The sequence below is a fragment of the Paenibacillus sp. JJ1683 genome (assembly GCF_053006485.1).
On sequence record NZ_CM129820.1, the window covers coordinates 2,998,357 to 3,113,699 of the forward strand.

The following is a 115,343-nucleotide window of genomic DNA, read 5'->3' on the forward strand; positions in this document are numbered from 1 at the left end:
GGATCGGTTACGAGAGTTCTTCCCAATTTAACCGTGAATACTCTCGCATGTTCGGTGCGCCCCCAAGAGCGGACATCAAGCGATTGAGGGAAAAATACGACCAGGTCCTATGATTTGCTGGATAAGCTGATCGCCACACATATTGATGAACTCCGAAGATTGTGCAATGAATCGGCCCATTTGAGCTTTACAGAAGCCGAAATGATCTGGTTTGAATATTTTGAGGCTAACTATTTATTTTTCTCCACAATGCTGGTGAGTAAGGGCGCTCCTTACTTCGGCACTCAATTCCTTGAATTTATGATGGATGAACTTCGGGAAGAGGTCGACATGAATGAAGAGAGAAATCGAGGATTAAACAAAGAAGTAGTTGTCCGTTATGCAGCGTCCGCTGTAGTGGGGATCATGGAGTGGTGGTTTATGAACGAAAAACCTCTCCACCGGTCGAGATGGCCGAGCCAATTGGCATGCTTTTAGACCGGAAATTGTGAATCTGGGCGAAAAAAGAGTAGCAGACGTATCTATCTGCTACTCTCGCATCCATGAGTCAGAAGCAGCTCAAGCGAGTTGCTTCTTCAATTTTAGGTACAAGTATTTTAAAGATTATGTTTATCAGGACCAAACACAAGATTCGCCGACTGTTTGGCCTCCTCAATGACATTCATAACCTTTTCGCTATGTTCAAGCATATCCGAGACCTTTTCCAAATCGTTGTCACGGATGATACGGTCGAATTCAACGAATTCGTCATACATACGATGCGAATGATCCTTCAGATCCACACGGATGGGCGTTTCCTTATTAGGAGTGTATTCAAAATAATCGCATATATTAGCTGAACTCGCCATGTGTATATAGCCTTTATTGCCTTGAATGTTCACTGCATTGGGTGCCGTACTGTCTTTTGAACCTATGCAAACACACTTAAAATCGCCGTAATCAAGTAGCAGTATGCCTGAAGTATCAATTCCACGTTCCATGTTCGCCAAATATTCTACCTTCTTAGGGCTCCCGAAAAGGCCAACAACAAAATGAATATTGTATAAATTGATATCCATCAAGGCTCCGCCAGACATTTCTGGATTAAACGCAGGCTGGATTACTCCCGATTTAAAAGCCTCATACCGAGATGAATATTGAGAATAGTTGCATTCAACTATTTTAATCTCACCAAGCTTAGGCAGATACTCCTTCATGGAAAAATAATTTTTCAAATATTGATTCGTAATGGCTTCCACCAATACCAGTTTTCTTTGCTGAGCAATTTCTTTTAGCTCTAGAAATTCATGCAAATTGGATGTGAACGGCTTCTCACAAATGACATGTTTACCACTCAGTAATGCTTCTTTGGCATATGAATAATGAAGATGATTAGGCAACCCAATATAGACAGTATCAACGTCATTATTCATCAGCATTTTGCTGTAATCCGAATAAATCTGAGAGATTCCATATCTACGTTGCCAATCTAGTAATTTCTCCTCATGGCTAGGTCTAGAACAAATGGCCTTTAATAAGATAGTCGGGATTTCCTGAATAAAGCTCAATAGATCCCCTACAATCATTCCTGCTCCGACAATTCCCAATTTCATTCTAGTTACACTCCTCTATACCCTTCTCAAGTATTTCCATTGAAGTTATTGTTTCTTCATCTGTAATCGCTTTTTCTTTGCCGTGTATGATCGAATGATAGAGATCGTCATATACTCGGGCATAATCTCCTTTTTCAGAAACAACTTTTTCTTCATGGTACTCTCCATCGTCATCCAGGTACGTTAAAATGCCATAATGCTCAGACTGGTCGATGCCGAAATCGGCGTGTCCCTTAGGCAGATAGTATAATTTAAGATGCTCCTCCTGACGATCCTTTGTCTGCTTTATAAAAACGCCTTTTTTGCCGTATACTACAAAACTCGGCCGCTCTTTTAAACGAAAAAAGCTGGATTTGATGGATACCTTGAGTGAAGAATAATAAAAATCCAGATCAAAATAATCATTCATTCTTCCAGAACCGAGCAATTGGCGCACATCGTAATGGATCGTGTCAGGCTTCCCAAAATAGGAAAGAACCTGGTCAATGGTATGAGCGCCATGTCCATAAAGGTAACTGTTATATTTGGAAAAATGAGAGGTGGAGTTGGGGGTTTCAGGGCGATAATAATCGAAATGCATTTCCACCTCCAGCAAATCACCGAGTTTTCCTGATTCAATAACCTTCTTTGTAGTGAGGAAATCCGAATCGTAACGTCTATTCTGATAGCACTGTATAATCAGATTTTTCTCCTTGGCATATTGGAAGATGGACACAGCTTCTTCTTTCGTTAACATAAAGGGTTTCTCGACAAGTACATTTTTTCCGTGGTCGAGTGCCATTTTCGCATAAGTGTAGTGAGATTCTACAGGTGTACAGACAACAATCAACTGAATTTCCTTATCGTTCATTAGAGAATCAAGATGATCCGTATACTGAACGCCTGGGGTTTTCTCCCACTCCCCTTTATCTGGATTACGCGCGTAGATCGTCTTTACGTTCAAATAATCTCTGGTCAATGAAAAAGGAAGATGATACCGATTGGTACTTTTGCCATTCCCAATATAACCGATAGTAAGCATATTAATTCCCCCTAGGCTCTTTTTCATTTATTATAGTAGAAGAACGTCGATCGTAAAGAATTTGCCATCAAAATGGTACATTTAACCGAATATTTGTAAGCATGGCTGCTTGTTTTTAAACAAAATGTTTATTTGGTATCTTTTGTAAAACGTTAGTTCAATTGAACCGGGGGGAACCTGTTGAAAATACTGATGCAATTATCTGAAATGCAAAACTTTACACCAAACGAAAAAAGCATTGCTTCCTATATTTTGGTCCACAAGGAAGCGATTCTGCACTTAAATATTCAGGAGCTTGCCAAAGCTACGTATACTTCGCATTCCGCCATTAATCGATTAATTCACAAACTTGGGCTATCCGGCTTCAAGGAGTTTATCATAAAACTCGCTCGGGAATTTCAGCAAGATACCCAGAATATATCCAATGTTGACCCTAACTATCCATTCGGGATTGATGAAACCCCACTTCAAGTGGCGAAAGAAATTGCAGAATTAATGAAGGAAACGATTGAAAAAAACTTTACATTCATGGATGATAACTTGCTGTCACAAACGGCTCAGTTGCTGGATCAAGCGAACAGGATCTTTATATATGCGTTAGGCGATTCACAAATCCGAGCGAAAAGTTTTCAGAATAAATTAGTAAAAATCAACAAATACGTGGTTATAGCCACAGAGCTGTCTGAATGGGCTTATCATACGGCTAATCTAACTACAGAGGATTGCGCTATTTTCTTAACTTACCACGGTAAGTCACCGATTTTTTTAAAAGCGGCACGACATTTTACGCGTGAGAATATCCCTTTTATCACCATTACAGCTACCAATCAAAGTGAGTTGGCCAAACGAAGTAGTATATGTATCCAGGTGCCTAATGACGAAGTAAAGCATGCTAAGATTGGTACATTTTCGTCGCAAATTGCCTTTGACTATGTATTAAACGTGATTTACTCCTGTATCTATAAAATTGACTACTTGAAAAATATGCAAACCCTAACACAATCGTTGGAGAATTCGCATCTCAATGACATGATGAATGACGTGTAGAGGGATTAGCTTCTCTCTAACTGCAAAATAAGTGGCAACTTATAAGTATATATGGTTGTTTTTCGGCAAATAAGGTCTAGTTAGTATTATGCTAACTAGACCTTTGTTTTTTTATTGCTTGCTAAGAATCTGCCATACTGGCGGCTTCTTATGCTTTTCAACTATAGCCCACATTAAAGGTCAATTTTCATCAATAGCGTTTCGAATATCGTAATCATCGATGTTAATATCCAAAGCCATCCCAAGTGCTAATCTTGCCAGTTGATCTCCAATGAAGGGACCCATGGTCAGCCCGGATGCTCCAAGCCCATTGGCAGCGATAAGACCGTTCCAGCCAGGGACAGCTCCAAGTACCGGTAGAAAACCGGGGGTAAACGGACGAAAACCGACTCTTACCTCCTGAAAAGTGCTATTTGCTAAATCAGGTGCTAACTCTAAACCTTTATTTAGGATTTCCTGCATCCCGCCTGCTGTTACTCTTGTATCGTAGCCTTCGATTTCATTCTCGTGAGTTGCCCCAATTACGATCTTCTGTTGATCAAACGCCAGCAAGTATTGATCAGTAGGCGGCATGATTACAGGCCAGGTGCCGGTATCTTGTTTGACAGGAACCTGCAAATGCATAATCTGTGCCTTTTGAAAACTAACCTTAAAGCGAATGCCCAACGGCAGCATCAGTTGATTGGCCCATGCACCTGCACAAACAATGACTTCGTCAGATGAGAAGCTGCTTGCGCCGACCGTTACTCCGGTTACATGGTCGGAATCATACTGAAGCGCAGCATCCCCATGGATAAGGGTTGCCCCATTTCTTTGGGCTGATCGGATCAACGCATCACGCAGCGCTCGACCATCTATACGAGCGGCACCGCTAATATGAACAGAATGATAGTGATCTACTAACAAGGGAAAACGTTCATGGGTTTCCTTTTGATTTAGTTGCGTAATTTCGCCGATTTCTGGTGCATCTGTATGTCGTAAGCGTGCCCGTTCCTGCATTTTTTTAATTTTCTCCGAATCATCATGAATACTGAGAGCCCCGACTTGAGCATAGCCAGTTTCTGTTTCTCCCTCGCTTTTGAGTTCTTCAATCAACCCGGGGTAAAAACGTGCGCCTGCTTTGGCTAGCTGGTACCAAGCCTGATTGCGTCGCTGTGATAGCCAGGGACAGATAATGCCAGCAGCTGCATCTGTCGCCTGTCCTTTATCTTCGCGGTCTACAAGAATGACATCAGCGCCCATTTTTGCTAACTGGTATGCTGTCGATGCCCCCAGAATTCCTGCTCCGATTACGATAACCTTCTTCATGAATACATCCCTTTCCTAAATCACTGTATCCATTATAGCGAATACTGCATGAATGCATAAAGTTTGAAACATTAATATTTCAATCCTTATAAAGTTCTTAGAATTGATCTGTAAAGTAATTGTCAGAACGAATGAAAAGGATGAACTGATATGGATAACATTATTTTACAGACTAAAAATCTCTGCAAAACCTTCAGACGACAACAGGCGGTGAACAACGTCACATTGTCTATTCAGGAGAATTCCGTGTATGGTCTGCTCGGCCCGAATGGGGCAGGAAAATCAACTACTTTAAAAATGTTAACCGGTATGCTACGCCCCACGGCCGGTGAGATTTTATTTCAAGGAAAACCCTGGTCCCGAAAAGATCTCGCTCAGATCGGTGCACTGATCGAAGCTCCTCCCCTCTATGAGAATTTGACAGCTAGAGAGAACCTGAAGGTTCGCACAACGTTGCTTGGACTACCTGACTCGCGGATTGATGAAGTGCTGAACATTGTAGATTTGACCCATACCGGGAAAAAGCGCTCGGGCCAGTTCTCGATGGGTATGAAACAGCGGCTAGGCATTGCGATTGCTCTCCTCAATCATCCCAAGCTATTGATCTTAGATGAGCCAACCAACGGACTAGACCCCATTGGTATACAGGAGCAACGCGAGTTGATTCGCTCCTTCCCGAAGCAAGGAATTACCGTAATTCTTTCCAGTCATATCCTATCCGAAGTCGAACAAATCGTTGACCATGTTGGGATCATTGCTGGCGGCGTATTAGCTTATCAAGAGGCGGTCACTTCAGGACAAAACCTGGAATCGTTGTTCATGCAGATTGCACAGGAATACCGAAAGGGAGGTGAGTAGCATGCAGCAATACATAGCAGCCGAACATTTAAAATTAAAGCGCTCCTTCACGAAAAAGCTAGTCTGGCTGGCTCCCATCGTTACTCTTCTTCTATATACCGGGCTCATGGGAGGACATATGTTCCAAAGCGCAAGCTACAATTGGTGGTATATCATGCTGCTGCCAGGTGCTCTCACCTTAATGTGCTCAGGAGTCATCCAAAAGGATGGCAAGAAGCTGAAATACCGTGCTATCCTCGGCATGTCTGTGGATTTGGCCCAGGTATGGTACGGGAAAATCGGGGTTTGCGTAAGGCTCTTAATGGTTTCATCTATTATCCTATTTGTAGGAATAACTCTTGGCAGATTCGTATTCTCATCTTCTGTGACACTAGCAGGAAGCGTCGCTGCAACTCTGATACTTTTTGTTACCTTTTTGTGGCAAATTCCACTTTGCCTGTTCTTAACGGACCGAATAGGCATGTTTGCCACCCTAATCATCAACATGCTGGGCAATGTAGCCTGCACCATCTTGTTCGCAACGTCTTCTATATGGTGGGCGGTACCCTATGCTATTCCAGCGCGATTGATGTGCGCCGTCATTCAAGTGCTGCCTAATGGGCTTGCTGTTCCTTCAGAAGATCCACTTTTGGATAGAGGCGTAATTGTGCCCGGCCTAGTGATCACAGTTGGTCTATTCATGATTCTGTCCGTCCTGACGGCCATGTCTTTCCGCAAGCGGGAGGCTAAGTAAGATGATATCTTTCTTCCGCTATCTGAAATCTGATGTGCTCAAACTTAGGAGGCAGCCCTTATTGCTGGTGCAGTTGCTTGTGCCCTTCTTAGGTATAGCAATCTTTCTAGCCTATTATTCCTTTACACCATACTCACCAATCTCGAAGGTAGACGGCTATTTGCAGGTCCTGGCTGTGGCTCTTCCTACCATGATTGGTATTGTATGCTCCATTGCTGTTGAGCAGGAGTCAGTCGCTGGAAATTTCCAACACCTCTTGACCTCGCCGGTAAAGCTGCTACCTTTTTTGAGCAAGCTTAGCCTGCTTCTGTGCTTGGGCTTTGGTAGTGTGCTGCTTGCCTCAGGCGGCTTTGGAGCTTGTTATATATATCTGATGAAAGAGTCCCCGTATGGCTTGATGTTTTATGTGTTGGCTGCCTGCATTCTGTGTATGTCCAGTGTATTCCTTTATCTTCTGCATTTTTTCATTAGCTTGAGATTCGGCAAAGGAGCTTCTATCGGTCTGGGCATCATGGAGAGTCTATTGTCTGCTTTGCTCCTTACAGGGCTGGGTGATCATAATTGGATATTCATCCCCCCTGCTTGGGCGGCCCGGTTCATCACGATCTGGGTACAATACGGCGTAAGCCCAGCAGATTCTATCCCTGAAACTATACAGCTTGATTTGGGAATCAGATATTGCGTAGTAGGGACCTTAGTCATCATGGTATTATTAGGGTTATGGATTGGTCGTTGGGAAGGACAAAATTCATCGGAGTAAAGATTAGAGTAAAGAAAGCAAGGGAAGTGAATTAAGCATGGCAAACTTATTGGCCGTTGATGATGAAACCGCCGTTTTGGCACTCCTTCAAAATATTTTGCAAAAAGATGGCCATGTTGTCACGGTGGTCTCCGCCTCCCCACAGGTTCTCACCATGCAGCTTGGAGCCTTTGACCTCATCCTGCTTGACGTAATGATGCCAAGCATGGACGGATTCACCCTCTGTCGGGAAATTCGCAGCAAGGTGGACTGTCCGATACTGTTCCTCACAGCAAAATCCATGGAGAACGATGTGATGTTGGGCCTTGGGGAAGGGGCTGACGATTATATTGTCAAGCCGTTTGGGGCTGGAGAGTTGCGCGCTCGAATCAACGCCCATCTCAGACGGGAGCATCGCGAACGACGAAATGTATTCTGCATCGGGGAAGTTCATTTTAATCTGTCTGGTAAGGAAATCACCGTTCAGAATGTTGTAATCCCGTTTACCAAAAGTGAATATGAAATATGTAAGTTTTTAGCTCTAAATTGGGGCCAGGTGTTCTCTAAAGAGCAGATTTATGAAGCCGTCTTTGGGTTTGAGGGGGACAGCGATTCCGCTACCATTGTGGAGCATATCAAAAATATCCGGGCCAAGCTTGGCAAAGTAGAGGTTTCGCCAGTGGAGACAGTTTGGGGGATCGGGTACCGATGGAAGTAGCCAAAGTACAGCAAGTACGCAAGACAACCAAACTGCGAACCATTTTCCTGGGCTATTTAGTTATGTTCTGTATCGGGACAATTGCGCTCGCGCTGTTCCTGGTCCTCATCTTCTATGTCCTGATGTCTTGTGGAACCATTCTTCCCGCGAACTATGCTGAAAATCAAGTACGGGAGGATAAGGCAATCATTGAAGCTGGCAAGACCCTACAGCCGGATTCTCGGCAGAAACTATATAGATATGCGTTATTCACTTCGGAAGGCCGCCACATTGAGGGAAATCTTCCTGAAAAGCAGGCTCAAGCCGCTTGGAGTGTTACGCAGCAGAGCAATACTGCCTATCAATTTCCCTATAACTATGTAAAAGTTTCACATAATAATAAAGTTACTGTGATGCGCTACTCTGTCTCGGCACAGTTTGAACATCCTTTTCTACGTCAATATCTGCCGAACGCGGAATTGTCCTTTTTTGCCGTGTTTTGTATCGCCTTCCTGGGGGGAGGAGCCCTACTCGCTTCCTCCTTCGGACGAAAGCTGACGCGCAAAATGAGTGGATTGCAGCAGGCTACAAAGCAAATTCAGGCACAGGACCTGGACTTCTCAATTCAGCTCAGTGGTGTGATGGAGATCGATCAGGTGCTCCATTCCATGGATAAAATGAAAGAAACGTTAAAGACTTCGCTTCAGAAGCAATGGAATCTCGAAAAATCACGCCGCGAGCAAATATCCGCGCTTGCACACGATGTTAAAACACCGCTCACTATCGTTCGAGGAAACGTAGAGCTGCTGTCCGAAACCGATCAATCGGAAGAGCAAAAGAACTATACCGATTATATAGCGGAGAGCACCAGGCAAATGGAACAGTATATCAAAACTCTTATTGAAATTTCAAAAGCAGAAACAGTAGCCACCCTGCAGGCGGAAACGATAGATACGGACTACTATTTAACGAAGGTGAAAGATCAGGTAAAGGCCTTGGCTGCTGTCAAAAAAACATCCGTCGCATTTGCTGCATACAACCTCCCTAAGACGTTGTATGTAGACCCCGTTCTGCTTGAGCGAGCCATCATGAATGTTGCTTCTAATGCGGTAGATCAAGCACCAGAAAATAGCGAAATCCGGCTGACTGTAGAGTCTGTGGAAGAATGTATTCGATTCAGCATCGTAGACGAAGGCCCGGGCTTCTCTCCTGAAGGCCTCAAACAAGCAGCAGAGCAATTTTATATGGGTGATTCGTCCAGAAGATTAAGTGGACATTACGGTATGGGCCTATATATAACAAAATCCATTGTGAACCTACATGGCGGACAGTTGATCATCGCCAACTCTACCCAGACAGGCGGCGGACAAGTAAGCATTGAGATACCATCGGTGCATTGATGACCTAATGTTAAAACCACCAAAATAAGTAGTAGCTATTAGGTTGGATCGATTTCCTAAGTTCCCCCCTCTTCCTCGTTTGTTATTGAAACGATATAAAACGCTACTGACATACGAAGGTCAGTAGCGTTTTATCATTTTGCCATCGGAATGAAAACACTCCTGGCACAGGCTATGGCGATTATTATAAGGAACGTGGTTATTGGATTACTGTATGTGTTGCTAAACGAATGTTGCTTTTTTACGGAAAACTGAAAAATAAAGAATGGCAAATCCTATGATCCATATGCCCATAATCCAAAAAATAGAGCTGAACACACTTTGACTTTGTGCTCCTTGATCAAGTACGGATCCTAAAATAGACGTTCCGATAGCCCCCGCCATAAAGCTTCCCATCATATAGATACCCATACCAACTCCGGTTTGCTTACCGCTTAATGTTCGAGAAATGGTGTTTGCCATTGTAATCTGAGCGAACGTTAACCCAGTATTCGCTAGAATTAAAATGATCGCAATAACTGCTGGGGCCGCCTCTGTAAAAATACCTAATATAAGATATGCTATCACTTGGAATAGGAAAGCCAACGAGAATACAAAGCGGTTGCCCTTTGCATCCGCGATTTTCCCACCTACCAGCCCAAGCAATGCAGCAATCAAAGCACCGGGAAACATTACGAGCCCTATGTTTATAGAGGACAAGTGATGTAATGAACTCAGCACCTGCGGTATCAAATACGGAACACATAAATTAAGGGTAAGAACCATACAAGCGATAATCAACCCTATCGTATATCTTGTATTTTTAAAGAGTGTCGGTTCAATAAAGGGTTCACCTGTTTTGTTAATACGAATAATGAACAATACGAATATGAGGATCGTAGTCGCGAAATAGCTCCAACTGTGACCAGTAATGGAGAGCAGCAGCAGCGTAATGGAAGCGGCAAGCAAAATACCTCCTATGAGATCAGCTTTTCCTTTTGAAGGTGCTTCATTGATTAAATACCTTCTGAAAAGAGGAATGGTAACAATTATTAAAAATGAGATTAAAAATAGGTAACGCCAGCTTGCGAATCCAATAACAAAACCAGCAATAATTGGGCCTATTGCCGTCCCTAAAGCCATTCCGGCAGAAGTAATCCCCAAAGCCTTGCCACGATTTACGATTGATATATAGCGAATCGGGATCAACATGGATGAGGCCGGAACAACAGACGCCCCAATGGATTGGAATATTCTGCTCACAATAACCATCCAATAATTAGAAGAAAAAAAGCCGACTATAGATCCTAGCGCAAAGCAACATAATCCAAAGGTAATTAGGTTTTTCAACCTAAACATGTCCGCCAATTTTCCGTAAGCCACTGATCCAATAGCATAAATAATAATATATGCTGTTACAACCCAGCTTACTTGGGAAGAGGATAATTGAAATTCTTCGCGTAGTGAAGGTAGCGCGACATTAAACATGGTGGAATTCATCACTGAAATCACCATTGCAAATGCGAGTATCCAGATAATAGCATAGGACTCAGATTGTTTGGTGCGATTGTTAACTGACACTGCGTCCTCCCTACTTACGATCGAGCGGAGATTTAGCCACCACGTTCAGATCAAGTTCGTCGATAATAGCCATTACACGATCCATACGGAGCGGGCCTGGTTCTGTTGGAAAGGTGTATGTTTCGTGCGGTTCACCCAATGCCCGGAAGAAAGGTTCGAACAATCCAGACACCAACATACCTACGACTTTCGTATAATGAGAGTCCAGTCTATACGAATGAAGTGTTCCTGCAGGTACATGAAGAAAATCTCCAGGGAATAGTTTTACTTCTTCTCCGTTTGCCCACATCGTCATTTGTCCCTGCACACAGAAGAAAGTTTCCGTATGGTGGTTATGAAAATGTTCAACAATGGGGTCTCCTTTCGGGCCATCAGAAGCTACAAAAATGTATTCCCCGTTCGTATTTTCTTGAGTAGCTAGAATCCTGTGAAGCTGGTCTCCAGTGAGCAACCGGTCTCCCTCTCCATTTTCCAGAACATAAGGAGCTACGCTTCTTGGATTATGGCTTTCTTCAGGCGAGTTATACTCCCCCCATTGAACAGCATCTTGAAGGAATACAATGTCTGCTCTATTGGAAGCTTCCGTCAATTGATTCTCAGAATACGAATTCATCGCTGTGGTTGGATGTTCAAAGTAAGGATACGGCTCTCCTAAAAGCTCATATATTGCCGTGAGATTACCTTTAATCGAATAGGAAGCAAAGCGATTTCGATGCCCAGCCATTCGATACGCATGTGCGATTCCAGGAGGGATATGAACATAGTCTCCGGCAGTCAACAAATAGTTCACTCCATCGAGCATAAATTCGATTTTACCTTCCATTACATAGATAGATTCAAAAGCATCTTTATGTTTGTGTAGCGGAAAGGTCTCTCCTTTCCCACCTGAAATCGTCGTTAATTCGAGTACATCCCCAGTGCTTTTAAAATCGGCAATAACAGTAGCTACCTGTTGACCAAATACATACCTTCTTCCATCCCCGCTACGCAGCAAATATGGCTTTTTTTCTTCTGGAAGCTCTGTAGTTAAACTAACACTCATCATGTTATCCTCCTTTGTATTTATATTTAAAATTTTAATAGTTTCGATTTTTCACTTAAATGGTCATGAGCGACAGCTTATGGGCAATTACGACCTGTACCAATTGAATACATCTTAAAAATTGATATAATAAAATTTATGACTAAAAAATGGTGTGCTTTCTACCAACAAAGGAGGGGATCGCATTGGTTAGCGAAGAGGCATATTATCTAGACCATAATTTCACAAATGGGACTCCAATTTCTCTTTGTCCTATTCAAATAGAAGGAAATATTCAAAAACACGCTCATGATTTTTACGAAATATCTTATATCAAGGAAGGTAACGGCACACTAAAATTTTCTACACAAACGTTGCCCGTCTCCAAGGGAGATATTATTTTTATCCCTTATGGAAAAGAACATCTCTTTGTTCAGAGTAATACAACAGATCATACACCGCTTGAGGTTATGAACTGTCTTTTTGACAAGCAAATACTAACATTGCCCGGAGAGCCTGCTGATAGCCAAATTCAAGAGGATTTCTATCGTTTGGCCCTTCTTTTTCGGGAATGTACTGACTATATTCAAGTTCGTGAAAATGCAAAAGAATTTGCTAAAATTATGTACACTATTGAAATGGAGCAAAAATGTAAATCCACCGGATTTAGATATAAACTTTATTTATACTTAATCGATTTATTAGAACATATCAGCCACGCCATGCAACAAATAGCTCATGTTTCCAAGCCAATCATAACCGATCCCATTCAATATGCGATTGATGATATAACCAGAAATTATAAAAATCCGTTGTCTGTTGACCAAATTTGCAAGCAATTCTTAATTAGCTCACGGCAATTTCAACGCAAATTTAAACAAGCCAGCGGCATGACCTACACCAAAATGCTGCAGGATATTCGTATTCACGAGAGTTGTAGCTTACTATTAGATACTCATTGGAGCGTTCAAACGATCGCACTTGAAGTCGGTATTCATGATATGAAATATTTCTATCGAATCTTCAAGGAACGATGTGGATTAACCCCTCATGAATTTCGCTTTCATGCCTGTTCGAATATTCAGTAATGCGTAGATCTTACGGGCGTCTAAAAGCTCCCTTTTTCGCATGTTCATGTACATTTCCTAACAAAAAGAGTTCTAAAGTTTTTTACTTTAGAACTCTTTTTGTTAGGAGTATTTATTTGGTAATCGTAATTTGTTTGGATGCTGCATTATAGTTTACCTGATAACCCGAAAGCTCACTGATGACTCGTAATGGAACCAGCGTGTAGCCGTTAACAATAACTGGAGCAGTGATGCTCGTCGAATAATTCCGGGAGTTGTTTAACTCATATACAGCAAGTGTGGAATTCTTGACTTGAAGTACTATTTGTTTGCCGTCTGTAGGACGATTCAGAATGATCTTTTTGGTGCCTTTTTCATAATTTACATCGTAACCCACCCGTTCACTGATAAATCGTAACGGGACCATCGTTACGCCATTTATGATTTTCGGCGCCTGAGCTATCGTTGTAGCCCGACCATCCACATAAGCTGTTTTAGCTCCTGGTGTTAGGGTGAACGACGTTGAATAGGAAGCAACCGCACTGTTCGTGTAATTCGTCGTAGTACCGGAAGTGGTGGTAGTAGAGCTTGTCCCGGACGATGAACTGCCGGTGCCTAATGCTCTATTGCGAATAGCCTCCAATCGATCCAGCAGATCGCTTTTACGTGTACCGGTTGGCAGATCACTAATCGCATCTCTGGCAGAACGCCAGTCGGACGCATTTAGACTGTTCTCCGCAATCCGCATTAAATCTCTCGCTTTCTCATAGTTCGATGAACTAGAGGACGAAGAGTAGTAACCATCCGAATTCGTGCGTTCGGATATCTTTACACCACTAGATTCCCTACCACTACTATTTACGGTTATGACCTTAATCTCATACCAGCGTCCCTCTCGTAAATCCGTAATTTTATAGGATTCTGAGCTTGTGGTTCCCTTATAATCGCCATCAACATATATTTTCACCTTCTCTGCTCTGCTCGGCATGTCATAGGTGATTTTGATCCAGGTGTCGCTTTTGCTATCGACTTCAAGATTGGACACTTCTGACGAATTGGAGGACGTACTGTCCGTTGTGGCAGTCAGTTTCACACCGGAAGACAACGCACCTGTGCTTCGCTTGGATTTTATCGTGAATGTGTATGTCTGGCTTGCCGATAGATTGTTAAATGTATAGGATGATCCTGTTGAATCCGTTACCAGCTGGCCATCCTTATACAGGCTGACTGTACTAATTCCACTAGGTCTTGTCCAGGAAACAGTAACGCTATAGTTATTAACTGATGTCACTGAAGCACCTGTCACTTCGGGCACAATATCGGTAGAGACTGAAGACGTTGTAACGGGAATACTAACTCCCTGAGATATGTTTCCGGATTTATCTATCGTTTTGACCGTTACATTGTAGGCTGTAGCAGCATTCAAGACATTAAACGTGTAAGACGTGCCTGTGGTTCTCTGAATCTCAGTACCATTTAAATAAATAATCGCTTGGCTTAAGTCAGCATCCTTAGGCAATATGTAATTGATGGTAAATCCATTATATCCTATATTCGTCGCGGTCAGCCCGCTTACTTCTCCTGGGGGTGTCTTATCTACAGGACCATCAACGGAAGCCGTTTTAGCCTGTATTGTCGTACCTAGAGATTCGTCTCCACTCTTGTTCACCGTTTTTACGCGAAAGGTATATGTCGTATTCGGCTGTAAACCGCTCATCATATACGAGTTGCTTCGAATGTTATCCACATATACATCATTAGTGACATTAACCACTTTTACGTGGTCAAAATTGATGTCCGACGGATTGATCCAAGACAAATTTACTTTTGTTGTTTCTGTAGGAACCGCAGTAAGACTGCTTACATCTGCTGGCGCAATATTCGAAGTAACCAGCTGGCTCGACATTACTTTTATCATTTGGTTAAGAGTGGTCTTCTGACCAGTTAACGAAGTCAATTTCGCGCCAGAAGTGAACGGCATTTGGCGCCCTTGAACGGTTGCTAATTTGGTATGTGATTGTGCACTATTCAAACCTGTCAGATTTGAGTTATGCCTTTCAGTCGGCAACGCGCTAGCCACTGCATCGGGTCCCAAAATGCCATATCCCGTATTCAAAATCAGTGTAGCCGTTGCGAACGGAGCCATCCATTGACGCAAACGTTTTTTATTCATGTTTTATGCTCTCCTTGATACCAGTATGGATATTTTATTTGTCAAAACGAATAAGTAAACGCACAAACCCTTCTGCTGCAATCCAGCTTTTAAAATATATACCATAACGTACAGACGTTCATTTAACTGTTATCGGAATTTCCATACCAAATGTTTAGACCTCATTTTTTTCTTACGTTAATCTAAACAACCCGGACGTTGTGACCCGAGTATCAAAGTAAATATTAAGAGTTAGCTGTAAATTTTCGATATATCGTAACTTTCTACCGTTTAATAACATTGCATTATAGGATATATTAAATTTTAAGTAACAGAAAAAGGAGGTCTATTATGTTCAAAAATGCTTTTAAAACGTTTGGTGCCATTGGTAATATTGAAGCGATTTCTTATTTGCTGCTTGTATGTATTGCCATGCCACTTAAATACGCAGCTGGAATGCCGCAAATGGTAAGCTGGGTGGGAATGATCCATGGGGTACTGTTTGTGGCTTATGTGGTTGCCACGTTAGTCATGTTGATATTGCGTAAAATTACGCTGCTGCAAGGGCTTGCAGCCTTGATTGCCTCGCTGTTGCCGTTCGGCCCCTTCATTTTCGATCGTAAGGTGCTTAAGAAAGCCGCAGCCCGCACCAATCATGCCAGCCCGATCAAAGCTACATAAACCTATACCAGGCCTAGGTCAACGCAGCCATGCGGTGTTCTCTTTACCACTTATATAGCAGAATATAAAAAAACAACCGATGGCTGTAAACCACTCGGTTGTTTTTTTATTCATGAATAATAATTATTAGTTCCTGGCATTTTCCAAAAATTCATAATAGCCATCATTTGACGGATCATCCTGGTTATTACGTTTGAGATATCCTGCTACAGCTAGATATGCAAAAAATCCGAACATAGCAGCAGAAACAACTATATATACTTTAAAACCGAAAATCATTGAAAAGATGATCATAAAAATACCGATTGTAAGGGAGACGCCTAACTTTGACATTCTTTCATCCCTTTCTGTTATATTTATGTAATCACAACTAATCTCTCGGGTAATTTACACTCATGATATCCATAAAAGGAACCTTATCCGTTTCTCCATTACTCTCTACATGAACCTTGCCTGTTCTCGGGTCCATTTTAACGATTTGTCCGCGGGTTGCTTCTTCGCGTCCCCATACAGTCAATACAACTTCGGATTGCTCTTGTTGTGCTTCTACAAGCTGATTACCGATTTCCTCAAGTACAAATTCATCCCGAGTAGGCCGTTTGGGTACCTTCGCTTTTGCCACTTGCATCACTCTTCCTTTCGCGCAAAATCAAATTCATTCCATTTTACCATACTTTTCATCATTTGGTGCTGGTAATGTGAGTAAAATTACATCCCAGGATGCACCAAAAAGCCGAGTTCTCAAAAATGAAAACATCGACTCTCTAAAGTCGCTTGTTGGAGCTCATTAGGGGCGCTTGAAAACTGACCAGCTAAGTCATTTGACCAATTGTGGAATGTAATCCACGATGTTATAAATAGGAGCACTGCTCTGTTGCGTAACGGCCAAAATTAATGCACCTTCGAGCATTGAAATGATCAGTACCGCCAGGCTGTGTGCCTTTTCCTCATCCAAGCCCGATTCCTGAAGACGCTCCATATAAATGTGCTGCCAATCTGTAAACGTATTCACACAAGCATGACGTAGCGATTCGCTGATACAGGAAGTTTCCGCAGCAGCCCAGAAGCCAATCGGCATGAAGCTGTCAAAGCCGAGACGGTCTGCCTCCTCAGCTGTATGACGAATAAAATCCTGAATGGCTACTACAGGATTTTCGTTTCCGCTCAGTGCCTGTTTTAATTTTTGCTTAATAAACTCATTCCCTCTTCTTATGCACTCCAAAGCCAACTCTTCTTTACCATGTGGAAAATAATAATAAAGTGATCCCTTCGGCGATCCACTCTCCGCAAGAATCTGATTCAGTCCGGTCGCATGATACCCCTGGTGAAAAAAGAGTCTCGACGCCGTTTGTACGATATTCTCATATGATTCGGGTTTAGCAGCCATATACAGCATCCTTCATTATATAATATTTGAAACTTTTACTTTGACAAAAAAATAATAGCATGTTTATTATATATAGACCGATCGTTATAATTCAATACCCATTAATTTATTGGAGGAACAAAAACAACATGAGTACAATGAGTCAAACAAGTTCACCCTCTGAACCCAAGACGTTCAAGGTGCTACCTATTATGATTGCCCTGCTCCTTAGTGGCTTTATTGGAATGTTCAGTGAAACGGCACTTAACATTGCGTTGAATGATTTGATGCAGATTTTGCATATTACAACAGCAACAGCCCAATGGCTGACTACCGCTTATCTGCTGACACTTGGTATTTTGGTGCCTGTATCGGGATTGCTGCTTCAAACCTTTACTACAAGACAGCTGTTTGTAGCATCGTTGCTGTTCTCAATAGCTGGTTGTCTCGTTGCGGCGCTTGCCCCTACCTTTTCAGTGTTATTGATCGCACGCATTTTGCAGGCCATTGGTACAGCACTGTTATTGCCGTTAATGTTTAACACCATCTTAATTATCTTCCCTGCTGAAAAAAGAGGCGCGGCTATGGGAATTATCGGATTGGTTATTATGTTTGCACCTGCGGTAGGGCCTACTATTGCAGGGCTGGTGCTACAAAATTTATCTTGGCACTGGATCTTCTGGATCTCTCTTCCGTTCCTGGTACTCTCGCTGATCTGCGGTATTTTGTTTATGCAGAACGTCTCAGAACCGACCAAGCCCAAGATTGATCTTTTATCTATTATCCTATCTTCCATTGGTTTCGGCGGTGTCGTGTTTGGTTTCAGTAAATCCGGAGAAGGTGGCGAAGGCTGGACCAGCTTGGTTGTTTTGCTTCCTGTGATTGTCGGTGTGGTATCGTTGATTTTGTTCTCTGTACGACAGTTGAAAATGAAGGCACCTATGCTGAATTTGCGTGTATTTAAATATCCAATGTTTGTGATCGGCGTTATCATGGTGTTCTTATGTATGATGACGATCCTTTCTACGATGCTGATTCTTCCACTGTTCTTGCAAAAAGGGCTGGCCTTGTCCGCTTTAACAGCAGGTTTGGTGCTTCTGCCCGGTGGGATTATCAACGGTCTCTTGTCGCCTATTATGGGCTCCTTATTCGATAAATTTGGTCCCAAATGGCTTGTGATTCCAGGACTTGTAATCGTGGCTGCTGTGTTGTTTTTCCTGTCAGGCATTACAACGACATCCACGCTCGTACTCATTATTGTGCTGCATAGCTGCTTGATGATCGGCATTTCTATGATTATGATGCCAGCCCAAACTAACGGTCTAAACCAGCTCCCTATGGATCTATACCCAGACGGAACGGCTATTATGAGTACGCTCCAGCAAGTCGCTGGTGCAATCGGTACTGCCGTAGCGGTAAGTATTCTCTCCAAAGGCATGGACAGCTATTTGAGCCAATCCAGCATGCCTCAATCCGTAAATGAAATGGCTAATGCCATGGTAATCGGATCTCAGAATTCATTTTTCTTTGCAATGGTCATCAGCGTGATCGGTCTGATCCTTGCGTTTTTCATTCGCAGAGTTCATGTTGAACATGGCACTGCTAAAGCACCCATGCACTAATTAACCATTATTTTTATTCCAAATATAATACCTGAATAAATTTAAAGGCTGCTAACCATCTCATTTATGGTTAAGCAGCCTTTTTTTACGAATCTAGATTGGTATTCATATAATTACATATTTACAAATCCTCCTCATTTGGTTACGATATGACTCACGGAGTAAAACGTAAAAATTACGATTACTATTAAGGAGGACTCCCTGTTGTTTAAACGTTCATATTTCAAACTATGTATCCCTGCGGTAATGGCGGTGATGATGACAGCCTGTGCTTCATCTCCATCCACTACATCCACATCCTCTACGGCACCACAAGATAAGAGTGTCACCTTATTGTTCAACGTGCAAAGCCCTTCTATTGATCCTCATACAGATATTAATTACACAGCCGTTCGTGCTGGAGTAAATGAAACACTGATCAAAGTGAATAAGGATCTCAAGCTGGAAGCTTGGCTTGCAGAGAAATGGGATAGTAAGGACGGGCGACACTGGACCTTTAGCATCCGACCAGGCGTGAAATTCCATAGCGGTAAAGCCGTAGATGCCGCAGCTGTCAAAGCCTCTCTGGAGAGAGCGCTAAAGCTCAATCCATCGGTCAAAAATGCACTACATATCCGTGATATTCATGCAGAAGGGCAGACCTTGAGCATTACGACGGACAAGCCCTTCCCGGAATTTGTATCTGAGCTGGTTCATCCGAATACCGCAATTATGGACACCACAGCCACAGGTGACTTCCCATCGGGAACGGGGCCGTTCCAGGTTGCCAGTTTCCGTGCCGGAAGTGAACTGAATCTGGAGCGCAACGAGCACTATTGGAACGGTGAAGTAAAGCTGAAACATGCCAAGTTCATGTTTAACGAAGACGCCAATGCACGTCAGCTTGCATTTCAAGCTAAAACAGCCGATATTGTGTACCGTCCGCCCATTGAAAGTCTGGAGCTCTTGAAAGCTGATTCTACCGTTAAAGTTGACTCTCTCCCCAGCCTGCGGACGCACCAAGTTATTTACAATATGAACAATCATGATCTGAAAAAGACAGCTGTGCGCAAAGCATTCGATCATCTGATCAACCGGGATGAGATTGCGAGCGGTATCATGTCTGGTCAGGGAACCCCTGCGCAAGGTCCGTTCTTGCCGGATTTTCCTTTTTCACCGGAATATATTACGAAAAAGTTTGATTTGAATGCGGCGCGAGAAGGCTTCAAAGAGGCTGGATATACAGTGCAGAACGGAAAAGTTACGAATCCTGACGGGTCCTCCCTTCATCTTACATTGTTAACCTACCAGTCGAGAGCAGAGCTTCCACTCATTTCGCAGCTGATTCAGGCTAACGCTAAGGAGCTTGGCATTACGATTGATATCCGTCAGGTTGATAATATTGATGAATATCTGGCCGCTCATCAGGATTGGGATTTGGCGACTTACAGTAACATTACAGCCCCGCGCGGCGATGCAAGCTATTTCCTGAATGCGGCCTATATGCCGGAGGGAGCATTGAATTACGGTCGTGTGCATATACCAGAACTCGAGCGTATGATTACACAACTGAACACAACTGTGAATGAGGAGCAGCGCAACAAGCTGGCGCTGAAGGCTGTCACGCTGATTGACCAAGAAAATCTGCAATCCTTTCTAGTTCATCCAAACAACGTAGTGGCCTATCGTAATTACGTACATAACTGGGTAACCAGCCAAAGTGAATACTATCTGCTGACCCAGGACTTGGATGTGAACTAGCATGTTTCAATCCATTGCCAAAAAGTTTCTGACGTTTATGTTGTTTTTTCTTATTCTTTCCTTTGTGAGCTTCTGTCTGCTTAAGCTTGTTCCGGGCGATCCCGTTCGGAGCATTCTTCGAGTAGATGATATAGCTGTATCCAATCAGCAAATTGCAGATATGCGTAGCCAATTGGGGCTGGATCAGCCATTGCCTGTGCAATATGGTAAGTGGCTGGTTCAGTTGCTCCAGTTGGATTTTGGACAATCTTATTTAACCCATCGTCCAGTCTTGACAGAGTTTATAGAAAAGCTGCCTTATACACTCCTCCTGACTGGAGGCTCCCTGTTCATTATGCTGCTGATAGCTCTCCCGTTGGGCACATTGTCTGCGCTGTACCGTAACCGCTGGATTGACAATGCCAGTCGTGTGTTTGCCTTAATTGGCTCCTCGATTCCCAGCTTTTGGTTAGGTCTTTTGTTTATCGAATGGTTTGCGGTTAAATTGCGTATTTTGCCGTCTATGGGAGACGGAACTATTTTCCACTTAGTCCTCCCTTCTCTTACCCTCGGATTGGCAATGGCGGCTGTTTATGTACGAATGATTCGCGCAAGTCTGATTGAAAGCTCGGGGCAGGATTTTATCAAAGCAGCGCAAGCGCGTGGAATCAGTCCGGTTCGCATTTTTTTCAGACACATGTTCCGTCACAGCTTAGTTCCACTTATTACGGTGTTCAGCGAGAGCATTGGCAGCCTATTGGGAGGTACGGTGGTGATCGAAGTGCTATTCGCCTATCCGGGGCTTGGCAAATGGATTGTGGATGCAATTGCCGCGAGAGACTACCCCATTATACAGGGCTATACAATTTTTATGGCCATATTCATTATATGTCTCAATATCTTGGTAGAGCTGTCCTACCGTTGGGTCAATCCTGAAATTGCTTTGAAGGAGAAACGTTTATCATGATAAAATCCGTACATGCGGAAAACAGGCAGTTCACCAGGGCACGATTGTCCAAAGCATGGATCGGATCACTTTCCATCCTGTTTATTCTTACAGCCATTACAGTCATACCCTTCTTAGCTCCGCAAGATCCGTATCATATCCAAATGGGAAGTCGACTTCAACCGATCAGCGCAATGCACTGGCTAGGAACCGATCATTTGGGTAGAGATGTGCTGTCGAGAGTCATAGCAGGACTACGGACGACAGTCGGAACCAGTTTGTTGATTTTGATCGTTTCACTGGTTTTCGGGGTTCCCCTCGGTCTGCTGTCAGGATTTATTGGAGGCTGGGTGGATCGTGTATTTCAACGTGTAGTCGATGCCTTCATGACTTTGCCTGATTATATTTTTGCCATTGTGCTAAGCGGCCTGCTTGGACCAGGCTTAGGGAATCTTATATTTGCGGTGTCTGCAGTAAAATGGGTTGGTTATGCCCGCTTGGTGCGCAGTACCGTTCTGGCTGAAAAGCAAAAGGATTACATTTCGCTATCGATACTTGCGGGTACCTCCTCCCTGCGAATTGTCATGCGGCATATTCTGCCCCATGCCATTGGGAATGTACTGGTACTGACTACGCTGGATATCGGCAAAATCATCTTAATGATCGCCTCTCTATCTTTTTTGGGCTTAGGTCCTCAGCCGCCCATTCCCGAATGGGGAACGATGTTGAATGAAGGGCGTGCATATTTTCAAATGGCACCCCATTTAATGCTTGGTCCCGGCATAGCTGTCGTACTCACCGTGCTACTGGCGAACGTGTTTGGAGACAAGCTACGCGACCGATATGATGTTAGAACCCGGTCAGAGGAGTGAACTATACATGCTGACTATTGAAGGCTTAACGATTCGGACAAAAGCAAAAACGATTGTAGAACAACTGGAACTTGCCATTCATCCGGGAGAATGGTGTGCTCTGGCAGGCGAAAGCGGCAGCGGTAAAAGCATGACTGCGTTCGCTATTGGCGGTCTGCTCCCCGCTTCTGTTAGCGCTGAAGGAATCATCATGTGGAATGATGAGAATTTGCTTGCCCTACCTGTTAAACAAAGACGTTCCTTGCTTGGCAGTGAAATATCTTACATTTTTCAAGATTATCACGGGGCTTTTACACCTTTTTTACGTGTAGGCAGCCAACTTGACGAGCTGATGTGTGCTCACGGCAAGCAAGACCGTAAAGCGCGTAAACAGCGTTGTATCGAGGTGCTTGAGCACGTACAGCTTCCCGCCGAACGTGTGTACCGCAGCTATCCATTCGAGCTCAGCGGCGGTCAATTGCAGCGAGCGGCTATTGCAGCTGCACTGCTTCTAAAACCAAAGTTGCTTATTGCCGACGAGCCCACAACTGCGCTGGATACGCTCACTGCACACCGAGTACTCCAGCTCATTGATCAAATCCGGATGGAAACGGGAATTTCCGTCTTGTGGATTACTCACGATCTACGGCATGTACGGAAGTATGCGGATCGAATTGCAGTAATGCGTACAGGTGTTTTGGTTGAAGCTGGCCAAACGCAAGCGGTGCTAGACCATCCAGTCCATCCCTATACGCGTCGCTTGCTGGCGGCTATTCCGCCGCTGTCTCCAGGCGCTCCTTCGCGTTTGCCATGCAATAGCACTGATGAACAGCTTGCACCGGAAAGGAGCACAGTACATGAATAATCAAGCCGCCTGCGCTCAGTGGCAAGACAGCCCTAATTCTGTTGTTACCGTCTCCGGTTTGACGAAGGCTTACACTGGGGGCAAAACTGTGCTGCACGATGTTACTCTGTCGGTCTTGCCCAGAGAATGTCTGGGTGTTGTCGGAGAAAGCGGCAGTGGGAAAAGCACACTCGCTCGCTGTATTTTAACATTGGACCCGTTTGATCAAGGTGAGCTTAGATTGGGCGGACAGTCCATTCGAGGATTAAAGCGAAGTGAATTAAAACGGATTCGCAGCAGACTGGGGGCGGTATTTCAACATCCATCCGCAGCTTTGAACCCCAGAGTAACCATTCTGCAATCACTGCTGGAGCCATTGGATCAGCTCAAGTGCTATGTTCCTTCCTTTATGGCGGGTATGCCCTCCGGACGTCGGAATATAGCAGAACAACTGTTAGGTATGGTAAAGCTTCCGGCCAGCTATCTGGATAAGTTCCCACATCAGCTCAGTGGTGGGGAAAAGCAGCGTGTAACCATTGCACGTGCCATTAGCACAGAACCGGATTTTATCGTATTGGACGAGCCGACTGCAAGTTTGGATGTGACCACACAAGCCACGGTTTTGAATCTGCTTAAGGATTTGCAGGATGAGTTTGGACTGGCTTATCTGTTTATCTCGCATGATCTGGCGGCTGTGCACTTTATGAGTGATCGAATCATGGTTATGAAAGATGGCCGTGTGCTTGAGCATTTTTCCAAGGAATCATTATTTCATTCGGATCGGCATCCCTATACACAATCGTTACTGGAGGTTTTTTCAACATGCTGCCTTCCCACCGAGCCTATCTTGCTTTAGCAATCCCTTTAATTATTTCGACGATTACAACCCCGCTACTCGGTGCGGTGGATACAGCAGTAATCGGTCATTTAAGCCACTCTGCCTATTTAGGCGGCGTGGCAGTCGGTACTCTTATTTTCAATACTTTATATTGGCTGTTTGGCTTTCTGCGAGTCAGTACGTCAGCTTTCACAGCACAAGCCGCAGGGGCACAAAATAACGATCAAGGCATAGCTGCTCTCATGCGCCCACTTGCCATAGCTCTACTCATTAGTGCAGTATTTATTGTATTGCAAAAGCCCATTTTGCTAGCTTCTCTCCAGCTCATCCATCCAGCTCAGGATGTGGCAGAGCAAGCAGCAATTTATTTTAACATCCGTATTTGGGGAGCACCCCTTACATTAGTGAACTATGTGCTGCTCGGATGGCTGATGGGATTGTCCCGCGTGAAAGCTACACTATTTTTACAAATATCCATGAATGTGATTAATATGCTATTAGCTATTGTATTTACACAGGTCATGCATTGGAATGTCGCTGGGGTCGCAAGCGCTACTCTGATTGCAGAAGCTCTTGCATGTGTATTGGGTCTTGTACTGGTGTTCCGTTCACCGATTTGGAGAGAATGGAAGCGCAGCGGACAGAGGAATTGGCGAGAATGGTTCGGTGCCTCAGGGTTAAAAAGTGTCATGGCGACGAACCTTGATCTCATGATTCGTACTGCCTGCCTGTTGACGATGTTTAATCTGTTTACGGCGCGCAGTGCGAGCTTTGGAACCGATCAGTTGGCGGCAAATGCTATTTTGTTGCAGATCCATTACATTATGGCTTACTTTTTTGACGGGTTCGCCAACGCCAGTAGCATCATGACGGGACAGGCTCGTGGTGCCGGAGATCGTAAAATGCTGCAGAGAGTTATTCATTTATCCTGGTTCTGGACACTGGTTACCAGTGTAGTGACAGGAGGATTGTATCTTGCACTGAAAGAGCCGCTGATCTCGCTATTTACAGGGAATACTACAGTGATTAGCCTGACAGCTCCTTACAATGGGTGGCTGGTGGTCTTTCCCCTAGCAGCCGGGCTGGGACTGGTATTCTACGGTGTGTTTACAGGGATGACGGTAACGTATCCGATCCGTAATTCGATGCTGATTTCACTGGTCTGCTTTTTGATTGCTCTCTTCTGGTGCGTTCCTCATTATGGGAATCATGGACTTTGGTTATCCTTTATCATCTTTGCCCTGGGACGGTCACTGTTTCTGGTGGTTTACTTACCTCGGTTGAAGAGAATTTAGTAGCCCCTGCTTTACATGACTCTCAAAAACAAAGGATGTCTCCTCCACCATATATGTGGTGTGGGGACATCCTTTTATTATTTATTCATACGGCTTTCAGGTTAGGCGTTTGCCAATCCTTCTACTCGCCTTGTGGTACGGTCAAGCTCAGACCATCCGCTACACGACGCCCGTATTCAGGATCAGCTTTATAGAAATGACCGATCTGACGCAGTTTGATTTCATCACTTTCTACAGGCTTCATGGCATTTACAATGTTTCGGACCAGACGTGAGCGCTCCTCTTCACTCAGCAAGCGGTACAGGTCCCCTGGTTGTGTGTAGTGATCGTGATGATCGTAGGCTACACTTTGTGCCTCGCCAGACACTTCAAAAGGAGCAATTTTGTGAGCTGATGATTCTTTCGGTCCGCCGAGACTATTCGGCTCGTAATAGACAGATCCCCCGCCATTACCGTCACTGCGCAATGCACCATCGCGTTGATAGTTGTGTACTTCCGCATGCGACCGGTTGATTGGCAACGCATTATGGTTTGCACCTACACGGTAGCGATGTGCGTCACCATAGGCAAACAGGCGTCCTTGCAGCATCTTATCCGGGGAAGCCTCAATACCAGGAACAAATGAACCCGGCGAGAATGTCGCCTGCTCTACCTCAGCAAAGTAGTTCTCAGGATTGCGATTCAGCACCATGCGCCCTACCTCGATCAGCGGGTAATCCTTTTGAGACCATACTTTGGTCACATCAAATGGATCAAAACGGTACGTATCCGCATCTTCTATGGGCATAATCTGCACATAAAGTTTCCATGCCGGGAAATCGCCCTTTTTAATCGCATTAAATAAATCTTGTATATGATAATCAGGATTTTCACCGGCAATTTTCGCAGCTAAATCCACATCGAGATTTTGTATGCCTTGTTCTGTTTTAAAATGATATTTCACCCATACGGCCTGTCCCTCGGCGTTCACCCACTTGAACGTGTGGCTGCCAAAACCATGCATATGTCTAAGTGTAGCGGGAATACCGCGATCAGACATGAGAATACTTACCTGATGCAGCGATTCAGGAGACAAGGACCAGAAATCCCAGACCGCATTCGGATTTTTCAAATGCGTTTGGGGGTGGCGTTTTTGCGTATGAATAAAGTCAGGAAATTTAATGGCATCCCGAATAAAAAAGACAGGTGTATTATTGCCCACGAGATCATAGTTTCCTTCTTCTGTATAAAACTTTACCGCAAATCCACGTGGATCGCGTACAGTATCGGACGAGCCTAGCTCACCTGCCACAGTAGAAAAACGGATAAACATCGGTGTACGCTTACCCACTTCGGACAAAAAGCTTGCTTTTGTATATGAAGACAAATCATTAGTGACTTCAAAATATCCGTGTGCCCCCGCACCTTTGGCATGAACAACCCGTTCCGGCACACGCTCCCGGTTAAAATGCGCCAATTTTTCCAGCAGATGCACATCCTGAATTAGTACAGGCCCCCGTGAGCCTGCTGTAATCGAATTCTGATTATCTCCAACAGGAGCGCCCCAGCTTGTAGTCAGGTTCGTTGGTTGGTTACTCATAATTGAAATCACCTCTTGATTGAATTGGTTGACCTTGTGCCTTTCACTATAAATTGTGCACAAACAAAAATCAATACTTTTTTATAATAATTATAATTTAGGATTTAGAATTAGTTTAAAATCACAAATAAAAAAGCAAGCCCCTTAAGGCTTGCCGTAATATAGTGCTGTATTTATTTACAATAAAGTGACTTCAATTTCTATATTCTGAAATGATCGCATTGATCACTTCTTTAGGTTTTGCTATAGAGACTTTCAGACAATATTCATATATAATTCATCATAAAATCATAATAAGAGCTGCTTTCTATCGAGAAAATCCAAAATATCCTGTACCGACTGCTTTACCTCCCGGCCTTCCGTAGATACGATTAAATCAGGTTCCAGCGGTACTTCATATGGAGCATCAATCCCTGTAAAATGTTGGATTTCTCCAGCTCTTGCTTTCTTGTACATGCCTTTTGGATCACGACGCTCGCATTCCTCTAGACTGCATCGGATATAAATCTCGTAACAGCCCTCCTGCTGTAAAATGTCCTTTACCATTTCACGATCCTCACGATAAGGCGAAATGGTGGCGCAAATCGTTAGAACACCCGCATGGGCCATTAGCTTGGACACTTCGGCTATACGACGAATATTTTCTTTGCGGTCAGCGGGCAGGAAACCCAAATTGCGATTCAAACCATGCCGAACATTATCCCCATCCAAAATAAATGTACGTATACCTCTTGCATATAACGCTTTTTCGAGTGTGGAGGATACCGTTGACTTTCCCGAGCCAGACAGCCCCGTAAACCAAAGCACCGGACTCTTATGTCCGTTCAGAAGCTGTCGAGCTTGCTTATCCACTTCTGATACATGCCAGGTAATGTTGGAAGATGGGTTCATTCAGCACTCTCCTATTTCATCAGTATTAATGTTTAATCTGTCTCTAACATCAGGATAGAGCATTTTTAAAACTGTTTAAAGTACGCTGCTCTGCTTTGTGGTCCAATACCGCAAAGACAACCCGTTTAAACAGGAATCCATATCCTTCAGTTACAAGTACTTGTTTAAACCAACTGGCTACCTCCTCCGGCTTATTGCGGAATACTCCACAACCATAAGCACCAAGCACAAGATGTTCTACACCGTTTTGCATGGCCATTCCCAAAATGTAACGAATGCGCTCCAACATAACTTCTCCAATCCGATTGACCTGCTCTGGCTCCCGTTCATGCACGACTCCAGCATTCACAGCAGGCGCGGTCAGGAAATCGACTAGATACGGCTCTTCCAGCAATGTTCCCTGATCATCCCGAAATACAGGAACTTGAGGAGAATAAATCATATAATCTGAATAAAAACAGCTCCGCAGCTTCCGATTATGTTGGTACATTTCCTCCATTTGTGAAATACAAGGATATAGCGCTGACGAACGAGCCAAGCTTTCCTCTTGAGCCTGACTGCCTCCAAGGAATCCGCCCCCGGGGTTTTTGGCTGATGCAAAATTCAAACAAGCTACGTGTTCCCGCTTCTCCTCGACCTGGAGTCTATGTGCGGCCTGCAACGTACTTTCTCCCGTTACTTCCATCTTTTTAATGATCGCCTGTTCGACTACATCGGAAGAAGCTCCTAATATACTTTTTATTCTTTGCTCTGCATCTTGCTTTATCGCTACCAGTTGAGAAGGTCTATATAGCTTCGAGCCTGTGACCGCATTCCCTACCTCTTTTGCTATATTTACTTGTACCTGTTTGGTATTTGTATAATGCCCATTCTCTAAAATGGATAATGTTTCATGCGCCATATGTGACCTGGCATCCCGCTTACTTCGGGAATTCATTGTGTTTTTCATGGTGACTAATCCTCCTTTTGCAATAGATCTTCACGTAAATTCGTCAATATTTCCCCCAGCCAGTTCGTACCCCGCCATAGCTTCCGGTGCTGTATACGAGCATCATTTTCAGCTAAACCTACACCCCAAATGGTATCCGTAGGACTAGCCTCAACCAGAGTAGTTCCCTTCGTTTTAAGCAGGTGCTTGAGCAAATTCGTATTTTGGGTGAACTTGGCATAATTTCCGTCATACACAAATTGCTGGCAATTTGCTTCCCATAAGGATTGGTCAAATCCGCGCACACTGCGACCACGGGCTTTTTGCTCCCTTGGGGTAGGGGCTTGCATAATTTTCAGAGCTGCCTCTTCATCTCCGAAAAGCTGCGCTTTTTTTAGCATCATATATTGCTCAGCACAGTTAAACTCCAATCCATCTACGACAAATTCACAAGGGTACCATTGCGAAAATGGTGAATGACTGCGATAAAAAAATGTAAACTTCTCCATGACTAATCCTCATTTCTTCTTCCTTTTATGCTATATAAAACGTGACCGTGGCTTAAATCGGTATAGCTTGGACGGACGATGTCCGGCCGCCTTCCTGTATTCATTGGTTTCTTCCACGAGATCTGCTATTTTACGACGAAAAGCCGCGGCTAACAGCCCTTTACCTAAAATAATTTCATACACCTGTTGGAGTTCACTCAGTGTAAACAGAGCTGGCATCAGGTGAAACGCAATATCTGTGTATTCAATTTTGCTGCGTAGACGCTCAATACCGTACGCAATAATTTTGGCATGATCAAAAGCAATTCCCTGTGACTCCAGCACTTCTCGCTTGATTTCTATGGTTTTCCCTTTAAGAATTTCAGTTACTTTCACTTTGGCTGTTAAAAGGATGTCCGCATGCTTCAATGTAATGTCAATGTTTTGCTCCCACGTATAACCTTCCGGTTGATTCGTCCGCGTCTCCTGAGCCACACTGTAATCCAGCTCAAACCATTGAGCATCTGCGGCATCATCTCCTGCCTGTACCTCCAAGGATTCATGGTCTACTAACGCCATGTAAGCGCAGCTGATCACCCGCATACGCGGATCACGTGCTACATCTCCCCAAGTGTACAGCTGCTCCATATAAATCTGATCCACATTGGTTTCAGTTTTAAGCTCACGGCGTGCAGCCTCTTCCAGGCTTTCATTCATGCCTACAAAACCGCCGGGCAACGCCCATTGCCCTATAAAAGGATGCTCTCCTCTTTGGATCAAGAGGAGCTGAAGTGTTTTCTCCGGTAGCTTACGGTAATTCTGCTGGAGCTGATCCATTACAGTAAATAGCAGCATATCTACCGTTACGGATGGACGCTCATATTGATTAGCATCATAAAGGGCCAAAAATTGCTCCTCCGTCAAGCCACTGTCGTTGTATTTCGATCTATCTGTCACTTGTGTCACCTACCTGCTCATATTTGGGACATCATCGCTTTTCCTTCAAAAGCAACGAATGCTCTATGTAAATTTTAATTTAAATCATTTGATAAAAACAAAATGTTAATATCAATACATTAATATATAATTAGCACTTCGTCAATAGGGTGTATAGACCTATTTTTGGTCATGTGATAGTACTATTAGACTGTTTACTGAATTTTACTTGTTGCTTATTGTCATATCATGTATGATGTTTTGGACAATATAGGAAACACAACATACTAAACACGTAAGGAGAAGATCCAATTGTCTAACCCGTCTAACCCGTTTAATCCGCAATACAATCAACAAGGAGCACCGTCCAGACCTGCCCCTGTTTACCCGCCACCTGTTTCATTCAAGGAGTGGATGATCAGCTTACTCCTGATGGCAATACCAGTAGTTGGAATTGTTATGCTGTTTGTGTGGGCTTTTAGCGGCTCGACAAATCCGAGCAAAGCGAACTACGCTAAAGCAGGCCTGCTATGGGCCGCTATTGTAATTGTTATCTATATCATTATGGCTGTTGCTCTATTGCCTGCGATCATAAGCTCATTAAATTCCAGCAGCTATTATTGATTTCTAGTACATAGCAAAATAACCTTCTGATGAATCCAATTGAATCATCAGAAGGTCTTTAAACTAAAACTGTCGACCCTGTCGGCAGTTTTTTTACTTCACCTTACTTCACTTTACTTGTACCAAAGGTCATCGGTTTCAAGCTCTTGTAGACTGTGCAAAAACGATCTTGAGTTATCGACATAAAGTTCGGTATCGATATAGTCAATGAGCATTCGACCATGATCCCGACGGGCTCGTCCTTATCTACACCTTTGACCCGCAAAGCATGTGCAAGCTGATTGGCCTGTTTGTTCAGATCAGCATACGTCAAGTGCTTGTCCCCAAGTACAACCGCCACATGGTCCGGTGTGCGCTCAACCTGCTCCTCAAACAACTGATGAATCGTTTTCTCCCGTGGGTAATCCGCTAACATACCATGTAACATGCTCAACTTCATCTCCTTCTCCTGTCAGCCATAATCCAGATATTACAATAGTTTGGGGATTTAACTGGAGAAAAAGAAATGACATCAGAGCTTGTTTTTCGACTGAACATTTCTTTAAAATAAGTATATAGCTACTTCTTGCTCTACAATAAATACCACAGATTGGTTACTCGACTGGAGGAAAAGAAATGACATCGGAGTGGCAGAGACTACAGACCAAACTGCCGGAATGGGTAGAACAAAGCCGTCATGAGTATATTCATGGCAAGGTAGCAGCGTATATTCCCGAACTGTCCAAGGCCCCGGCCGACGCGCTGGGTATTGTGGTCATGAACGGTGCGGGTGAGACCGTGGTAGCCGGAAATACGGAAATCCAGTTTACGATGCAAAGCATCTCAAAGGTATTTACGCTCATTCTGGCCTTGATGGATAATGGAGAGGACGTTGTCTTCTCTAAGGTAGGTATGGAGCCTACCGGAGACCGTTTTAATTCCATGCTAAAGCTAGAACTAGTCGAGCCGGGGATTCCATTTAACCCACTGATTAATGCCGGAGCAATCGCGGTCTCCTCTCTGATTCGCGGAAACAGTCCAGAAGAGAGATTTGCCCGTGTTCTTCAATTTTTCCGTCTGCTTACTCATAATGACACATTGGAATATGATCAGGATGTCTACGATTCAGAATCAGCCACAGGCCATTTGAACCGTTCCCTTGCTTATTTTCTAATGGAAAAGGGGATTTTAAGAGGTCATGTGGAGGATGTGCTTGACGTCTATTTCAGACATTGTGCTGTCAAATTAAACTGTACAGATTTAGCACGTATGGGACTCATACTAGCCTACAACGGCCGTGATCCGGTCACAGGTATACCTTTAATCCCCCGTCGCTATGTACAGATCGCCAAAACATTTATGACAACATGCGGTATGTATGACGCCTCTGGTGAATTTGCCATTCAAGTCGGACTCCCTGCCAAAAGCGGCGTATCTGGCAGTATAATGACGATGGTACCTGGACGATACGGCATCGGGTTAGTGGGGCCTTCATTGAATCGTATGGGCAACAGTACAGCGGGGGTACACTTGCTGGAGACAATGTCCCGCGATTTGGATTGGAGTTTGTTTTAGGATATAAAAAAGGGTATTCCCAGCCAGTACGGCTCATAGGAATACCCTTTTCTGTTACGTTCTTGCTATGTTAAATGGTTTGACCCTGAACCAATTTGATTTGAATACGGAACGGGTCAGCCACATACAAGGCCCCATCACGTTCTTGTAATCGATAACCTGCCGCAGTCAAACGAGCAGTAATGGCATCCAATTCTTGTTGGTCTGGAACATTCAGTTCAAAATAATCCAATCCAGCAGCCTGCTCGGGAGCTGGTGGCGCTCCTTCACCTGCCCATATATTTAAGCCCATATGGTGGTGGTAACCACCTGCGGAAACGAACAAGGCTGAAGATCCATATCGGCATGTAATGTCAAAGCCAAGCACATCGCAATAAAATTGCTGTGCTGTGAGCAAATTAGACACATGGAAGTGAACATGCCCAATTACCGTTCCCTGTGGCAGTCCCTGCCAAGGTAAGTTTTCAGAAATGGCAATCAGGTCTTCTGCATCCACAGGTCCAGTTCCCATCATGTAAAATCCATTTGCATCTTTTTTCCATTGATTACGAGGACGATCCGCATAGATTTCAATTCCGTTATTATCGGGATCATGGATGTATAATGCTTCACTTACATCATGGTCTCCCTGTCCGATTTCAATCTCATGAGCCAGCAGATTACGCAAAGACAAACCCAGAGCTATACGATCTGGTAGAAGAATAGCAAAGTGATACAATCCGGCTGCAGACTGGCGCGGCAGAATAACTGCATTTTCAATATAGTTAAGAATCAGTAGCGCATGCTTTCCGTCAACAGTCAATTCAGCGGTATCCGCTGTTTGACGTAGAAGCTGTAAACCAATGACCTCAGTGTAAAATTGAATAGAGCGCTCCAAGTTACTAACTTTTAATGAAACCTGCCCGATTTTAGTGTTGTCATGAATATGTGCTGTCATGAGATTTCCCTCTTTCTACATGGATTGGAGGACTAAGGCTTAATCAAATTTATTGTTCTGTTGACCCACGACGGCTGAACAAAGAATCCAGAGACCAGCGAGTTGTCGGCGCAAATACGAGATGAAGAGCTACCAGAATAAAAGCAATATCCAGCTCATAGCCAGCGCCTTGACCATTCCCCATCAACCCGCCGGACAATTTGGCCGTGAAAATAGCGCCGATCAATACAATAACTAAAAGTCCGGATACATAGCGAGTAAGCAATCCAAGAATTAATGCAATCCCGCCGACCAACTCAATCACCGCAACGACATAACCTAAAAATCCTGGGACACCAATGCTGGAAAACCAGCCTGCAACATTACCCAATCCCATTTGGAATTTAGCAATTCCGTGCGCCAAAAACAAAATTCCGAGCGCCACCCGCATAATTGTAGAAACATTTCTGCTTGCTGAACTCATCTTTATCTCTCCATTCTGTTTGTTTTAATACACTCATACAAGCGTATATGAATAATTAATTTATATTACTAATAATTTAGCCAAAAAAATAATGACGTCCGAATCTATACTGCAACACATAAGTATGAATTACACTCAAATTATTAGTAATAGTAATAATTATTTTGTAATGTGAATTTAGCATAAGAAACTATAGTCTGTCAACAAATTATTTGGTATGATGAATAATAAATTAGTATATATTATATTTCCCTAAAAGGAGGAACGCTCTATGGGTATAGGATGCAACATTCGTGCGGCTCGTAAACGTAAAAATTTATCCATCCAGCAAATCTGCGAACGAACCGGTCTATCTCAAGGATTTATGAGTCAAGTCGAAAATAATAAAACCTCCCCTTCCATCGCTACATTGGACAGCATCGCTAATGCGCTGAACGTACCTCTCGCTTTTCTGCTTCTTAAAGAAGAGGAACGGATGCAAGTGATTCGTAAGGACGAGCGTCGTAAAACATTGTATGGTAAAAACAAACTCCAGGTCGATCATTTGGGTGGTCAGGGTAATGTCAAAATGATGCTGGTGGACATGCCGCCAGGCTCATCTACAGAAGAAGAACATGCTCATGCAGGGGATGAGATTCATTTTATTTTGGAGGGTACGGTATACGTGGAGCAGGGTGAGGATTCAGCTACTCTGGAAGCAGGAGATTCCTTTAGCTGGAGAGCAGCCATCCCCCACTATGCCAAAAATGTTGGAGAAAACAACGCGCGTATTCTGATCTCCGTGTTTCTCGAAGCAGAAAATGACGCCTAAACAAGATTTGAGCATATCACAATATTCATTACCCATTTCATTGTAAAAAGCGTGTACCGGGAAGTTAAATTAACTTCAACGATACACGCTTTTTTGTAGTAGCTACTCTGCTAAACTTATCCCATCGCCTGCTGGGCATCTGTACGTGATTCCCACGGCAGCTTAAAGGTTTTCATGATCTGCTTGGCATTGGCTGGGAGCCCGCTTACCGGATCACCCGTCGTACCCAACAACTCTTCTTTTTTATCCGTAGTAATACGCCCATAATAAGTAGAGCTGCTGTCCCCCCATCCTGTAGTATACTCGTAGATCAGCGGCTTATTTAATTTCGGATAGGTTCCCCACTGATCTTTGGCTTTATTAGCCAAAAACAGCTCCAGTGGATCGTATTCCATCGTAAAGGTTTTATCAAAGGGAGCTCCCACATACCCTTGATAGGTAACAATCGGAAAACCGTCCTTCACTTCAACCAGACTCAGCACATCCCCGTTCACTGTAAAATACCGCAATGCTTCGCCTTGGGGGAACATATAGACACTGGACAGCAGCTCAGTGTTAGGACGATGTTCTTCTATATAAGGATGGACAGAACGTCTTTCTAAGTGGATTAATGCTTCACGTGCTGCCACGAGATCTCCCTCATATATTTGTTCTTTTAGTTTACCGTGAATCGGTGGCTGGATCTGAATCTGTGTATTTGTCTTCTCTAACGTATAACCTAAATCAAGCGATACATCTCTAAGAGGCACATATACGTCTTTACCTACAACCTCAAATGTAAGCTGCTGCTTGCTCTTACGTAATCGCTCCTTAAGAACTAAGGGTTCTGCCCACTTTTGCAGCGTGACCTGCTTTTTTTTAGCATCCCAATGGTAGCTTGCACCTACAGCTTCAGCCAAAGGTTTAAGCGGTACCATGAGCTTACCGTCAATCAATAGAGATTTGGTCTTGTTGTTTAAGGGTTGACCGGCTATAACAATATCTGTTAGTTGTGTTGATTGAGGTGCTGTGGTTCCCTGTTCAGCCGCTTCGACTTCTCCTTGGTGCATTGTTGTCAAGAGCAATGGTAGCATCAGCAAGGCGACAAACAATCGCTGAAATCCTGTTCGATCTAGCTTCATTATGAGTCTCCGTTCACTTAATAGACTTGTTCATTCCGGCTCTATTTCTTTTTGGCTGCGTCAATGTCTCCAGGTCTCATCCCTGCCCAGATGTTCGGAATACTGACGGTCTCTGGATGCTCAAATACGAGAAACGCAGTCGGCAAATATCGTTCTCCGTATTCAGAGGAAGGCTTGTTGACAATGGTGTTATCCTTGACGAGCACCGTTGATGAACCTCCATCCAAATTAGCACCGATAACCGCTCCATGCTTAAGTAAAATATTTTGCATATCATACAAGTTGGCACCTATGCTGTACCCAGGCTGGCGACCGTCGACGGTTACGAAAAGGATTGCCCCGTCTGCTCTCTGTCCCATCGCGGTACGGGGAGCAATGCCCCATCCCTCGCTTGCATTGCGAATCAGACCTTTTCCATTCACAATTAGGCGTGGTTGGAAAGTAACCGCTTCTTGCACATTCATTTTGGACAACTCGGACAACGAATAGTGACCGGCTATCATTTTTCCCTGTTTATCAATACCTACGATTTGAACAGAGGCATTTTTACCCATATCGTTGTAGTATATCTGGCCCTGAGAAATGACAACACCAATCGGTTTAAAGCCATTTCCGTTCCAGTTGGGATCAGCGAATCCACCGCCGTTTACACCAGCAACGGCCCCCAAACGCTCGACCATACTAGATACATGTTCTCCCCGGCCGACTTTAGCAGGAACCCCGAGCCTAATTTTAGTGGGGTCATGCACCGTCATAACATAGCCATGATAGTTACGACCCGATACCTCTTCCACTTCAACCAACGGCGTCTGTTGTACTTTAGTAGGTATCAGATCAGGCAGATTGATTGTATGTCTATCCTTTTCCTCTCCCATCTCTTCGAACCGGGCCGAATATTCAGCCACGCGCTTCTTCGCCTCTGCTTCGCCGATAAAATATTTCGCCCAGTGACGATGCTGAGTCGTAATCAGCGTATCCGCAGCCAAATAGCGCATCTCCTTGCCAGAAGGGGTTAAAAACAACCATGCACCGCCCCCAATTCCTGCTAACAGGAATACAATAAAAAGTCGCAACATAAAGCGACCAAATTTTCCTTTTCGTTTCTTTTTCTTATTTTTCTGCCTGCGAGCTGCTGCACGCTGTGGCAAGACTTCCGGTTTCATTCATCATCTCTCCTGTTTGGTGACTTCTATCGTATTTCTTCACTATTGCCCATCAAATGATCAGTAGCGATAGGCTGCGACATCTAACGACAATATCATAAACTAATTTTGTAGAATGATAGTGTCAATTTTTTAACAGATTCATCCACTCTTAAAAAGAATACAGCAAAAAGCCCTTCACATAAATGTGAAGGGCTGTAAATAGGGGGATATCCTATTTAAGGAGCAGCCTCCGGTTCGAGTAGCATGAACAGCTCTTTCATCTGCTGGCGCTTAAGTTTGGGACTAAGCACATACAAAGTATCGCCCGGTTCAATCACAGTTGTACCTCTCGGGGCAATAATTTGCTCGTTCCGAATAATGGCTGTGAATAAGATGTCTTCAGGCAGCTGTATATCCTGAATCGCCTTGCCGGCTATCGACATCCCCTTTTGTACCTGAATGTGGTTGATTTCCGAAGTGGTTTTTCCCAAAGAAACTAATTCCAACAGTGAAGGCGACGATGTCTCGTTAGGGTCCATCAAGCCAAGCTTCACCGCTAGCCACGAGATCGTGGTACCTTGAATAATCGCAGAGGTGAGCACAACGAAAAATACGACATTAAAAAACAAAGGTCCTACATCCATTTCGTCCAGTAATGGATAAGTTGCTAGTACAATGGGTACCGCTCCCCGCAGTCCTGCCCAGGATAACAGTGTCTTCTCGCGAACAGAGTACCTGGAAAAAAGCAAGCTTAGGAACACACCTATTGGACGAGCCACCAGCATGAGGATGAAGGAGAGCGCCAAACTTTGCCACGCAATGCCCAGCAATTGATCGGGAAAGACCAATAGGCCGAGCAAGACAAACATCATAATTTGCACCATCCAGGCGAAGCCATTGTTAAAATGGATAATGGATCGCTTGTAGGTCAAGTCGGAATTTCCCAATACAATGGCCATGACATATACCGCCAGCAATCCGCTCGCCTCCAGTAATGATGCCGCCGCATACGTCAAGACTGCAAATGCCAATGCCATTACAGGATACAAACCGGATGAATCAAAATTCATTTTATTAATCGCATATACACCTAAGCGTCCGAGTACAAAACCAACGGCTAGACCAAAACCCATTTCCCATAAAAACAACAAGATATGTATCCAAATGGATTGCTCAGGGTGATGTATCAGCTCAATCAATGTTACTGTGAGAAATACAGCCATCGGGTCATTACTGCCGGATTCCGCTTCAAGCGTCGAGGTAATTCGCTTTTTGATGTTTTTACCTCCTAAAACGGAAAACACAGCTGCCGCATCTGTCGATCCGACAATAGCGCCAAACAGCATGGATTCCATCCAGCTTACGCCTAAAATAAACTTGGCGCACACGCCAATGACTACAGTCGTGATGATGACCCCTAACGTTGATAATGACAACGCAGGTCGAATTACTGGCTTAACATCTGTAAACTTTGTCTGCATCCCGCCTTCAAACAAGATTACAATGAGCGCGAGAATGCCCACCAGCTGTGTGATAAAGGCATTATCAAAATAAATAAACTGACTGAGCACCATGCCTACAGCAATAAACAAAACTAGCGCAGGCATACCGAAACGGCTGGAAAATTTGGTAGTCAGCACACCGACCAGCAGCAAGCCGGACAGCAAAAGCACAATCAAATTAATCACGGTTGTCTGTTCCATACGGCTTCTCCTATCTTGAAAATAAATGTTCATTTTTTCGCCTTCTAACTATATACCCTCAAATCACACAGAATACTAATCATAAGTAAAAAAATATATGAGAAAATCAAAAAATCCAGCTCATGGTCTGTGCTAAATTCCGCACTCCACAAGCTGGTTTGTACATTTTTTTTAAATTTCTCAAGCTGTACCCGTTCGTCGTGCTTAGGCTTTGGGCTGAATCATATGTGCTGGTACAACATATTGGTCAAACTGCTCTTCCGTCAGCAGTCCACTGCGGAGTGCCGCTTCCTTTAGAGACAGCCCTTCTGCATGTGCAAGTTTGGCGATTTTAGCAGCATTTTCATATCCAATATGTGGATTCAATGCTGTCACCAACATTAGTGAATTATTCAAATTGTGCTCAATCTTGGCGAGATCGGGCTCGATGCCAACGGCACAGTTGTCATTAAAAGCAATGATGGAATCGGCCAGTAGATGAACTGATTGCAAAAAGTTGTATATGATTACTGGCTTAAACACATTCAGTTCAAAATTACCTTGACTTGCTGCAAATCCGATAGCTGCATCATTACCCATGACTTGCGTAACGACCATCGTCAGTGCTTCACTCTGGGTAGGATTTACCTTACCTGGCATAATGGAGCTACCCGGCTCGTTAGCAGGAATCGTGATTTCCCCCAAGCCGCTTCGCGGACCACTAGCCAGCCAGCGAACATCATTGGCGATTTTCATCAAATCCGCAGCTAGCGCTTTGATTGCTCCATGTACAGCCACCACTTCATCGTGACTGGTCAGCGCATGAAATTTATTAGGTGCAGAAGTGAACGTTTTGCCAGTGAAGCCGGAAATTTCCGCAGAGGTTCGGGAGCCAAACTCTGGATGAGCATTAATTCCTGTGCCCACTGCTGTTCCGCCAATCGCCAGCTCCTTCATATATTGAACCATGTCGACGATCATTCGCTTGCTTTTGTCCAGCATGGCATACCAGCCGCTGATTTCCTGACCCAGTGTAAGCGGTGTCGCATCCTGCAAATGGGTTCGACCAATTTTGATAATATCCTTGAACTGTTCTGACTTCTGTTGAAAAGTCTCTTTCAGCTTGTCAATGGCAGGCAACAAACGGTCCTCGACCGCAATGACACCCGCTACATGAAGCGCTGTAGGAAACGTATCATTTGAGCTTTGCGACATATTCACATCGTCATTCGGATGCAGCTTCGCATCTTTTCCCTGTTCTTGTAACCATTCGCTGCCTAGATGAGCAATCACTTCATTGACATTCATATTAGACTGCGTACCGCTCCCTGTCTGCCATACAACCAATGGGAAATGGTCATCAACTCGTCCAGCTAGAATTTCATCCGCTGCATAAATAATAGCATCCTGTTTTTCCTGAGATAGCTTACCCAACTTATAATTGCTGATCGCCGCACTTTTTTTGAGTACCGCGAACGCCTGAATGACCTCTAATGGCATTTTCTCCGAGCCAATCGGGAAATTTTCCTTACTGCGCTGTGTCTGCGCTCCCCACAAACGATCTGCCGGTACTTTGATTTCGCCCAACGTATCCTTTTCAATGCGGTAGTTCAACTCATTTCCTCCTCTTGGCCTATGTAATTCAGACAAAATATGGTGATCTTCTTTGCCTATTATACATTAAATTTCAAATGTTATCATATATTTTGCAAGCGCTTTTTTACGATAAGGTTAGAGGAGATAGAAGAAAAAATTCAGCTATGAGCTTGATTACCAGCCTCAGCTAATCGTGATGTTGCTTTTGGCATGCACTTCTTTTCTGCCCAGTAGCTTATTTAGTGCGTCGATATAAGCTTTAGCGCTAGCTTCCAAAATATCTGTACTAGTACCTCTTCCCAGTGCTGTGTACTCACCTTGCCTCAAAATAGCGTGAACTTCCCCCAACGCATCTTTGCCATACGTTACAGACTGGATGGAGTAATCCTCCAACTCCACCACTTCACCACTAGCCTTGTCAATCGCATGAAAAATCGCATCTACAGAACCATTACCCATCGCAACTTCATCAATTGATGTGCCATCTTGTTTATTCAACCGTATAGAGGCGACTGGAACCGACTGATTACCATAGGACACCTGAATAGAATTTAGTGTGTAAATTTGAGGTGAGGCATTGCGGCTTTCATCCATCAGGACAAGTAAATCCTCATCCAACACCTGTTTTTTCTTATCTGCCAAGGCTTTGAATTTGCGAAATGCAGCCTGAAGTTGTTCCTCTGTCAAAACATCAAACCCCATGTCCGCCAGTTTTTCCTTAAACGCATGACTTCCCGAATGCTTGCCTAATACAAGTTTACTGGTCTTCAAACCAATGCGCTCAGGGGACACGATCTCATATGTTGTACGCTCCTTCAGCATCCCGTCCTGGTGTATACCGGACTCATGTGCAAATGCGTTGGCCCCAACAATGGCCTTGTTCCCCGGTACCGACATTCCAGTACGCTTGCTTACCAGTCGACTGGTAGCATACAGTTCCTCCAAAACCAGACTCGTTTGTGCACCATAGAGATCGGTTCTCGTGTCAAGGGCCAGTGCGACCTCCTCGATAGGTGTATTTCCGGCTCGCTCGCCAATACCATTAATGGTACCTTCAAATTGATCTACACCGTTACGGATAGCTGCCAGCGTATTAGCTGTTGCCATCCCAAGATCATCATGACAGTGTGTGCTAAGCTGTATTTTTTCAATACCTGGTACTTGTTGTTTTACGATTCTAAACATTTCTCCAAACTGATCTGGCGAGGCATAACCTACGGTATCCGGTAAATTGACGACGGTCGCTCCAGCGCGAATTGCCATATCTACAACTTCACAAATAAAGTCCAACTCGGTACGACTGGCATCCTCTGCCGAAAATTCTACCTTGCTGAAATACTTACGTCCATAACGAATGGCAGCAGCAGCGGTCTCTAATACCTTCGCTTTATCCATTCGTAGCTTATGCTGGCGATGAATAGGTGAGGTAGCCAGGAACAAGTGAAGACAAGCGTCCTCCGCTCCCCGTAGAGCTTCTCTGACCGCATCTATATCCTGCTCTTTCGAGCGTGCAAAACCAACCAGTGTTGCTTGGGTGACCTGTTTGGCAATCTCCTGCATGCTGATGATCTCACCAGGTGAGGTTGCCGGAAAGCCGGTCTCAATCCGATCTACGCCTAATTTTTGAAGCTGAAGAGCGATTTCCACCTTTTCTGTGCTGGTTAAGCTAACTCCTGGTGATTGTTCTCCATCTCTTAACGTTGTGTCCAACACCCATATTTTGCGCATACAGATACCACCTTTGGTTTGATTTTAGGAGATGCTCAAAGTAGAAGGTTTATACATCATTTTATTCATCCGATCATCTGATGTTTAGGATTAAAAAAATTAGGAACTTCCCATATGCTTTTGCAGCTCCAGCTTGGTGCCGTCCAAATGCTGAATACTATATAACTCTGCAGCCTTACCATCCTGATCCAAGATCGCTTCATAAATTTTTTCATGCTGAAGTGTAAAATGATTTGGCATCGCCGGATCGGTAATCAGATTGCTCAGCGCCTTGCGAATAGCCTCTACAAAGCTGCGGTATACGTCCGTAAGCACCTTATTGCCTGTAGCTGCTGCAACAGCCAAGTGAAAAGTAATATCCGCATCCAAGTACCCATTCATATCTCCAGCAGCCAATGTCGCAGCTCGACGGTCCAGTGCCTCTCGCATCAAGCGTAAATCTTCGTCATTACGACGTAACGCAGCTAATCTGGCAATCTCCAGTTCCAGCACGCTCCGCACTTCATAAACTTCAATAATTTCAGCACGGCTTAGTCGGTAATCCAATGGTTCTTGGGAAGTCGTCGGTTGGCAGACAAAGGTCCCGTGTCCTTGCTTTTTCTCTAATAGACCGGCATGCACCAGTACGCTAACCGCCTCCCGAACTGTAGATCGCCCGACTCCAAATAGCTTCATAAGCTCGGGCTCGGTTGGAATCTTAGTGCCTACATTCCATTCACCAGCAGTAATTTTTCGTTGCAACTGCTCAGCCACTTCATCTGCAATTTGCTTGCGTTTAACAGCTTGAAAAGGCATCATTCCATGATTCATCTGATCATCTCCTGTTTCGTATCATACTATGACACATTGCTTTTCTGCAACCTTTTTCATAATCTTTCTTAATGGTCTTGTAACTGCAGCCTTAGCAATCGAAAAAGCCTGCACCGTTCACCACGATGCAAGCTTATTTGGATAAAGAACATATTAAGATTTCGTTTTATTCGGAGTCACACAATACAGACGGCTGGTTGTTTCAAAAATATGTCCCGGAGCCAGTGCAATTAACCCGATGTCTTCCGCAGGCAAGTCTGGTCGATTCGGTGCATTGATCATGTTCATTTGCGGTTCAGGACAGATGAATTCCTGGTTCGCTTTGTTGTTCCAAATCATCCAGTGCTTATAAGCAGTGCCTACATCGTATACAAGGGTAGCACCTGTCTTACTGTGTGTGAGTTCCATGTAGTTACGTCCATTTTGCGGAGCCGCCGTATAATGATTATCCATAGAGGCAAAATAAGGGCTAACTCCTGTTGTCTTCATCAGTTCCTCTTCCGGGGATAAAGGTTGGAACTGTCCAGTGGCCAACAACCGATCTGTCAGCTCACGCCGCTCACCGATCGTAACCTTAATCTTGTAATCCTCAGGCGAGCTATCAGGTACAAACGGTACCCGAATGGCTGTGTGAAAGGCAAACAAGTTGGGAATCGGCTGATCCCCCTCGTTATGGATCACATAACGCTGATGCAGGCCAAATTCGTCAAGGCTGTACGTCAGCTTCATCGTAAAGGTGAAGGGTAGATAACGGAACATAGGATGCCCTTCCCTTACATGCTGATTCATTACCACATAACTACCTTGCTCCCCGGAACCGTAATCCTCAACCTCCCACCGAACGGTGTGTAAAAAGCCGTGCAAATGGTTATGGGTAGCCTCTTCATTAATTGGCAGCTCATATGTAACACCATTCCACAGGAATTTTCCATCCTCATATCGATTCGGAGGGAACAAGAAAGGAATTCCATAAACGGATGGGCTTTGCTTAAAAGCCTCTATGCTCTCAGCATCCGGCTCACGTAAAAAAGAATATCCCGTCTCATTGTCACGAAAAGAAATCAGATTTGCGCCGTTTCCTGGCAGGGCAACCGCTTCATATCGTCCAAATTTAAGACGAATCGCCGGTATTCCATAATAAAGATCACCAATTGCAGTATGCTGTTGTGTCATCAAAAATCCTCCTTGATGAAATGACGATGTTTAATGAAAGCGTTTAGCTTTTGGCTTGACTATACCATGTCCAGCAAAAAAATTCCACGTCCACGCAAAAAAACGATGCCCCGCAAGGCATCGTCCTTCACACATATTACACATAACGTCCCTGTTTGGGTACTGCCATGTGTTCAAAATTTCCAGCCAGCTTTTCCAACTGATCAGTCAGCTCGGTACCTTGCATGAAATGTCCATGCCCTGTAACTGCAATTGCAGGCTTTAAGCCTGCTAACATCCTCACTGACCGCTGTGCAGCTTGCCAATCTGTTGTAAAATACGCAGGCGGTCCGTGGATTTCTTTTTCCTGTAAAAGCACAGCCAAGGCCGATTCCTGCTTTACCGTGATAAAAGCGTCACCAGCTACCATTAAGCGTCTCCGCTCATGAAAAAGCGATACATGACCAGGCGTATGTCCTGGTGTATGCAGCCACTTCCAACCAGGGGCGCCGGGGACACTACCATCTTGGGGCAAGGAGGTAATGCGATCATCGAGATCTATAGCATCATTGGGGTACAAGAAGGAAATTCCCGACATCAAGCCTCCCCCCACACTAGGGTCAGGTTTTTGATAATCTTTCATTCCCGTTAAATAAGGTAATTCCAAAGGGTGTGCATAAACAGGTGTACCCCAATGCTGAACCAACTCAATAACCGAACCTACATGGTCAAAATGACCGTGAGTAAGCACAATAGCAACCGGAGGACCCGTAAACCGTTCCTCAGCTAGGCGTATAATCGAGTCTGTGAATCCTGCCATCCCCGTATCCACCAGCACCCAGGATCGGCTTCCCGGCTCTCCGATAAAACACACATTTACAAACAGCGTCCGTAAGCTCAGGAGATCGGGAGCAGCCTCTTCATTTGCCGTCATTCCTTCGGTGAACAGATGATTTGCCAAAGCTTCACCCTCCTATTCACATGGAATTTCCTGTTATACTCGACCTTTAGGCTTCCCCCATGTCAGCAGATTATGCGGACACTGCTAAATATAATCCGCTTGTCACGAAAATAGACCATGTTTACATTACTCGGGTAATTTACTCCATGCCGCATCCAGCAAATAGTCGAAAAGATCATCGTTCTCTTCAATCCAGCTATCCATCTCTAGCATCTCTTCCTCCAAGCGTGGCTCTCCTGCAAAATGGAGACTATAATCCCACTCCTTTCCCTTTTTACTGTGGAAGGTGATTTCATATATAGAACTCTGTCCGTCTACTCCAAATACCACTTGGCCTAAATATGCACCGTTCTCATCTCTAGTCATTTGCGCCTGCTGAATATGTACTTCTTTCAATTCCTGAGAAGAATTTTGCTCCGTCATTTATTTATCCGCCCTTTCATTTTCACTAAAAAGTACCAAAACTGATTTGTGAACCTTTTCGTTACATTGTACAATATATAAGCTATGTGTGGAATTTGCAAAAAAACTGTGCGAATTACCCTATTCTTATTTGAGGCTTTTTCGTGAAATGGAGGAAAGTTACATGTCAGATTTTCAACAAAAATTGCAGAAATATGCGGAATTAGCCGTTCGAGTGGGCGCCAATGTCCAACCTGGGCAGACACTTATCGTTCATGCGCCAATCTTGTCCGCCGAACTCGTACGACTTATCGTTAAATCAGCGTATACTGTCGGAGCTAAGCTGGTAAAAGTAAAATGGAGTGATGAGACGGTTACCCGATTACAGTATGAACTAGCTCCTGATGAAACTTTTAATATTGCCCCCAAATGGTACGCAGCCGAAATGACAGAAGAAGTCGAAAATGGCGCTGCAGTGCTCCATGTCATTGCCGAGAATCCTGATTTACTTCAAGGGATTCCGTCCAGCAGAATTACCGCTGCCCAGCGTGTGCGATCACATGAGTTACGTCAATACCGTGAATACCAAATGGCTGACAAGTTCAGCTGGTCTCTGATTGCTTATCCTTCAGCAGAATGGGCCGCCAAAGTATTCCCTGATCTGCCAGCTTCCGAGCAAATGGATAAACTGTGGGAAGCCATTTTCAGCACTGTACGTGTGGATCTGGACAACCCTGTGGAGGCGTGGAATGAGCATTTGAAAACCCTCTCCAGCAAAGCTGATATTTTAAACTCCAAACGCTATAAAAAGCTGCATTATCTGGCGCCAGGTACAGACCTCACTATCGAACTGGCAAAAGACCATCTATGGGTAGCAGCCGAAAGCGTCAACCAACAGGGACATACTTTTGTAGCCAACATGCCTACTGAAGAGGTATTTACTGCTCCACTTAAAACGGGAGTAAACGGTAAAGTCAGCAGCACCAAGCCACTCAGCTACAGTGGCAATATCATCGACAACTTCTCACTGACCTTTGAAAATGGACGTATTGTCGATGTACAGGCCGAAACCGGTTTGGAGACTCTCCAGCATCTCGTAGAAATGGACGAAGGTTCACACTACCTGGGCGAGGTTGCGCTCGTGCCTCATAAGTCACCGATCTCTGATAAAAACATTTTATTCTACAATACATTGTTTGATGAAAATGCCTCTAACCATCTGGCTATCGGTAATGCTTATGCATTCAATCTTAAAGGCGGTAAGGATATGACTCAAGAGGAGTTGGCTGCCAACGGTCTGAACTCCAGTCTGACTCACGTCGATTTTATGATTGGTTCAGGTGAAATGGACATCAATGGCGTTACCGAAGACGGTACTGAGGAACCGATCTTCCGTAAAGGAAATTGGGCGATTTAACACGGTAAAAAAGGCTCTCACCGCTTCATGCGAGAGAGCCTTCTTGCTTCATCTTTAAATTATGTTACATACATTTACAGTGTATTAATCCAATAATTCGCTGCAAGTCCAAATACGATTTGTACTATGCTGATGATGAAAAAGACAATAAAGCAGCTTACAACTCTTCGATTAATGGTTTGATGTAAGGATAAAGATGATTTCACATAAAACATGCTGCCTAATATCCCCAAACACAGACCAAAGATACCTGCAAATAGCCACCCTATAACTAAGCTGACCACGACAAAAGCCCAGCTCCAGCCCGGAGCCTTACTTACTGGAACATAAGGTTGATTGGACCCAAGATATATACCGTCCACAGCTAAATCTGCTTTGTTGCCAATGACCACAACATTCACAGCTTTCTCCTTCAATCGAATTGGAAAATCAATCAAGTTCAAAAATGCGTTCTGGCTTTTCACCTTCTGCTCGCTACCATTCACAATAATTTTTCCTCCGGTAAAGCCACGCTTGTACTCAATACTATATTGAATACCTTGGTCTTCTACATTCCATTTGGCCATCGCTAAACCCCTCTCAAATTTTAGGTAATTTTCTAATTATGTACCATGGAAATCATACCATAAGCCGCAAGTTAAATAATGGAAAAAGGCCGCTTATCAGCGACCTTTGAATCTACTTATTTCATATGTGATTAGTTTCTATGTCCAATTTTAGTCTTGTAGGCAACTGAATACTGATCAGCCGCTAAAATTGCATCAAGCACATCATCCGCTGTAACAGCAAATGGTAAATTGTGAGCGGTTTCGCCTTCTTTGGTAGCAGCCTGAGCTACCCGGTACAAATCCTCTCGGGAAGCTTCCTGCAGCTTAATGTCTTCCAGCGTAACCGGCAGATCCAGTTTTAGGTAAAAATCAATATACCGCTCCACCTCAGTTAAAGGTCTTTTTTCCAAGGCAAGCTGTACTAAGGTGCCAAAAGCTACTTTTTGGCCATGCGTCAGGTGATGAATGTCTCCTTCGAGTACGGTAAAACCATTGTGAATGGCATGTGCACCTGCCAAGCCGCCGCTTTCAAAGCCCAAACCGCTTAGCAATGTATTGGCTTCTACCACCGCTTCAAGCGCTGGTGTAACGACTTTGCGCTTCACAGATTCATAAGCTTGCAGTCCGTAATCGAAAAGAACCTCCTCGCACTTGGACGCAATGGCTTCTGCCGCCAAGGTTGGCAAGCCGCCAGCCATAGTTGTAGCACGAGCTTCAATGACTGCACGGGCTTCAATCCACGTTGCCATGGCATCCGCAATACCTGAGGAGAGGAACAAAGGCGGTGCCTGAGATATGACCTTCGTGTCAACCAGGATTAAGCTCGGATTTTTACTAAAAAAGGTATACGTATCAAATGCACCCTCATCCGTATACAAAACAGATAGAGCACTGGTAGGGGCATCTGTAGAGGCGGTTGTTGGAACAATCACCACCGAGGAACCGAGTAGCTCATTAACGGCTTTAGCGGTATCCAGTGTTTTACCGCCACCTACACCAATGACAATATCGACCTGGCCGCTTCGTCCCTCATCAGCAATACGGTTTACTTCATTTTTGGATGCTTCTCCTTGAAACTCAACCTTTATAGCAGTGATATCAGCCTGTTCCAGACTTTTGACCACTCGATCGGCTGCAATCTCCCAAACCAGCTTGTCCGCAATAACCAAAGCCGTATGGCCTAAAGGCTTAACATATTCACCTGTTTTATCAATCACATTTTTCCCTTGCACATATTTACCTGGACTAATAAATACTTTTTCGCTCATCATTCAACTCTCCCTTCCATGTTTGTACAATCTCTATTATACGGCTGAAAGGGCACACATCTCAATTTCAAAGCCAAAATCTTCTATCATTTGATGATCAGCGGTAACTTCTTGGCCTGCTGTCGTTAAATAATCTCCTACAAAAATCGAATTTGCTGCATAAAGGGCTAGCGGTTGTAATGAGCGTAAATTCAATTCCCTTCCGCCTGCGACGCGTATTTCTTTGGATGGACAGATGAACCGAAACAGTGCCAACACCTTTAAAGCTTGGATCGGTGAGATCCGCTGTGCTTCTCCCAAAGGGGTTCCGGGGATTGGATTCAGGAAATTAATCGGAATAGAGTCGGCATCCAACTCTCGTAAGGCATAAGCCATGTGAACGATTTCCTCATTCGTCTCCCCCATACCGATAATAACGCCAGAGCATGGAGACATTCCGTGTGATTGAGCCATTTTCACAGTTTCGATGCGTTGGTCATATGTATGTGTGGTCGTAATCGAGGGATAGTTGGCTTTGCTTGTATTTAAATTATGATTGTAACGGTGTACCCCAGCATCTGCCAATCGCTGTGCTTGATCTCCCTTGAGAATCCCCAAGCAAGCGCAAATTTTGAGCGGCATGGTACGACTAATTTCTTGTACAGCATCAATCACCTGATCCAGCTCCCGATCTGTCGGACCTTTGCCGGAAGCTACAATGCAATATGTCCCCGCTTTTCGTGCTAGGGCTTCCCTTGCCCCAGCCAACAATGATTCCTTATCCAGCATACTATACTTGCTGACAGGTGCCGTAGAAACGATGGATTGTGAGCAATAACCACAATCCTCCGGGCACAGACCACTTTTGGCGTTCATGATCATATTGAGCTTTACTTTTTTTCCGTAAAAATGATGCCGTACCTGAAATGCAGCTTGCATAATCGGTAATATTTCCACATCGTCCGCTTCCAGTACCGCCGTGCCTTCTTCCAGCGTCAGATTGCTGAAATGTATCGCTTTTTCAGCTAATGAGTCCCAATTTACAGCCTTATTGAATAAATTCATACTTCATCCTCCCTTATTTAGATGGTTATGTAAGCAGATGAGATTTTTACCGTAAGGAAATTCTCTCTATTGTCAACTTAATAATTATGCATTAGGTTGACAATAACACGGATATCATATCAATTCACATCCTTTATGTAAAGAAGACAAATTAAAAAGCGACCCCACATCATTAAAGGTCGCTTTCCATATTTATTCCATTATGAGACTCCTGCTTCCTCCACGATGATAGGCTGTTTGATTAGCCGAATACGTGAAATCCGCTTGTTTTCAACTTCTTCTACAATGAACATACATCCTTCAAACACTACAGACTGACCTGGCTGTGGAGGGATAACCTCTACATGTGAGTAGAGCCAGCCCCCTACTGTATCATAATCCTCATGATCAAGATCTAGCCCGAAACGATCGTTCACTTCATCAATTAATAACATACCGTCAATGGAAAATTCCTCGTCATTAATCTGCTCACAACTCGGACGTTCTTGGTCGAACTCATCCTGAATTTCACCGACGATTTCTTCCATAATATCTTCCAATGTTACCATACCCGATGTGCCACCGTATTCATCAATCAAAATTGCAATTTGCGTCTTGCTACGCTGCATGCGTTTGAGCAGATCACTAATTTGCGTTGATTCAGGAACAGCAAGAATCGGGCGAATCATCGTACGGGTATCCAGCGTGTTCGCACGTAGAAGATCTTTAATATGGATAAAGCCGATAATATGGTCCTTATCTTCGGCGCAGATTGGATAACGGGTTCTCATGCTTTCCGTTGCAATCGCGAGATTTTCTTCTGTGGACTCATTACTGTATAAACAGATCATCTCCGTGCGCGGAATCATGATTTCCCTGGCGGTCGTGTCGGCAAAATCAAATATATTATCAACAAGCGCCAATTCCGTATTATCAATTAGTCCGCTCTTATTGCTTTCTTTCATCAGAATGCGTATTTCATCCCCCGTATGCGCGGAATCATCATACTCGGATACCGGCTCCAGACGGAACAAACGCAACAGGCTGTTCGCCATTCCATTCAACGCCCATATGAATGGATACATCAACTTGTAAAACCAAGTCATCAGCATGGCCGAATACAGTGTAATAGTCTCAGATTTACGAATAGCTATCGTTTTGGGTGCCAATTCACCCAACACAATATGCAGAATCGTAATGACAATAAATGCAATCACCACGGCAGTACCGTGTACGTATACCGCTCCCAAGCCAGCGGCAGTAAATATAGGCTCAATCAAATGTGCGATGGCCGGCTCTCCGATCCATCCCAGTCCCAACGATGCTAAGGTGATACCCAATTGGCAGGCAGACAAATAAGCATCCAAATTGTGTATCATATTGGCGGCGTATACGGCCTTTTTATTGCCCGCCTCCACCAAGGTTTCGATACGGCTGCCCCTGACCTTCACCATGGCAAATTCCGCAGATACAAAAAATCCATTCAATAATACTAATGCAAAAACAATAATTAAGTTAAACATACTCGGTAAAGGGTCACTCAATATGCTCCCCATCAGCCGTCATTACGGCAGACAGGCGCACCTCCTTCGGATATTTTCATCATAGACAGAACGATAACACATCATAAGCAGCGTCAACTTCCCAACACATTCACCCCTTCCGGCTTCCATAAGCCATATTCCGCATAAATGTTTAAATCATTCATCAGCTTATATTTAATTATATAACTATACTCTATACAGTCAAACTACAAGCAATGTCAGAAAAATCAATCCCTCTATCATTTAGGTCGAAAAGCTCTCATTTTCGCCTCTTACCACCAAGAAAGCAACTATATTTGAGAAAGAATATAAACAAAATACATCCCCTGCCGTCTGGCAGAGGATGTAAACTCATATATATGAAGGCATCAGCGAACCGGAGATCCGCCCGGGTTCCCGATGACGCCGGGATATTGGTACAACAATGGCTCATCAAAAGTTGCATAATCCAGGTTTAACATCAGCAGAATGGTCCGTTTGCCTGTCGCCGGATCACTAATAATAATGTGGTCCCGACCTGCTGCTTCCAGAATGCCTTTGAATATTTTAGCATTCCATTCTCGGTTATTTTCATAGGTCATATAAAAAGTTCCCGTTTTGCCCAAGTTCAAGCGTAAAATATTCTCGATGTATGATTGCTCGTATTGAGGAGTCTGAACCTGCACTACCGTACCCGTTGGTGTCATAGGGCTGCCACTACTTACTTGAGGTGGAAAGCCAGTCATAGGTTGCATGGTTCCGGCTGGAGCCATTCCTCTTGGCCATTCGGGATATCCATTGCCGGAAGCATAAGATACGGGACGGTAAGCTTGCTGTGAAATCATTTAAATTCCTCCTAAAATGGTTTTAATTTTTAAATTCTTCAAGCCATCCTGAAAGGTGTCTAATATACATTAGGACAGTCCTGTGCAGTCGGGCTAAAAAAGCAATGGGCTTTAAAGCGTCCGGTATTGGTCTGGTTATACCAGGTACCCGGGCAGTCTCCAGCCGGTCTGAAAAACCATAATGCATTGGATGCTGGACGTATTTTTTCACCATTGATTACACGCTGGGCAAGTCGAATGTCCCGATCACGGGCCCTCTGATAAAAATACCCCTTCTGAGTAGCCTCAAAACCTCCGGGGCTTTGAAACACCATGTCATTCATGAGGCGTATCCCTTGGAAATCTAGGCAATTGGCTAAAATTCGGTTCACACCGACATTGCCAACCATGAGCATTCCCGACTCGCCTTCACCTTCAGCCTCAGCCCGCATCAGCCGGGCGAGGGTCCTCACATCCTCTGAGTTGGTCTTGATTACAGCCACCGCGTCCCCTCCTTGCTTCTCCTTCACATACCCTATCCTATGGTACAAATGCCCAATAGGTGACAGTCCAGAAAATAAAAAAATAGCCCCAAGAATGGGACTACTCATTTAGGCTTTTATCATGGCTCGTAGATCATCTTACGCGTCATGCCACCATCGACCACTAGATTCGTGCCTGTTACAAAATCATTGTCGGGTTGTGTTAAATACAGACAGGCTCGTGCGATGTCTTTAGGGGTCCCTACTCGCCCAGCCGGATGCTGTTGATGGTCTTCCGCACGCAATTGCTCGTAATCCCCGGTTTCAATCCATCCTGGACTAATACAATTGACCTGAATCCTATCCTTTCCTAGCGATATGGCCATCGCGTGTGTAAGGGCGGCTATGGCTCCTTTGGATGCTGCGTAGGCTTCTGTGTCCGGCTCTGACATGAAAGCTCGTGTAGAGGTCATATTAACCACTGAGCCCCCTTCTGCGTTTCGCTTCATTACCTTAGCCGCTTCTCTGGTTGCAATAAAACAACTGCGTACGTTTGTATTCAGAATGTCATCCCATTCTGCTACGGTTAACTCATATGGAGATTTCCATCTGGATACGCCTGCATTGTTAATCAACGTATGAATTGTACCGTATTCTTCTTCCGTGGCACGGATCAGCGCTACAATATCTGCTTCCTTACGCACATCACAAGGAATAAAAATAGCCTGATGACCCTCGTTCCGGGCTGCTGCAGCGGCTGCGGCGCCCTCTTCCTCATTGTAGTCAGCAAATACAACTTTGGCACCCTGAGCAGCATAGGCAAAAGCGACCTCTTTCCCGATGCCATGCGCCGCTCCTGTTACAATAACAACTTGTCCTTCAAATGACACGACTTATTCCTCCTCTGAACTACTCTGTTTTAGTATATATGTACCAAAATGTGCTGTACAAGAAACATTCACAGCCCCCTACCCTGGCTCCTCGCAGAAGGCTGTAAATGAGCATGAATGTTTTTGACTGAATCCTACATTTTAACCTGCTCCAAGCTATAACGATTAAGACGCTGAAACCCGATATACCTTGTACCTTGAAAAGTAAGCCGTCCCTCATCCCCTTCAGCACATTGACCATATTCTTCCCCTGATACCTTGAACTCCATCCGGTCGCCACTCTCCACTTCAAAGGTTACATAATAGAAAGTATAGGTACGACTCCCTTGTTCCTCTTGGCGCCTCTGTTGGAGATGTGTCCTTCTGGCCGTAATGCGGGAACCCACCGTCAACACAGGCTGCCGCTTGTTCCGGCTCCATTCCATGACTTCCCTGCCCGCAGACAACACGACAATACCCAACACAACTACGAAAAATACGGGCAATACCGTACCCAGCCAATCGAACATCCATAATGACTCAAATCCCATGCACCGCACTCCTCTCCGCCAGGCATTCCACAGGGAAACCACTGGGCATCCTGACCTGCCTCAAGCCTTCTATAACAGTATATGTATGTTGCTGCCCAAATTTGATAGCAACCCTCAAGAACGCCAAGAGCCTCCACGGATTAATCCGGGAGGCTCAAGATATGGCGATATCAGAATGGCTCATCGATTTACACATGTACAAGTTGGAGATAACGTTGTGTTTCATCCAGAACTTCATGATCTTCTTCTTCGGCGTAACGCTCTGCGCATTGCTTGCAGTCCTCTTCCGTCGTGCAACCGTAGGCATCCTGACAAGTGTAGCAAAATTGAAGGTAGTATTGGGTTAACATATGATCCTGATTCGCTCTCATGATTATCACTCCTATCGTTGTTTACAGGTTTAGTATAACAGTGGCTCATTTGTTAGTTTGTGATTTTTTTCACATGTTGTCGTATAAAATTTAAATTTTTTAAAAATAAAACGCCCTGAGAAGACATCCCAGGGCAATCACCATTATCGTGATTATAAAATTCTCCAGTTTGCACCACCATCTGTTGTTTTTAACAGCAGTGATTTCTTGTCGTCGAGTCGTTCCAAAAGCAGCCAACCTACCGATGAAGAAGCAAAACGCAGCTTGACTGATCGTGGGTAGTCTTTTAGCTTCGAAGGCAGCACCTTGTTGCCTTTGAGACTTGTCCACGTCTTGCCTCCATCTATTGTACGGCTCATTCCGTTTACGGTTATAACCCATCCTTCTTTATCGCTTAGAAAGGTACGCCCAGGAGTTATAGAATTATTATTGCTACTCAGACCCAATGGCACATCATTCCATTGTGTTCCTGTATTATTCGTAAACAGCCCGTTATATTTGGTACCGTTATCCCCATAGCAGAAAACCGGAATCCAGTATGAGGAACTGTTACCTTTAAGAGACTGCTGAGCTTCTGCCTTAGCCTGAGGGCACCCTTGCATGCTGTTAGCGACTGAAGTCCACGTTTTCCCTTGATTCGAAGTTTTATACAATTTCACGCTATTGTCCACGTTAATCGCCACAAAACCCTGATTGTTGGAAGAAAAGCTCATTCCCGCCATACTGCCTTGATCGGGTAAACCTGAGCCTGAATTGTTGGAAGTCATACCAGAACTTTGCGCAACTTTATTCCACGTGGCTCCTCCGTCCGTGGTGTGATACAACATTTTTTGTTGATCCTGCTCATTCAGTTTTGTATAAGCCATGATCCAGCCTGTGGTTGGATTTACATATTGAATCGAGCTTACATGGTCTCCGCTAGGTAGCGCTGAAACATCCCAGCTCTGCCCTCCATCTGCCGTTCTTAGAATGACTGTTGCTGTTTGGTCCAGATTTTGGCGGACGACCCAACCGTGACGTGAATCTGTGAAACTGATATCCTTGCCATATTCAAGCTTGTCTTGAAATTGGACGTTTTCAGAAGGAGAAATATTATTCCATGTTTTCCCACCATCATGGGTATCATAAAGTCGAAGCTCATTATGGGTAACTCCCCAAACCAACCCTTTATTGTTATCGATTAAATGAAAATCCGCGATTCGTGTCTGTACTACATATTTGGCGTTTGGATCGCCAGCCTTTGGGGTTACCGGCGGATTAATAGTTATCGTTTGTCCCTGGTCATCTGGTTCCTCAATCGGAGGTTTAGTTACAGTTTTTGGGGGTTCAGCAGAACAGGCAGTTAGCAGGATGCCCGTCAATAGCATTACTCCTCCCAAGAGCGCACGCCAGCGCAGTTTCATATCAAAATCCTCCCTCGATGGCATGCGGTAATCACGTGCCAAAAGCTTATCTGAAACAGAATTATACCATAAACACCCCTATGTGACACTTTTCGCGTAATGACAAAAAAAACCGGCTCCTTCACAAAAGTGAAGAATGCCGGCTTTTTTCATACTAATATTGTTTAGGATTTATGATTCAACAAACTTTTGTGATATCCATAGAAGAAATAAATCAGTAATCCAAGCAGTAGCCACACGATAAATCCGATCCAGGTGCTGATATGAAGCTGAAGCATCAGACCGATGCAAACCAAAGCACTCAGTAGCGGAAGTAACGGAACCCATGGTACAGTAAACCCTCTTTTCAAATCTGGTCTTGTCTTCCGCAAAACGATGACCCCAACCGAAACTACAGCAAAAGCGAACAGAGTTCCAATACTCGTCAGATTGGTCAGTGCATGCAACGGGAACAAGCCGCTAGCCAATGCGATAATGCTACCCACCAGCCATGTGCTTCGAATCGGTGTTTGAGTTTTGGCATTTATCTTAGAAAGAAAAACGGGTAAAAGACCATCTCGTGACATAGAAAAAATTAATCGTGTCTGGCCGTACAACAGCACCAGCAAAACGGTCGTCATCCCTGCAATCGCACCAACTGAAATTAATCCAGCTACAAAATCCTGATGAATAAAGCGGAGAGCAAACGCAACCGGATCACTAACGCCCAACTGCGTATAAGGTACCATTCCCGTTAACACAACTGAAACGGCAATATACAATATCGTGCAGATCGCTAAAGAGGAAATAATGCCGATGGGCATGTTCCGTTGCGGATTGCGTACCTCTTCAGCAGCAGTTGAGATAGCATCAAAGCCTAGATAAGCAAAAAATACGATTGCCGCGGCACTCAATACACCAGAAAATCCATAAGGCAAGAACGGTGTCCAGTTGGCAGGCTTAACATAAAAGATTCCAATTCCAATAAATAGCAGTACGACCCCGACTTTGACACAAACCATAATGAAATTGAATCGGACCGTTTCCTTGGCTCCGAGACTAAGCAACAGTGTGATGAGCATGATGATGCACACCGCTGGCAGATCAATAATGGTCCCCTTGGTCGAATCGAAGGCTGCGGTTAAAGCTAACGGTAGATGTATATCAAATCCGGCCAGCAAGCCTTGAAAGTAAGCAGACCAGCCACTACTCACAGAGGCGGCCGCCACTCCATATTCCAGAATCAAGTCCCAACCTAGTACCCAGGCCAGCACTTCTCCAAAAACAATATAACTATATGCATAAGCGCTCCCAGCCGCGGGAACTGTAGATGAAAGCTCTGCATAGCACAAGGCTGCCAATACGCAGGCAATCCCTGCAATAACAAAAGAAAGCATCAAGCCGGGACCTGCATTTTCTGCTGCTGCCTTGCCAGTAATAACAAAAATCCCTGTCCCGATGATGCATCCTACTCCTAGCATGGTGAGATCAAAAGGCCCCATTGTTCTCTTTAAGCGACCTGTAGATCCGCTTTCCTCGTGCGAGAGCTGTCCTGTTTTTTTTCGAAATAAGTCCATATTCCTAATCCTCTTTCCATAATTTCTTACGTCAATATCGGTGCTGCAACGCTTTAGTGCATGTTCCTATCGTTCGATTAATTATTAGCGAGCTCGCCTTTGAAGTCAAGGAAAAATGTCATAATTCTTTACGGTGGGTAAATATATACGGTACACTGAGTTAGAAACATAAATTTTAAAGAAATACCCCAAAATGAAAAGGTATACAACCCGAGAAGGAGATGAGGATTTAATGAGCTTAAAACCTTACAAACGAAGTAGAGTGGCTATTGTCGGCATGGGAGCGGTCGGTACAACAACTGGCTATACCCTACTGCTGCGCCAACGCATGTCAGAACTTGTCTTTATTGATGTTAACGTCAAGAAGGCGAAAGGGGAAATGCTCGATATGAATCATGGGCTTCCCTTTCTCGGCGGTGTAAAAGTGTGGGCGGGTGATTATGAAGACTGTCGTGATGCAGATATCATCATTGTTACAGCAGGCGCTTCACAAAAACCTGGAGAAACGCGCATTGATCTGCTTAAACGTAATGCCGAAATTTTTGAAAGTATTATTGATAATATAGTCAAGGTCAATACCCATGGCATTTTGCTGATCGCAACCAACCCGGTGGACATTCTCTCCTACATCTCTTGGAAACGCAGTGGTTGGCCTTCAAGCAGAGTTATTGGATCGGGTACATTACTAGACAGCGCACGTTTCCGCTATCTGATCGGGAAACAAAAGGGTATCGACCCACGAAGCATCCACGCCCATATTATTGGTGAACATGGTGACTCCGAATTACCTGTATGGAGCACAGCTAACGTTGCTGGAACACCTCTGGAACTGGGCGAAGAAACGAAAAATGAAATTTTTGAAAACACCAAAAATGCTGCCTATGAAATTATAGATGCCAAAGGCGCAACATCATATGCCATCGGACTGGCTCTCGACCGTATCGTAGCCGCTATTCTTGGAGATGAGGGGTCGGTACTTAATGTGTCCACCCTGCTGGAAGATTATAACGGTGTATCTGATGTTTATTTAGGTGTACCAAGTATCGTCGATCACAATGGAGTACGTGAAATTTTGGATCTTCCGCTCAATGACGAGGAACGTGCAAGGTTGATTCAATCTGCGGACAAGCTAAGAGATCAAATTAGTAAAGTGCATATGTAATTCAGTAAGTTAGGAACATAAAAGCTAAACAAAAACGGGCCTCCACAGCGGATATATCCGTTGTGAGGTCCGTTTTTGATAATAAAATTCAGTTTGTCGCCCTGCTATACGTTCCAAATTCCAAATTACCAAGGTGGTGTATCGCCATCCATACCCTCATTTTCATGTTGCCGTTTCTCTTTGAGTCGCTCAGCCACTGTTTCAAAGGATTCAGGTTGTAGCAGCTCAATCGGAGAAAATCCCTTTTCAAACGTAAATGCATCACCTTCAATAATAAGTGCATATCTATCATGAAGTTTCGTGATATGCAGCTTGGCACCAAAGTCGGATAGTAACCCACGCACAGCCGTATCATCCAGTTTGAAACGAACTTCAATTTCCGGTTTTAGTTCGACAATATGCTGCGCAGCTTCTACGACCTGAAGAGGCTCCCATTTTCCTTGTAGATCCCGTTTTTCGCTGGCCGCCCACAGTTCCAGATCGCGCTCTTCCTGCTGTCTTTCCTCATTAGATGCATCCGGCCATTTGGTTTCTACATAGTTCTGAACAAAGCCCATGACATGTTCATTAACGATTTCCGGCATGGATTGCTCATAAGTGACGAATTTCAAAAAGTCTTCAAAATACCGCGCATGCGAAGACTGATGTATTTTAAGCTCCCACTCATCGTTTATACCCTCCTCCAGCATGTAAGGATACATGATGGATTTCATATTACGGGCTGAAATGGCCATTTCGACCTCACTGACCAGGCTGCTTTCAGTAATTCGTGCAATTTTAGGTTCAAAATCACATTTGAGTACAAAAATAAACGGGTCGTCAGAGTGGGTATTTAATGTAGCCTGTACAATGATCAGTGCTCCACCTCGTACCGCGCTTGTATCCAGATACATCCGCACCAGGTCATCACATGCATTTTTAAAATCTTCCTTATCCTCTGCTGCTCGTAGTCGAGCGAACATATTGAAATTCGGATTACTGCTCAGCTCATGTTCCGGTTCAACGATAAAGCGGCCGATTTTAGTCGGTGCCTGCTCTGTGCTTGGATTTTTTTCAACCTTTCGCTTGCTAATGCGAGCAAATTCCCCGTCCAAAAATTTTTTGACATCACTCTCGTCGTAATCATAGTCATCCATTGTAGCATAATGCTTGTAGGACTTACCGCCTTGTCCTTCTTTCCCGTCTACCTGAATCACAAAAAAAGATAAAAAGTCCACTTGAAAGTTCATTTACGTTCTATACGCTCCTTTTCAGGCATGTACGCGTAATTATATCACTATGATTTTAAAAGGTACATCGGATTCAGATTCTGATAGATAATAGACACGTAATAGTTAACATAATATTTATTATGTAATTTTGTTTTTTTATTTGGATATCCCATCCAATTTGTAAATATGTAGTGATCCACCCCTCTTCTATTCTAATCCGCTTTTTTTGCATGATTGACTATTTCCTTTTCTATCCTCTATTTTATTCAGGGATTACAAAAAACATTTGACTAAATAGCAGTATATTTATTATATTATCTATTATTATATAGACAAATTATAATTTTGTTTATAAAAATATTCAAGGAAATACTCTGAAAATAAGAAAGGAGAGTTTGTTGTTGTTTAAAAATCCATATATAAGGACCATTATCGCCTCCAATGCGTTGCTAAATTTGGGCATCTGGGTGCGGAACTTTGCCATACTGTTGTATGTAACAGATCTGACCCATAATGATCCTGTATACGTATCGCTCATTTCGGTCGCTGAATTTGCGCCTATCTTTCTGTTTGCCATCATTGGAGGTACATTTGCAGATCGTTGGCGACCTAAACGGACAATGGTTAGTTGCGATCTGCTGTCGGCCGCGTCTATTTTTATCGTGTTGCTCGCATTGTGGTACGGGTCATGGCAGGTGCTCTTGCTATCCACTTTCTTCTCGGCCATTCTATCTCAATTTTCTCAGCCATCTGCGATGAAAATATTAAAGCAGCATGTAGCACCAGAACAGCTTCAGGGAGTGATGGCTCTTTTTCAGTCTCTCATGGCATTATTTATGGTTATCGGTCCTGTCGTCGGTACATTTATTTATCAACACTTTGGAATTTTCTCTTCATTGTCTATAACCGGAATGTTGTTTCTTATCTCTGCGCTTGTTCTAACTCGTATCCCACAAGATGAGCAAGTAATTGAGATAGATCGACCAACACATTTCATTGAAGAGCTTAAAGAAGGAATACGTTATGTATGGAATAACCGTACACTTCGCACGCTTGGAGGAACATTTACCATAATTGGGCTGGCCGTCGGACTTATTCAACCATTAATGGTTTTTGTAGCTATCGAGAACCTTGGGCAAAACAAGGAATTTCTTCAATGGCCATTAATGGCGAACGGAGCGGCTATGCTGTTGGGCGGCGGTCTGATTATGGGGGTTGCCAAAAAAGTCCAGCCGCAATTGCTGCTGGCGACTGGACTTCTGGTCAGCACACTGACAACCTTTGGAGTCGGATGGTCGCACAATATTGTGCTGACAATGGCATTGCAAGTACTCAGCGGTCTATTTTATCCTTGCATTCATATTGGTATCAACACGATGATGATGAAAAATGCCGAAGCTGCTTTTATCGGCCGCGTCGGTGGTGCCCTCTCTCCCCTGTTCTCGGGGATGATGGTCGTGGGTATGAGCATCGGCGGTACACTCAAACGCGAATCCTCCCTGAACACCGTATATACCGTGAGTGCCGGTTTATTTTTACTGGGAGCGATGCTGTTGTTACCATTGCTACGTGACAGGCAGCCTGTACAAGCTGTCATAGCCGATGATTCTGAATAACAATCACAAGAAACCGCCCTTGGTAGATATGACATCTCCCGGGGCGGTTTCTTAATGTTTGTATCCTGAGATCATACAGACTATTACTCTCTTACCTCATGCTGTCTGTTCCACAATCGTGCATATAGGCCGTTGTTATCCAACAGTTCATCATGTCTTCCCTGCTCCACGACCCTTCCTTTGTCCAAAACTACAATACGGTCTGCGTTTCGAATCGTTTTGAGCCGATGAGCAATCGCAAAAACTGTTCGACCTTGTACAAGACGATTAATAGCCTGCTGAATATCCCTTTCATTCTCAGGGTCCAGCGAAGACGTAGCTTCATCTAGCAAAACAATCGGCGAATTTTTTAGTATAGCGCGGGCAATGGATATCCTCTGTTTCTCGCCGCCCGATAACGTACTACCTCCCTCACCTACCCGGGTATCATATCCCTTGGGTAGCCTGGATATAAAATCATGGCAACAAGCTTGGCGAGCAGCAGCTTCGATTTCTTCCTGTGTAGCATCGCTTTTGCCAAATCGAATATTGTTCGCAATGGTATCTTGAAACAGATATACATCCTGGAACACCATAGATATCTTGCGCAATAGCGCTTCCGTATTCATCTGTTGTATGTTGTTTCCACCTAATAGCACGCTGCCCTGATCCGGGTCGTAAAAGCGGGCAATCATCCGCAATACCGTACTTTTTCCGCTGCCGGAGGGTCCTACTAGTGCTGTGAAAGAACGAAACGGCATAGACATACTCACATTCCGCAATACTGGCTGATCACCATATCCAAAACTTACGTTTCTTAGTTCAATATCGTGTCTCTCCGAAGGCAATTGGTCACCCGGCATCACTGGCTCGTTCAGCAATTGGACGATACGTTCACCTGCCTGCTCGTGGTATCTAAATTCAGCGAAGTTTACAAGTGCAGTGGTTAGGGGATCATAAATACGTGTTCCTACAATCAGAAAAGAAACAAACACAATAACATCCATCTGACCCGCCAGCAGTAGATATACACCGATCATAACCATCCACGTCAAGCCAGACCGCATGAAAGCAATAGCAGCCAATACAATCGGTCCTAACAACCCTTCAATACGGATGCTGTGCCGCATCAGTTCTCTAAACGCAAGCTCCAGCCGAACAAAACGCTCACCAGTTAGCTGGTAGGCTTTAATCACCCGAATACCATTTAAATACTCCTGTAGACGATTCGCAGCATTGATTTTGGCACGCATATGATTGGCCCCCAGCCGCCGCTGGATACGGGAAGTAAGCAATACCAACAAAATGGCCACCGGAAAAGCAGCAAACAATGCCAGCGCCATCCGCCAATCTAAAAAGGATAATCCAATTAATGCCAGAAGTGGCATCGTCACCGCCCCGATCATCTGCGGCACCAAATGAGAAATCCCATGTTCCACCATTGTAAAATCACCCATCATCATATTGGCTAGGTCACCGGGATCGCGTTTGTTCAGAAATCCCAGAGATAGTCTACGCAAATGCTCAGCTAGACGCGACCTCCCGGTTACCGAGGCATCATAGGCTCCACGGTATTGGGAACGATAAGCTGGAATCTCACACAGAAACAGCAGAAGTAGCGACAGGAGCAGACCTCCACTAATCCACCATAAGCCAGCAGATTGGAGCGAAGCTCCCGGATGGATGAAAGGCTCGAAAATCAGACGGGCCGCCCCTACCAGCAAGGCAAAAGGAACCAACCCTGCGATATTGGCTAAGGTTGTGTATAATACCGGTTTTAACAGTACCCTTGGATTTCCAGCCGTGATACTTTGCAACATTCTCATCATTGAGCCGCCTCCTCTTCCCGTGCCCCAATCTGCCATTGTCCGACATCCGTATAGACCTGCCATAAGTGGGCATACAGGCCGTTTACTTCCAGCAACTCACTGTGCTGACCCCGTTCAGCAATACGTCCTTCCTGAAGCACCAGAATCTGATCCGCATGCTGAATAGTAGACAAACGGTGTGCAATAACAATAACCGTCTTGTTTTTCATTAGTTCTTTTAATGCCAGCTGCATTTCATATTCATTTTCAGGATCAGCAAATGCCGTAGCTTCATCCAATACGAGAATAGGTGCATTTTTGAGAATGGCACGTGCTACCGCAAGTCGCTGCTCTTCTCCGCCCGATAGGTATACCCCGCCAGCTCCGATGAGCGTATCATAGCCGTTCGGCAGCTTACAAATGAACTCATGACACTGTGCTGCCTTTGCAGCCGCTATAACCTGCTCCATAGAAGCCTTCGCATCACCTACGGCAATATTGTTAAATACGGAGTCATAAAACAAAAAAGTTTCCTGAAATACAAAAGCAACCGTATCCATCAGGTTAGATGTGCTCATCAGGCGGATATCGGCCCCACCAATGCGGACTGCACCTTTCTGTACATCCCAAAAACGCGGCACCAAATTGGCGATCGTCGATTTACCGGAACCAGACGGGCCGACTAAAGCGGTCATTTTCCCTTGTCTTGCCGTAAAAGTGATATTAGACAGCACATAGGTCGATGGATTGTCATCTCCGTCATCATGCTTGTTAACCTCTTCTGTGTTTCCATAGGAAAAGAAAACTTGCTCGAACTGCACATCATAAGTAGTCGGCTTTTGCGGATGTGCTGGCTCTTGTATTGCAGGTTCGTTAAAAATACGGTCAATCCGATCAACGCCTTCATTAATATCACGCATTGAAGACATGAGATGCATAATTTTAAACATGGGTGCTGACACCCCGGGGGCCATTACCAGAAAAAATAGTAACACCGAGGCAAATGCAACATTCTGCGGGTTACCACTCAACAGGTATACACCGACAGGAAGTACAAAAGCAGCGAATGAGCCAATAATTACCTTAAAGACGAGAAAACCAGTTTCAAATTGGTCAGTGAATCTCATGCAATATTCACGATAATGCACCATATCGGAATAAAACTTACGAAACGAATGCACCGTCTGTCCAAACACCTTGATTGCGGGTATACCACGGACATACTGCACAGCCGATCCGTTTAGACGTTCCAGTGAGTTGTAATATTCCTTGATGTTATCCTGTGTTTTGGAGCCACCGATCAGCGTCATTTGAACGGTGAAAGCAAGCAGAATCGGCACGATACAAGCGAACGCCAACCATATATTCAAGCTAAACATGGCGACAATCATCACTACTGCTGTCACGATAACCTGCACCAGATCCGGTAATTGGTGAGCGACAAACGTCTCTACTTTTTCCACATTTTGCTCCAAAGTCTTTTTGACAGCCCCTGTGGAAGTGCCATGAAGCCATCCTAAGGGGAGTTTACCGATGTGCGCAGACAGCTTGACGCGTAAGCCGTATAAAATACGGAAAGCCGCAATATGTGAGATAAGCCCGCCGATGTACATTGTAATAAGGCTGGCTAATAAACCTGCTAAAGCAATCAGTCCCCATTGAATCATCAATGGCCCGTCTGCTGTTGTAGGTTGTGCAGCGTGCTCAAGTAGCTCCTTGAGTACAAAATAAACTGAAGCATAAGGCACCAGCATGAAAATAGCACTTAAACCGGAAAATAAAGCGGAAACAGCAAGTAATCCGCGTTTTTCCCCAGCGATTTGAAGTAATCGGGCAATGCCCGTTTTTGGTTGCATGAATCATTTCTCCTTTCCAAATACGGCAGTTGCAGAATGCTTGAGCCTGTGTCTATTTTAGGCTCACATTCTGCTTCCTACCGCCAATTCCGGGAGAAACATCACCACTGGAAGGAGAGTTTTATAAAGATGAAGGTTTTATAAGGAGCATAAATTCTTATTTTTTCGGTAGGCACTTGGATTGTAGCCATATGTTTTACGGAATAGTGCGGCAAAATGACTAAAGTTACTATAGCCGACTATCACTGACGCTTCACTGACTGAAATCTGCTCCTGTTCTAGCAGTTGCTTGGCTTTTTCCAGTCTCTGCTGGCGCACAAAGCCAAATACTGTTGTGCCGAATAGCTCTTTAAAGCCATTTTTCAGTTTTTGCTCATTAATATGTACCATCTGTGCCAACCGAATCAGACTGGGTGGCTGCACCAGTGTACGGAGTAAAATGTCTCGCGCCTCGTGAATACATTGCACATCAGTGGGTTTAATTGTCATAGAAAGTTTAGGTGGAGAAGTGCGTGTTTCTTGCAAAAACAGAGCCATCAATTCCAGCGTCTTGCTCTCCAAGAAAAGCTGACGGGTTATGCCCTCATAAGAATGAGATGACAATTCCTGAGCAATAGCCCGCATATCAGGAGTAATCAACGCTTCCATGCAAGCAAAAGATTGCTCCAAACGAATACCCAGTTCCTGTAGTAACTCTTGCCATAGCAATGGATTAAAACGCAACTCTAGATGATTCATCACATTACTAGCTGCTATCTCTGCGTGAATTTTCACATCATTCATGTAGACGAGCTGTACATGTCCCCCGTGCTCACGATCTGAACGAAAATCATCCACAGCCCAAGTGGCGGAATAATCGATGTTTAGTGCCAACTCCAGATAAGGCTTATCAATTCTTCTTGATATCTGGACTTGCTCATGAAATAACATTTTGCTTTGTGATAGCTCAAGGCCATTGCGTAAAAAATGTGTTCGATGTATTCCGTCTCCCCACTTTTCGGGTATCTGATAAAAATGTTCGTGCTGTATTCCTGCTGGAGTGGAGCTATTTTCATGAATCATTAAGTTGGAATCGATTATCTGATTAAAATATTCATTAAAAGTAGACGGTGAAGTTTGTGTCTTTATCTTGTCATCACTTCCTTCTTATAGCTGGATTCGCAGGACATACGAGTTTCATTCACTATTACAATTATAATGATTATCATTCTCAATTAAAAGATGATAATCATTCATTGAGTAATCGGTTTACATAATATATATTACATAAACCCCTTATCCTCATGGTCACTTTTACATCGAATTGAAGAAGTCTTCCTTGACTTCATTACCTGTCTGATCGTATATTATGGATAGATCTTCAATTAAGGGAGAGATTTTAATGTCGGTGAACGTTCTTAACTAAGCAATTGCATATTCAGGGAAGACCATCAGGCTCATGTACCCTTTAGGGACAGGTTTGTTTCTTGCTGAGTTTTTACCCTGGTATTAGTTAAGAACATGCGGATATCATAAATCGCCTTAGGGATTATTTTCATCTAGGCCTTATTCCGTGCTGTGTTCAGCACGGTTTTTTTGTTTCCAACTTTTGTGAACTCCTTTTACACGTTTTTCTATTCATAAGCCAATGAACTGATATGTTGGTTGGCCTGTGGATTAAAACGCAGAATTGGAGAGCACATGCTGGATTATAGGCTTATTTGATGATACGCTCCCTCTCCCTTAAAGGGCGGAGAATGGACGTTTTGTTCATTCTCCGCCCTTTTTTGTTTTTCAGAAAGGTTTTAAAAAAATCCTGTCAATACACAACTAAAGGAGAGATTTATCCATGAATGAAACTACAATGTTGCGTTTGGAATATGATCAGATTAAAACAAGAGTGTCTGAATGTGCTTTTTCGTACCTAGGTAAGCAGCATGCCGCTTCCATGCAGCCAATTACAGATATCCGTACAATCAAAATTCGTCTTAACGAAACGAGCGAAGCTTTACAGCTCATTCGCCACGGAGCTAGCGTACCTGTTCCTTCATTGGAAGGAATGGAGCACATTCTGCACCTCTTGGGAACTGGCTATATGTTCAGCGAGCGTGATTTTTCTCATTTGGCCCAATTCATCAGAAGCTGCATGCAGCTGATGAAATATATGCATGCCAAGGCGGATTCAGCTCCAACCGTCAGTGCTTATGCCTCTTCCATGTATGGCATGGAGTCACTCCTATCCGAAATCGAGAGATGCATTTATTCGGGTCGAGTAACGGATAATGCCAGTAAAGAACTAGCTAAAATTCGCAAAAAAATTGCAGTTACTGAAGAACGTATCAAGAGGAAACTAGATTCTCTTATCAGCCGTCACCGATCCATCATGCAGGAAAATATGATCAGTCAGCGCAATGGCCGTTACGTCCTTCCGATCAAAAAAGAATTCCGCAAACAGGTGAAAGGCAATGTACTGGATGAGTCAGGTAGCGGTCAGACCGTCTATGTGGAACCTGCCGAGATCATAAATCTGCAATTCGAACAGAGCGCAAATATGGCAGAAGAATCAAAAGAGGAAATGAAAGTGCTAGGAGACCTGACCGCAATGGCTGAGTCATACAACCGTGAACTAAGCATTAATACAGAGACGGTAGGCATACTGGATTTTTTATTAGCTAAAGCCAAATACGCTATGACTCTGGATGCTGTCTCTGTCGAGCTTAACGATGATGGGATAATAGATATCTATGGTGCACGTCACCCATTGATGGCCCATACTATGGTGCCGCTTGATTTCTCAATTGGTGAAGGTTATTCTTCACTTATTATTACCGGGCCGAATACAGGCGGAAAAACGATGGCTCTCAAAAGCGTAGGTTTGTTAACACTTATGGTGCAATCCGGCCTGCTGGTACCTGTTTTGCAAGGTAGCCGAATGGCTGTATTCGAGGACATTGTGGTAGACATCGGGGATGGCCAAAGCATTGAACATGCTTTGAGCACCTTTTCTGCTCATATTCGCAATATGATTGGCGTTTTGGAAACGGCAGGCAGCTCTACTCTGATCCTGATCGACGAAATGGCCTCTGGTACTGATCCGGGAGAAGGCGTAGGCCTATCTATCGCGTTGCTGGAAGAATTTCATCGTCGCCGTGCGACAGTAGTGGCTACCACGCACTTTAGCGAAATCAAGCATTTTGCTGAAAACACACCGGGGTTCCAAAATGCTCGCATGGAGTTTGATACCGAAACATTGCAACCCTTGTACCGACTTCGCATTGGCGAGGCCGGGGAAAGCTACGCATACGCAATTGCTTTGAAGCTAGGCATGTGGACTCGCATTATCGAGCGTTCTGAGGCCATTTCTGCTGGAAGAACGTCTCAGGATGCACAGGAGTTTTTGGTTATTCCCCCTTCTTTTGATGATAAAAAGTCTGACGATGTATATAAACCTGCCTCTAAAAAAGCATCTACAGACCGCACAGTCGCAAAACAGGGAAAACAAGAGCACCCGCTCATAACCAAGCCATTTGCTCTTGGAGATAGTGTTTATGCCAGCTACCTAGATCGAACCGGTATTGTTTACAAAACCGAGGATGAACGAGGCAATGTTGGAATTTTGATTCAAGGACAAAAGCTGATCATAAACAAAAAGAGGCTCACTCTTCACATCGCTGCATCAGAATTGTATCCTGACGACTATGATTTGGATATTGTTTTAGAAACAAAGGAAAACCGCAAAAAACGGAAGCTTCTAACGCGCAAGCATGTTCAGGGGCTGATAATTGAATCTCCGCCGGAAAATGAAAAATAAGTTGCTTTGAAATGTTATACGTATCAAACAAATAAACATAATATATATTATGTAAACTTAAAAAAAGCAAAAAGGCGTGTCTTAAGTTCAAGGCACGCTCTTTTACTTTTATTTTATCTTATACCTCAAGATGGTGTGACTGCATGTAGTTGTATATAGCACCTAGCAAATTCGCTTCATTGCCTAATTTACTTTGTTCAATATCTGCACGCACAAAATTTAAGATCGAATGCAGGTAAAGTTTCTCTAATTCTTCTTTAATGGTAGCAACCAGCAAAGGATTGGCAGATATGCCTCCCCCGATCACAAACTTTTGAGGGTCAAGAATTGTTTGTAAATTAATAATTTGTGTTGCGATGTTCCTACAGTATTCTTGAAAAATCTTTTGTACCGTGTGATCACCTTCTTCAATAAGCTTGAATACTCTTTCACCTGTTATAGCATCTTCAGGAAGTCCTTTAGCCTTGGCAACAGTTTTAGCTAAAACAGAACTACTCCCTTGCATACCAAGCAGATAATCAACATTGTCTGCATGCTCATTGTTAGTTCTGATGAAGGAGAATTCCCCAGCCGATAAATGATGACCTTTCAGCAATTTTCCTTGAGAGATGATTCCACCGCCCATTCCTGTTCCAACTACCAAAACAACACCATCAACGATCCCCTGTAGTGAGCCGCGCCATACTTCTCCAAGAGCTGCACACTTCCCATCATTTTCAATAGCTACAGGCAAATGAAACGCTTTCTTGAATACTTCGATCATATTGATATCGTTTATATACCTTAACGAACCACCATGCACCATATGACCAGTGACCGAGTCCACAATACCTGGCATGCTGACGGCTACTCCTTCACATTCATCTATAAACTGATTATGAATTTGCTTCAAGACTATAAGCAGATTCTCTAGTGAATCTAATGGTGTAGCAACTTTACCTTTCGTCATAAATTTATCTTGAAAATATAAACTGAATTTAATAAAAGAGCCACCAATATCAAAAACCAGTATTTTATTTTTCATGCTGCTTATAGTCCTCTCATTGGGTAGTGTGAAATCTGGAGTGTATCTCTTAATAACGATAATTAATATTAATGCTTTTGTAAATCCATCATTTTCTTTATCGTTAATAACACACCGTTCTCTTCATTGGATTTGGTGATAAAACTTGCTGCATTTTTAGTATTCTCACAAGCATTTTTTACAGCAAAACTGTATTTGGCAATACTCATAAGCTCCACGTCATTTTCACCATCTCCAAAAGACATGGTTTCGTCCATAGTAACACCCAATATCTCTTGGAGTTTCCTTACCGTCTCCCCTTTATGGGTATGAAGGGCTGTAATATCCAGCCAATTTGCTTCAGAATCTACAATATAAATTTGGTCTAGCAGCGTCTTTTCAACATGTTTTCTTAAAATGGAACTTCTCCCTGATGGATCGTAAACAGTTATTTTAAGAAAGTTGCTATTTATTTGATCAAACGAATCAATCTTTTGCACTTCCTTGTAGGAGCCCTTCACAATCTTGTAATATTCCTCTTGAATTTGAGAGTGGACATAGGCTGCTTCAGTTGTACATGCGATGATAATAAAATCCTTAGCGAAAGCTTCAATTTGACTGATCGCTTGTAATGCCAAATTACGTTCAATTGTAAACTCTTTTACAACAACTCCATCCCTTTTAATACGAGTAGCACTGTCTCCCAAAATCCAGATTCCTTTTCCGTGCTCATCAAACAACTCTTCTACTCTTTCACATTGCTTACCTGTACAAGCAACAAAGGCGATATTATTTTCTTTCATCTCTCCGTACACCTGATTAAATAATTCAACATCAAAAGTACCACTATTGTTCAGAAAAGTACCATCCAAATCACTTACTACCAGTTTAAACATAAATAAGCCTCCCTTAATTGTTAGAGTTTCCTACCGGTCAGTTCATACTTACGGTTTTTTATGTTCTTTCCAGGGATCAATATCAAAGTCTCTATTAACCTAAGACATTTTCAATCCCCACATTGTCCCACTCCCTTGTATTCGTATCTCGACCTTTAGCAAAACCTATCCAATGTAATGGGCTCGAAACAGATTCGATTCACTTCATAAATCACTTAATTAAACATGTTAATAAAGCGAGTAAAAAAAGCACCTTTATTAAGTGGATACAAAGCTACTCGAAAAAATCATCGATGGAGCGGTAAGGCTTTACTTCTATAGGATCTCTTGATAACACTAAACAACAATACGTTCCCCCCCATATAACTAAACATAATAAAATGAGTGAGATCATAGGGTACTCTCCTTTCTCTTTTAGGTTATATATTTACTTTAGCCGATGAAACGCGTTTCAGGTCAAGTTGTAATTTGTCTTAACTCTTCAAAATTTTCTTCTTCAGTATCCGATTCACTTGTTCTGAACTGAGCAGCATAAAAAGAAGGAACACAACGACTGCAACTGGAAAAAAATGAATACTTACCTGTGAAGCTATAATCCCAAAAATGGGCGGGAGCAAAGTCGTTCCTGTATAAGCAACTGCCATTTGATACCCCATGAGTTTAGCGGAATTTTCCTTACCAAACCGTGTTGGTGTTTCATGAAGAAGTCCAGGGTAAATCGGCGCAAGCCCTAAACCAATAAGAATAAAACCGGGTAATAAAAAGGCAACAGGCAAAGGAAGCAACAAAATGAGTCCTCCTGCAACAGCAGTAAGTTGGCCAATTCGGATTAGCATACCATTATTTATTTTTATAGTTACAAACCCCGTAATAAGCCTGCCAACCGTGATTCCACCATAGTATAAAGATATCCAACCAGCAGCAGTGTCGGCTGTGATGTTCCTTGCGCTTACCAAATAGCTGGCTCCCCATAAGCCCACCGTGGCTTCCACACCACAATAAAACAAAAAAGCAATGAGCGTGTTCTTAACTCCTTTCATTCGAATTGGATTTTGTTTGGGTATGTTCTCAACTTGTACGATATTGTCATCCATCTGTGAGTAGTCTGATGGGGATTCAGAAATAATGGGATTTTGTATCGCGGTAACACGTTTCCATAATGGCAGTGTAATGAGCAAAATAATAACAAGGCCCCACTGAATCATGGATACGGCTGTGTAACCACTTCTCCATGAATTGTAGTTCGAAATGTAGAAAGACATAATTATCGGCCCCATGGTAGCTCCAACTCCCCAAAAGCAATGCAGCCAACTCATATGATGTGCCTTATAATGAGTAGCCACATACTGATTGAGTGCTGCATCAACAGCTCCCCCGCCAAGACCAAGAGGAATTGCTAATAGTACAAGCCAAAATAATGAAGGCGCAAAAGAAAATCCAAGTAACGCTCCTGCAGTCAAAAAGCAGCTTATTAGAGTAATCTTACCTGTGCCTATTTTTTCAATGATACTTCCGCTAGCTAGACTTGATACAATGGTTCCGCCTGCAACGACCATGGATACTATTCCAGCTGACCCAAAAGCTGCCCCAAGTTCCGGCCACATCACAGGCCATGCTGCCCCAAACAGGGAATCCGGGATTCCCAAGCTAATAAACGCTAGATAAATAATAATCAGAAACCAGGTTGCCAACATTCCTTTCCTCCTCTGCTCAATACGATGATGTCATTATTTAAAGACAATAATAGGACGTTCTAATTCTTTTAGAGTTAACCCTCTCAACCCTGTTTTAAAATCTTCATAAAATAAATCTGAGAGAACAATGTCAGGATACAAAGGCATCTCATGCTTAGCTTTGTAGGCTTCCAAAAAATGATAGAAAGCCTCTTCTTCTATATTCTCTCTATAGACCACAATTTGATTAGGATCGAATACAGACTGCAATATTTGAATAATTTCACATACACTTTTGAAAAAAACTTCTCTTCCCTTGCTTTCATCCCAAACTATAGACGGAAGGAATTTGATTTCACCAGCCAATCCATGCTTGCCCTTTAAAACCCCATTACGCAAATAAATTCCCATCCCCGGTGGTGAATTTTCAGGAAAATAGACAGCCAGCACACATTGATCTTCATCGATCTGTTCTCTGTAAACGTATCCACATACAGCCGCATTTACATCATTCTCCACAATAACTGGTAAACCAAATTGGCTCTGCACATCCTCTGCCAGCCGAATTCCATTCAACCTTTCATGACTGCTGACTGTAATCTCTCCATCTACAGATTGTCCCGGGATTCCAATACCAATAACTTTAATGGAGGGATAAAGAGAAATGATATCTTGAATTATGGAATAAAATTGTGTAGCATCAAAAATTTGAAAGGGATGTTCTTCTTTCATGAGGACGTCCTCGTTTAAATTAACTACCGTGGTCGATACTACATCCATTCCTTGTTTTTCATTAATGTGTATAATCAGTGCCAGACTATACTCATAATTAAAACGATAGGTTAACGCATGTCTACCACCATTTGAAGGAACGATTTCATCTTCAAAAATTTCTCCATTATTAAGCAATTCCTGCATAAGAGTGTTGATAGTCACCACGCTTAAATCAGTCAATGCGGCCAGTTGGGGCTTTGTGGCCTTACTAACCTGCTTCAATACTTTGCGAACCAGATTCAAGTTTATTTCTTTAATTAAATTTGTATTGGCTTTTTCCATACAGTGCTCCTTTATTTACAAGATTAGTGAGATCACTTCATAAACCATATTTATAAAGTGATCTCACTAATCTTGTAGCAAAATATTACCTTTGTCAAGACCATAGGATACTGGCTATTAAATAAGAACGTAAAATCATGGTTACAATTTACAATTCAAGTTTTAATTCTTTTAATTGGTTTACATAATAATATTTATGTAAACCTCAATTTATTTCAATATACAATACACTCGTGGAACATACTTACAATCCCGTTATTGGGATCTGAATATCCAGCTTATCCATCGCTTTTTCTTTTTCTCGATCTGTAACATGAGTATATACCGTGGTCGTTTGGATGGATGAGTGCCCTAGTAGCTCCTGTACGGTACGTAGATCTGCTCCCTTACGTAATAGCATCGTCGCAAATGTATGCCGCAGCTTATGACTGGAATAAGCCTCTCGACGTTCTATACCCTTTTCTTGCTGGAATCGTTCAAACGTTTCTGTAGCAATCTGTTGAATAGAACGCACTGCCAGACGTCGGCCTTTTTGGGATACGAACATCGCGTCTTCTTTACCTCTCCACGGCGTCAATCTTTCCTCCAACGCTTGCTCTATAAAATCACATACAGCCGTTGGTACTGGCAGGGTACGCCACTTACGCCCTTTACCGAACACATCTAATGTGCGTCTTTCTCGGCTGTAATCCGAGACATTCAAAGAATGAACCTCCCCCACCCGCAATCCCATGTAGACCATGAGCAGAAAAATAGCCATATTACGATTTGCATATTTCCCTTCCACCGCAAGCAAAAACGGCTGAATGTCCTTCTCATCCAGATAAACGGGCATACGATTCTTTTCAGTCTTTGCTTTTTTAATTCCCGCTGCCGGATTGGTGCTGCATAATTCAAATTCCTGTAGCGCTCTAAAAAAACTATTCACCGCAGCATGCTTCCGGTTCCGCGTACTATCTCCGGCGCCTCCCTCCCGCGCTTTAGATAAATATGACATCACATGAATCTTTTTCACCTGGTCGAATGGTTTATCACGCAATGTACGTAAAAACTGTTTTACATCCCCTGTGTAATTCTTTTGCGTATGTATCGTATATCCGGCATCCTTCATCCAGATCAAAAATGCTTCCAGCTCCTCATTATACACTTCATCAATTTCGTCTATAGTATCCAGATCCATATGACGCAATTCTTTTTTCATCGTGCTTGCCTCCATTCAGTTCAAAATCCGAAAAATGCTGTAAAACGATCATTTTCGTCTGATTTTTATCGACAATCCAATCGACATCTTATGCAGGAGAGCATCTAAAAGTCGTTTTAAACCTAAACTGCGTATAATTTATATTATACGCAGTTTTTTGAGCCCTTTTTAAGTATAAATAAAGCGTGTCTCTCTTGTCCAGTCTATGTAGTTACCCTTTTTTATTCATCCGATTATACAGCAGGCCGAACTGGTCTGCCTGATGACAAATTTCTGCTGGACGCCTACATGTCTTATCATTTAAACTATTAAAAATTAATTTTTGAAAGAGCGGCATTACAGCGAAAATATGGGGCTCCATCGCCCCATCTTACAAACGAAAATACAAACATCACTTTCTACCAGCTGTAATCCTGCTTATTACTACATAATAATTATTATGTAAACTAAAACTGGAGGATGATTGTATGATTAACAAATTGCACTGGTTGCCGGTCGGTCAGCTTGATATTGATCGCTCCTCACTCAACCATCATGCACAGCCCGGTGAACTGGTGCGTCTGCAAATCTGGTCGTATCTGCTGGAGACAGATCACGGTCCGATCCTCATAGATACCGGTATGCCAGATTCGTTTATCGACAACCCAGATTATTTTAAAAGTACACCGTTTGAAGGACGCTTCATCCCCCGTATGACAGCCGATGATAGTATCGTGGCAGTACTGGATCGGATCGGCTATCAACCAGACGATATTCATGCCATCGTTATCTCCCATATGCATATGGATCATGCCGGAGGCAATCCGCATTTTCCGAATACACCGATTTATGTGCAGCAGACCGAAGTAGACGCTGCGATCGGTAATCTAGAGTATGCGCCGCCGGAATGCGTGCAGACAAACTTGAATTACCGACTGCTCCAAGGGGACCATGAGCTGGTTCCGGGCTTGCAACTGCTCTATACTCCGGGTCATTCGCCGGGTCATCAGTCCGCGCTGATCACAACAAAGGAATCGGGTCCGATCATGCTGACGATTGATGTTGCCTACACTCAGGAGAATTACGCAAACGACGTGCCATTTGACGGCTTTGACCGTGAACAGGCGCGCCAGTCAATTGCCCGCATTCAGCAGATTGTGCAGGAGGTCAAGCCGAGTCTGTTGTTCTTCGGTCATGATCCTGAGCAAGTAGCTGTTCAGCCGGTATATCCACAATATAAATAATGATAAATGTTGTAGCCTCTTATTCTTTTCTTCTCATTAGGTAGTTGTAACCTTTGCAGTTTTGATTGGCTCCTCACCACAGCTTCCAGCAAATTGATAAGTGATTCCATATATATGAAGCTAATTGTCCCTAATCTCCTGTTATCGCCAGCATAAGGAAGTATATCTAAGAACTCATGGGGTGAGTAGCTGTCGACACGGTATGGATGATGAGGATAAGTATTTTGCTGTCTCGTTCCGTTTTCCCTTGATCATCCAGCACGATATACTTAAAGAAGTCGAAAGGCAACCTTATATTCAGTCTATGCTTATTTCTAAAATGTAGATTTATTCATGACAAAGGGAGTGTTCATTTATTTATGAGTACCGAAATGCTGGAACGTCGAAGTGAGATTTTAAAACGAAACATTCATCAGCTGCTGGTTCAGGAAAATCAACACGGTGTGACACGGCAGGAAAATTACACGTTGCATAAAATGATCAGAGAGCTGCATCAAACCTCTCATGCCTTGAATACTTCCCGTTGAGATGAAAGGCTGCTACAAGAAATAAAAAAATAACCTTCAGTTCCACTTCCTTAGTGGTGTTGAAGGTTATTTTTTATTTTTTATCCTTTTGAGCGACTCAGCAAATATAAGAAGTATGGCGCACCTATGATGGCAACAATTAATCCTGTCGGAATTTCTTTCTGTAAAGGTAAGGCTCGTGTGATCGTATCCGCTACGAGTACCAGAAGTGCTCCGACTAAAGCACACGTTACAAGCAACATTTTATGCTTCGGACCCACCAGCTTTCTTGCCAAATGTGGAGCTACCAAACCGACAAAACCGATTCCGCCACTAACCGACACACTTGAACTAGCCAGTCCGACCGCAGCCGCGAGGAGAAGAATACGTTCCTTTTCGATAGGTGTACCTAACCCGGATGCCGTCTGATCCCCCAAATTAAGCACATTCATAACATTTGCTTTATAGTATGCGAAAGGAAGCAATACAATTAGCCAAGGCAGCAGAGCCATTACGAATTTCCAATTTGAACCCCATATGCTTCCTGCTAACCAATTAGCTACAAACGTGTAGCTTTCAGGTGTTAACTTAAGAGTCATAATGATCATGGCAGCACTGATACCCGCCGCTACCCCAATTCCGCTCAGCAATAGCCTTGTCGGAGAAATACCTTCGCCTTTTTTGTAAGAAAGCGCATAAATCAGAATAGCAGCCGCTCCCGATCCAATGAGTGCAAGAGCAGGAAGTAAAAATAATGAATTCATCGTTTGCATCGATGGGAAAAGCAGTACAAACAGCATAACCATCAGCCCGGCACCTGCATTAATCCCCAGAATACCAGGGTCCGCTAGGCTGTTACGCGATACCCCCTGCATGATGCAACCGGAAACAGCCAAACCTGCGCCTATCAGAATGGAAATAACCATTCGCGGCAACCGGAATTCAAACAGAATTAATTCCTGCTGTGGAGTCCCTTGTCCGAACAAGGTTCTAAAAAGCTCCATTGGCGAAAGCCGAATCGTTCCTGTATTCGCACTTATGGTGAATGCAGTAATGAGCAATACAAGCAAAATGATAACAACGACCCAATCATGGATTTTTTTACGGTGACTTGCTTTGGCAATAGCGCCATTCGTAACGTTACTCATCTTACAGTGCCCTCCTTTCTTTACGTGCCAGATAAAGGAAGAATGGAACACCAATTAAGGCAATAAGTACGCCCACTGGTGTTTCCTCAGGTGCGTTAATCATACGAGCCGCCAGATCGGCAAAAACGATAAGTAAAGCTCCCATAATAGCCGAACAAGGAATAATCCAGCGATAATCGACCCCAACCAGTTTGCGCGTGATGTGGGGAATAATCAACCCTACGAACCCTATAGAACCAACCAACGATACCGCGGCACCCGCTAGGATCAATACGAGAATCATACCGGCGACCTTTACCATCCCAGTTCGCTGACCAAGACTCAATGCAATTTCGTCTCCTAGGCTAAGTAACGTAATGGAGCGTGATAACATGAGAGCACCGATAAAAGCTGCCACAACCCATGGAACAACAATGCCTAGCTGAACCCACTTGGTCCCACTAAGTCCTCCAGCATACCAAAAGGCCAAATCCTGTCCAACATTAAAATATAAACTGATCGTATCACCTAAGGCAGACAGCAACGCCGTGACAGCTGCACCTGCCAATACAAGACGAACTGGCGTAATACCTGATTTGGAAATAGCGCTTGTACCATAGACCATCACAACCGCCAAGGCTGCACCTACAAAAGAATACAGCATTAACTGCAAAAAGGAAGTACCCGGAAAAAGAGCAAAGCAAATCGCCATCGTCAAGCTGGCGCCCGAATTCAGCCCAAGCAAGCCAGAGTCCGCAAGCGGATTGCGGGTCATTCCCTGCATAATGGCCCCTGCTACGGCAAAACAAACTCCGATTAACACACCACCCAGAATTCGAGGTAGACGGATTTCCCATATAATTTGATGGTTTTGCAGCTCAGGATTAAAATGAAAGACGGCGTTCCAGACCTCCTCTAATTTGATTGAGGCTGCACCAAATGATAAAGAAAGAGCGATACCGAACGCTAACAGTGCTAATCCGGCTGTCAGGATAAGCGAAGCCGCCCATGGCCGCGAGTGAAATTGAGTCGGCGGCTGATTGTGATTACTTTGAGCAGGACTATCCGAAGATTCTGATAATTTCATAACTATGGTTCACCCTTACTGTTGAATAGTATGTAGGCTATCACGAAAACCTGTAGTGGAGATGATGTTTGATAATGAGAATTATTATCATGCAATCTTTACTATTGTAAATTAATGTGGCAACGGCTTCAATAGCAAAATTTCGACGATTCTCTAATGCCCTGCTATTTTGTGAAAAAACAAAGCCCTCCGGCAAAGATACCAAAGGGCTGCCAACATTACCGAAACCATTACTTCTGTGAGACGTTTTCTTTATTCCGCTGGACGATCATATCTGCCAATTCTTCAGCTTGTCCCATAATAGCGATAGGATCGAAGTACCAGTATCGATCCTCCTGAAGCTCAAAAACCTTCCCATTCCGGACTGCACTTAGTGATTTCCATATGCTGTCTCCTTCATAACCGCTCAAATCCTTGTTAACCGTCAGAAAAATGTAAGAGCCAGCATATTGATTAATAACTTCCTTGGAAATTGACTTCCATTGAGTCTCGCCTAATAGTTCTTTTTGGACAAGTGGTGGAGGTGTCAAATTCAATCCTCTATAAACCGCCTGTCCTCCTCTGCCAAAATTATCACCGTATACATAGTATTCTTTATCTGTGGCTTCCATTACTGTGAAAGTATCCCCGGGTTGAACAATTCCCTTTAATTTGTCACGTGCAGCTTGCAATCGCTGGTCGTATTGGGCAAGCCATGTTTTGGCTTCCTGTTCTTTTCCCAGCAGCTCACCAAAAGCTGTCAGTTCCTCATGCACATTCTTGTATGTTCCATAAGGGATGACTATCGTCGGAGCAATTTTACTATATTTTTCATATTCAGAAGCATCCTTGGAACCAATCAGAATCATATCCGGCTGTAGAGCCAATACTTTTTCAATGGATACACTACCGCGGTCTCCAATGCTTGCAATGCCTTGTACAAGATCCTTTGAAAACGGATTATCCAGATAATATTTAACACTTCCCACAGGTTTAATTCCTAATGCTAATAAATCATTCTGGTACATATCTACTACAATCCGCTGAGGATGAATCGGAATCTGAATATCCCCATGAATCGTCTTAACTGTTTTCGTTGCAGCTGACTTTGATTCACCAGAAGCTTGATTTTGCTTTTCGTCTGGCTGATTTACCTTTCCACTACAGGCGCTAAGAATGACAATGACTGACAAAAGCATCGTCACAATCCACATTTTCTTTGTCAAACTCATTCATTCCTCTCTCTATTTACGAAGTCGCAATTGACTCTTACGTTCCATACTGAGCTTGGTGTAGGCGGCTATATGCACCTTTTACAGCCATTAATTCTTCATGTTTTCCTTGCTCGGCAATCCCTTGATCTGCAACTACAATAATGCGGTCAGCATTTTTAATCGTTGCCAGACGATGGGCAATCACGAGTGTCGTGCGACCTTGAGATAGCTCTGTCAGAGCTTGCTGAATTGCAGCTTCTGTCTCTGTATCCAATGCCGATGTCGCTTCATCCAAAATGAGAATTGGCGGATTTTTCAGAAACATCCGGGCAATGGATAAACGTTGCTTTTGACCACCGGACAGCTTTACGCCTCGCTCACCGATCATCGTATCCAGCCCTTCTGGATAGGATCGAACAAGTTCTTCAATCTGGGCTCGACGGGCAGCATCCCAGATCTCATCTTCTGAAGCATCAAGTTTGCCGTAAGCGATATTTTCACGAATCGTTCCATCAAAAAGGAATACATCCTGCTGTACGATTCCAATCATGGACCGCAGCGAATCCAGCTTCATTTCACGGATATCCATACCATCAATCTTAATGCTGCCTTCCTCGACATCATAGAAGCGTGGCAGCAAGCTGCAAAGTGTCGTTTTGCCTGCTCCTGAAGGACCCACAAGAGCTACAGTTTCTCCCGCATGAATAGCAAGGTCCACTTTGCGCAGTACCTTGTCTTTGTTTTCATAGCCAAACGTTACACCTTCAAATTGAATATCTCCGTTGAGATGCTTAACGGTCTTCGCACCTGGAAGATCCTCTACGTCAGATTCACTTTCCAGCAAATCTAAGTAACGTCGGAAGCCGGCAATTCCTTTGGGATACGTTTCAATGACAGAGTTAATTTGTTTGATGGGTGCGAGGAATACATTGGACAGCATTACAAATGCGATAAATTCCCCATAGGACATCTGCCCCTTAATAACAAACCATGTTCCACATACAAGCACAAACAAAGAGACCAGTTTCATCAGAATAAAGCTAATTGAAGAATTCCACGCCATAATGCGATATGCGATCAGCTTTGTTTTACGAAACCGTCCATTATTCTCAGCAAAACGATCCATTTCATGCGCTTCGTTGGAAAACGCTTGAACAACACGGATACCGCTAACGTTATTTTCAATCCGGGCGTTGTAATCCGCAATATCAGAAAACATACGATGGAATGCAGCATTCATTTTGCGACTAAAATACAAAGACAGGTAGATCATCAGTGGAACAATAATGAATGTCAGCACAGCCAGCTTCCAGTTAATACTGAGCATGATACCGAAAGCCCCGCCCAGAGTCATCAGTGCAATGAACAAATCTTCTGGTCCGTGGTGGGCAATCTCTCCAATATCCATCAGATCGTTGGTCATACGGGAGACCAGATGGCCTGTTTTGTTATTGTCAAAAAAGCGAAAGGATTGCTTTTGTACTCGATCAAACAGCTTTTTACGCATATCTGACTCAATGTTAATCCCCAGCTTGTGTCCCCAATAGGTAACGACATAATTCAATCCGGCGCTTACGACATAAATCCCGAGCAAAGATAAACAGGCAAATAAAATCCATTTCCAATTTCCACTGGGTAGCAAATCATCAACTACCCGATTGACTGCAAGTGGAAAAGCCAGTTCCAGCAGTGCAGCTAGTATGGCGCAAGTAAAATCAATGATAAACAAAGTCCGGTAGGGACGGTAATATTCAAAAAATCGTCTTAGCATAAGACTTCTCCCTTCCTATTTAAATGAGCTGATTATTTAGGTTCGACGGAAAACATGTTAACGGCCTCATCCAGTGATTGATCGATAGCCAGTGGTGAGTAGGTAAACCAAGGATCGGCCTTGATGAAATACACTTTGTGGTTTTTGACAGCCGGGAGATTTTTCCACAGCGCACTTTGTTCAATTTCCTTCAACATTCCGTCCTTAGTCGCTTCATCGTAAACCAGCATAATAATACGATCTCCTGACAGTTCAGGCAGTTTTTCCATCGAAATGCTATCGTATACAAAGTTATACTTCGGGTCCTTTGCGAGCTTCTGACGTATGTACTCTGGAGGATTCAATTCCAGTGAACGGTAGATGACATGTCCTACATTTCGCGCCCCGTACACTCTCAGCACGTCCTTACCGTAGGTCATATAAATGGTAATCGTTTCATCTTTCTTGAATTTTCCAGTCAGCTTTTTTCGACCTTCTTCAGCCTTTTTGTCAAAACTAGCAATCCACTGATCGGCTTCCTTGTCCTTACCCAGTACGGCTGCGACATCCCGCAGCTGCTTAAATACATCTCCATCTCCAAAAGAAACGGCTACGGTTGGAGCAATCTTCTCCAGTTGCTCCCTCACTTCTGGCGAGGTATCTTCTGTTGCTATAATCAGATCAGGTTGTAGCTCTAATACCTTTTCCAAATTTGTCGGATTCCCAATATCAGCAATCCCGTCAATCTTACCTTTCAAATAGTCGCCTTCTAACACATGAGAAGCAGCCCCTACTGGTTTAACACCTAAAGCCAGCATCGCATCCAAATATTGTGTCGTGACAACCCGCTGTGGATTTGCAGGGATACTGATCTTTTTGCCAGTGGCATCAACATATTCGCGCGCGGCAACTGATTTGGATTGTCCGTTAAGGGCATCCGTTCCACTCTTGTCATTGGTCTGGTTACTACTTGGTGCATTTCCGCATGCAGCCAATACAACCATCAAAAAAACGGCAAAACCAAGCATAATTCCTCTTTTTAATCTGTTCTTTTGTTGCACAATATACGTCCTCCTTAGATATATGCCTTCATAAAATGATAGTGATTCTCATTATCATACAAGTGTTATTCTATCTTTTACCGTCTCTTCTTACAATACAAAAATTAAAAACTTCCATTCATGTGTATATATCGTCTTGGCAAAATATCCAAAAAAAAAGAACTGATGCGTATTCTTTGCATCAGTTCGAATGCTTCATAGGTTGGTTTCCATGCCCATTCTTATTTGGATTGATCCACTAACTCCAGTTTGGCGGGAATCGATGTTTTCACGGTTTTACCTTGAAGTACATCCTTGGCTGCTTGCACTGCCAATTGTCCAATCAACTCAGGTTGCTGAGCCACGGTGGCTGTTAGTTTCCCTTCCTTAATTGATTTAAGCGCATCCTCGTTACCATCAAAACCGATGACTGGAATTTTCTTACCAGAGCTTTGAATGGCTTCAATCGCTCCCAACGCCATTTCATCATTGTGGGCAAATACCGCCTGAACATCCGGGTTGCCTTGCAGCAGGTTTTCCATCACATTCAAACCTTTGGTCCGATCAAAATCAGCCGACTGCTTGGCGATGACCTTCAGGTCCTTATCTGCCACTTCATGGAAGCCTTTCCCACGTTCACGGGTAGCCGATGCGCCTGGAACGCCTTCCAACTCAATAACCTTGGCGCCTTTTCCGACTTGATCAATCACGTATCTGGCAGCCATCCGTCCTCCCTCGACGTTGTCTGAAGCGACTAGCGCTTTCACATCACCTTTGTCAGCGGAACGGTCCAGCGTAATTACAGGAATGTTCAAAGCATTCGCTGACTGTACCACAGTGGAGATAGCCGACGAATCTGTCGGATTAATGAGTAACGCATTTACTCCCTGTTGGATCAGATCATCCACATCATTACTTTGCTTCGCAGAATCATTTTGTGCATCGACCACAATAACCTGCAATCCTTGCTTTTTGGCCTCTGCAACAACTCCGTCTTTGAGGGAAACGAAGAATGGATTATTCAAGGTTGAGATCGACAAGCCGATTTTAATGTCCTTCAGGTCTGCAGCCGCTTTAGGCTTCGCCCATTCGGGCGGTTCCAGGGAACACCCTGTCATGAGCAGGAGCAGCAAGGCCGTCATGATTAATGTAAGCTTTTTCATATTTGTGTGTCTCCTTCTATGCAGTTTAGGTGTATTATGCGGATTTTTTACGATCAATCAATACAGCAATAGCAATGACGATTCCTTTTACGACCATTTGGTAAAAAGAGTTAACCCCCAGCAAATTCAAGCCGTTGTTTAGTGTCCCGATGATTAGCACACCAATTAATGTACCTACAATCCGTCCGCGTCCTCCCGAAAGGCTTGTTCCACCTAATACGACAGCCGCAATGGCATCCAGTTCATAAGAAGCACCTGCTGTCGGCTGCGCTGAATTCAAGCGTGAGGTCAAGATAGCACCCGCCAATGCGGAAAGCATTCCCGCCAAAGAGTAAATCCAGATTTTTACACGTGGTACTTTAATACCTGAAACAATCGAAGCTTTCTCGTTGCCGCCGATGGCATACGTTTTGCGTCCGAAAGGTGTTTTATGCAGAATGATCCACAGAGCAGCAAAGGTAATGAGCATCGTAATCGCCGGGACCGGAATACCAAACTGATAACCACGACCGAATAATTGAAATACCAGACTATCTCCGAGCCCCGTAATAGGGTTACCGTTGGTATAAACTAATGTTAATCCTCTAAAAATAGTCATGGTTGCGAGTGTGGCGATAAACGGAGCCATTTTACCTTTCGTAATCATCAAGCCGTTGACCATTCCCATCACGCCACCCAATGCACAGCCAATGATAATCGCCAAAATCGGATCGAAGCCGGCCAACATCATATTTGCGACAAACGCACTGGATAGTGCTAATATAGAGCCAACGGACAAATCGATTCCGCCTGTAAGAATAACGAAGGTCATACCGAACGCAATCAACGCATTAATAGATACCTGGCGCAACAAATTCAAAATATTAAGCGGTTCCAAAAAGCTGGGATTTAAGGCCGATACAATGATCACCAAAATAATGAGCCCCAACAATGGGCCAAGCTTCTGTGTGATTTGTGATATTTGAATGCCTTTGCTACCTTTTGCTTCATTCATAGTTGTCATATTACTGTCCTCCTGTAGCTAGCGTCATAATATTTTCTTGTGTGGCTTCTTCCCTGCTTAGCTCTCCGCTGATCTTCCCCTCGTGTACCACGACAATACGATCACTCATGCCAAGTACCTCGGGAAGCTCTGAGGATACCATGATAATTGCGACTCCACGTTCGGTCAGTTCGTTCATCAACTGGTAGATTTCCCGTTTGGCTCCTACATCCACGCCTCTCGTCGGTTCGTCAAGAATGAGCACATTGGGACCGATACCTACCCATTTGGCAATAACCACCTTTTGCTGATTGCCACCTGACAAACTGCCAACCGTCGCTTCGGCTGATTGGGTTTTGATTTGTAAGCGCTTAATTAATGTATTAACAAATTCCATCTCTTTTTTGCCTGATATAAATCCTTTTGATGTAAAACTGAACAGATTCGTCAGCACCATGTTTTCCCGAATGGAAAAATCCAGCACTAAGCCCTCATCTTTTCGATCTTCTGTAATGAAGCCAATCCCTAGTTTCACTGCATCATCCGGCTTGCGAATAGACACCTTTTTCCCACGTACGTGTATCTCACCACGATCCAAAGTATCCAGTCCAAATAACGACCGCATGATCTCGGTCCGTCCCGAGCCCATCAAGCCCGAAAAACCTACAATTTCCCCAGAGCGCACTGTAAAATTCACATTTTCAAATAGACCTTTATGTGATGCGTTTTTGACCTCTAGCACCACTTCTCCCAAAGCAGGCGTTCTTACCGGGTAGCGTTCAGTCAGCTCTCTGCCAACCATTTTCCGTACAACCTCGTCAAAATTCGTATCGGGGATCGCTTGAGTATCTACAGTTTTCCCGTCACGCATAATGGTAATCCGATCACAGATCGCGAATATCTCCTCCATCCGATGAGATATATACACAATTGAAACACCATCTTTTTTCAAGGAAGTAATAACCTCAAACAGCTTTTGTATTTCCCGTTCGGTTAAGGCTGCTGTCGGTTCATCCATTACGATCACTTTGGCATCCGTCATGAGTGCTTTGGCTATTTCAATCATTTGTTGTTGACCCACTGAACACTCGCCTGCTTCACCGTTCAAAGGAAGGTTTACTGAAAGCTTGCTAAATTGCTCATTTGCTAGCGCTTTCATTTTAGAGCTATCTAGTAATCCCCATTTAGAAGTCATTTCCTTGCCGATAAATAGATTTTCCAGTACCGTCATCTCTGGCCATACATTCAGTTCCTGGTGAATAAAAGCAATTCCTTTTTGCTCCGCTTCCTTGGGGTTGGCAAAATAGGTTTCCTGACCGTCAATGATGATCGTTCCCTCATCGCGTCGATGCAGTCCGATTAAAATATTCATCAGCGTTGATTTGCCTGCACCATTTTCACCCATGAGGGCATGTACTTCTCCTTCACGGAGATCAAAGTCAACACCACTTAGTACCTGATTGGTTCCAAAGGCTTTGTGAATTCCTTTCATTTGAATCTGCATGCTATTCCCCCCTTTTTTATTCAACACTAATTTATCCAAAAAGAACTCCTGCCTGTAAAATACAATTGGCAAACGGCGTAGCCTCTCCTGTACGGATGACAGCTTTGGCTTGCCGAGTTAATGTCTTAAATTGTTCATGTGAGCAAAACTCAATGACGGCAGTCGGCTGAATAATCTGCGAATGCTCTAGTTGCTCTCCTGCAAAGGTGCGCATAATATACTGGAGTGCTTGTTCATTTTCTTGTTTGATTTCTTCGGCCAGTGTTACTTTTTCAATCATCATATCTGCGGCAATGACATCAACAACGTCCTGAAAGGACGGAATACCCAGTTTCAATGCCAAATCAATTTTGGTAACGCCTTCAGGAACTGGTAAGCCGGCATCAGCCACGACAATAAAGTCCGTGTGGCCGAGATCCGTTAATATTTTGGATATATGACTGTTTAGAATTCCATGTTTCTTCATTATAATTGCTCCTCTACTTCACGACGGGTTGGCATTCCACCTTGCGCTCCAAATTTGGTAACAGACAATGACGCAGCACGATTAGCAAATTTCACACTGTCTGCCAGCGATTTTCCTTCAGCCAGTGCCACCGCAAAAGCAGCGTTGAACGTATCTCCTGCACCTGTTGTATCCACGGCTTCGACCTTGTAAGTAGGAACTACAACTTCCTGTTCTCCGTCGAAAAACCGTACACCGTTGCTGCCTTCCGTTACAAACAACTTGTTCGGATATTTGCGCAGCGCTTCTTGAAGACTCATATCCTTAAACATGATGGCGGCTTCATGCTCATTTGGCGTAATGTAGGCTGCATTGGCAATTACGCTTTCTTCCACCTCACGAGCCGGGGCTGGATTCAGCAGCAAGGGTACCTGATACTTCGCACAAATTTCGCTGACATAGACAATCGTCTCCGCCGGTATTTCCTGTTGAATTAATACAATATCCGAACTTCGAATAACATCAAGCGCTTCTTCCACGTAAGCGGGTGTAACTTCATTATTCGCTGCTTTTACCACGACAATACTGTTATCACCCTCGGCTAGTACAATGTGTGCTGTACCGCTTTCCATATGTGTAACCGGTTTCACATAGTTAATATGAACATGATTTTCTTCAAAATTGCGTAAAATCTGTTGTCCCAAATGGTCGTCTCCTACACGTCCAATCATCGTAACGTCCGCCCCGAGTCGTGCTGCAGCTACTGCCTGATTGGCTCCTTTACCGCCAGGTACGGTTGTAAAGCTTTCTCCCAATACGGTTTCACCAGCACCAGGGCGTTTGGAAGAAGTAACTACGAGGTCCATCGAACTGCTTCCGATAACCGAAATTTTAGCCATGATGATCCACCTTTCTCGTTGTTTCCCGTTCGATAAATTTGACGGGCAATTGTATGCTTGAATAGGTAAGTACTTTCGAATGAAGATTAGATACACTTGACTTCGTTGCTTGCGACTGCTCAATCAATTGAATGAGCAGACCTGCCGCTTCCCAGCCCATTTCATAAGCAGGCTGCCGGATTGTTGATAATGGCGGAAATAACAAGCTGCTTAATGGTATATCATCAAACCCGATAATTTGAACATCTTCCGGGATTTTCTTTCCTAATCTATGTGCTTCATGCATCACCGCGGTAGCTACAATATCGTTACTGGCAATAACTCCGTCCGTATCCGGATACTTGCTGAACAGCTCTTTGGCCCATAACTCAGCTTCCTTGAACGAAAAGGACGTTGTCTCGACGATATGGTAAGCAATACCAGAATGCTGAAGCTCTTCCACTGCCCCGCGAAAACGATCTTGTGCTGGACGAATATGAGCAGGACCCTGCATGACTGTAATTTGTCTGCTGCCACGGGCAACCATAGCCTGTGCAGCCAAGCGACCGCCATGAGCTCCATCCGCATAAACGGAGAGACTGTCACTGGAAGTCCGATCGAGAAAAACGACTGGTATTTTCAGTTTGGCGTAACAGTCGGCAGCAGGGTCATTGGTAGATGAAATAACCCCAACAACATTATTCTGAACAAAAGTATCCATGTAATCTAATTCTTTTTGGCGATCCTCATCACTATTACCGAAAATAATACGAAAATCATTTTCCTGCATTCGATCCTCCACCCCACGAGCCAACAAGGGAAAGTAAGGGTTTGTAATATCCGGCAGCAGCAGGCCGATTAATCTGGATTTCTTTTTATACAGAGAACGTGCAACTTCATTAGGCTTGTAATTTAGCTGCTTCACCGCAGCTTCAACTTTTCGCCGTGTATCCTCGTGGACATAGCCGGTTTCATTAATAACTCGGGATACGGTCGCCACGGAAACACCTGCAAAACTTGCTACCTGCTTAATTGTTGTCATAATGTAGGTTCAACTCCAATTGTGTAACCGGTTACACATATAAAATATCATAGCATTTATTTTTTGACAAGCATTAATTATTTGCACATCGAAAGCAATAGCCGTATAATCTTTTTGTAACTGATGAAGTTTCACCTTTTTGCTTATACTAAAGTATGCTGATTCACTCTCAGTTGCTTAATAAAATATATATATGGAGGCATTTCCTGATGAATATCGAAGTTTGGTCTGATTATATGTGTCCGTTCTGTTATATTGGCAAACGCCGTTTGGAGCAAGTCTTGCAGCAGTTCCCACATCGCGATGAGGTTCAATTGACATTCAAGAGTTTTGAATTAAATCCGAATGCTGTGAAAGATAGTGGTAAGACGATTAATGAGGAACTATCAGCAAAATATGGCGTTAGTCTGCAAGAGGCTCATGCCATGAATGATCGCATGACCGAAAACGCACGTTCTACAGGTCTGGAGTACAATATTCATGCCATGGTGCCGACAAACTCTTTCGATGCTCACCGTCTAACGCATTGGGCTCACACACAAGGCAAAATGCTGGAATTGAGCGAGCGTTTATTTCAGGCTGTCTTCATGGAAGGCAAGCATACTGGGGATCATGAAGTACTGGCAGCGTTGGCAGCCGAAGTTGGTTTGGATCATAACGAAGCCGCTGCCATATTAGCCGGTGACCGCTTTACCGACGAAGTTAGAGCTGATGAAACTGAAGGTGCTAAGTTAGGCGTTCAGGGTGTTCCATTCTTTGTATTTGATCGAAAATTTGCTGTTTCTGGTGCTCAGCCTGAGGAGGTATTTCACGATGCGCTTCAAAAAGCATGGGATGAACGTTCTCCTTTCACTATGATTAGCGGCAGCTTGTCCAAACAGGATGAAACTAGTGTATGTACCGATGACGGGTGCGAACTTCCAAGCCGCGAGAACTGATCAGTCAATGAACTAAACCTCTTTTTAGATAACTTATGAAAAAGCGTGCCTGCAGCAATTAAGCCTGATGCGGCACGCTTCTTTAATTTTTTATAATGATTTAATCATTCCGCCATCCACAAGAATGGTGCTGCCGGTCAAATAGGATGAAGCCGATGACGCCAGAAAAGCAACGACTTTACCGAACTCTTCAGGCTCACCGTACCGTCCCAACGGAATGCCCTCTTCTGCTTGTTTGCGAACTTGATCCGTCGTTTGGTGGGATTTTTCGGCTCGATGCTCGTCCAAGCTACGTACGCGATCGGTTGCAATTCTCCCTGGTGCTACAGTATGTACCAGAATATTATATGGGGCTAATTCCATAGACAATGTTTTCGCCAATCCGGCAACTCCAGTACGTAGTGTATTGGAAATAATCAGGCCCGGAATCGGCTGCTTCACTGATGATGAGGCGATATTTAAAATTCTACCACTTTGTTGTTTTTTCATATAGGGTAACGCCTCACGGATCAACCGGATATGACTAAGTAAATTTTGCTCAAAGGCCTGCATCCATACTTCGTCTGTAAAATCATCAAAGGTGCCCGCAGGAGGGCCGCCCGCATTGTTAACCAAAATATCGACGGTGCCAAACCAATCAACTGTACGGCGAATGGCCTGGGAGATATGTTCAGGTTTGGTTACATCACAAACTACATATTCAACGCGACCACTCGCTGTTTCCTGTAATTCGGCCTGAGTCCGCTGAAGCTCTGCTTCATTTCGTCCAGAAATAACAACATTCGCACCCTCACGTGCCAGCTCCCTTGCGCTTGCCTTGCCGAGTCCTTTACTGGAACCTGCAACAAAGGCTGCTTTCCCCGTTAATCCTAAATCCATCTATGACACTCCCTTTTCTCAGTGTTCTTTAATTGTACACATGACCAGCACATAATGCTAATAGCTAGGTACAAAGTAGCAAGGCAACACAAAAAAGGACCTGACATTTAGTCAGGCGCCCTTTCTGTTATACACTATTTTCTTGGTTTATAGCACTATAATGCTTCAGATATTGTTGACTGCTCATATACAACAACGGACTGGCTCTCAGGCTCCCATTTAACATTTGCTCCCAAAGCCTCTCCGATTACCCTTACAGGTACCATTGTAGTTCCATCCACTATGGATGCTGGCTGCTCGATAGAATACGGCTGGCCGTTAATATATGCTTTGGCGCTATTCACGAATAATTTGACGGACACGCCGTTGCGACTGACAGTAACAGCCTTTTCTTTCGGATCCCAGGAAACTTTGGCATTAAGGGCTTCGGAAGCTGTTCTAAAAGGAACAAGTGTGGTGCCATTGCGGTTAATCGGTTCGGCATCATATTTTTCACCATTCACGAACAGCTTCATACCTGATGACCTTCCAGCCTTCCTTGAGAATACATCCAGCTTTTTGTAGCTATCCAGATTGGACACATCAGCCAAAACTGCCTCCTCCTGCATGTAAACGGCATCTGTTACATTTCCGTTTTTATCCAGTAGCTCAGCAGCCTTAGTTAGTGCTTTGTCAGAATTTCGGATCAATTCAAGTTCAGCTACCTGCTCCGAGGTCAAACGATCCGGGTATTTTGTAAGCAGCAGATTCGCAATAACCGCTCCTGCCGGCTTATCTTTTGTATTTTCTACTGCTTGAAGCAGACCATTGTACCCGTTGTGTCCCTTGTGACCTTTATGGTCTTTGGACTCCCCGTATGTATCATCCGTTACTGCAACAGGGGTGTTCTTTTTGATTTCGTCGTGTTTATCTTTTTTGTTGCTCTTTTCATTCCGGTCTTTATCAGACGCCTTTGCTTCCTGTTTGTTCTCCTGACCATTTCCGCGCCCCTGTTTGGCTTCGGCTGTTCCTGCTGCCAGTCCCAAGACCAGTATACACGCTAATAATGCTGTCCAAGTGTTTCTCATGATGCGCTTCCTCCTTATAGTAAAAGACCAGGTTTAAATGTAACCTACATATATTAACGGCTACTATAAGCTAAATATGAAGCCCTTTTTTACTAGTGTTGCATTTGCAGGGACTGATGGCTAATCCAATATAATAAATTTTATTATGCGTGAACCTATTTCCACAGTATAATGGGAAATGCACGTGTATTTTAAGGGTTAACGTTTACATTCGCATAATAGAAAGAAGTGGAGACAGACATGTTCGGCACCATTCTTTTAGACGTTGTTTTACCTATTTTTGTCCTTATCGGTTTTGGCTGTATCATGCAATATTATTTTCGATTGGATTTGTATACCCTAGCTAAAATTAATTTTTATTATATCACCCCTGCAGTTGTGTTTACCGGTCTTTATAACTCTGAAATTTCTTTAATTCTCATGGGTGAGGTTTCACTTTTTTATGCCCTGTACATAGCTATTCTGTACGTAATCAGTACTACCGTTGCCAGATCTCTGAAATACAGCCCCGGAATGCGTGGAGCTTTTACAAACAGTGTCATGCTAGATAATTCAGGGAATTATGGTCTACCAATTAATCAGTTGGTGTTTAAAGGTGATCCGCTGGCTATTTCTGTCCAAGCTCTGATTATGACTTTTCAAAGCTTTGTTACATTTACATATGGTACTTTTGTTGTACAGAACGGTAAGGCCAATACACGAAAAATTTTAATTAATTTTTTGAAAATGCCTGTCCCCTACGCGCTTGTGCTGGGCCTGCTCCTGAATCTACTGCACAGTCCATTGCCTAATTTGCTGGCTGAGCCTCTAAATTATATTAGCCATTCGATGGTCGCAGTGGCTCTGCTTACTTTGGGAGCACAAATTGTGCAGTATCCTTTTCATTTACGGCGGACAGCCGTGTATATCAGTATGGTATTACGCCTGATTGCAGGTCCAATAGTTGGCTTTATGCTCGTGTTTTTCCTAGGTCTTAAGGGGATTCCCGCTCAAGCATTGCTCATTGCATCAGGTATGCCTACTGGTGTTAACACGAGTATTTTGGCGGAAGAATATAAAAATGAACCTGACTTTGCGGCACAAACAGTATTACTTTCTACGATTCTGAATGTCATTACGATGACCTTATTAATTTCAATATCCCGTCATCTTACTTGAGGTTTATGATAAATATAAAACTTTATTTGTAACGCTTTTTGTCTGAGGACAGGAGCGTTTCTTTTTCAATTAAAATAGGAACATATGTTCGTGATTGTACCCCTTTTTCTGTTTATAGTGGTGTGTTTGTTTGATGATGATGGTATGCGAGAAGGAATCTTTTTCTATTATGAATTTTTCATATAGTGAAATAGTTATGTGTTTGAATTTAAACCTCTGATTCCTCCAAAAATAAAGCCAGCTCGCTCATTAGAGTGGCTGACTTAAGATTATTTTATGAAGATTTAAGGCTCAATTCCCCATTGCTTGATCCCAGACAGGTAAGCGGTTATTTTAGTGGAATCTTGTAAGCTATTTGCTGTGGGATTAAAGGAATAATCATCAGTTTGTGTATAATTGCTCCAATCCGCTTTGGATATCCGGATTTGTAGCTCAACACTCTGACCAGGCTCTAAAGAACCTGCTACCGACTTAAAACCAATTTCTGCATAAGAATCTGCACCTGGCTTCGTATTAGTTAATGTTTTGAAGTTAGCAATGACATTCTCTGTACCGATGCTTGACCAATCCGTAAAGAAGTTTTGTGATTTCTCCCCGTTAACGGTGTAATAATAACGCAATGTCACATCTGCTAGGGAAACGGGTGAGCTTCCTGTATTGGTTATTTTAAACTTGGAACTGATCGTATTACTTGTTGCAGATACATTCCCATTGAAGGATTGCACCTTCAGAGCACCCTCGCCTGTTCCCGGCTCACTTGGCGTATCCCCTTTCACCGTAATCGTGAACAACGCATCATTGCCTGTACTAAAATGGAAGTTGAGCGTTGTCTCTCCTTTAGGAAGTTTAGATAAATACTTGTTGGTAAGAATAACTGTTTCTTCACTAACCGTATAATCTTCACCTTTGTTCAGTGCCACACTTCCCTGCTTGATCGCTTCTAGTGTATTACCGTTAAGAGTAAGCCTGACAGTAATATCGGTATTACTGTTAGCCACTCCATAAGTTGCAGCCGTCGGTGTAATACTTGCTTGTCCGGTAGATGGCTGATCACCACCCACACGATCTGCCACCAGAATGCCGCGGCCATTCGTTCCCAGATAAGCACGTCCGTAAACCCGAGGATCCCCAATAATGGTGGTCACACGAGCATATTGATGCTTATCATCATTAATGCGTACCCAGTTTGCGCCAGCATCGTCCGAACGATAAAATCCACGAGTTCCGTCAATCTTACCAACGATAAACACTGCTGCATTCGTACGATTGGGTGCTGCTTTGCCAAAGCCTACAAAATCCGCCTCCTGCACTTGATCAAGCTGGTTGAATGTAACACCTGAATCCTTGGAATGCCATAAGCCGTATGGCCCTCCGTCCTCGGAGCCTCCAGCAAACCACACATCTCCTTCCGCTCCTCGTACAGCACCAATATCTGCATTCCCTACACTTGGCAAACCAGTAACTGTGGATGGTGTGAAGGATGCGCCTCCATCAACACTTACATATATTTTCCCAGCAGCAAACGCGTAGTATTTGTTAGGATTTACTCGGTCAGAGGCGATCTTTGCATTAGCTGGAACTCCCGTGCTTGCTGTCCATGAGTTTCCTCCGGTTTTGGAATAAAATACACCTTTGTCCGATGTACTCCACAGCAATCCATTACCATTTGCCGCTACAGCGATGCTGCCTCCTCCTGCTGTACCGGAAGGCTCGCTATTAGCTTTGTACCAGTTCGCTCCGCCATCATTGGATAATCCGATAGATTTGGCGTTTGGATCTTTTTTATAGTCCGCTTTACCTACCCGAGCCATAAAAGAAGGGCTTAACTCGGCATAATCAATGCTTTCGCTGCTTGTAAAGGTTGGATTATCCAGCATTTTAGCAGGAGCCTTGAACAGGTCATCATGTCTGAATCCGGAGACATCACCCACTGCACTCACCAGAGGAGCTCCAGTTGGAGGGCTCACCAAATCCAAAATCGCCGTTTCTTCTACCCCTTTAGCCGCTACCGAAATGTCCAGCTTACCTCCCTTGTCCCAATTGGTCAGATTTTTAGAGCCATAAATCGTAGCTCCTGTGCCGTACAGCATATGATCTGAATTAAATGGATCTATTTCCAGATCTCCAATCATCCAGCCCAGCTTGGGCGATACTTCCGGCGGTGCAGGATTGGCATTGAAAGTCAGCCAAGGCGCACCGGATATATCCAGATTGTACTTCAGCTTACGAGCTGGATAACCATCAAATTCCCAAATAGGGCTCCAGGTTGCCCCACTATCAGTACTGCGGTAAATCGTTTCATCCGGCCACCAGGCATTCAACGTTGCAACCATAAGTGTACCTGGCTTCTGGGCGTCCACTGTCAGTCCACCATATCCAAAATGATTGTCTGCGCTGCTGCTGGCAACGGGGCTAATGTTAGTCCACTGTCCACTGGCTGTATTCAGTTTCCACAGCTCACCCTTTGTTCCATCATACGGTCCAGCTCCATCGCTGTAAGAAATATACAGGTCGCCATCTGGCGATAAAACGCCGTGATGTGGCAAATAGCCTGTAGGCTGGCCCGCTATAGCAGACCAGGTTGTCCCGCCATCAGTACTGCGATAGACACTTTGCTTTTTATCTGCGACACCCACATAGATGGTCTGTGTTGCTTTACTGGAAGAGCCCGTTTTTTTGTCAAAAGTGATCCAGGCTAAACCGACAATATCACTGGTGTATTCATTGGAAGGGTCCTGTACATACGTCCCCGGATTCGGAAAACTACTCACCTTGCTCCAGGTCGCCCCGTAATCGGAGCTTTTCCACAATCCATTACCACTTCGAGCTCCGAAGAATAATATATTGTTTTTATTCGGATCAATTGCCAGACGTTCACCCATTGAGCGTCCCGGCATATTGCCTCCTACCTTAAAGGGAAGCTTTGTAGTTTGCCACGTATTCCCCTTGTCGGTAGAGCGCATAATTTGCCCGTTTTGTTTATCCCAGGAATTAGTATACGTGCCTGTAGCTATATATACACGATTCGGATCCACAGGGTCGGTGGCTAGTGCATCGACACCATTTTTGTTCCAATTCTCCCAGCCCACAGAATCCGTCAGCGGAATCCAGCTTTCACTCGCAGGATTCCAGCGGTAAGCTCCTCCAATATCTGTACGGGCATAGATCAGATCTTTTTCCGTTTCATTAAAAATAATACCAGGTACAAAACCACCTCCACCGCCTGTAACGACACTTTTCCAAGTATAATCGTCACTTGGAGCAGCATGGGTGGGTGCTATCATGCCTGTCCAGGAAGCACCCGCTACTATAAGCGCCAAACATACAATTCTCAACCTGCTTTTTGCCTTAGTCAATGAATTCAACCTCCTTCTCCGTAATCATTTAAAAATGCAAGTCATTTCGAGCTAAAAGTAAGCAGTCAATTGCGGATTCGTTCCTATCGTTATTATTCCATTCATCAATCAAACAAGCGTTCTCTCAAGCTCACCTCCAGTAATCCAATAGATTTGCAATCTTTTTTGTTAGCGCTTACATCGGTGTCTGCTCAAAAGATTCGTCATCTTTTTCTCATTTCCTTGTGTGAAAAATCAAGATAATGTAATAGTATCTTCTGCTTGATAACTTGTAATAAAAGAGTTGGCTTCCACTTACAGTTGATACCTCTTATAAATTACTAATATGAATTTTTCATATAATGAATTATTTTCTTTAAATTTCATTCGAACGAGGTACCAAAATACTTTGATTTACAGCAAAAAACCGCGCTATGCGCGGTTCGGGCTTCCGTAATGCTATGGCTATTCATTAATAGGTTGAAATTACTGCAAATATTCAAGCGCCAGCGCTAAAAAAATATGTCCTGAGATGAGTAACGCACGCTCATCAAAATCAAAGCGAGGATGGTGGTGAGCAAAATGGGTTCGTTCATCCTCATTACGAGCGCCCACAATAATAAAAGCTCCAGGTCGTTGTTCTAGATAATAGGCAAAATCCTCTGCTCCCATGGCCGGTTTTAAGTCCATAAAAGCATCTACTCCATACAGCCTACTGACTAGCTCACGTACCCGTTCTGTTTCGGCCTCGGCATTCACCAGAGCAGGATAACCATTCAAATAATCAATTTCGTATCCCGCATGATAAGCATCCGTTAGACCTTTTACGATACTACGAATTTCGTTTTCGACTTCCTTGCGTATATCCTTATTAAACGTACGTACGGTCCCTTCAATTTTGGCTTTATCTGCAATTACATTAAAGGCAGTTCCTGCTTGAAATACCCCAATCGTTAACACTGCTGATTCCGTAGGGTCCACTCTGCGACTCACGACCTGTTGTAGTCCGTTCACAATTTGACTTCCAATAACAATGGAATCCACTGTCTGATGCGGTCTGGCGCCATGTCCGCCCTTGCCGTTGATTTCAATTGAAAAGGCATCGGCAGCAGCCATTGCCGGCCCACTCTTTAAGCCGATTTTGCCCAGTGGAATTTCCGAGGAAAGGTGAATACCATATACTGCTTCCACCCCATCCAGACAACCATCCTCAATCATGAATTTGGCTCCGCCAGGCGGTTTTTCTTCGGCATGTTGAAAAATAAACACAAGCTTTCCCTTCAGTGTCTCACGGTGATGGCTTAACACTCGTGCCACTCCTAGCAACGCAGCTGTATGACCATCATGTCCACAAGCATGCATAACACCGGGAACGGTCGATTTATAAGGCGCATCCTTTTCATCCTGAATAGGAAGTGCATCAAAATCAGCACGAAATGCAATCGTTCTACCTGGCTGCCCGCCTTCTAAAAAACCGAGCACACCGTTTCCCCCAACATTCGTTCTTACTTCAATACCAAAAGAGCGTAATTGGTCTGCGATAAATGCAGATGTATTCGTTTCCTCAAAAGAAAGCTCTGGATGCTGATGCAAATATCTTCTCCACGCAATCAGTTCTTGTTCACCATCTTTTAGTTCCTGAACCCATTTCTCCAGCATATTACCCTCTTTTCCTATTGAATTTATATACTTCTATCCTTATCTTACCATAAATGATTCCAATAAGTTATATATGAATTACCAAATAACTGTATACCTGCGTTTTTACCAATGTCAATGCAAGTTCTAATTGGAACGATCCATGAACAGAAGGCTTGAAATGACAACAAAAAAGCCGACAAAATATTCTCCTCGGCTTTTTTCTGGTGGTTTTCTATTATGAATTTTTCATGTATTGAAAAACTGACTTATATTCCCTCGTACTGGATGTGTTTGCTCCCTATACTCACCATTCGTATAGCTTCCAATGACCTTGCGCCAAAAGGATTGGGCTGGTCTATTCGTGCTCATCTGAGTCACCTTCCATCGCCCATTAAAACGTCCAAACAGCTCATGAGCCGCCCAAGTGCCCACGCCATTGTGTCGATAAGGACGAAGTACAAAGAACTCAGCCATGTAATAGTCAGCTTCTCGATTGCTAGACATTCGGTCAACGAGTGCAAAGCCCACAGGAATATCCTGTCTCCAGATCAAAAAAGGCAGCTTTTGTTCGCCGCTCGTCCAGTATTGATACAAGTCTGGATAAGCCGGGAATGTCCCCTTCTCAGTGACATCAATTCGCAGATAGGCTGTAAAATCGTATAAGTAAAATTGCATGAGCTGGACAATAATGTCCTTCTGCGACTCTGGTACACTCTTTATGGACAGCTTCAATTCTGATTTGATATTATATCCCATACTTTCACCTCTCTTGGCGGTCAGCTTGTTCTTTACTTTGATTACTCCCATCCAGTGCTGTTCAAAATATGCTAAAATACATGTATTATGACCGGACGAGGTGAACCCTATGAACATACAAAAGATCATCGACCGGCGCAAACTGGATGAAAAGTTGCCGGATTTGCCATGGTACGTACAGCAATTTATGGATTACAAGCTTCCCGACCTATCCCCCTCTACTTTGCTGGAATATGTGCGGGATTACGAAGCTTTTTTTTCATGGCTTCGCTCGGAAGGCTTGTCTGCCGGAGAAACGAATGCCCAAGTGACACTGGAAGAATTAGAGACACTCCATATGGATAGCATTACAGGTTTTCGTTTGTTCCTGTCTACCAAACGCGAAGGCTCCAATTCCCGCATCACCATTTCACGTAAGCTATCGTCCTTGCGTTCACTCTTTCATTATTTGAGCCAAATCGCTGAGGATGAAAACTTTTATCCGTTGCTCAAGCGCAATATTATGGCCAAAGTCGAAATTAAGCGCGTACATAAACCCAAGGATACGGCCGCCAAGCTCAAAGGGAAAATACTGGAAGAGGAAGAACTGCTTGAATTTATCGGCTATATTTATGAAGGCTATGGACAAGATTTGGCTGATAACAAGCAAGCCCTATACTCCTATGAATTGAACAAGGAGCGAGATGCCTGTATCGCAAGTCTTATTCTGAACTCGGGACTGCGTGTATCCGAAATCGTCAACTTGAACATGGACGATCTCGATATAAACAATAAATTGCTGTATGTGTACCGTAAAGGAAATAACGATGAAACTTTTAAAACGCCAGTATATTTCCGCGAGCAATCCAAAGATGATCTCGCACTTTATTTATCCTTAAGACATACCCGTTATCGCGCTCCAAAAAAAGAAAAAGCTCTTTTTGTCGCGCGACCCAACGGCAGGGCTGAGGGCAAACGGATGACTAAAAGAGCGATTCAAGCAATGATCATCAAATACGCCAAGCGGTTCGGCAAGCCCTATTTGACCGTTCACAAGCTCCGTCATTCCTTTGCTACTGACTATTATTTACAAAATGATATTTACAAAACCAAGGAACAGCTGGGTCACGCTTCGACAGAAACAACGGAAGTCTATGCCCACCTGACTGACAAAACGATGTCTCAGGCGATCGAACGACGGATAGAGACTCAGACTGACTCCGCTAATTAGTGGCCCTCTCATCCCTGCTCTGTCTGGAATCCCATTTTGTGCCTCTGAATCTGTTCGAGTAGCCAGCAGCCTGCCGGTTCGCTGGCATCGGCAGGAAATATTTGCACCGTTTGTTCATCTGAGTAGTAGTCCTGAGCCCAATCCATGTGGTACTCCCAAACTACTACTCCCTGTACATTTGTCAGTTCCTGAACAAGCTGCGCATCCGATTGTTCCCGCACCATGATCAGCTTCGGATATTTTTCCTGCTTGAAACCTTCCAGCAACACACAGTCATAGGCCTGAAAATGCCGGATGAGTCCGATCACAGGCCGACTATGTTCCTCTAAAATGGCAGTTCTTCCTGCCGAAACAATCGCTACGCCTTCGGCACCCGCCTGTCGGTGCTTGTACGTATCTGTCCCTTCATGATCCATCTCAAATTCATGACCATCATGCTTGATCACAGCTACACGTAGTCCTGACTGCTGCGCATAACGAATCAAACCTCCGAGGAAGGTTGTTTTTCCTGTATTTTTGAATCCGACGATTTGACATATAAATGGATATTTCGTTTTCACGTCACCTGTCCACCTTGAAGCACCAGTACATGCACTTCTTCACCTTCGTGCAAGCCTTCTGTTGTGGGAGGAACTACGATCAGACAATCGCTGTCCTTAATCGTAACCATAGCACTGGATTCATCTACTCGCGCAGGAATCGCATATACTTGCCCACTACGTATCTCCAGAGAACTGCGTACAAAGCGGGTATAGTTGTTTACCTTCGTATAATCTGCTCCTAGCTTCGCCGTCCAGGTTTGCAAATACGGATGTGCCGAAGATAACATCATTTGAATAGTTGGTCGTACAAACAGCTCACAGCCTACAAAGCATGCACCGGGATTGCCAGAGAGCGCAAATAACAGCTTACCGTCTATCACTGCGGCTGTGGTTACACTACCTGGACGCATCGTAACCTTGTTGAACAGCATATTCACATCTTCCTGTCGTACGAGATCACCCATAATATCAAAATCACCCACCGACACTCCACCACTCGTAACCACAATATCATAGGCAGCTATCGCTTCTCGGACAGAAGCACGAGCAAGGTTCAAATCATCATGAATGGCTTGCAGAATGAACGGCTCTCCTCCTGCCTCTCTAATTTGAGAAGCCAGCATATATGTATTACTGTTTCGAATTTTCCCCGGTTGTAACGGCTCATCCACTGCGAGCAATTCTGATCCAGTGGAAAAGACAGCCACCCTTGGCTTCTTGTAAACAGGCACCCGATGTACACCAAAAGTAGCCAGTACCGAGACATGCCCCGCTCCCACGTAAGTTCCCTTACTGAGCAAAAGCTGACCTTCCTTAATCTCATGACCAATTTGTGTCACATTTTTGCCAACTTCCATACGCTTCTTCAAGCCAACATATGTCTGTCCATTTTCCTCACGCAGCTGTGTCGCCTCCAGCATCACCACCGTGTCCGCTCCTTCAGGTAGTTGTGCTCCTGTCATGATGCGGACTGCCATTCCCGTCTCCACCCGCTTGTCCGATACGGTACCACAAGGAATTTCATCAATCACGTGTAGCCAGATTTCCTGACCGGTCGAACAGACTTCAGTGTCCGAGGCAAGGATCGCATAGCCGTCCATACCAGAACGACGAAAGCGGGGATACGGATGTGGCGCAGTCAAATCCATCGCCAGATAGCGACCATGTGCTTGCTCGAGCCCTACGTCCTCCCTTTCACCCTGTTGAACATAGCTAGCTATCCTGCTTTGTGCTTCTTCCACCTTAACTGCTTTACGTTGGAATTTTTCTGTGTTTAATGGCGTCTGATTCATGTTCTCACTCCGTTCTTCTAAAATACCCTCTTTCTGTTATAACGCTAAAACCGTTATCTGGCAAATCCGAACGGTGTTTATTGGATACTGCAAGTCTCTATCCGCCAAAAAACAGCCTGAATATCATATCGCGGCTGTTTTTGGTAGATTTTGCTTTTTAGTTTTGCATGTCATTACGTCAGTTTTCTACGTATATTAAGTTAGATTATTTTTACCGAAATAGATTGAATCTATTGAAACCTCATACAACGAGGACATTTGCTGCGCTCGAGCTATTGTTAAATCCGATGAATCTTCCTCTATATGTTTTAATTCATTCATTGACATACCAAGTATATTGCAAGCTATTAACTCACTATAACCTGAAGCGAGTCGTGCCATCTTTATTGTATAAAAGCTAGTGCAAGTTACATTTTCATTTTTATCTGCAACCATCCAATCAACTCCACAATATAATTGATAAAAAAGTAATTTACCTGTATACTCTGAACGAAACACTTTTCCCCTGTTAGGAGCAAGTAAGGTGCAAAAACTTACTCGGGGGAAATGCCTTTTGAAAGAGGAGCTCAAATCTCATGGACGCACTCAATCATGGCTCGCCCGACGAACTGGATATTCGCGGCAACAAATATCCAACTGGATCGCGGGACGTGACAAAATGTCATTCGAGGCGGCAGTCCTCATTTCTAGGATATTAGAGTGTAAAGCTGAGGACTTATATGAGTGGGAACTTGCCTGACAAACAGGCATTTCCTTCGGGCCGTTTGTACATGCCGGCATTTACATTATATATCCCGCTTTCACCCTCCTTTTCTTATATGTAGATTGTTTTTACCTTAATTTAAAAGATTGTTATTTTTTTCATAATCAAATTTTATCACATAGAAAATGATTAAAAACGGGAAATATGTCGAATTAAATCGAACCCGTCCGGCTTATCCTAGTCTAACTGATTATTGACTTATTCATTTAAATCTGGTAACAAAAATGACCCCTGAATTTTCATGGGTCATTTCCACAATTTTTTAAGTGCTTTAAGTTTATTATGAGACATCGAGCAAGTGAAGTCTGATCCTTCGAATCGTACCAAACCTCCAAATGCGTTAGACTCAATCTCACAAACCAATTCTAGGTTTATCAGGGTGTCTTTATAAGCAGGATATAGATACGGAAAAGCTTCCCTGCAAGCTTGTGCGGTTAGCCCGATTGAATAAGAGCGATCTCCAGAGTGAAAACGCGGGACATAATAATTTTTTTTTGGTTCCCACATATCCACACTAAGCATATTCCCTACTTTAAAAAAACCGCTCACTGCCGCTTTACCCACTACCTTAATTTCCGATCCGAAAATATAACGAATTTCTCTATCGGCATTCATTGCATTCTCATATATTTGTTTCCATCGAGATAAATTTGCTGAATTTATACTTTCTTTAATGTCTTGATTTTTAAAAACAACCTGCCCCCCTCCATAATCTCCCGTAACGATCTTGTCCACTTGTGTGATGTTAACCAAATTAGATCCGTCCAAATTGCAAAAAGTGGGTAAGCCTACGGAACATTCATGGAGGGTGGTGGGAACTGTAAATCTTCCATGAGAAGTATGAAAAAGCGGGATGTGATAATTGCTTTTGGGCTTCCACAATTCAATCGCAACTAGGTGATTCTCACAAAAAAAAGAGCAATCTCCAAGTGAATTGTCATCAAGCAATGGAGTAGCTAGGATTCGCTTTCCCTCTTCCATTAAATTCAGTTCTTTTCTGTTTTCTTCAGCTCAGCTGGTACAGGTTTAGCGCCAAAAATTGTTTTTTCTTTTTTGGTAGACTCGTTAGCGTAATTACCAAGGGTTATACTTAAAGCTCTCGCCAATTTCTTATCCATTTTCGCTCACCTCCTTTCCATAAAGGAAGAATACTGAATGCTTGTATAATTAAAGATAAACATATTATGTGAGATTGTATAAAAAAATTTAATATGCAAACCAAAATACATATCGTTTTATAATATTTGTGATGTTTGGTCTTGTTAATATAGATAAAATGATTGGGAGCATATACTACAAACATTAATAATGAACAAGTGTTAATTATCAAAATCGTTGATAAACTTAAAGAGACGAAAGGTATAGTTACACATATGGCCGTTGTAAAACAGACACAAAGGGTAAGGTTGCTGAAGTGTACCCCTCCTGAAAATCTCCTTACAAACATGATCGTAGCTAGGGCTAGTAATGCCCCCAAAAAATGTCCTGTTATCCAGGCCATAACTGCGACCATAAGTACTGCCGAGATTTCGGTAATTTTCACACCAATCGCATACTCCATCACTTCTACACTTGTAGGTCCATCAGGATCAGCTTTCTTTATTTCTGATGCGATGTGCCTCGATAGCGTTTCTAGCATCCTCGTAATCTCCTTTCTCTGATAAGAAGTACGAAATTCCAAAAGTCAGCAATGAGATGGAAAGTAGTCCTATCGTATTGGAGTTATAGAGCATATACAAAGTAACAAGAATCGTGACAAATGATATTAAGGAGCCTATAATGAACATTTTATTAAGGGGTGATAGGTAATTTTCACCTTTCAAAAAATCATGTGGGGGCTGAATGATAAATGAGAAACCAAAGTTGTATTTCCCCATGACAAAAGAAATAAAGTACGCAGTAAAAATAGAAGCTAGCTGTATAACGTAAATGGAAGAGCCAGCTGTATCACTTATAACACCTGGTTGTGCTACTCCGAAAAAGTTTGCAAAGATATATACAAATAACTGTAGATTAATGTAAGCTGTAAGACCGGAACCAGCAGAAAAAGCCGCAAGATATGTTTTGATCCCTAAACCAAATCTTAAAAAGAGAACCATTAACAAATACTGAAGCGGAAAATCAAATTTAGGCATGCCTATAACTTCTCTCATGAGAAAGGAAAACAAGGCTATGCCCATTGCATAAAAAATTATTTTTCTTCGATTTTCCCACACGGGAAGCATATAAAGCTTCAAGACCAAAGTAACTGCCGCTAAAGCATCGAAAAAACCAAGTATAATATATAAGAAAGCAGATAACACAGTTACATCATCCTCCTATTTCGCCTGATGTAATTGTATATTTTACTAATAGATGTGGCAATGAAATAATCTAGTAAACTGGAATTTTTTGTATGAATATAAGATGAAATTTTCTTCCCCTGGCTTTCTTTTTCAAACTCGACATCCATTCGTGCTAATAAAAAAAGTCACCCCAAGTGAGCGACGTTGCTTTTGCCAATGTATTATGTTGGTTTTTTTTCGATATCAAGGTTATAATCTACTTAATTTGGGGTGGAGGGATTATTGTGGCTTTAAGTGACAATTTTAAAAAATTACGTATAAAATATCATTTGACTCAACAAGAGCTTGCTGAGATCGCTGGGGTTACCAATAAAGCAATTTCAGCTTGGGAGAGCGGACTTTCTGAACCACGGATGGGTGCTATAGAAAAGATAGCTCGTCATTTCCATATCAAAAAAAGCAATATCATTGAAGAAGATGGCATTGAGCACATAAGCCCTGATCGCAGGTCAAAGTAGACGGCAATAAAATCGAAGTGAGGGAGCATCCATTCAATTTACATTAGTAAATGTTAAACAACAAAAAAAGGAACTGTGCAAGACAGTTCCACAGTTCCGCAAACAACTTTAGAAGAAAATAAAATATTACCTATCATCGTCGACTTCGCCGGCTAATTTTACCTGAGCCGCTGCGTGTTTTAGGCTTACTATAAGATTTGCGTGGTGAATCAAATATGCTGGAACCACCGCTGCTGCCTCGGTCACGTGAAATCGAGCCTCTGCTCGGTGAACTGCTGGAGCCTCGATCGAATAGACTTCCGCTTGATCCAACGCTGGAATCCGAATTTTTCCCTCTACGGGTAACTGAACCTTTTCGTTCCACCGTTATCGGCGGAATCGCTTTTTTCTCCTGTGCTGTTGGAGCACGATATTGCCCTTGTGAAGGTCGGTATACATCTCTGCTCGAATAACCTCGATAGGAGCCAGACCCCCGCAATGAATCGAACAGAGCATCCAGCACAGTTGCAGTTAAGTATCCTTTTAGAAAGCTGGAACTGTAATTTTGCTCGACATACTTTTTACTGTCGATTTCAATGAGTGTATCTTCCTTCTTAGCTGGATCTTGCTGCAAATGGTACCATTCATCGCTATATACCAGAAACATCCGCTCATTGCTCTGAGGCGATATTTGTTCCGGTGTACGCTGTTCTTTCAATTCCTCCGCTACTTCGGGAACCGTTTTGCCTGCCGCCCGATATACGTACGAGGTCGAGTTTCCGCTACCACTAACGGATTCCAGCGGATACGTATCTTTCACATTTGGCGCCCCGCAGCCGCTTAGCACGGATACGAACAAGCTCAGCGCCACAATGACCTTTAATGCATATTGCCAGGTGCGTTTGCCCATGTGTAACCCTCTCCTAGCTAGCCCGAATAACCTTGACGTCTCCGGTAATCACTTCTTCTCCTTCATAAAGCATAAAGCGACCGTCCTGCCACTCTACCCGCAGTAGATGGTAATCATCAGACTGGTACTGCCAAACATGTTGCTCTCCACCCTGCCGGAAAGGAGCACGGCCCATAACGGTAACATGCCCAAAATACTGTTCTTCCAAATGATACGTTGTATCATCCAGTTCTAAAATGGTCGGTACTTCCTCCGGGTTGTCTAGTCTGCCATCGATAGCCTGATATAGTCCGAATTGCAGTGTTTCCCGTTCCTCAATATGAAGATAACTCACTTGATTACCATCCTGAAGCGTCAAAACAACGGCATTCCGGGCACGATTATGTACACGACCTACCACTTCATAGGTGACAAGCGACACTTCACAAATATCCCCAGGATTTAAGTGAAGCATGCTTTTTTCCGCTTTCGGCGGTTCAGGCTTGGCAAATAGATTTGAAATTCGTTTCCATACACTCATGGTCATATTTCCTCCTTACTTTGCCTAGAAGCATGCTGTAATGATCAAGGCACCCACCAAATGCAGCGCTCCTGAAAACAGACCGAAACCAATTTTACCTTCTTGGGTACCTTTGTCCAGATCAAACTGTGCCCAGTACCGCAACAGCAGACGCACAATCACTTCCAAAACAAGCAAGATGATAAAGGCAATCACAGAATACACAAGCGCTTCGAGCAAATTATTAGCTGTAGCAATTGAACCCGATAAAATGTATCCTTGTGCAATCAGCTTCATAATCATCCGGACTGTTACAGCCATATTTCCGGCTTTTACTTCGGCAAAATCCTTATACTTTGTAAATAAAGAATCGACATACATTAATACGAACAGCAAAATAGCACCTGCGCCCGTCCATACCAGCATCGCTTTCATCGTTTCTAAAAAATGCATTTGCTACCATCCTCCACATCTTCTTGACTACATATATTGATTTACGCCCCCAGGCAGGGAAAAGCGAAGGAGATAACGTTTCTCCTTCGCCTACTGAGCCACCACACTAGCGGCAATGCTTAAAAGTTCTTATTTGTTTTCGTATTGTTTCAGCAAAGCAGCAAGTTCGTCGTCCACAGCACTTTTCTTATCCAGCTCTTTGAACTCTTCATCCAGCGATTTTTCCTTGGAAGCCATTTCGTTGCTCGCTTCAGCACGTGCTTCTGCTTGCAGCATTTTTTCCTCCATACGCTTTAATCCAGCAGTTGCCGTATCCGAGCTAAAACCATTCATCGCTTTGTTAATTTCGGTTTGCGCTTTAGCTGCATTATAACGGGCAACCAGTGTCTCGCGCTTGTTTTTCATTTCAGTCAGCTGTCTGCGCATTTCATCCAGCTTACCACGCAGGTTGTCAGCTGCAGCTTTGTTTTGCTCATAACCAGCTTGGAACTCGTTCATTTTTTGTTCGGCAGATTTCTTTTCTTCCAGCGCACGACGAGCAAGATCCACATTTTGTGCTTTTGCAGCCGTATGAGCCTGTTCTTCGCGTTTTTTCACCAAAGCTGCCTGTTCTTCGTATTGCTGTTTAAATCTCTTTTCAATAGCAATTTGAGCGGCTACCGCTTTCTCTGCGTCTTCCAGATCCTCTTGCATATCACGAATGTATTGATCCGTCATTTTAACTGGATCTTCTGCCTTGTCGATAATGGCGTTAATGTTAGACATCGTAAGATCTCTTAATCGTTTGAAAATAGACATGTGAAGTTCCTCCTAGAATTGAATGCTTAAATTTTAAGCTCTGTACACATGTTTACGCAAGCTTTGCAAAGAGGTTTCAGAAATATCTAAAAACCGCGTAGATAAGGCTCTGGAATATCCGCCTGTACTTTTAGCGCCCGTGATGCATGCAGCGCCCAATAGGGATCACGCAGCATGGCACGCCCTATGGCTACCAGATCAGCTTCATTGTGCTGAACGACTCGGCGGGCATCCTCATAATCATCCAATAAGCCGACAGCAATGACAGGCACATTCAGTTTCTCACGGATGGTATGAGCCAAATCCACCTGATAACCAGCACGCGCAGACGGACCTCCGCTGGAACCAATCGGACCCTCACCACCAGAAGAAATATGGAAAATGTCTACACCCGCATCACGATATCGTTCCCCTATGGCTGCTATGTATTCAACATCATATCCGTCTTGGACATATTCTTTGGCAGATATCCGCATTAGCACAGGCATATCAGCAGGAAGTACCTCTTTAACAGCACGTATCACCTCAACACCAAACAGTGATAAATCCTGCCCATACTCATCTTCTCGGGTATTGGTTAAAGGAGAATGGAATTGATGGATTAGATAGCCGTGAGCGCCATGAATCTCTACCGTGTCAAAACCAGCTTCTACCGCCCGGCGCGCCCCCTCTTTGTAGGCTTGAACCAGTTCCTTGACTTCTGCTCGCGTTAAAGCGTGCGGCTCTTTAAATCGTTCACTAAAGGGGATCGAAGACGGGCCTACAGGTGGCTCAGCATCTTCAGCCTTGCGTCCGGCATGGCCTAATTGAATGGCAATTTTGGCACCATACTTGTGGACTTCCTCTACCATTTTACGATATGCAGGAATATGTTCATCACTCCAAATGCCCAAATCACGATCCGTAATGCGCCCATCCGGATGAACCGCTGTCATTTCCACAATTATGAGTCCAGTCCCTCCTACCGCGCGACTCACATAATGGACATAATGCCAATCCGTCGGTTTGCCGTCCTTGGCCTCCACGCTGTATTGGCACATTGGGGGCATGACAATCCGATTTCTTAAAGAAAGCCCCTTTAATTGATAAGGAGTAAACAAGTCGGTCACTTTTATCCATCCTTCCCTCAATTCCAAGTCTGTAGCATTATGAATAGCATCCCCATTATACACCAGCTGTCACGGTATACCGAATCCTTTGTAAGGCTAAAACTTACGAAAATGCTCCAGTTTTCGGTCATGTTTAAGAGAATATGTCCGTTTACTTCGTCATCTTCACGGATATCCGCTTCATGATGTGCTTCTCTTCAGTCGTGTAGGACTTCACTCAATCACCAGCATAATTTTAATAGGACAGGTACATAATAGCTGAGAGCACCACTAGGTACCACTGCACGGAAAGGGGGAATACAAATGCGGTACAGGGGAGTGTTGCCATGTTTAGCACTGTTACTAGCATTTTCAAGTTTTCCCGTTCACGCTGACACGCCTCCCAACATCGGAACGCCCCATCCCAAGGAAGCTACTGTCGCTACTTCGGTATATCAAAGTAAAGATCGAGCTACTCCAACATTAGCGATGCTACGAAAAAAGCATGCGGACATTTTTAAAATGTGCGGCCCGCACACCCGCCAAATTGCCTTAACCTTTGATGATGTGCCCGATTCAAGGTATACGCCGCAGGTTTTGGACGTATTACACGCAAACGGTATTAAAGCTACGTTTTTTATCGTCGGCCATCGTGCGGAAAAGCATCCGGGGATCATACGCCGCATCATCCGCGAGGGTCATGCTATAGGAAACCATTCCTATACTCATCCGGATTTCAGGAAGGCCACACCAGAACGCTTTCGCCACCAGATTACAAAAACAGAACGCATTTTAGAAGCCAGCGCAGGTTTTCGGCCCAGATTAATACGACCACCCTATGGTGAAATCACGGAGCCTCAAATTCAGTGGGCGCGTCGTCATGGGTACATGATCGTCAATTGGAATGTGGACTCTCTAGACTGGAAGGGATTAAGCAAAACACAGATTCAGCGTAACGTGATCCCGGCTACCAGACCTGGCTCCATTATTTTAATGCATGCAGGTGGAGGTCAAAGTTCCAACTTGCAAGGTACTGTCCAAGCTTTGCCGGGTCTAATCCACTCTTTAAAAGCTAAGGGCTACAAGTTTGTCACAGTCCCCCGGCTACTTCACACATCGGAACGAAAATAACAGTATGTCTAAGCCTCGTATATACCAACAACGTAAAAAGGCTGCCTTGACGAGCAGAGTGCTTCTGCTTGTAAGACAGCCTTTTTTAGCGATAAACGACCGTACTGATAAGAAGTCGTCCCAGTTATATGTTGTGTGCTATAATATTAAGTTTACATAATATATATTATGTTTAATGAAATCAAATATATGCACAATGCTATTTATCAATAACGTACAGTTTCACATTTTGGAAGCCGAAGTCGTTCACGAATGATTTGTTGCCAGGGATAAAGATATCAATCCGCTTTCCGGTAATAGCGCTGCCCTGATCACGGGCAACGGCTACAAAAGAATGGTCTGGCAAGCCGGGATGGGAATAGCCTGTAACTAGCACCTTTGTCCCCATAGGAATGACTTTCGGGTCTACTGCAATTGTACCCAGTTTAAGCGGATTACCGTAGTAATCGACTGCACCCCATTTGCCATTTTCATCAGCTGCGGCTGAATATGCTGTTGCTTTAACATCAACAACTTTACTGTAATTGAATGTTTTGCCCCATGCTTCAATTGTTGGCCTCTCATTCGCTGGTGCTTTCTCCGTAAGAAGCTGTGGTTTCGAATCCGAAGCCGCCTTCACACTTTTTTCGTCTGGCACTTTAATTTGTAGACCTGCATATATGTTGTTGGACGCAATATCCGGGTTAGCCTTCGTCAAGTCATCTACCGATACCCCATAACGTTGAGCAAGCAAAAAGAAAGTATCGCCTTCTTTGGCAGTATGAAGCGAAGCAGCATTTGCTACTCCAGCTGTCTGTGCCAATCCTGCAATCGCTGCGGCAAGCACCGCAAATTTCATGGTTTTTCCAATATGTTTTAAGTGTTTCAAAGATATGTACCTCCTCTGTTATGCCTGCGAAGTTAGCTGTCGGATTCGGACTCAGGAGAAGCCCTATGCTTGTGCAATTCACCCCTAGGCATATTCCACAACATCTATATGACGCATTGGAATAATTGCCGTTGTTACGTCCCCCGCACTTCCCATGGTTTGAGCCCAGCACCTGAGTAATTGTTATCATTGCTGCTGCCCCGGTAAGTTTTGGCTTACTGCATAATATCACAATTTTGTAACCTTATCTGCATGAAAATGTTGGGAACCTTGAACATCATACTATATCCATTACAATTTTGTCATCAAAAATCGGTTTTTTGTTACGAAAATATGGAGATATGGTGACAAAAGGAGAAAAGCCCTCCGTGAAATATCATCACGAGAGGGCTTTGTCAATAATTCATAAAAGCATTTTCTTACAGCACTTTAGCCAGAAAATCACGGGTACGATCATGGCTTGGAGTTCCGAAAACTTGCTCCGGCGTACCTTGCTCTATAATTTGACCGTTGTCCATAAAGATGATTCGGTCTCCTACCTCACGAGCAAAGCCCATTTCATGCGTCACGATCACCATCGTCATGCCGCCTTCAGCGAGCTTCTTCATCACATCCAGAACCTCTCCAACCATTTCAGGGTCCAGGGCAGAGGTAGGTTCATCAAACAGCATTACGTGCGGCTGCATGGCCAGAGCGCGTGCTATCGCTATACGTTGCTTTTGACCGCCAGATAACTGGTTCGGGTAGGTATTCTTTTTATCCTCAAGACCCACGGTCCGCAGGAGTTCCAACGCAATTTTCTCCGCTTCTTTCCCCGATTGCTTCTTCACCTGCGTTGGTGCAAGCGTCAGATTCTGCAGTATTGTTTTATGTGGAAACAGATTAAAATGCTGGAAAACCATCCCCATCTTCTCCCGAGTCGCATTAATATTATGACCACGGGCCGTAATCGGCTCACCCTCAAACAAGATTTCCCCTTCTGTTGGCTGTTCCAACAGATTCATACAACGCAAAAACGTACTTTTCCCCGAACCACTCGGGCCGATAATGACGACTACTTCACCTTTGGCGATATCTATATCAATGCCTTTTAAAATTTCATTCTTACCGAATGATTTACGCAGTTGTTTAACGGTGATCACTGGCTCTCAACTTCCTTTCCCATAAACCCAACAGCTTAGATAAGCTGAATGTCATTACAAAATAAATAGCGGCTGCGATTACGAACGGACTTAAGCCTTCGTAGGTAATATTCTTAATGACCTGGGCTTGATACATAATGTCCACCATCCCAATGGTCGAAATAATAGAAGATTCTTTAATGATCGTAATGAACTCATTACCAATAGCAGGCAATATAGATTTAAATGCTTGCGGTAAAATAACGTGACGCATCGCTTTGCCTCGTCCCATCCCGAGCGAGCGGGCAGCTTCCATCTGTCCACGGTCTACGGCCTGAATACCAGCACGGAAAATTTCAGCCAAATATGCCGAACTATTCAGAGACAACGTAATTATACCGGACTGGAGTGGCGTAAAATTAACACCTAACGTCAAAGCAACTCCATAATGAATAATCATAAGCTGCACCAGCATAGGTGTGCCGCGCAGTATCTCTACATATGCGGTACCTAGCCACTCGATAATACGAATACCACTCATCCGCAGCAAGGATATGATCAGCCCAATAATGAATCCGAACAGTACTCCGAGCGCAGACAGCAATAGAGTGTAGCCGATACCCGTAGCGTAGAAACTGCGATATTTCAAAAATATATCTACAATGCTATTCGAAGAAACCTGTCTGTCAGCAGACAGTGCACTCGCTTCTGTAGAAAATTTCTCAATCGATCCGTCCGCTTTCAGGCGAGCCAACGTTTTATTTACTGAAGCAAGCAATTCCGCATTTCCTTTACGGATGCCTACAGCAGTTTCTGCTCCTTCATCTTCAGGTACTGCTTTGGCAAGTGTTACGGTACCGTCTAGCGTGTATCCTTTAGCAACGGTATCTTCGATTACAACCGCGTTGATACGCTTGGTCCGAAGCTGGAGTACCAGATCGGATATTTTATCCAATGAGGTTACAGAAGCATTAGGCACTTTTTGCGCAATTTCTTCCTGGATACTCCCCTTCTGCGCACCGAGCTTCTCTCCTTTTAGAGCAGCCATCGTTGAATATTTGTCTTTGTCCTCTGGACGTACCATAATGACTTGCTTGGAACGATAGTATACATCCGAAAAATCAATGCTCTTTCTGCGTTCATCCGTCGGTGTCATACCAGACAGCACCAAGTCTACGCGACCACTTTGCAGAGCAGGCAGCAAAGAGTCAAAACTCATGTCCTCTGGGACCATCTCTGCATCCAGATCCTTGGCGATTTCCTTGGCGATTTCAACATCAAACCCGACAATGGTATCCTGACCGTTAATAACTTTGTGAAACTCATACGGCGGGAAGTCAGCACTCATACCCACTACAAGTTTTTTCTGTGGCTTTCCTTCCGATCCGTATGCAGTGAGCATAGGAAGACCAGCCAACAGCAAGATAACCGCCGTCAAAACCAGGGCGGTAAAACGATATGCCTTTTTCAATCTTTTTTTCTCTCCTTAAATTCTTTATAATAAATAAGATTGTGTCATTATAAATGAATATGCATGATTATGCAATGAATGTTATAGTACAATTTTAGTATATCTATCGCAGTACCTACATTACAGCATATATAAAGGAGTTTTCAGCATGAATTTTAAACAGACCATTCAACACACCATTGAACAGCATGCCGAGCGGTTTAAGGACATTTCGTTGTATATAGGCGCAAACCCTGAACTTGGAAACGAGGAATTCCTGGCCTCTGCCCGTCTAAAAGAAGAACTTGCCTTTCACGGTTTTGAAGTTCAGGCACCCATATTGGGTATAGAAACGGCCTTTATTGCTACTTACAAAGCAGTCAAGCCTGGACCAGTTGTTGCTTTTCTGGCAGAATATGACGCCCTGAAAGGTTTAGGGCACGCCTGTGGACACCATTTGATATGCATGATGAGTACAGGCGCTGCCGTCGGTCTCAAATCGATCATCGACGAGACTGGTGGAGAAGTACGTGTATACGGCACACCTGCCGAAGAAACACGCGGTGCAAAAGTTCCGATGGCGGCGGCTGGATTGTTTGATGATTGCGACATAGCCATGATGACACATCCCTTCGATCGCTACGAAAAATCAGGAAAATCGCTGGCGATTGATGCTGTACAGTTCGAATTTTTTGGTCAATCCGCTCATGCTGCGGCCAGTCCGCACGAAGGGATTAATGCCTTGGACGCTGTGATTCAAACGTTTAATGGGATCAACGCATTTCGGCAACAGGTGAAAAGTACAGTACGTATCCATGGCATCATTAATCAGGGTGGGCAGGCTGCCAATATTATTCCTGATTACGCCTCAGCTCAATTTTACGTGAGAGCCGCGACACGCCAAGAACTGAACCCGCTTACCCGTCGTGTTATTCAAATTGCTGAAGGAGCTGCTTTACAAGCCGGGTGTCGTTTGGAAACCTCCAATTATGAGACTTCTTATGATGAAATGGTGACTAACGGTGTACTCTCCGACACCTTTACTGCAAATTTGGTGCAGGCTGGTATTGCGCAAGAAGATATTACGGAAGGCGAAGATCATGGCTCTATGGATATCGGAAATGTATCACTTCATTGCCCTGCGATCCATCCGTACATTCAAGTTATTGACGAGAAGCATGCCTTGCATACACCAGAATTCCGCGATTTGGCGATGCAGGACCGCGCAATGGAAGGAATGCTCTTGGCCGCGAGGACCTTGGCATGGACAGCTTGCGATGTAATCACAAGTTCTGAGCTGCTGGCACAGATTAAAGAAGAATTCGCTCTACTGAATAGCAAAAGCTAAAATCGGAAATGCCGTCTTCTTGGAGAAAGGAGTGCCTTTATGAATAGTATGAGTAGCTTTTGGACGTTGTTTATTGTGGTTGACCTCATCATTTTTTGGTTTATATTCCGAGCAATACGCAGGAATCGTGGAAACAGAAGCACGCGCCGCCGGAATGCATTTTTCCTTAGTTCCCCGTCTCCTTCGTCACTCACGCAAGAGCGTCATCCAGAAATTACGGAGCTGAAGGAGCTGCTGGAGCGATCCATTCCAGCCTCCTATGCTCACAACGTAAAGCAACGTGTCATGGAAGCCCACCCTAATCTGACGGAACAAGAATATGACTGGCGCTGGCATGAGCTAAAACGATACTTCATGCTATGCGCGATTATGAATCGAGTGCCTATGTTCAGTAGTGATGTGGATGAAATATGGCACGAAATGTTAATGTTTACGCGCGAATACCAGCAGTTCTCGGAAGCTTTTTTTGGTCGTATGCTTCACCATGCTCCCCATTCGGGCGGCTCTCAGCCGATGCCAGAGGAGCGGGCGTGGTTTGACTGGTTGTATGTGGAATGCTTTGGCTGGAATCGCTATAGCGCCAGTTTGTGGGGAACTTTTTTTAATCATCCATTACCGAATGATGAGCTTTCACACTATTACAACCTGACAGCTTCAGCGCAGCCAGTAGGTGACCGATGGAATATAAGTGAAAATATAGGCATTTCAAAGCAGACACAACAAGCGATTCATAAGATAGTCCAACACCTCCGTGAGCGGGTAAATAAAGCTGTAAATGATCCTGAGGGCAAGCAGCTCCCCAAGATCAACTATTTGCAGGTTGACTATTTGCTACTGGCTGTTGTGTGGTATTCATGGTATCGGCCTGATGAATTTGCCATACACATGCACCCAGACTCTACAAGCAGTGCCGCCCTAGCCAGCTCATCCGGCTGTAGCTCTGCAAGCGGCTGCTCAAACTGGGATACACACCACTCGCACCATCATTCCTCCCATGACAGTTCTCATGGTGGAGGCTCTTCTCACCACGATTCAGGCGATTCTGGGAGTCATTCCTCTTGTAGCAGCGGATCTTCATGTGGAAGCAGTTGTGGTGGCGGGGGCGACTGACCGCAGCAAAAAA

The 115,343-nt window shown here is 43.8% G+C and carries 111 protein-coding genes and 1 riboswitch (1 of these 112 running past the window's edge); of the genes, 34 read left to right on the forward strand and 77 right to left on the reverse strand.

Annotated features, from left to right (window positions below; all coding sequences use genetic code 11):
- Both ACUC6J_RS12645 and ACUC6J_RS12650 read left to right on the forward strand, forming a co-directional pair.
- On the forward strand, positions 1 to 113 hold the 3' end of the coding sequence (locus ACUC6J_RS12645) for an AraC family transcriptional regulator N-terminal domain-containing protein (protein ID WP_447248929.1). Its footprint begins 799 nt before the window's first position; the window shows 113 of its 912 coding nt (coding positions 800–912); the start codon falls outside the window, past its left edge; the stop codon is at positions 111 to 113.
- Between the two features lies 1 nt (position 114).
- Positions 115 to 477 (forward strand): TetR-like C-terminal domain-containing protein, encoded by a 363-nt coding sequence (locus ACUC6J_RS12650; protein WP_235332569.1) that lies wholly within the window; start codon positions 115 to 117, stop codon positions 475 to 477.
- A gap of 119 nt (positions 478 to 596) precedes the next feature.
- On the opposite strand, the gene ACUC6J_RS12655 is transcribed toward ACUC6J_RS12650, so the two are convergent.
- Positions 597 to 1,592 (reverse strand): Gfo/Idh/MocA family protein, encoded by a 996-nt coding sequence (locus ACUC6J_RS12655; protein ID WP_025364952.1) that lies wholly within the window; start codon positions 1,590 to 1,592, stop codon positions 597 to 599.
- Position 1,593: 1 nt separating this feature from the next.
- A complete protein-coding gene (locus ACUC6J_RS12660) occupies positions 1,594 to 2,613 on the reverse strand; it encodes a Gfo/Idh/MocA family oxidoreductase (RefSeq protein ID WP_447248930.1) in 1,020 nt (339 codons plus the stop codon).
- A gap of 180 nt (positions 2,614 to 2,793) precedes the next feature.
- On the opposite strand from ACUC6J_RS12660, the gene ACUC6J_RS12665 reads away from it, so the two are divergent.
- Positions 2,794 to 3,660, forward strand: a complete 867-nt coding sequence (locus ACUC6J_RS12665; protein WP_016820820.1) for a MurR/RpiR family transcriptional regulator — start codon at positions 2,794 to 2,796, stop codon at positions 3,658 to 3,660.
- 180 nt (positions 3,661 to 3,840) lie between these two features.
- Here ACUC6J_RS12665 and ACUC6J_RS12670 read toward each other — a convergent pair whose 3' ends face one another.
- Positions 3,841 to 4,968, reverse strand: coding sequence for an NAD(P)/FAD-dependent oxidoreductase (locus tag ACUC6J_RS12670; protein ID WP_447248931.1), 1,128 nt, complete (start codon positions 4,966 to 4,968; stop codon positions 3,841 to 3,843).
- Between the two features lie 150 nt (positions 4,969 to 5,118).
- On the opposite strand from ACUC6J_RS12670, the gene ACUC6J_RS12675 reads away from it, so the two are divergent.
- The 5 genes from ACUC6J_RS12675 to ACUC6J_RS12695 are packed head-to-tail and all read left to right on the forward strand — an operon-like array spanning position 5,119 to position 9,395.
- Positions 5,119 to 5,826 (forward strand): lantibiotic protection ABC transporter ATP-binding protein, encoded by a 708-nt coding sequence (locus ACUC6J_RS12675; RefSeq protein ID WP_044786015.1) that lies wholly within the window; start codon positions 5,119 to 5,121, stop codon positions 5,824 to 5,826.
- A gap of 1 nt (position 5,827) precedes the next feature.
- Positions 5,828 to 6,559: a lantibiotic immunity ABC transporter MutE/EpiE family permease subunit gene (locus tag ACUC6J_RS12680; protein WP_447248932.1), complete on the forward strand. Its 732-nt coding sequence runs from the start codon at positions 5,828 to 5,830 to the stop codon at positions 6,557 to 6,559.
- 1 nt (position 6,560) lies between these two features.
- Complete coding sequence (locus ACUC6J_RS12685) at positions 6,561 to 7,319, forward strand: lantibiotic immunity ABC transporter MutG family permease subunit (protein WP_447248933.1); 759 nt, start codon at positions 6,561 to 6,563, stop codon at positions 7,317 to 7,319.
- A gap of 37 nt (positions 7,320 to 7,356) precedes the next feature.
- The gene (locus ACUC6J_RS12690; RefSeq protein ID WP_447248934.1) at positions 7,357 to 8,016 is read left to right on the forward strand and encodes a response regulator transcription factor; all 660 of its coding nucleotides are present in this window, start codon (positions 7,357 to 7,359) and stop codon (positions 8,014 to 8,016) included.
- Positions 8,007 to 9,395 carry a HAMP domain-containing sensor histidine kinase gene (locus ACUC6J_RS12695; protein WP_447248935.1) on the forward strand — a complete coding sequence of 463 codons (1,389 nt, stop codon included), beginning with the start codon at positions 8,007 to 8,009 and terminating at the stop codon, positions 9,393 to 9,395. The genes ACUC6J_RS12690 and ACUC6J_RS12695 overlap by 10 nt, the downstream gene beginning before the upstream one ends.
- A gap of 222 nt (positions 9,396 to 9,617) precedes the next feature.
- On the opposite strand, the gene ACUC6J_RS12700 is transcribed toward ACUC6J_RS12695, so the two are convergent.
- Positions 9,618 to 10,955 carry an MFS transporter gene (locus tag ACUC6J_RS12700; protein ID WP_080942678.1) on the reverse strand — a complete coding sequence of 446 codons (1,338 nt, stop codon included), beginning with the start codon at positions 10,953 to 10,955 and terminating at the stop codon, positions 9,618 to 9,620.
- Between the two features lie 10 nt (positions 10,956 to 10,965).
- Positions 10,966 to 11,997, reverse strand: coding sequence for a quercetin 2,3-dioxygenase (locus ACUC6J_RS12705; RefSeq protein WP_102998032.1), 1,032 nt, complete (start codon positions 11,995 to 11,997; stop codon positions 10,966 to 10,968).
- 185 nt (positions 11,998 to 12,182) lie between these two features.
- Between ACUC6J_RS12705 and ACUC6J_RS12710 the strand changes: the two genes are divergently transcribed.
- Positions 12,183 to 13,064 carry a helix-turn-helix domain-containing protein gene (locus tag ACUC6J_RS12710; protein ID WP_016820811.1) on the forward strand — a complete coding sequence of 294 codons (882 nt, stop codon included), beginning with the start codon at positions 12,183 to 12,185 and terminating at the stop codon, positions 13,062 to 13,064.
- 112 nt (positions 13,065 to 13,176) lie between these two features.
- Here ACUC6J_RS12710 and ACUC6J_RS12715 read toward each other — a convergent pair whose 3' ends face one another.
- A complete protein-coding gene (locus ACUC6J_RS12715) occupies positions 13,177 to 15,216 on the reverse strand; it encodes a fibronectin type III domain-containing protein (protein ID WP_447248936.1) in 2,040 nt (679 codons plus the stop codon).
- 330 nt (positions 15,217 to 15,546) lie between these two features.
- Between ACUC6J_RS12715 and ACUC6J_RS12720 the strand changes: the two genes are divergently transcribed.
- The gene (locus ACUC6J_RS12720) at positions 15,547 to 15,876 is read left to right on the forward strand and encodes a DUF3817 domain-containing protein (protein WP_016820809.1); all 330 of its coding nucleotides are present in this window, start codon (positions 15,547 to 15,549) and stop codon (positions 15,874 to 15,876) included.
- 126 nt (positions 15,877 to 16,002) lie between these two features.
- Here ACUC6J_RS12720 and ACUC6J_RS12725 read toward each other — a convergent pair whose 3' ends face one another.
- The 3 genes from ACUC6J_RS12725 to ACUC6J_RS12735 form a co-directional block, all read right to left on the reverse strand.
- Entirely contained in the window at positions 16,003 to 16,209 is a 207-nt protein-coding gene (locus tag ACUC6J_RS12725) for a hypothetical protein (RefSeq protein ID WP_107733557.1), read from the reverse strand.
- 37 nt (positions 16,210 to 16,246) lie between these two features.
- The gene (locus tag ACUC6J_RS12730) at positions 16,247 to 16,498 is read right to left on the reverse strand and encodes a YolD-like family protein (RefSeq protein WP_025364962.1); all 252 of its coding nucleotides are present in this window, start codon (positions 16,496 to 16,498) and stop codon (positions 16,247 to 16,249) included.
- Between the two features lie 195 nt (positions 16,499 to 16,693).
- Positions 16,694 to 17,263 (reverse strand): TetR/AcrR family transcriptional regulator, encoded by a 570-nt coding sequence (locus ACUC6J_RS12735; RefSeq protein WP_025364963.1) that lies wholly within the window; start codon positions 17,261 to 17,263, stop codon positions 16,694 to 16,696.
- A 137-nt stretch (positions 17,264 to 17,400) separates the two neighbouring features.
- Between ACUC6J_RS12735 and ACUC6J_RS12740 the strand changes: the two genes are divergently transcribed.
- The 7 genes from ACUC6J_RS12740 (at position 17,401) to ACUC6J_RS12770 (ending at position 25,357) form a co-directional block, all read left to right on the forward strand.
- Complete coding sequence (locus ACUC6J_RS12740; protein WP_173426155.1) at positions 17,401 to 18,864, forward strand: DHA2 family efflux MFS transporter permease subunit; 1,464 nt, start codon at positions 17,401 to 17,403, stop codon at positions 18,862 to 18,864.
- A 204-nt stretch (positions 18,865 to 19,068) separates the two neighbouring features.
- Entirely contained in the window at positions 19,069 to 20,604 is a 1,536-nt protein-coding gene (nikA, locus tag ACUC6J_RS12745) for a nickel ABC transporter substrate-binding protein (protein ID WP_447248937.1), read from the forward strand.
- 1 nt (position 20,605) lies between these two features.
- On the forward strand, positions 20,606 to 21,550 hold the full coding sequence (gene nikB, locus ACUC6J_RS12750) for a nickel ABC transporter permease (RefSeq protein WP_447248938.1): 945 nt from the start codon (positions 20,606 to 20,608) through the stop codon (positions 21,548 to 21,550).
- A complete protein-coding gene (gene nikC / locus ACUC6J_RS12755) occupies positions 21,547 to 22,401 on the forward strand; it encodes a nickel transporter permease (protein WP_447248939.1) in 855 nt (284 codons plus the stop codon). Before nikB ends, nikC begins: the two co-directional genes overlap by 4 nt.
- A gap of 7 nt (positions 22,402 to 22,408) precedes the next feature.
- Positions 22,409 to 23,245: an ATP-binding cassette domain-containing protein gene (locus ACUC6J_RS12760; RefSeq protein WP_447248940.1), complete on the forward strand. Its 837-nt coding sequence runs from the start codon at positions 22,409 to 22,411 to the stop codon at positions 23,243 to 23,245.
- Complete coding sequence (locus ACUC6J_RS12765) at positions 23,238 to 24,080, forward strand: ABC transporter ATP-binding protein (RefSeq protein WP_447248941.1); 843 nt, start codon at positions 23,238 to 23,240, stop codon at positions 24,078 to 24,080. Before ACUC6J_RS12760 ends, ACUC6J_RS12765 begins: the two co-directional genes overlap by 8 nt.
- The gene (locus ACUC6J_RS12770; RefSeq protein WP_447248942.1) at positions 24,047 to 25,357 is read left to right on the forward strand and encodes an MATE family efflux transporter; all 1,311 of its coding nucleotides are present in this window, start codon (positions 24,047 to 24,049) and stop codon (positions 25,355 to 25,357) included. Before ACUC6J_RS12765 ends, ACUC6J_RS12770 begins: the two co-directional genes overlap by 34 nt.
- Positions 25,358 to 25,478: 121 nt before the next feature.
- Here ACUC6J_RS12770 and katA read toward each other — a convergent pair whose 3' ends face one another.
- The 5 genes from katA to ACUC6J_RS12795 all read right to left on the reverse strand — a co-directional run bounded on the left by katA (position 25,479) and on the right by ACUC6J_RS12795 (position 30,200).
- Positions 25,479 to 26,936, reverse strand: a complete 1,458-nt coding sequence (gene katA, locus ACUC6J_RS12775) for a catalase KatA (protein ID WP_447248943.1) — start codon at positions 26,934 to 26,936, stop codon at positions 25,479 to 25,481.
- A gap of 288 nt (positions 26,937 to 27,224) precedes the next feature.
- Positions 27,225 to 27,827, reverse strand: a complete 603-nt coding sequence (gene cysC, locus ACUC6J_RS12780; RefSeq protein WP_017427014.1) for an adenylyl-sulfate kinase — start codon at positions 27,825 to 27,827, stop codon at positions 27,225 to 27,227.
- A gap of 49 nt (positions 27,828 to 27,876) precedes the next feature.
- Entirely contained in the window at positions 27,877 to 28,776 is a 900-nt protein-coding gene (locus ACUC6J_RS12785; protein ID WP_340864840.1) for a TIGR02452 family protein, read from the reverse strand.
- Between the two features lie 5 nt (positions 28,777 to 28,781).
- Positions 28,782 to 29,264: an NADAR family protein gene (locus ACUC6J_RS12790; RefSeq protein ID WP_447248944.1), complete on the reverse strand. Its 483-nt coding sequence runs from the start codon at positions 29,262 to 29,264 to the stop codon at positions 28,782 to 28,784.
- A 30-nt stretch (positions 29,265 to 29,294) separates the two neighbouring features.
- Positions 29,295 to 30,200: an NUDIX hydrolase gene (locus ACUC6J_RS12795; RefSeq protein ID WP_447248945.1), complete on the reverse strand. Its 906-nt coding sequence runs from the start codon at positions 30,198 to 30,200 to the stop codon at positions 29,295 to 29,297.
- Positions 30,201 to 30,491: 291 nt separating this feature from the next.
- Here ACUC6J_RS12795 and ACUC6J_RS12800 point away from each other — a divergent pair, with 291 nt between their 5' ends.
- The gene (locus tag ACUC6J_RS12800; protein WP_017427018.1) at positions 30,492 to 30,803 is read left to right on the forward strand and encodes a hypothetical protein; all 312 of its coding nucleotides are present in this window, start codon (positions 30,492 to 30,494) and stop codon (positions 30,801 to 30,803) included.
- A 103-nt stretch (positions 30,804 to 30,906) separates the two neighbouring features.
- Here the strand turns inward: ACUC6J_RS12800 and ACUC6J_RS12805 are convergent, their stop codons facing one another.
- Entirely contained in the window at positions 30,907 to 31,242 is a 336-nt protein-coding gene (locus ACUC6J_RS12805; RefSeq protein ID WP_123797259.1) for an AMP-binding protein, read from the reverse strand.
- Positions 31,243 to 31,418: 176 nt separating this feature from the next.
- Between ACUC6J_RS12805 and glsA the strand changes: the two genes are divergently transcribed.
- Positions 31,419 to 32,357, forward strand: coding sequence for a glutaminase A (gene glsA / locus ACUC6J_RS12810; RefSeq protein ID WP_017427020.1), 939 nt, complete (start codon positions 31,419 to 31,421; stop codon positions 32,355 to 32,357).
- A 70-nt stretch (positions 32,358 to 32,427) separates the two neighbouring features.
- On the opposite strand, the gene ACUC6J_RS12815 is transcribed toward glsA, so the two are convergent.
- Both ACUC6J_RS12815 and ACUC6J_RS12820 read right to left on the reverse strand, forming a co-directional pair.
- Positions 32,428 to 33,294 carry a VOC family protein gene (locus tag ACUC6J_RS12815; RefSeq protein ID WP_016820791.1) on the reverse strand — a complete coding sequence of 289 codons (867 nt, stop codon included), beginning with the start codon at positions 33,292 to 33,294 and terminating at the stop codon, positions 32,428 to 32,430.
- A gap of 49 nt (positions 33,295 to 33,343) precedes the next feature.
- Positions 33,344 to 33,757: a DoxX family protein gene (locus ACUC6J_RS12820; protein WP_016820790.1), complete on the reverse strand. Its 414-nt coding sequence runs from the start codon at positions 33,755 to 33,757 to the stop codon at positions 33,344 to 33,346.
- A 271-nt stretch (positions 33,758 to 34,028) separates the two neighbouring features.
- On the opposite strand from ACUC6J_RS12820, the gene ACUC6J_RS12825 reads away from it, so the two are divergent.
- The gene (locus ACUC6J_RS12825; RefSeq protein ID WP_016820789.1) at positions 34,029 to 34,568 is read left to right on the forward strand and encodes a helix-turn-helix domain-containing protein; all 540 of its coding nucleotides are present in this window, start codon (positions 34,029 to 34,031) and stop codon (positions 34,566 to 34,568) included.
- Between the two features lie 116 nt (positions 34,569 to 34,684).
- On the opposite strand, the gene ACUC6J_RS12830 is transcribed toward ACUC6J_RS12825, so the two are convergent.
- The 9 genes from ACUC6J_RS12830 to ACUC6J_RS12870 all read right to left on the reverse strand — a co-directional run bounded on the left by ACUC6J_RS12830 (position 34,685) and on the right by ACUC6J_RS12870 (position 45,186).
- Complete coding sequence (locus tag ACUC6J_RS12830; protein WP_044786030.1) at positions 34,685 to 35,689, reverse strand: stalk domain-containing protein; 1,005 nt, start codon at positions 35,687 to 35,689, stop codon at positions 34,685 to 34,687.
- Positions 35,690 to 35,730: 41 nt separating this feature from the next.
- Complete coding sequence (locus ACUC6J_RS12835; RefSeq protein ID WP_016820787.1) at positions 35,731 to 36,852, reverse strand: phosphodiester glycosidase family protein; 1,122 nt, start codon at positions 36,850 to 36,852, stop codon at positions 35,731 to 35,733.
- Positions 36,853 to 37,070: 218 nt separating this feature from the next.
- Positions 37,071 to 38,537, reverse strand: coding sequence for a potassium/proton antiporter (locus ACUC6J_RS12840; protein WP_016820786.1), 1,467 nt, complete (start codon positions 38,535 to 38,537; stop codon positions 37,071 to 37,073).
- 204 nt (positions 38,538 to 38,741) lie between these two features.
- Positions 38,742 to 40,130, reverse strand: a complete 1,389-nt coding sequence (fumC, locus tag ACUC6J_RS12845; RefSeq protein WP_016820785.1) for a class II fumarate hydratase — start codon at positions 40,128 to 40,130, stop codon at positions 38,742 to 38,744.
- Positions 40,131 to 40,295: 165 nt separating this feature from the next.
- Entirely contained in the window at positions 40,296 to 41,840 is a 1,545-nt protein-coding gene (locus tag ACUC6J_RS12850; protein ID WP_044786031.1) for a 2-isopropylmalate synthase, read from the reverse strand.
- Positions 41,841 to 41,939: 99 nt separating this feature from the next.
- Complete coding sequence (locus ACUC6J_RS12855; RefSeq protein WP_016820783.1) at positions 41,940 to 42,650, reverse strand: FadR/GntR family transcriptional regulator; 711 nt, start codon at positions 42,648 to 42,650, stop codon at positions 41,940 to 41,942.
- Between the two features lie 153 nt (positions 42,651 to 42,803).
- Positions 42,804 to 43,823 carry an aldose 1-epimerase gene (locus ACUC6J_RS12860; RefSeq protein ID WP_016820782.1) on the reverse strand — a complete coding sequence of 340 codons (1,020 nt, stop codon included), beginning with the start codon at positions 43,821 to 43,823 and terminating at the stop codon, positions 42,804 to 42,806.
- 136 nt (positions 43,824 to 43,959) lie between these two features.
- Complete coding sequence (locus ACUC6J_RS12865) at positions 43,960 to 44,763, reverse strand: MBL fold metallo-hydrolase (protein ID WP_017427024.1); 804 nt, start codon at positions 44,761 to 44,763, stop codon at positions 43,960 to 43,962.
- A 126-nt stretch (positions 44,764 to 44,889) separates the two neighbouring features.
- Positions 44,890 to 45,186, reverse strand: coding sequence for a hypothetical protein (locus tag ACUC6J_RS12870; protein ID WP_045244528.1), 297 nt, complete (start codon positions 45,184 to 45,186; stop codon positions 44,890 to 44,892).
- 163 nt (positions 45,187 to 45,349) lie between these two features.
- Between ACUC6J_RS12870 and ACUC6J_RS12875 the strand changes: the two genes are divergently transcribed.
- A complete protein-coding gene (locus ACUC6J_RS12875) occupies positions 45,350 to 46,582 on the forward strand; it encodes an aminopeptidase (protein ID WP_016820780.1) in 1,233 nt (410 codons plus the stop codon).
- A 74-nt stretch (positions 46,583 to 46,656) separates the two neighbouring features.
- Here ACUC6J_RS12875 and ACUC6J_RS12880 read toward each other — a convergent pair whose 3' ends face one another.
- From ACUC6J_RS12880 to ACUC6J_RS12930, 11 genes are all read right to left on the reverse strand, one after another.
- Positions 46,657 to 47,148 carry a hypothetical protein gene (locus ACUC6J_RS12880; protein ID WP_016820779.1) on the reverse strand — a complete coding sequence of 164 codons (492 nt, stop codon included), beginning with the start codon at positions 47,146 to 47,148 and terminating at the stop codon, positions 46,657 to 46,659.
- A gap of 131 nt (positions 47,149 to 47,279) precedes the next feature.
- Positions 47,280 to 48,398 carry a glycerol dehydrogenase gene (locus ACUC6J_RS12885; RefSeq protein WP_019687369.1) on the reverse strand — a complete coding sequence of 373 codons (1,119 nt, stop codon included), beginning with the start codon at positions 48,396 to 48,398 and terminating at the stop codon, positions 47,280 to 47,282.
- Between the two features lie 36 nt (positions 48,399 to 48,434).
- A complete protein-coding gene (bioB, locus tag ACUC6J_RS12890; RefSeq protein WP_447248946.1) occupies positions 48,435 to 49,442 on the reverse strand; it encodes a biotin synthase BioB in 1,008 nt (335 codons plus the stop codon).
- 200 nt (positions 49,443 to 49,642) lie between these two features.
- A complete protein-coding gene (locus tag ACUC6J_RS12895; protein WP_181969119.1) occupies positions 49,643 to 50,944 on the reverse strand; it encodes a hemolysin family protein in 1,302 nt (433 codons plus the stop codon).
- A gap of 389 nt (positions 50,945 to 51,333) precedes the next feature.
- Positions 51,334 to 51,789 carry a spore coat protein GerQ gene (gene gerQ, locus ACUC6J_RS12900; protein ID WP_017427029.1) on the reverse strand — a complete coding sequence of 152 codons (456 nt, stop codon included), beginning with the start codon at positions 51,787 to 51,789 and terminating at the stop codon, positions 51,334 to 51,336.
- Between the two features lie 59 nt (positions 51,790 to 51,848).
- On the reverse strand, positions 51,849 to 52,271 hold the full coding sequence (locus tag ACUC6J_RS12905) for a cell wall hydrolase (RefSeq protein WP_016820774.1): 423 nt from the start codon (positions 52,269 to 52,271) through the stop codon (positions 51,849 to 51,851).
- A gap of 119 nt (positions 52,272 to 52,390) precedes the next feature.
- The gene (locus tag ACUC6J_RS12910; protein ID WP_447248947.1) at positions 52,391 to 53,140 is read right to left on the reverse strand and encodes an SDR family NAD(P)-dependent oxidoreductase; all 750 of its coding nucleotides are present in this window, start codon (positions 53,138 to 53,140) and stop codon (positions 52,391 to 52,393) included.
- Between the two features lie 134 nt (positions 53,141 to 53,274).
- Positions 53,275 to 53,670, reverse strand: a complete 396-nt coding sequence (locus ACUC6J_RS12915; RefSeq protein WP_016820772.1) for a DUF2500 domain-containing protein — start codon at positions 53,668 to 53,670, stop codon at positions 53,275 to 53,277.
- A 188-nt stretch (positions 53,671 to 53,858) separates the two neighbouring features.
- Positions 53,859 to 54,041 (reverse strand): hypothetical protein, encoded by a 183-nt coding sequence (locus tag ACUC6J_RS12920; protein ID WP_013371387.1) that lies wholly within the window; start codon positions 54,039 to 54,041, stop codon positions 53,859 to 53,861.
- A gap of 152 nt (positions 54,042 to 54,193) precedes the next feature.
- Positions 54,194 to 55,444, reverse strand: a complete 1,251-nt coding sequence (locus ACUC6J_RS12925) for a WD40/YVTN/BNR-like repeat-containing protein (protein ID WP_447248948.1) — start codon at positions 55,442 to 55,444, stop codon at positions 54,194 to 54,196.
- A gap of 164 nt (positions 55,445 to 55,608) precedes the next feature.
- Positions 55,609 to 57,000, reverse strand: coding sequence for an amino acid permease (locus ACUC6J_RS12930; protein ID WP_447248949.1), 1,392 nt, complete (start codon positions 56,998 to 57,000; stop codon positions 55,609 to 55,611).
- 232 nt (positions 57,001 to 57,232) lie between these two features.
- On the opposite strand from ACUC6J_RS12930, the gene ACUC6J_RS12935 reads away from it, so the two are divergent.
- On the forward strand, positions 57,233 to 58,162 hold the full coding sequence (locus tag ACUC6J_RS12935) for an L-lactate dehydrogenase (RefSeq protein WP_016820768.1): 930 nt from the start codon (positions 57,233 to 57,235) through the stop codon (positions 58,160 to 58,162).
- A 125-nt stretch (positions 58,163 to 58,287) separates the two neighbouring features.
- On the opposite strand, the gene ACUC6J_RS12940 is transcribed toward ACUC6J_RS12935, so the two are convergent.
- Positions 58,288 to 59,391 (reverse strand): DUF3900 domain-containing protein, encoded by a 1,104-nt coding sequence (locus tag ACUC6J_RS12940; protein WP_045244526.1) that lies wholly within the window; start codon positions 59,389 to 59,391, stop codon positions 58,288 to 58,290.
- A gap of 383 nt (positions 59,392 to 59,774) precedes the next feature.
- Here ACUC6J_RS12940 and ACUC6J_RS12945 point away from each other — a divergent pair, with 383 nt between their 5' ends.
- Positions 59,775 to 60,989 carry an MFS transporter gene (locus ACUC6J_RS12945; protein WP_016820765.1) on the forward strand — a complete coding sequence of 405 codons (1,215 nt, stop codon included), beginning with the start codon at positions 59,775 to 59,777 and terminating at the stop codon, positions 60,987 to 60,989.
- 83 nt (positions 60,990 to 61,072) lie between these two features.
- Here ACUC6J_RS12945 and ACUC6J_RS12950 read toward each other — a convergent pair whose 3' ends face one another.
- From ACUC6J_RS12950 to ACUC6J_RS12960, 3 genes are all read right to left on the reverse strand, one after another.
- A complete protein-coding gene (locus ACUC6J_RS12950) occupies positions 61,073 to 62,794 on the reverse strand; it encodes an ABC transporter ATP-binding protein (RefSeq protein ID WP_447250295.1) in 1,722 nt (573 codons plus the stop codon).
- The gene (locus tag ACUC6J_RS12955; RefSeq protein WP_447248950.1) at positions 62,794 to 64,632 is read right to left on the reverse strand and encodes an ABC transporter ATP-binding protein; all 1,839 of its coding nucleotides are present in this window, start codon (positions 64,630 to 64,632) and stop codon (positions 62,794 to 62,796) included. Before ACUC6J_RS12955 ends, ACUC6J_RS12950 begins: the two co-directional genes overlap by 1 nt.
- Positions 64,633 to 64,770: 138 nt before the next feature.
- Positions 64,771 to 65,694, reverse strand: coding sequence for a helix-turn-helix transcriptional regulator (locus tag ACUC6J_RS12960; RefSeq protein ID WP_447248951.1), 924 nt, complete (start codon positions 65,692 to 65,694; stop codon positions 64,771 to 64,773).
- Between the two features lie 766 nt (positions 65,695 to 66,460).
- Between ACUC6J_RS12960 and ACUC6J_RS12965 the strand changes: the two genes are divergently transcribed.
- Positions 66,461 to 68,422: an endonuclease MutS2 gene (locus ACUC6J_RS12965; RefSeq protein ID WP_447248952.1), complete on the forward strand. Its 1,962-nt coding sequence runs from the start codon at positions 66,461 to 66,463 to the stop codon at positions 68,420 to 68,422.
- Positions 68,423 to 68,540: 118 nt separating this feature from the next.
- Here ACUC6J_RS12965 and ACUC6J_RS12970 read toward each other — a convergent pair whose 3' ends face one another.
- The 5 genes from ACUC6J_RS12970 to ACUC6J_RS12990 form a co-directional block, all read right to left on the reverse strand.
- Positions 68,541 to 69,446 carry an ROK family protein gene (locus ACUC6J_RS12970; RefSeq protein WP_447248953.1) on the reverse strand — a complete coding sequence of 302 codons (906 nt, stop codon included), beginning with the start codon at positions 69,444 to 69,446 and terminating at the stop codon, positions 68,541 to 68,543.
- A gap of 68 nt (positions 69,447 to 69,514) precedes the next feature.
- The gene (locus ACUC6J_RS12975; RefSeq protein ID WP_447248954.1) at positions 69,515 to 70,321 is read right to left on the reverse strand and encodes an HAD-IIB family hydrolase; all 807 of its coding nucleotides are present in this window, start codon (positions 70,319 to 70,321) and stop codon (positions 69,515 to 69,517) included.
- A 473-nt stretch (positions 70,322 to 70,794) separates the two neighbouring features.
- Entirely contained in the window at positions 70,795 to 72,015 is a 1,221-nt protein-coding gene (locus tag ACUC6J_RS12980; protein WP_447248955.1) for an MFS transporter, read from the reverse strand.
- A 33-nt stretch (positions 72,016 to 72,048) separates the two neighbouring features.
- Positions 72,049 to 73,050, reverse strand: coding sequence for an ROK family protein (locus tag ACUC6J_RS12985; RefSeq protein ID WP_031461552.1), 1,002 nt, complete (start codon positions 73,048 to 73,050; stop codon positions 72,049 to 72,051).
- 244 nt (positions 73,051 to 73,294) lie between these two features.
- Entirely contained in the window at positions 73,295 to 74,251 is a 957-nt protein-coding gene (locus ACUC6J_RS12990) for a tyrosine-type recombinase/integrase (protein WP_447248956.1), read from the reverse strand.
- Positions 74,252 to 74,718: 467 nt separating this feature from the next.
- Between ACUC6J_RS12990 and aiiA the strand changes: the two genes are divergently transcribed.
- Positions 74,719 to 75,474 (forward strand): quorum-quenching N-acyl homoserine lactonase AiiA, encoded by a 756-nt coding sequence (gene aiiA, locus ACUC6J_RS12995; RefSeq protein WP_318300509.1) that lies wholly within the window; start codon positions 74,719 to 74,721, stop codon positions 75,472 to 75,474.
- Positions 75,475 to 75,833: 359 nt separating this feature from the next.
- Positions 75,834 to 76,001, forward strand: a complete 168-nt coding sequence (locus ACUC6J_RS13000) for a hypothetical protein (RefSeq protein ID WP_007432475.1) — start codon at positions 75,834 to 75,836, stop codon at positions 75,999 to 76,001.
- An 80-nt stretch (positions 76,002 to 76,081) separates the two neighbouring features.
- Here the strand turns inward: ACUC6J_RS13000 and ACUC6J_RS13005 are convergent, their stop codons facing one another.
- From ACUC6J_RS13005 to ACUC6J_RS13055, 11 genes are all read right to left on the reverse strand, one after another.
- Positions 76,082 to 77,128: a FecCD family ABC transporter permease gene (locus tag ACUC6J_RS13005; protein ID WP_016820754.1), complete on the reverse strand. Its 1,047-nt coding sequence runs from the start codon at positions 77,126 to 77,128 to the stop codon at positions 76,082 to 76,084.
- Between the two features lies 1 nt (position 77,129).
- Positions 77,130 to 78,194 carry a FecCD family ABC transporter permease gene (locus ACUC6J_RS13010; RefSeq protein ID WP_019687384.1) on the reverse strand — a complete coding sequence of 355 codons (1,065 nt, stop codon included), beginning with the start codon at positions 78,192 to 78,194 and terminating at the stop codon, positions 77,130 to 77,132.
- A 230-nt stretch (positions 78,195 to 78,424) separates the two neighbouring features.
- A complete protein-coding gene (locus ACUC6J_RS13015; protein WP_016820752.1) occupies positions 78,425 to 79,405 on the reverse strand; it encodes an ABC transporter substrate-binding protein in 981 nt (326 codons plus the stop codon).
- Positions 79,406 to 79,442: 37 nt separating this feature from the next.
- A complete protein-coding gene (locus tag ACUC6J_RS13020; RefSeq protein ID WP_016820751.1) occupies positions 79,443 to 81,158 on the reverse strand; it encodes an ABC transporter ATP-binding protein in 1,716 nt (571 codons plus the stop codon).
- A gap of 32 nt (positions 81,159 to 81,190) precedes the next feature.
- On the reverse strand, positions 81,191 to 82,198 hold the full coding sequence (locus ACUC6J_RS13025) for an ABC transporter substrate-binding protein (RefSeq protein WP_447248957.1): 1,008 nt from the start codon (positions 82,196 to 82,198) through the stop codon (positions 81,191 to 81,193).
- A 221-nt stretch (positions 82,199 to 82,419) separates the two neighbouring features.
- Positions 82,420 to 83,340: a ribose ABC transporter substrate-binding protein RbsB gene (rbsB, locus tag ACUC6J_RS13030; RefSeq protein ID WP_165080682.1), complete on the reverse strand. Its 921-nt coding sequence runs from the start codon at positions 83,338 to 83,340 to the stop codon at positions 82,420 to 82,422.
- Positions 83,341 to 83,374: 34 nt separating this feature from the next.
- Positions 83,375 to 84,343: a ribose ABC transporter permease RbsC gene (gene rbsC / locus ACUC6J_RS13035; protein ID WP_017427749.1), complete on the reverse strand. Its 969-nt coding sequence runs from the start codon at positions 84,341 to 84,343 to the stop codon at positions 83,375 to 83,377.
- 1 nt (position 84,344) lies between these two features.
- Positions 84,345 to 85,826 carry a sugar ABC transporter ATP-binding protein gene (locus ACUC6J_RS13040; protein ID WP_447248958.1) on the reverse strand — a complete coding sequence of 494 codons (1,482 nt, stop codon included), beginning with the start codon at positions 85,824 to 85,826 and terminating at the stop codon, positions 84,345 to 84,347.
- A 31-nt stretch (positions 85,827 to 85,857) separates the two neighbouring features.
- Complete coding sequence (gene rbsD, locus ACUC6J_RS13045) at positions 85,858 to 86,292, reverse strand: D-ribose pyranase (protein WP_017427747.1); 435 nt, start codon at positions 86,290 to 86,292, stop codon at positions 85,858 to 85,860.
- Complete coding sequence (gene rbsK, locus ACUC6J_RS13050) at positions 86,292 to 87,170, reverse strand: ribokinase (RefSeq protein WP_017427746.1); 879 nt, start codon at positions 87,168 to 87,170, stop codon at positions 86,292 to 86,294. Before rbsK ends, rbsD begins: the two co-directional genes overlap by 1 nt.
- The gene (locus ACUC6J_RS13055) at positions 87,163 to 88,191 is read right to left on the reverse strand and encodes a LacI family DNA-binding transcriptional regulator (RefSeq protein WP_090890547.1); all 1,029 of its coding nucleotides are present in this window, start codon (positions 88,189 to 88,191) and stop codon (positions 87,163 to 87,165) included. Before ACUC6J_RS13055 ends, rbsK begins: the two co-directional genes overlap by 8 nt.
- 209 nt (positions 88,192 to 88,400) lie before the next feature.
- On the opposite strand from ACUC6J_RS13055, the gene ACUC6J_RS13060 reads away from it, so the two are divergent.
- The gene (locus ACUC6J_RS13060; RefSeq protein WP_031461560.1) at positions 88,401 to 89,129 is read left to right on the forward strand and encodes a DsbA family oxidoreductase; all 729 of its coding nucleotides are present in this window, start codon (positions 88,401 to 88,403) and stop codon (positions 89,127 to 89,129) included.
- Positions 89,130 to 89,219: 90 nt separating this feature from the next.
- Here the strand turns inward: ACUC6J_RS13060 and ACUC6J_RS13065 are convergent, their stop codons facing one another.
- Both ACUC6J_RS13065 and ACUC6J_RS13070 read right to left on the reverse strand, forming a co-directional pair.
- A complete protein-coding gene (locus ACUC6J_RS13065; protein ID WP_016820742.1) occupies positions 89,220 to 90,008 on the reverse strand; it encodes an SDR family oxidoreductase in 789 nt (262 codons plus the stop codon).
- 155 nt (positions 90,009 to 90,163) lie between these two features.
- Positions 90,164 to 91,075 (reverse strand): copper amine oxidase N-terminal domain-containing protein, encoded by a 912-nt coding sequence (locus ACUC6J_RS13070; protein WP_039276065.1) that lies wholly within the window; start codon positions 91,073 to 91,075, stop codon positions 90,164 to 90,166.
- Positions 91,076 to 91,315: 240 nt separating this feature from the next.
- Here ACUC6J_RS13070 and ACUC6J_RS13075 point away from each other — a divergent pair, with 240 nt between their 5' ends.
- Entirely contained in the window at positions 91,316 to 92,233 is a 918-nt protein-coding gene (locus ACUC6J_RS13075) for an AEC family transporter (protein WP_031461562.1), read from the forward strand.
- A gap of 284 nt (positions 92,234 to 92,517) precedes the next feature.
- On the opposite strand, the gene ACUC6J_RS13080 is transcribed toward ACUC6J_RS13075, so the two are convergent.
- The 3 genes from ACUC6J_RS13080 to ACUC6J_RS13090 form a co-directional block, all read right to left on the reverse strand.
- On the reverse strand, positions 92,518 to 95,589 hold the full coding sequence (locus ACUC6J_RS13080; protein ID WP_447248959.1) for a X2-like carbohydrate binding domain-containing protein: 3,072 nt from the start codon (positions 95,587 to 95,589) through the stop codon (positions 92,518 to 92,520).
- Positions 95,590 to 96,054: 465 nt separating this feature from the next.
- Positions 96,055 to 97,227 (reverse strand): M20 metallopeptidase family protein, encoded by a 1,173-nt coding sequence (locus ACUC6J_RS13085; RefSeq protein ID WP_277507190.1) that lies wholly within the window; start codon positions 97,225 to 97,227, stop codon positions 96,055 to 96,057.
- 228 nt (positions 97,228 to 97,455) lie between these two features.
- Positions 97,456 to 97,965 carry a GNAT family N-acetyltransferase gene (locus ACUC6J_RS13090; protein WP_017427739.1) on the reverse strand — a complete coding sequence of 170 codons (510 nt, stop codon included), beginning with the start codon at positions 97,963 to 97,965 and terminating at the stop codon, positions 97,456 to 97,458.
- A gap of 109 nt (positions 97,966 to 98,074) precedes the next feature.
- On the opposite strand from ACUC6J_RS13090, the gene xerS reads away from it, so the two are divergent.
- Complete coding sequence (gene xerS, locus ACUC6J_RS13095) at positions 98,075 to 99,175, forward strand: tyrosine recombinase XerS (protein ID WP_016820737.1); 1,101 nt, start codon at positions 98,075 to 98,077, stop codon at positions 99,173 to 99,175.
- An 8-nt stretch (positions 99,176 to 99,183) separates the two neighbouring features.
- Here the strand turns inward: xerS and mobB are convergent, their stop codons facing one another.
- The 3 genes from mobB to ACUC6J_RS13110 all read right to left on the reverse strand — a co-directional run bounded on the left by mobB (position 99,184) and on the right by ACUC6J_RS13110 (position 101,444).
- Positions 99,184 to 99,735, reverse strand: a complete 552-nt coding sequence (gene mobB / locus ACUC6J_RS13100) for a molybdopterin-guanine dinucleotide biosynthesis protein B (RefSeq protein ID WP_447248960.1) — start codon at positions 99,733 to 99,735, stop codon at positions 99,184 to 99,186.
- Positions 99,732 to 101,009 (reverse strand): molybdopterin molybdotransferase MoeA, encoded by a 1,278-nt coding sequence (locus ACUC6J_RS13105; protein ID WP_447248961.1) that lies wholly within the window; start codon positions 101,007 to 101,009, stop codon positions 99,732 to 99,734. The genes mobB and ACUC6J_RS13105 overlap by 4 nt, the downstream gene beginning before the upstream one ends.
- A 195-nt stretch (positions 101,010 to 101,204) precedes the next feature.
- On the reverse strand, positions 101,205 to 101,444 hold the full coding sequence (locus ACUC6J_RS13110; RefSeq protein WP_025365008.1) for a helix-turn-helix domain-containing protein: 240 nt from the start codon (positions 101,442 to 101,444) through the stop codon (positions 101,205 to 101,207).
- Positions 101,445 to 101,532: 88 nt separating this feature from the next.
- Between ACUC6J_RS13110 and ACUC6J_RS13115 the strand changes: the two genes are divergently transcribed.
- Positions 101,533 to 101,748: a helix-turn-helix transcriptional regulator gene (locus ACUC6J_RS13115; protein ID WP_016820733.1), complete on the forward strand. Its 216-nt coding sequence runs from the start codon at positions 101,533 to 101,535 to the stop codon at positions 101,746 to 101,748.
- A gap of 270 nt (positions 101,749 to 102,018) precedes the next feature.
- On the opposite strand, the gene ACUC6J_RS13120 is transcribed toward ACUC6J_RS13115, so the two are convergent.
- Genes ACUC6J_RS13120 through ACUC6J_RS13135 form a run of 4 tightly spaced genes read right to left on the reverse strand, consistent with a single transcriptional unit; the run spans position 102,019 to position 104,075 of the window.
- A complete protein-coding gene (locus ACUC6J_RS13120) occupies positions 102,019 to 102,753 on the reverse strand; it encodes a hypothetical protein (RefSeq protein ID WP_016820732.1) in 735 nt (244 codons plus the stop codon).
- Positions 102,754 to 102,758: 5 nt separating this feature from the next.
- Positions 102,759 to 102,890 carry a hypothetical protein gene (locus tag ACUC6J_RS13125; RefSeq protein ID WP_447248962.1) on the reverse strand — a complete coding sequence of 44 codons (132 nt, stop codon included), beginning with the start codon at positions 102,888 to 102,890 and terminating at the stop codon, positions 102,759 to 102,761.
- Positions 102,863 to 103,411, reverse strand: a complete 549-nt coding sequence (locus ACUC6J_RS13130; RefSeq protein WP_080942677.1) for an accessory gene regulator B family protein — start codon at positions 103,409 to 103,411, stop codon at positions 102,863 to 102,865. The genes ACUC6J_RS13125 and ACUC6J_RS13130 overlap by 28 nt, the downstream gene beginning before the upstream one ends.
- Positions 103,362 to 104,075 (reverse strand): hypothetical protein, encoded by a 714-nt coding sequence (locus ACUC6J_RS13135; protein ID WP_016820730.1) that lies wholly within the window; start codon positions 104,073 to 104,075, stop codon positions 103,362 to 103,364. Before ACUC6J_RS13135 ends, ACUC6J_RS13130 begins: the two co-directional genes overlap by 50 nt.
- A 266-nt stretch (positions 104,076 to 104,341) precedes the next feature.
- On the opposite strand from ACUC6J_RS13135, the gene ACUC6J_RS13140 reads away from it, so the two are divergent.
- Positions 104,342 to 104,575 carry a helix-turn-helix transcriptional regulator gene (locus ACUC6J_RS13140; RefSeq protein WP_044786060.1) on the forward strand — a complete coding sequence of 78 codons (234 nt, stop codon included), beginning with the start codon at positions 104,342 to 104,344 and terminating at the stop codon, positions 104,573 to 104,575.
- Between the two features lie 133 nt (positions 104,576 to 104,708).
- On the opposite strand, the gene ACUC6J_RS13145 is transcribed toward ACUC6J_RS13140, so the two are convergent.
- The 5 genes from ACUC6J_RS13145 to ACUC6J_RS13165 all read right to left on the reverse strand — a co-directional run bounded on the left by ACUC6J_RS13145 (position 104,709) and on the right by ACUC6J_RS13165 (position 108,323).
- Positions 104,709 to 105,464, reverse strand: coding sequence for a DUF4247 domain-containing protein (locus ACUC6J_RS13145; RefSeq protein WP_019687402.1), 756 nt, complete (start codon positions 105,462 to 105,464; stop codon positions 104,709 to 104,711).
- Positions 105,465 to 105,477: 13 nt separating this feature from the next.
- A complete protein-coding gene (locus ACUC6J_RS13150) occupies positions 105,478 to 105,984 on the reverse strand; it encodes a DUF4178 domain-containing protein (RefSeq protein ID WP_017427734.1) in 507 nt (168 codons plus the stop codon).
- A 24-nt stretch (positions 105,985 to 106,008) separates the two neighbouring features.
- Positions 106,009 to 106,416: a DUF350 domain-containing protein gene (locus tag ACUC6J_RS13155; protein ID WP_013371429.1), complete on the reverse strand. Its 408-nt coding sequence runs from the start codon at positions 106,414 to 106,416 to the stop codon at positions 106,009 to 106,011.
- Positions 106,417 to 106,545: 129 nt separating this feature from the next.
- Positions 106,546 to 107,214 (reverse strand): PspA/IM30 family protein, encoded by a 669-nt coding sequence (locus ACUC6J_RS13160; RefSeq protein ID WP_013371430.1) that lies wholly within the window; start codon positions 107,212 to 107,214, stop codon positions 106,546 to 106,548.
- 86 nt (positions 107,215 to 107,300) lie between these two features.
- Positions 107,301 to 108,323, reverse strand: coding sequence for an NADH:flavin oxidoreductase/NADH oxidase (locus tag ACUC6J_RS13165; RefSeq protein WP_103042466.1), 1,023 nt, complete (start codon positions 108,321 to 108,323; stop codon positions 107,301 to 107,303).
- 303 nt (positions 108,324 to 108,626) lie between these two features.
- On the opposite strand from ACUC6J_RS13165, the gene ACUC6J_RS13170 reads away from it, so the two are divergent.
- Complete coding sequence (locus tag ACUC6J_RS13170) at positions 108,627 to 109,433, forward strand: polysaccharide deacetylase family protein (RefSeq protein ID WP_016820724.1); 807 nt, start codon at positions 108,627 to 108,629, stop codon at positions 109,431 to 109,433.
- A 199-nt stretch (positions 109,434 to 109,632) separates the two neighbouring features.
- Here the strand turns inward: ACUC6J_RS13170 and ACUC6J_RS13175 are convergent, their stop codons facing one another.
- From ACUC6J_RS13175 to ACUC6J_RS13185, 3 genes are all read right to left on the reverse strand, one after another.
- Entirely contained in the window at positions 109,633 to 110,301 is a 669-nt protein-coding gene (locus ACUC6J_RS13175) for a 3D domain-containing protein (protein WP_019687404.1), read from the reverse strand.
- 6 nt (positions 110,302 to 110,307) lie between these two features.
- A riboswitch (cyclic di-AMP (ydaO/yuaA leader) is annotated at positions 110,308 to 110,477 on the reverse strand.
- Between the two features lie 243 nt (positions 110,478 to 110,720).
- On the reverse strand, positions 110,721 to 111,443 hold the full coding sequence (locus tag ACUC6J_RS13180) for an amino acid ABC transporter ATP-binding protein (RefSeq protein WP_013371435.1): 723 nt from the start codon (positions 111,441 to 111,443) through the stop codon (positions 110,721 to 110,723).
- Positions 111,430 to 112,893, reverse strand: a complete 1,464-nt coding sequence (locus tag ACUC6J_RS13185; protein WP_017427733.1) for an ABC transporter substrate-binding protein/permease — start codon at positions 112,891 to 112,893, stop codon at positions 111,430 to 111,432. The genes ACUC6J_RS13180 and ACUC6J_RS13185 overlap by 14 nt, the downstream gene beginning before the upstream one ends.
- 148 nt (positions 112,894 to 113,041) lie before the next feature.
- On the opposite strand from ACUC6J_RS13185, the gene ACUC6J_RS13190 reads away from it, so the two are divergent.
- On the forward strand, positions 113,042 to 114,220 hold the full coding sequence (locus ACUC6J_RS13190; protein ID WP_025365012.1) for a M20 family metallopeptidase: 1,179 nt from the start codon (positions 113,042 to 113,044) through the stop codon (positions 114,218 to 114,220).
- Between the two features lie 39 nt (positions 114,221 to 114,259).
- A complete protein-coding gene (locus tag ACUC6J_RS13195) occupies positions 114,260 to 115,330 on the forward strand; it encodes a hypothetical protein (RefSeq protein ID WP_103042469.1) in 1,071 nt (356 codons plus the stop codon).
- Positions 115,331 to 115,343 lie beyond the last annotated feature (13 nt).

Bases quoted from the DNA above. Each gene is read 5' to 3' on its own strand.
- ACUC6J_RS12655 (WP_025364952.1), bottom strand. From the start codon at position 1,592: ATGAAATTGGGAATTGTCGGAGCAGGAATGATTGTAGGGGATCTATTG.
- ACUC6J_RS12660 (WP_447248930.1), bottom strand. From the start codon at position 2,613: ATGCTTACTATCGGTTATATTGGGAATGGCAAAAGTACCAATCGGTAT.
- ACUC6J_RS12670 (WP_447248931.1), bottom strand. From the start codon at position 4,968: ATGAAGAAGGTTATCGTAATCGGAGCAGGAATTCTGGGGGCATCGACA.
- ACUC6J_RS12675 (WP_044786015.1), top strand. From the start codon at position 5,119: ATGGATAACATTATTTTACAGACTAAAAATCTCTGCAAAACCTTCAGA.
- ACUC6J_RS12680 (WP_447248932.1), top strand. From the start codon at position 5,828: ATGCAGCAATACATAGCAGCCGAACATTTAAAATTAAAGCGCTCCTTC.
- ACUC6J_RS12685 (WP_447248933.1), top strand. From the start codon at position 6,561: ATGATATCTTTCTTCCGCTATCTGAAATCTGATGTGCTCAAACTTAGG.
- ACUC6J_RS12690 (WP_447248934.1), top strand. From the start codon at position 7,357: ATGGCAAACTTATTGGCCGTTGATGATGAAACCGCCGTTTTGGCACTC.
- ACUC6J_RS12695 (WP_447248935.1), top strand. From the start codon at position 8,007: ATGGAAGTAGCCAAAGTACAGCAAGTACGCAAGACAACCAAACTGCGA.
- ACUC6J_RS12705 (WP_102998032.1), bottom strand. From the start codon at position 11,997: ATGAGTGTTAGTTTAACTACAGAGCTTCCAGAAGAAAAAAAGCCATAT.
- ACUC6J_RS12715 (WP_447248936.1), bottom strand. From the start codon at position 15,216: ATGAATAAAAAACGTTTGCGTCAATGGATGGCTCCGTTCGCAACGGCT.
- ACUC6J_RS12720 (WP_016820809.1), top strand. From the start codon at position 15,547: ATGTTCAAAAATGCTTTTAAAACGTTTGGTGCCATTGGTAATATTGAA.
- ACUC6J_RS12725 (WP_107733557.1), bottom strand. From the start codon at position 16,209: ATGTCAAAGTTAGGCGTCTCCCTTACAATCGGTATTTTTATGATCATC.
- ACUC6J_RS12735 (WP_025364963.1), bottom strand. From the start codon at position 17,263: ATGGCTGCTAAACCCGAATCATATGAGAATATCGTACAAACGGCGTCG.
- ACUC6J_RS12740 (WP_173426155.1), top strand. From the start codon at position 17,401: ATGAGTCAAACAAGTTCACCCTCTGAACCCAAGACGTTCAAGGTGCTA.
- nikB (WP_447248938.1), top strand. From the start codon at position 20,606: ATGTTTCAATCCATTGCCAAAAAGTTTCTGACGTTTATGTTGTTTTTT.
- nikC (WP_447248939.1), top strand. From the start codon at position 21,547: ATGATAAAATCCGTACATGCGGAAAACAGGCAGTTCACCAGGGCACGA.
- ACUC6J_RS12760 (WP_447248940.1), top strand. From the start codon at position 22,409: ATGCTGACTATTGAAGGCTTAACGATTCGGACAAAAGCAAAAACGATT.
- ACUC6J_RS12765 (WP_447248941.1), top strand. From the start codon at position 23,238: ATGAATAATCAAGCCGCCTGCGCTCAGTGGCAAGACAGCCCTAATTCT.
- ACUC6J_RS12770 (WP_447248942.1), top strand. From the start codon at position 24,047: ATGCTGCCTTCCCACCGAGCCTATCTTGCTTTAGCAATCCCTTTAATT.
- katA (WP_447248943.1), bottom strand. From the start codon at position 26,936: ATGAGTAACCAACCAACGAACCTGACTACAAGCTGGGGCGCTCCTGTT.
- cysC (WP_017427014.1), bottom strand. From the start codon at position 27,827: ATGAACCCATCTTCCAACATTACCTGGCATGTATCAGAAGTGGATAAG.
- ACUC6J_RS12785 (WP_340864840.1), bottom strand. From the start codon at position 28,776: ATGAAAAACACAATGAATTCCCGAAGTAAGCGGGATGCCAGGTCACAT.
- ACUC6J_RS12790 (WP_447248944.1), bottom strand. From the start codon at position 29,264: ATGGAGAAGTTTACATTTTTTTATCGCAGTCATTCACCATTTTCGCAA.
- ACUC6J_RS12805 (WP_123797259.1), bottom strand. From the start codon at position 31,242: ATGAAGTTGAGCATGTTACATGGTATGTTAGCGGATTACCCACGGGAG.
- glsA (WP_017427020.1), top strand. From the start codon at position 31,419: ATGACATCGGAGTGGCAGAGACTACAGACCAAACTGCCGGAATGGGTA.
- ACUC6J_RS12815 (WP_016820791.1), bottom strand. From the start codon at position 33,294: ATGACAGCACATATTCATGACAACACTAAAATCGGGCAGGTTTCATTA.
- ACUC6J_RS12820 (WP_016820790.1), bottom strand. From the start codon at position 33,757: ATGAGTTCAGCAAGCAGAAATGTTTCTACAATTATGCGGGTGGCGCTC.
- ACUC6J_RS12825 (WP_016820789.1), top strand. From the start codon at position 34,029: ATGGGTATAGGATGCAACATTCGTGCGGCTCGTAAACGTAAAAATTTA.
- ACUC6J_RS12830 (WP_044786030.1), bottom strand. From the start codon at position 35,689: ATGAAGCTAGATCGAACAGGATTTCAGCGATTGTTTGTCGCCTTGCTG.
- ACUC6J_RS12835 (WP_016820787.1), bottom strand. From the start codon at position 36,852: ATGAAACCGGAAGTCTTGCCACAGCGTGCAGCAGCTCGCAGGCAGAAA.
- ACUC6J_RS12840 (WP_016820786.1), bottom strand. From the start codon at position 38,537: ATGGAACAGACAACCGTGATTAATTTGATTGTGCTTTTGCTGTCCGGC.
- ACUC6J_RS12850 (WP_044786031.1), bottom strand. From the start codon at position 41,840: ATGCGCAAAATATGGGTGTTGGACACAACGTTAAGAGATGGAGAACAA.
- ACUC6J_RS12855 (WP_016820783.1), bottom strand. From the start codon at position 42,650: ATGAATCATGGAATGATGCCTTTTCAAGCTGTTAAACGCAAGCAAATT.
- ACUC6J_RS12860 (WP_016820782.1), bottom strand. From the start codon at position 43,823: ATGACACAACAGCATACTGCAATTGGTGATCTTTATTATGGAATACCG.
- ACUC6J_RS12870 (WP_045244528.1), bottom strand. From the start codon at position 45,186: ATGACGGAGCAAAATTCTTCTCAGGAATTGAAAGAAGTACATATTCAG.
- ACUC6J_RS12875 (WP_016820780.1), top strand. From the start codon at position 45,350: ATGTCAGATTTTCAACAAAAATTGCAGAAATATGCGGAATTAGCCGTT.
- ACUC6J_RS12880 (WP_016820779.1), bottom strand. From the start codon at position 47,148: ATGGCCAAATGGAATGTAGAAGACCAAGGTATTCAATATAGTATTGAG.
- ACUC6J_RS12885 (WP_019687369.1), bottom strand. From the start codon at position 48,398: ATGAGCGAAAAAGTATTTATTAGTCCAGGTAAATATGTGCAAGGGAAA.
- bioB (WP_447248946.1), bottom strand. From the start codon at position 49,442: ATGAATTTATTCAATAAGGCTGTAAATTGGGACTCATTAGCTGAAAAA.
- ACUC6J_RS12895 (WP_181969119.1), bottom strand. From the start codon at position 50,944: ATGTTTAACTTAATTATTGTTTTTGCATTAGTATTATTGAATGGATTT.
- gerQ (WP_017427029.1), bottom strand. From the start codon at position 51,789: ATGATTTCACAGCAAGCTTACCGTCCCGTATCTTATGCTTCCGGCAAT.
- ACUC6J_RS12915 (WP_016820772.1), bottom strand. From the start codon at position 53,670: ATGGGATTTGAGTCATTATGGATGTTCGATTGGCTGGGTACGGTATTG.
- ACUC6J_RS12920 (WP_013371387.1), bottom strand. From the start codon at position 54,041: ATGAGAGCGAATCAGGATCATATGTTAACCCAATACTACCTTCAATTT.
- ACUC6J_RS12925 (WP_447248948.1), bottom strand. From the start codon at position 55,444: ATGAAACTGCGCTGGCGTGCGCTCTTGGGAGGAGTAATGCTATTGACG.
- ACUC6J_RS12930 (WP_447248949.1), bottom strand. From the start codon at position 57,000: ATGGACTTATTTCGAAAAAAAACAGGACAGCTCTCGCACGAGGAAAGC.
- ACUC6J_RS12935 (WP_016820768.1), top strand. From the start codon at position 57,233: ATGAGCTTAAAACCTTACAAACGAAGTAGAGTGGCTATTGTCGGCATG.
- ACUC6J_RS12940 (WP_045244526.1), bottom strand. From the start codon at position 59,391: ATGAACTTTCAAGTGGACTTTTTATCTTTTTTTGTGATTCAGGTAGAC.
- ACUC6J_RS12950 (WP_447250295.1), bottom strand. From the start codon at position 62,794: ATGAGAATGTTGCAAAGTATCACGGCTGGAAATCCAAGGGTACTGTTA.
- ACUC6J_RS12955 (WP_447248950.1), bottom strand. From the start codon at position 64,632: ATGCAACCAAAAACGGGCATTGCCCGATTACTTCAAATCGCTGGGGAA.
- ACUC6J_RS12960 (WP_447248951.1), bottom strand. From the start codon at position 65,694: ATGATTCATGAAAATAGCTCCACTCCAGCAGGAATACAGCACGAACAT.
- ACUC6J_RS12965 (WP_447248952.1), top strand. From the start codon at position 66,461: ATGAATGAAACTACAATGTTGCGTTTGGAATATGATCAGATTAAAACA.
- ACUC6J_RS12970 (WP_447248953.1), bottom strand. From the start codon at position 69,446: ATGAAAAATAAAATACTGGTTTTTGATATTGGTGGCTCTTTTATTAAA.
- ACUC6J_RS12975 (WP_447248954.1), bottom strand. From the start codon at position 70,321: ATGTTTAAACTGGTAGTAAGTGATTTGGATGGTACTTTTCTGAACAAT.
- ACUC6J_RS12980 (WP_447248955.1), bottom strand. From the start codon at position 72,015: ATGTTGGCAACCTGGTTTCTGATTATTATTTATCTAGCGTTTATTAGC.
- ACUC6J_RS12985 (WP_031461552.1), bottom strand. From the start codon at position 73,050: ATGGAAAAAGCCAATACAAATTTAATTAAAGAAATAAACTTGAATCTG.
- ACUC6J_RS12990 (WP_447248956.1), bottom strand. From the start codon at position 74,251: ATGAAAAAAGAATTGCGTCATATGGATCTGGATACTATAGACGAAATT.
- aiiA (WP_318300509.1), top strand. From the start codon at position 74,719: ATGATTAACAAATTGCACTGGTTGCCGGTCGGTCAGCTTGATATTGAT.
- ACUC6J_RS13000 (WP_007432475.1), top strand. From the start codon at position 75,834: ATGAGTACCGAAATGCTGGAACGTCGAAGTGAGATTTTAAAACGAAAC.
- ACUC6J_RS13005 (WP_016820754.1), bottom strand. From the start codon at position 77,128: ATGAGTAACGTTACGAATGGCGCTATTGCCAAAGCAAGTCACCGTAAA.
- ACUC6J_RS13010 (WP_019687384.1), bottom strand. From the start codon at position 78,194: ATGAAATTATCAGAATCTTCGGATAGTCCTGCTCAAAGTAATCACAAT.
- ACUC6J_RS13015 (WP_016820752.1), bottom strand. From the start codon at position 79,405: ATGAGTTTGACAAAGAAAATGTGGATTGTGACGATGCTTTTGTCAGTC.
- ACUC6J_RS13020 (WP_016820751.1), bottom strand. From the start codon at position 81,158: ATGCTAAGACGATTTTTTGAATATTACCGTCCCTACCGGACTTTGTTT.
- rbsB (WP_165080682.1), bottom strand. From the start codon at position 83,340: ATGAAAAAGCTTACATTAATCATGACGGCCTTGCTGCTCCTGCTCATG.
- rbsC (WP_017427749.1), bottom strand. From the start codon at position 84,343: ATGACAACTATGAATGAAGCAAAAGGTAGCAAAGGCATTCAAATATCA.
- ACUC6J_RS13040 (WP_447248958.1), bottom strand. From the start codon at position 85,826: ATGCAGATTCAAATGAAAGGAATTCACAAAGCCTTTGGAACCAATCAG.
- rbsD (WP_017427747.1), bottom strand. From the start codon at position 86,292: ATGAAGAAACATGGAATTCTAAACAGTCATATATCCAAAATATTAACG.
- rbsK (WP_017427746.1), bottom strand. From the start codon at position 87,170: ATGGCTAAAATTTCGGTTATCGGAAGCAGTTCGATGGACCTCGTAGTT.
- ACUC6J_RS13055 (WP_090890547.1), bottom strand. From the start codon at position 88,191: ATGACAACAATTAAGCAGGTAGCAAGTTTTGCAGGTGTTTCCGTGGCG.
- ACUC6J_RS13060 (WP_031461560.1), top strand. From the start codon at position 88,401: ATGAATATCGAAGTTTGGTCTGATTATATGTGTCCGTTCTGTTATATT.
- ACUC6J_RS13065 (WP_016820742.1), bottom strand. From the start codon at position 90,008: ATGGATTTAGGATTAACGGGGAAAGCAGCCTTTGTTGCAGGTTCCAGT.
- ACUC6J_RS13070 (WP_039276065.1), bottom strand. From the start codon at position 91,075: ATGAGAAACACTTGGACAGCATTATTAGCGTGTATACTGGTCTTGGGA.
- ACUC6J_RS13075 (WP_031461562.1), top strand. From the start codon at position 91,316: ATGTTCGGCACCATTCTTTTAGACGTTGTTTTACCTATTTTTGTCCTT.
- ACUC6J_RS13085 (WP_277507190.1), bottom strand. From the start codon at position 97,227: ATGCTGGAGAAATGGGTTCAGGAACTAAAAGATGGTGAACAAGAACTG.
- ACUC6J_RS13090 (WP_017427739.1), bottom strand. From the start codon at position 97,965: ATGGGATATAATATCAAATCAGAATTGAAGCTGTCCATAAAGAGTGTA.
- xerS (WP_016820737.1), top strand. From the start codon at position 98,075: ATGAACATACAAAAGATCATCGACCGGCGCAAACTGGATGAAAAGTTG.
- ACUC6J_RS13105 (WP_447248961.1), bottom strand. From the start codon at position 101,009: ATGAATCAGACGCCATTAAACACAGAAAAATTCCAACGTAAAGCAGTT.
- ACUC6J_RS13110 (WP_025365008.1), bottom strand. From the start codon at position 101,444: ATGGTTGCAGATAAAAATGAAAATGTAACTTGCACTAGCTTTTATACA.
- ACUC6J_RS13120 (WP_016820732.1), bottom strand. From the start codon at position 102,753: ATGGAAGAGGGAAAGCGAATCCTAGCTACTCCATTGCTTGATGACAAT.
- ACUC6J_RS13125 (WP_447248962.1), bottom strand. From the start codon at position 102,890: ATGGATAAGAAATTGGCGAGAGCTTTAAGTATAACCCTTGGTAATTAC.
- ACUC6J_RS13130 (WP_080942677.1), bottom strand. From the start codon at position 103,411: ATGCTAGAAACGCTATCGAGGCACATCGCATCAGAAATAAAGAAAGCT.
- ACUC6J_RS13145 (WP_019687402.1), bottom strand. From the start codon at position 105,464: ATGGGCAAACGCACCTGGCAATATGCATTAAAGGTCATTGTGGCGCTG.
- ACUC6J_RS13150 (WP_017427734.1), bottom strand. From the start codon at position 105,984: ATGAGTGTATGGAAACGAATTTCAAATCTATTTGCCAAGCCTGAACCG.
- ACUC6J_RS13155 (WP_013371429.1), bottom strand. From the start codon at position 106,416: ATGCATTTTTTAGAAACGATGAAAGCGATGCTGGTATGGACGGGCGCA.
- ACUC6J_RS13160 (WP_013371430.1), bottom strand. From the start codon at position 107,214: ATGTCTATTTTCAAACGATTAAGAGATCTTACGATGTCTAACATTAAC.
- ACUC6J_RS13170 (WP_016820724.1), top strand. From the start codon at position 108,627: ATGCGGTACAGGGGAGTGTTGCCATGTTTAGCACTGTTACTAGCATTT.
- ACUC6J_RS13190 (WP_025365012.1), top strand. From the start codon at position 113,042: ATGAATTTTAAACAGACCATTCAACACACCATTGAACAGCATGCCGAG.
- ACUC6J_RS13195 (WP_103042469.1), top strand. From the start codon at position 114,260: ATGAATAGTATGAGTAGCTTTTGGACGTTGTTTATTGTGGTTGACCTC.